This window comes from Haloferax sp. SDI50, assembly GCF_059802635.1.
This window is the reverse complement of sequence record NZ_JBPULL010000001.1, coordinates 876,661-989,310: the sequence shown is the minus strand read 5'-3', so window position 1 is coordinate 989,310 and position 112,650 is coordinate 876,661. Positions and strand designations below refer to the sequence as shown.

Annotated in this window: 108 protein-coding genes (1 of these 108 only partly in view); 61 read left to right on the top strand and 47 right to left on the bottom strand. The window is 66.6% G+C overall.

Features of this window, described 5'->3' with window-relative positions:
* Together ACSR87_RS05175 and ACSR87_RS05170 are read right to left on the bottom strand one after the other, a co-directional pair.
* Window positions 1-573, bottom strand: the 5' portion of a protein-coding gene (locus tag ACSR87_RS05175; protein ID WP_004041989.1) for a class I fructose-bisphosphate aldolase. Its footprint begins 204 nt before the window's first position; 573 of the gene's 777 nt are visible here — the first part of the coding sequence; the start codon lies at window positions 571-573; its stop codon lies beyond the left edge, outside the window.
* A 2-nt stretch (window positions 574-575) separates the two neighbouring features.
* Entirely contained in the window at window positions 576-1,001 is a 426-nt protein-coding gene (locus ACSR87_RS05170; protein ID WP_004062779.1) for a secondary thiamine-phosphate synthase enzyme YjbQ, read from the bottom strand.
* Window positions 1,002-1,213: 212 nt separating this feature from the next.
* Between ACSR87_RS05170 and ACSR87_RS05165 the strand changes: the two genes are divergently transcribed.
* From ACSR87_RS05165 to ACSR87_RS05155, 3 genes are all read left to right on the top strand, one after another.
* The gene (locus ACSR87_RS05165; protein WP_004041991.1) at window positions 1,214-1,975 is read left to right on the top strand and encodes an IclR family transcriptional regulator; all 762 of its coding nucleotides are present in this window, start codon (window positions 1,214-1,216) and stop codon (window positions 1,973-1,975) included.
* Between the two features lie 348 nt (window positions 1,976-2,323).
* Complete coding sequence (locus ACSR87_RS05160) at window positions 2,324-3,784, top strand: FGGY family carbohydrate kinase (RefSeq protein WP_008575187.1); 1,461 nt, start codon at window positions 2,324-2,326, stop codon at window positions 3,782-3,784.
* 654 nt (window positions 3,785-4,438) lie between these two features.
* Window positions 4,439-5,203, top strand: coding sequence for an IclR family transcriptional regulator (locus ACSR87_RS05155; protein WP_498529752.1), 765 nt, complete (start codon window positions 4,439-4,441; stop codon window positions 5,201-5,203).
* A gap of 68 nt (window positions 5,204-5,271) precedes the next feature.
* Here the strand turns inward: ACSR87_RS05155 and pdxA are convergent, their stop codons facing one another.
* Window positions 5,272-6,279 (bottom strand): 4-hydroxythreonine-4-phosphate dehydrogenase PdxA, encoded by a 1,008-nt coding sequence (pdxA, locus tag ACSR87_RS05150; protein WP_498529751.1) that lies wholly within the window; start codon window positions 6,277-6,279, stop codon window positions 5,272-5,274.
* Window positions 6,279-7,517: a four-carbon acid sugar kinase family protein gene (locus ACSR87_RS05145; protein ID WP_498529750.1), complete on the bottom strand. Its 1,239-nt coding sequence runs from the start codon at window positions 7,515-7,517 to the stop codon at window positions 6,279-6,281. The genes pdxA and ACSR87_RS05145 overlap by 1 nt, the downstream gene beginning before the upstream one ends.
* Window positions 7,518-7,619: 102 nt before the next feature.
* On the opposite strand from ACSR87_RS05145, the gene ACSR87_RS05140 reads away from it, so the two are divergent.
* Window positions 7,620-9,032: an ABC transporter substrate-binding protein gene (locus ACSR87_RS05140; protein WP_498529749.1), complete on the top strand. Its 1,413-nt coding sequence runs from the start codon at window positions 7,620-7,622 to the stop codon at window positions 9,030-9,032.
* A 133-nt stretch (window positions 9,033-9,165) separates the two neighbouring features.
* Window positions 9,166-10,101: a dihydrodipicolinate synthase family protein gene (locus ACSR87_RS05135; protein ID WP_498529748.1), complete on the top strand. Its 936-nt coding sequence runs from the start codon at window positions 9,166-9,168 to the stop codon at window positions 10,099-10,101.
* 237 nt (window positions 10,102-10,338) lie between these two features.
* Here the strand turns inward: ACSR87_RS05135 and ACSR87_RS05130 are convergent, their stop codons facing one another.
* Window positions 10,339-11,115 carry an aldo/keto reductase gene (locus tag ACSR87_RS05130; RefSeq protein ID WP_498531037.1) on the bottom strand — a complete coding sequence of 259 codons (777 nt, stop codon included), beginning with the start codon at window positions 11,113-11,115 and terminating at the stop codon, window positions 10,339-10,341.
* A gap of 180 nt (window positions 11,116-11,295) precedes the next feature.
* Between ACSR87_RS05130 and ACSR87_RS05125 the strand changes: the two genes are divergently transcribed.
* The 5 genes from ACSR87_RS05125 to ACSR87_RS05105 all read left to right on the top strand — a co-directional run bounded on the left by ACSR87_RS05125 (window position 11,296) and on the right by ACSR87_RS05105 (window position 16,438).
* Window positions 11,296-12,240 (top strand): carbohydrate ABC transporter permease, encoded by a 945-nt coding sequence (locus tag ACSR87_RS05125; RefSeq protein ID WP_498529747.1) that lies wholly within the window; start codon window positions 11,296-11,298, stop codon window positions 12,238-12,240.
* A complete protein-coding gene (locus ACSR87_RS05120) occupies window positions 12,237-13,157 on the top strand; it encodes a carbohydrate ABC transporter permease (RefSeq protein WP_004062769.1) in 921 nt (306 codons plus the stop codon). Before ACSR87_RS05125 ends, ACSR87_RS05120 begins: the two co-directional genes overlap by 4 nt.
* 111 nt (window positions 13,158-13,268) lie before the next feature.
* Window positions 13,269-14,372: an ABC transporter ATP-binding protein gene (locus tag ACSR87_RS05115; protein ID WP_498529746.1), complete on the top strand. Its 1,104-nt coding sequence runs from the start codon at window positions 13,269-13,271 to the stop codon at window positions 14,370-14,372.
* A gap of 11 nt (window positions 14,373-14,383) precedes the next feature.
* Window positions 14,384-15,217, top strand: coding sequence for a DUF8054 domain-containing protein (locus ACSR87_RS05110; protein ID WP_498529745.1), 834 nt, complete (start codon window positions 14,384-14,386; stop codon window positions 15,215-15,217).
* A gap of 63 nt (window positions 15,218-15,280) precedes the next feature.
* Complete coding sequence (locus ACSR87_RS05105; RefSeq protein WP_498529744.1) at window positions 15,281-16,438, top strand: sialidase family protein; 1,158 nt, start codon at window positions 15,281-15,283, stop codon at window positions 16,436-16,438.
* 534 nt (window positions 16,439-16,972) lie between these two features.
* On the opposite strand, the gene ACSR87_RS05100 is transcribed toward ACSR87_RS05105, so the two are convergent.
* The 6 genes from ACSR87_RS05100 to ACSR87_RS05075 all read right to left on the bottom strand — a co-directional run bounded on the left by ACSR87_RS05100 (window position 16,973) and on the right by ACSR87_RS05075 (window position 23,147).
* The gene (locus ACSR87_RS05100; RefSeq protein WP_004062765.1) at window positions 16,973-17,182 is read right to left on the bottom strand and encodes a hypothetical protein; all 210 of its coding nucleotides are present in this window, start codon (window positions 17,180-17,182) and stop codon (window positions 16,973-16,975) included.
* Complete coding sequence (locus ACSR87_RS05095) at window positions 17,179-18,285, bottom strand: ABC transporter ATP-binding protein (protein ID WP_498529743.1); 1,107 nt, start codon at window positions 18,283-18,285, stop codon at window positions 17,179-17,181. The genes ACSR87_RS05100 and ACSR87_RS05095 overlap by 4 nt, the downstream gene beginning before the upstream one ends.
* On the bottom strand, window positions 18,282-19,358 hold the full coding sequence (locus ACSR87_RS05090; RefSeq protein ID WP_498529742.1) for an ABC transporter ATP-binding protein: 1,077 nt from the start codon (window positions 19,356-19,358) through the stop codon (window positions 18,282-18,284). Before ACSR87_RS05090 ends, ACSR87_RS05095 begins: the two co-directional genes overlap by 4 nt.
* Window positions 19,355-20,359: an ABC transporter permease gene (locus ACSR87_RS05085; protein ID WP_498529741.1), complete on the bottom strand. Its 1,005-nt coding sequence runs from the start codon at window positions 20,357-20,359 to the stop codon at window positions 19,355-19,357. Before ACSR87_RS05085 ends, ACSR87_RS05090 begins: the two co-directional genes overlap by 4 nt.
* A 1-nt stretch (window position 20,360) precedes the next feature.
* Entirely contained in the window at window positions 20,361-21,320 is a 960-nt protein-coding gene (locus ACSR87_RS05080; RefSeq protein ID WP_498531036.1) for an ABC transporter permease, read from the bottom strand.
* Between the two features lie 75 nt (window positions 21,321-21,395).
* The gene (locus tag ACSR87_RS05075; RefSeq protein ID WP_498529740.1) at window positions 21,396-23,147 is read right to left on the bottom strand and encodes an ABC transporter substrate-binding protein; all 1,752 of its coding nucleotides are present in this window, start codon (window positions 23,145-23,147) and stop codon (window positions 21,396-21,398) included.
* Window positions 23,148-23,333: 186 nt separating this feature from the next.
* On the opposite strand from ACSR87_RS05075, the gene ACSR87_RS05070 reads away from it, so the two are divergent.
* The 3 genes from ACSR87_RS05070 (at window position 23,334) to ACSR87_RS05060 (ending at window position 27,424) form a co-directional block, all read left to right on the top strand.
* On the top strand, window positions 23,334-24,596 hold the full coding sequence (locus ACSR87_RS05070; protein ID WP_498529739.1) for an amidohydrolase: 1,263 nt from the start codon (window positions 23,334-23,336) through the stop codon (window positions 24,594-24,596).
* 129 nt (window positions 24,597-24,725) lie between these two features.
* Window positions 24,726-25,982 (top strand): M20 family metallo-hydrolase, encoded by a 1,257-nt coding sequence (locus ACSR87_RS05065; protein WP_498529738.1) that lies wholly within the window; start codon window positions 24,726-24,728, stop codon window positions 25,980-25,982.
* A 623-nt stretch (window positions 25,983-26,605) separates the two neighbouring features.
* Window positions 26,606-27,424 carry an IclR family transcriptional regulator gene (locus ACSR87_RS05060; RefSeq protein ID WP_498529737.1) on the top strand — a complete coding sequence of 273 codons (819 nt, stop codon included), beginning with the start codon at window positions 26,606-26,608 and terminating at the stop codon, window positions 27,422-27,424.
* Window positions 27,425-28,047: 623 nt separating this feature from the next.
* Here ACSR87_RS05060 and ACSR87_RS05055 read toward each other — a convergent pair.
* Window positions 28,048-28,917: a class 1 fructose-bisphosphatase gene (locus ACSR87_RS05055; RefSeq protein WP_498529736.1), complete on the bottom strand. Its 870-nt coding sequence runs from the start codon at window positions 28,915-28,917 to the stop codon at window positions 28,048-28,050.
* Window positions 28,918-29,206: 289 nt separating this feature from the next.
* On the opposite strand from ACSR87_RS05055, the gene ACSR87_RS05050 reads away from it, so the two are divergent.
* Window positions 29,207-30,028, top strand: a complete 822-nt coding sequence (locus ACSR87_RS05050) for a hypothetical protein (protein ID WP_498529735.1) — start codon at window positions 29,207-29,209, stop codon at window positions 30,026-30,028.
* Window positions 30,029-30,404: 376 nt separating this feature from the next.
* On the opposite strand, the gene ACSR87_RS05045 is transcribed toward ACSR87_RS05050, so the two are convergent.
* The gene (locus ACSR87_RS05045; protein ID WP_498529734.1) at window positions 30,405-31,571 is read right to left on the bottom strand and encodes a Cdc6/Cdc18 family protein; all 1,167 of its coding nucleotides are present in this window, start codon (window positions 31,569-31,571) and stop codon (window positions 30,405-30,407) included.
* 133 nt (window positions 31,572-31,704) lie between these two features.
* Here ACSR87_RS05045 and ACSR87_RS05040 point away from each other — a divergent pair, with 133 nt between their 5' ends.
* Both ACSR87_RS05040 and ACSR87_RS05035 read left to right on the top strand, forming a co-directional pair.
* Window positions 31,705-31,938 carry a DUF2249 domain-containing protein gene (locus ACSR87_RS05040; RefSeq protein WP_004062753.1) on the top strand — a complete coding sequence of 78 codons (234 nt, stop codon included), beginning with the start codon at window positions 31,705-31,707 and terminating at the stop codon, window positions 31,936-31,938.
* Between the two features lie 124 nt (window positions 31,939-32,062).
* Complete coding sequence (locus tag ACSR87_RS05035; RefSeq protein ID WP_498529733.1) at window positions 32,063-33,403, top strand: hypothetical protein; 1,341 nt, start codon at window positions 32,063-32,065, stop codon at window positions 33,401-33,403.
* A gap of 31 nt (window positions 33,404-33,434) precedes the next feature.
* On the opposite strand, the gene ACSR87_RS05030 is transcribed toward ACSR87_RS05035, so the two are convergent.
* Entirely contained in the window at window positions 33,435-33,734 is a 300-nt protein-coding gene (locus tag ACSR87_RS05030; protein ID WP_498529732.1) for a DUF8011 family protein, read from the bottom strand.
* A 161-nt stretch (window positions 33,735-33,895) separates the two neighbouring features.
* On the opposite strand from ACSR87_RS05030, the gene ACSR87_RS05025 reads away from it, so the two are divergent.
* Window positions 33,896-34,201: a cupin domain-containing protein gene (locus ACSR87_RS05025; RefSeq protein WP_498529731.1), complete on the top strand. Its 306-nt coding sequence runs from the start codon at window positions 33,896-33,898 to the stop codon at window positions 34,199-34,201.
* A 33-nt stretch (window positions 34,202-34,234) separates the two neighbouring features.
* Here the strand turns inward: ACSR87_RS05025 and ACSR87_RS05020 are convergent, their stop codons facing one another.
* Both ACSR87_RS05020 and ACSR87_RS05015 read right to left on the bottom strand, forming a co-directional pair.
* Window positions 34,235-34,849: a DUF7998 family protein gene (locus tag ACSR87_RS05020; protein ID WP_008575229.1), complete on the bottom strand. Its 615-nt coding sequence runs from the start codon at window positions 34,847-34,849 to the stop codon at window positions 34,235-34,237.
* 235 nt (window positions 34,850-35,084) lie between these two features.
* Window positions 35,085-35,405, bottom strand: a complete 321-nt coding sequence (locus ACSR87_RS05015; protein ID WP_405311025.1) for a DUF5789 family protein — start codon at window positions 35,403-35,405, stop codon at window positions 35,085-35,087.
* Window positions 35,406-35,648: 243 nt separating this feature from the next.
* Between ACSR87_RS05015 and ACSR87_RS05010 the strand changes: the two genes are divergently transcribed.
* Window positions 35,649-35,915 (top strand): hypothetical protein, encoded by a 267-nt coding sequence (locus ACSR87_RS05010; protein WP_008575233.1) that lies wholly within the window; start codon window positions 35,649-35,651, stop codon window positions 35,913-35,915.
* A gap of 136 nt (window positions 35,916-36,051) precedes the next feature.
* The gene (locus ACSR87_RS05005) at window positions 36,052-36,405 is read left to right on the top strand and encodes a hypothetical protein (protein ID WP_498529730.1); all 354 of its coding nucleotides are present in this window, start codon (window positions 36,052-36,054) and stop codon (window positions 36,403-36,405) included.
* Between the two features lie 103 nt (window positions 36,406-36,508).
* Here the strand turns inward: ACSR87_RS05005 and nirK are convergent, their stop codons facing one another.
* From nirK to ACSR87_RS04990, 3 genes are all read right to left on the bottom strand, one after another.
* Entirely contained in the window at window positions 36,509-37,588 is a 1,080-nt protein-coding gene (gene nirK, locus ACSR87_RS05000) for a copper-containing nitrite reductase (protein ID WP_008575234.1), read from the bottom strand.
* 169 nt (window positions 37,589-37,757) lie between these two features.
* Window positions 37,758-37,910, bottom strand: coding sequence for an HVO_2142 family zinc finger protein (locus tag ACSR87_RS04995; RefSeq protein ID WP_008096193.1), 153 nt, complete (start codon window positions 37,908-37,910; stop codon window positions 37,758-37,760).
* A gap of 140 nt (window positions 37,911-38,050) precedes the next feature.
* Window positions 38,051-38,410: a DUF2249 domain-containing protein gene (locus ACSR87_RS04990; RefSeq protein ID WP_008575235.1), complete on the bottom strand. Its 360-nt coding sequence runs from the start codon at window positions 38,408-38,410 to the stop codon at window positions 38,051-38,053.
* A 32-nt stretch (window positions 38,411-38,442) separates the two neighbouring features.
* On the opposite strand from ACSR87_RS04990, the gene ACSR87_RS04985 reads away from it, so the two are divergent.
* From ACSR87_RS04985 to ACSR87_RS04975, 3 genes are all read left to right on the top strand, one after another.
* Window positions 38,443-39,633 carry a TIGR04053 family radical SAM/SPASM domain-containing protein gene (locus tag ACSR87_RS04985; RefSeq protein ID WP_498529729.1) on the top strand — a complete coding sequence of 397 codons (1,191 nt, stop codon included), beginning with the start codon at window positions 38,443-38,445 and terminating at the stop codon, window positions 39,631-39,633.
* A gap of 83 nt (window positions 39,634-39,716) precedes the next feature.
* On the top strand, window positions 39,717-40,283 hold the full coding sequence (locus ACSR87_RS04980; protein ID WP_498529728.1) for a halocyanin domain-containing protein: 567 nt from the start codon (window positions 39,717-39,719) through the stop codon (window positions 40,281-40,283).
* A 96-nt stretch (window positions 40,284-40,379) separates the two neighbouring features.
* On the top strand, window positions 40,380-40,877 hold the full coding sequence (locus ACSR87_RS04975; protein ID WP_498529727.1) for a hypothetical protein: 498 nt from the start codon (window positions 40,380-40,382) through the stop codon (window positions 40,875-40,877).
* A 444-nt stretch (window positions 40,878-41,321) separates the two neighbouring features.
* Here the strand turns inward: ACSR87_RS04975 and ACSR87_RS04970 are convergent, their stop codons facing one another.
* Window positions 41,322-43,604 carry a nitric-oxide reductase large subunit gene (locus tag ACSR87_RS04970; RefSeq protein ID WP_498529726.1) on the bottom strand — a complete coding sequence of 761 codons (2,283 nt, stop codon included), beginning with the start codon at window positions 43,602-43,604 and terminating at the stop codon, window positions 41,322-41,324.
* A gap of 118 nt (window positions 43,605-43,722) precedes the next feature.
* Here ACSR87_RS04970 and ACSR87_RS04965 point away from each other — a divergent pair, with 118 nt between their 5' ends.
* Window positions 43,723-44,043 carry a CGCGG family putative rSAM-modified RiPP protein gene (locus ACSR87_RS04965; RefSeq protein WP_498529725.1) on the top strand — a complete coding sequence of 107 codons (321 nt, stop codon included), beginning with the start codon at window positions 43,723-43,725 and terminating at the stop codon, window positions 44,041-44,043.
* Between the two features lie 63 nt (window positions 44,044-44,106).
* On the opposite strand, the gene ACSR87_RS04960 is transcribed toward ACSR87_RS04965, so the two are convergent.
* Window positions 44,107-44,733 (bottom strand): DUF8121 family protein, encoded by a 627-nt coding sequence (locus ACSR87_RS04960; protein WP_498529724.1) that lies wholly within the window; start codon window positions 44,731-44,733, stop codon window positions 44,107-44,109.
* Window positions 44,734-44,936: 203 nt separating this feature from the next.
* On the opposite strand from ACSR87_RS04960, the gene ACSR87_RS04955 reads away from it, so the two are divergent.
* The gene (locus ACSR87_RS04955) at window positions 44,937-45,134 is read left to right on the top strand and encodes a XapX domain-containing protein (protein ID WP_253244449.1); all 198 of its coding nucleotides are present in this window, start codon (window positions 44,937-44,939) and stop codon (window positions 45,132-45,134) included.
* 60 nt (window positions 45,135-45,194) lie between these two features.
* On the opposite strand, the gene ACSR87_RS04950 is transcribed toward ACSR87_RS04955, so the two are convergent.
* Window positions 45,195-46,298, bottom strand: coding sequence for a halocyanin domain-containing protein (locus ACSR87_RS04950; protein WP_498529723.1), 1,104 nt, complete (start codon window positions 46,296-46,298; stop codon window positions 45,195-45,197).
* A 156-nt stretch (window positions 46,299-46,454) separates the two neighbouring features.
* Here ACSR87_RS04950 and ACSR87_RS04945 point away from each other — a divergent pair, with 156 nt between their 5' ends.
* Window positions 46,455-47,096 carry a helix-turn-helix domain-containing protein gene (locus tag ACSR87_RS04945; protein WP_498529722.1) on the top strand — a complete coding sequence of 214 codons (642 nt, stop codon included), beginning with the start codon at window positions 46,455-46,457 and terminating at the stop codon, window positions 47,094-47,096.
* Window positions 47,097-47,099: 3 nt separating this feature from the next.
* On the opposite strand, the gene ACSR87_RS04940 is transcribed toward ACSR87_RS04945, so the two are convergent.
* Window positions 47,100-47,468 (bottom strand): winged helix-turn-helix domain-containing protein, encoded by a 369-nt coding sequence (locus ACSR87_RS04940; protein ID WP_049914811.1) that lies wholly within the window; start codon window positions 47,466-47,468, stop codon window positions 47,100-47,102.
* Between the two features lie 258 nt (window positions 47,469-47,726).
* Between ACSR87_RS04940 and ACSR87_RS04935 the strand changes: the two genes are divergently transcribed.
* A complete protein-coding gene (locus ACSR87_RS04935) occupies window positions 47,727-48,884 on the top strand; it encodes a multicopper oxidase domain-containing protein (RefSeq protein ID WP_498529721.1) in 1,158 nt (385 codons plus the stop codon).
* 422 nt (window positions 48,885-49,306) lie between these two features.
* Window positions 49,307-50,284, top strand: a complete 978-nt coding sequence (locus tag ACSR87_RS04930) for an ABC transporter substrate-binding protein (protein ID WP_498531035.1) — start codon at window positions 49,307-49,309, stop codon at window positions 50,282-50,284.
* 148 nt (window positions 50,285-50,432) lie between these two features.
* Here the strand turns inward: ACSR87_RS04930 and ACSR87_RS04925 are convergent, their stop codons facing one another.
* Complete coding sequence (locus tag ACSR87_RS04925; RefSeq protein ID WP_498529720.1) at window positions 50,433-50,666, bottom strand: hypothetical protein; 234 nt, start codon at window positions 50,664-50,666, stop codon at window positions 50,433-50,435.
* Window positions 50,667-51,063: 397 nt separating this feature from the next.
* On the opposite strand from ACSR87_RS04925, the gene thiC reads away from it, so the two are divergent.
* Both thiC and ACSR87_RS04915 read left to right on the top strand, forming a co-directional pair.
* Window positions 51,064-52,512: a phosphomethylpyrimidine synthase ThiC gene (thiC, locus tag ACSR87_RS04920; RefSeq protein ID WP_498529719.1), complete on the top strand. Its 1,449-nt coding sequence runs from the start codon at window positions 51,064-51,066 to the stop codon at window positions 52,510-52,512.
* Between the two features lie 118 nt (window positions 52,513-52,630).
* Window positions 52,631-53,665, top strand: coding sequence for a sodium:calcium antiporter (locus tag ACSR87_RS04915; RefSeq protein WP_498529718.1), 1,035 nt, complete (start codon window positions 52,631-52,633; stop codon window positions 53,663-53,665).
* Between the two features lie 71 nt (window positions 53,666-53,736).
* Here the strand turns inward: ACSR87_RS04915 and ACSR87_RS04910 are convergent, their stop codons facing one another.
* The 5 genes from ACSR87_RS04910 to ACSR87_RS04890 form a co-directional block, all read right to left on the bottom strand.
* Complete coding sequence (locus ACSR87_RS04910; RefSeq protein WP_498529717.1) at window positions 53,737-54,642, bottom strand: universal stress protein; 906 nt, start codon at window positions 54,640-54,642, stop codon at window positions 53,737-53,739.
* A 77-nt stretch (window positions 54,643-54,719) separates the two neighbouring features.
* Window positions 54,720-54,917: a hypothetical protein gene (locus tag ACSR87_RS04905; RefSeq protein ID WP_004042040.1), complete on the bottom strand. Its 198-nt coding sequence runs from the start codon at window positions 54,915-54,917 to the stop codon at window positions 54,720-54,722.
* A gap of 82 nt (window positions 54,918-54,999) precedes the next feature.
* Window positions 55,000-57,255, bottom strand: coding sequence for an NADP-dependent malic enzyme (locus tag ACSR87_RS04900; protein WP_498529716.1), 2,256 nt, complete (start codon window positions 57,253-57,255; stop codon window positions 55,000-55,002).
* Between the two features lie 175 nt (window positions 57,256-57,430).
* Window positions 57,431-57,721: a hypothetical protein gene (locus ACSR87_RS04895; RefSeq protein ID WP_004042042.1), complete on the bottom strand. Its 291-nt coding sequence runs from the start codon at window positions 57,719-57,721 to the stop codon at window positions 57,431-57,433.
* 450 nt (window positions 57,722-58,171) lie between these two features.
* Window positions 58,172-58,423: a hypothetical protein gene (locus ACSR87_RS04890; RefSeq protein ID WP_498529715.1), complete on the bottom strand. Its 252-nt coding sequence runs from the start codon at window positions 58,421-58,423 to the stop codon at window positions 58,172-58,174.
* 587 nt (window positions 58,424-59,010) lie between these two features.
* On the opposite strand from ACSR87_RS04890, the gene ACSR87_RS04885 reads away from it, so the two are divergent.
* Window positions 59,011-65,730: a PGF-pre-PGF domain-containing protein gene (locus tag ACSR87_RS04885; RefSeq protein WP_498531034.1), complete on the top strand. Its 6,720-nt coding sequence runs from the start codon at window positions 59,011-59,013 to the stop codon at window positions 65,728-65,730.
* 117 nt (window positions 65,731-65,847) lie between these two features.
* Window positions 65,848-66,921, top strand: coding sequence for a cell surface protein (locus ACSR87_RS04880; RefSeq protein WP_498529714.1), 1,074 nt, complete (start codon window positions 65,848-65,850; stop codon window positions 66,919-66,921).
* Window positions 66,922-66,967: 46 nt separating this feature from the next.
* Here ACSR87_RS04880 and ACSR87_RS04875 read toward each other — a convergent pair whose 3' ends face one another.
* Complete coding sequence (locus ACSR87_RS04875) at window positions 66,968-67,495, bottom strand: metal-dependent hydrolase (protein ID WP_498529713.1); 528 nt, start codon at window positions 67,493-67,495, stop codon at window positions 66,968-66,970.
* 153 nt (window positions 67,496-67,648) lie between these two features.
* On the opposite strand from ACSR87_RS04875, the gene ACSR87_RS04870 reads away from it, so the two are divergent.
* From ACSR87_RS04870 to ACSR87_RS04845, 6 genes are all read left to right on the top strand, one after another.
* Entirely contained in the window at window positions 67,649-68,398 is a 750-nt protein-coding gene (locus tag ACSR87_RS04870) for an ABC transporter ATP-binding protein (protein ID WP_008575268.1), read from the top strand.
* On the top strand, window positions 68,391-69,626 hold the full coding sequence (locus ACSR87_RS04865) for an FtsX-like permease family protein (protein ID WP_498529712.1): 1,236 nt from the start codon (window positions 68,391-68,393) through the stop codon (window positions 69,624-69,626). The genes ACSR87_RS04870 and ACSR87_RS04865 overlap by 8 nt, the downstream gene beginning before the upstream one ends.
* Window positions 69,619-70,932: an ABC transporter permease gene (locus ACSR87_RS04860; RefSeq protein ID WP_498529711.1), complete on the top strand. Its 1,314-nt coding sequence runs from the start codon at window positions 69,619-69,621 to the stop codon at window positions 70,930-70,932. The genes ACSR87_RS04865 and ACSR87_RS04860 overlap by 8 nt, the downstream gene beginning before the upstream one ends.
* 74 nt (window positions 70,933-71,006) lie before the next feature.
* Complete coding sequence (locus ACSR87_RS04855; protein ID WP_004042058.1) at window positions 71,007-71,282, top strand: DUF8044 family membrane protein; 276 nt, start codon at window positions 71,007-71,009, stop codon at window positions 71,280-71,282.
* Window positions 71,283-72,188 carry a DUF4350 domain-containing protein gene (locus ACSR87_RS04850; protein WP_498529710.1) on the top strand — a complete coding sequence of 302 codons (906 nt, stop codon included), beginning with the start codon at window positions 71,283-71,285 and terminating at the stop codon, window positions 72,186-72,188.
* Window positions 72,189-72,286: 98 nt separating this feature from the next.
* Window positions 72,287-73,276, top strand: a complete 990-nt coding sequence (locus tag ACSR87_RS04845) for an AAA family ATPase (RefSeq protein ID WP_004062724.1) — start codon at window positions 72,287-72,289, stop codon at window positions 73,274-73,276.
* A gap of 15 nt (window positions 73,277-73,291) precedes the next feature.
* Here the strand turns inward: ACSR87_RS04845 and ACSR87_RS04840 are convergent, their stop codons facing one another.
* Genes ACSR87_RS04840 through ACSR87_RS04830 form a run of 3 tightly spaced genes read right to left on the bottom strand, consistent with a single transcriptional unit; the run spans window position 73,292 to window position 76,251 of the window.
* Window positions 73,292-74,314, bottom strand: a complete 1,023-nt coding sequence (locus ACSR87_RS04840) for a DUF7982 domain-containing protein (RefSeq protein ID WP_498529709.1) — start codon at window positions 74,312-74,314, stop codon at window positions 73,292-73,294.
* Window positions 74,311-74,805: a DUF8163 family membrane protein gene (locus ACSR87_RS04835; RefSeq protein WP_498531033.1), complete on the bottom strand. Its 495-nt coding sequence runs from the start codon at window positions 74,803-74,805 to the stop codon at window positions 74,311-74,313. The genes ACSR87_RS04840 and ACSR87_RS04835 overlap by 4 nt, the downstream gene beginning before the upstream one ends.
* 18 nt (window positions 74,806-74,823) lie before the next feature.
* Window positions 74,824-76,251: a DUF58 domain-containing protein gene (locus tag ACSR87_RS04830; RefSeq protein WP_498529708.1), complete on the bottom strand. Its 1,428-nt coding sequence runs from the start codon at window positions 76,249-76,251 to the stop codon at window positions 74,824-74,826.
* Window positions 76,252-76,508: 257 nt separating this feature from the next.
* Between ACSR87_RS04830 and ACSR87_RS04825 the strand changes: the two genes are divergently transcribed.
* The 12 genes from ACSR87_RS04825 (at window position 76,509) to ACSR87_RS04770 (ending at window position 87,305) form a co-directional block, all read left to right on the top strand.
* Window positions 76,509-78,683 (top strand): hypothetical protein, encoded by a 2,175-nt coding sequence (locus tag ACSR87_RS04825; RefSeq protein WP_498531032.1) that lies wholly within the window; start codon window positions 76,509-76,511, stop codon window positions 78,681-78,683.
* Window positions 78,684-78,744: 61 nt separating this feature from the next.
* Complete coding sequence (locus tag ACSR87_RS04820) at window positions 78,745-79,749, top strand: DUF1616 domain-containing protein (RefSeq protein ID WP_498529707.1); 1,005 nt, start codon at window positions 78,745-78,747, stop codon at window positions 79,747-79,749.
* A 191-nt stretch (window positions 79,750-79,940) separates the two neighbouring features.
* Entirely contained in the window at window positions 79,941-80,588 is a 648-nt protein-coding gene (gene rdfA / locus ACSR87_RS04815) for a rod-determining factor RdfA (RefSeq protein WP_004062717.1), read from the top strand.
* A 34-nt stretch (window positions 80,589-80,622) separates the two neighbouring features.
* On the top strand, window positions 80,623-82,587 hold the full coding sequence (locus tag ACSR87_RS04810; protein WP_498529706.1) for an archaea-specific SMC-related protein: 1,965 nt from the start codon (window positions 80,623-80,625) through the stop codon (window positions 82,585-82,587).
* Between the two features lie 292 nt (window positions 82,588-82,879).
* Complete coding sequence (gene ddfA / locus ACSR87_RS04805; RefSeq protein ID WP_498531031.1) at window positions 82,880-83,233, top strand: DdfA family disk-determining factor; 354 nt, start codon at window positions 82,880-82,882, stop codon at window positions 83,231-83,233.
* Window positions 83,234-83,509: 276 nt separating this feature from the next.
* A complete protein-coding gene (gene samp3, locus ACSR87_RS04800; RefSeq protein ID WP_006601267.1) occupies window positions 83,510-83,788 on the top strand; it encodes a ubiquitin-like modifier protein SAMP3 in 279 nt (92 codons plus the stop codon).
* A gap of 1 nt (window position 83,789) precedes the next feature.
* Window positions 83,790-84,047: a MoaD-like domain-containing protein gene (locus tag ACSR87_RS04795; protein WP_004042070.1), complete on the top strand. Its 258-nt coding sequence runs from the start codon at window positions 83,790-83,792 to the stop codon at window positions 84,045-84,047.
* Window positions 84,044-84,514: a DUF8048 family protein gene (locus ACSR87_RS04790; RefSeq protein ID WP_498529705.1), complete on the top strand. Its 471-nt coding sequence runs from the start codon at window positions 84,044-84,046 to the stop codon at window positions 84,512-84,514. The genes ACSR87_RS04795 and ACSR87_RS04790 overlap by 4 nt, the downstream gene beginning before the upstream one ends.
* A gap of 36 nt (window positions 84,515-84,550) precedes the next feature.
* On the top strand, window positions 84,551-85,246 hold the full coding sequence (locus tag ACSR87_RS04785) for an AzlC family ABC transporter permease (protein ID WP_498529704.1): 696 nt from the start codon (window positions 84,551-84,553) through the stop codon (window positions 85,244-85,246).
* Window positions 85,247-85,585, top strand: a complete 339-nt coding sequence (locus tag ACSR87_RS04780) for an AzlD domain-containing protein (RefSeq protein ID WP_004042073.1) — start codon at window positions 85,247-85,249, stop codon at window positions 85,583-85,585.
* Window positions 85,586-85,937: 352 nt separating this feature from the next.
* A complete protein-coding gene (locus tag ACSR87_RS04775) occupies window positions 85,938-86,630 on the top strand; it encodes a DUF7978 family protein (RefSeq protein WP_498529703.1) in 693 nt (230 codons plus the stop codon).
* A 51-nt stretch (window positions 86,631-86,681) separates the two neighbouring features.
* Entirely contained in the window at window positions 86,682-87,305 is a 624-nt protein-coding gene (locus ACSR87_RS04770) for a DUF7979 domain-containing protein (RefSeq protein WP_498529702.1), read from the top strand.
* Window positions 87,306-87,365: 60 nt separating this feature from the next.
* On the opposite strand, the gene ACSR87_RS04765 is transcribed toward ACSR87_RS04770, so the two are convergent.
* Both ACSR87_RS04765 and ACSR87_RS04760 read right to left on the bottom strand, forming a co-directional pair.
* Window positions 87,366-89,297, bottom strand: a complete 1,932-nt coding sequence (locus ACSR87_RS04765) for an aldehyde ferredoxin oxidoreductase family protein (RefSeq protein ID WP_498529701.1) — start codon at window positions 89,295-89,297, stop codon at window positions 87,366-87,368.
* A 126-nt stretch (window positions 89,298-89,423) separates the two neighbouring features.
* Window positions 89,424-90,500 carry an Ig-like domain-containing protein gene (locus ACSR87_RS04760; protein ID WP_498529700.1) on the bottom strand — a complete coding sequence of 359 codons (1,077 nt, stop codon included), beginning with the start codon at window positions 90,498-90,500 and terminating at the stop codon, window positions 89,424-89,426.
* Window positions 90,501-90,629: 129 nt separating this feature from the next.
* Between ACSR87_RS04760 and ACSR87_RS04755 the strand changes: the two genes are divergently transcribed.
* Window positions 90,630-91,493, top strand: coding sequence for a DICT sensory domain-containing protein (locus ACSR87_RS04755; RefSeq protein WP_498529699.1), 864 nt, complete (start codon window positions 90,630-90,632; stop codon window positions 91,491-91,493).
* 78 nt (window positions 91,494-91,571) lie between these two features.
* Window positions 91,572-92,654 (top strand): archaeosine biosynthesis radical SAM protein RaSEA, encoded by a 1,083-nt coding sequence (locus ACSR87_RS04750; protein ID WP_498529698.1) that lies wholly within the window; start codon window positions 91,572-91,574, stop codon window positions 92,652-92,654.
* 516 nt (window positions 92,655-93,170) lie between these two features.
* Here ACSR87_RS04750 and purQ read toward each other — a convergent pair.
* Together purQ and purS are read right to left on the bottom strand one after the other, a co-directional pair.
* Window positions 93,171-93,845, bottom strand: coding sequence for a phosphoribosylformylglycinamidine synthase I (purQ, locus tag ACSR87_RS04745; protein WP_004042080.1), 675 nt, complete (start codon window positions 93,843-93,845; stop codon window positions 93,171-93,173).
* Between the two features lies 1 nt (window position 93,846).
* On the bottom strand, window positions 93,847-94,098 hold the full coding sequence (gene purS, locus ACSR87_RS04740) for a phosphoribosylformylglycinamidine synthase subunit PurS (protein ID WP_004042081.1): 252 nt from the start codon (window positions 94,096-94,098) through the stop codon (window positions 93,847-93,849).
* Window positions 94,099-94,379: 281 nt separating this feature from the next.
* Here purS and ACSR87_RS04735 point away from each other — a divergent pair, with 281 nt between their 5' ends.
* From ACSR87_RS04735 to ACSR87_RS04725, 3 genes are all read left to right on the top strand, one after another.
* Complete coding sequence (locus ACSR87_RS04735; protein WP_498529697.1) at window positions 94,380-95,801, top strand: GntP family permease; 1,422 nt, start codon at window positions 94,380-94,382, stop codon at window positions 95,799-95,801.
* 145 nt (window positions 95,802-95,946) lie between these two features.
* Entirely contained in the window at window positions 95,947-96,930 is a 984-nt protein-coding gene (locus ACSR87_RS04730) for a formyltetrahydrofolate deformylase (RefSeq protein WP_498529696.1), read from the top strand.
* A gap of 76 nt (window positions 96,931-97,006) precedes the next feature.
* Window positions 97,007-97,222, top strand: coding sequence for a hypothetical protein (locus tag ACSR87_RS04725; RefSeq protein WP_498529695.1), 216 nt, complete (start codon window positions 97,007-97,009; stop codon window positions 97,220-97,222).
* 40 nt (window positions 97,223-97,262) lie between these two features.
* Here ACSR87_RS04725 and ACSR87_RS04720 read toward each other — a convergent pair whose 3' ends face one another.
* Complete coding sequence (locus ACSR87_RS04720; RefSeq protein WP_498529694.1) at window positions 97,263-98,282, bottom strand: phosphoribosylaminoimidazolesuccinocarboxamide synthase; 1,020 nt, start codon at window positions 98,280-98,282, stop codon at window positions 97,263-97,265.
* A 138-nt stretch (window positions 98,283-98,420) separates the two neighbouring features.
* On the opposite strand from ACSR87_RS04720, the gene ACSR87_RS04715 reads away from it, so the two are divergent.
* Both ACSR87_RS04715 and ACSR87_RS04710 read left to right on the top strand, forming a co-directional pair.
* Window positions 98,421-99,179 carry an NAD-dependent protein deacylase gene (locus tag ACSR87_RS04715; protein WP_498529693.1) on the top strand — a complete coding sequence of 253 codons (759 nt, stop codon included), beginning with the start codon at window positions 98,421-98,423 and terminating at the stop codon, window positions 99,177-99,179.
* A gap of 196 nt (window positions 99,180-99,375) precedes the next feature.
* Entirely contained in the window at window positions 99,376-101,346 is a 1,971-nt protein-coding gene (locus tag ACSR87_RS04710; RefSeq protein ID WP_498529692.1) for a GAF domain-containing sensor histidine kinase, read from the top strand.
* A gap of 24 nt (window positions 101,347-101,370) precedes the next feature.
* Here the strand turns inward: ACSR87_RS04710 and ACSR87_RS04705 are convergent, their stop codons facing one another.
* The gene (locus tag ACSR87_RS04705; RefSeq protein ID WP_498529691.1) at window positions 101,371-101,793 is read right to left on the bottom strand and encodes a DUF5518 domain-containing protein; all 423 of its coding nucleotides are present in this window, start codon (window positions 101,791-101,793) and stop codon (window positions 101,371-101,373) included.
* A 126-nt stretch (window positions 101,794-101,919) separates the two neighbouring features.
* Here ACSR87_RS04705 and cofH point away from each other — a divergent pair, with 126 nt between their 5' ends.
* The 3 genes from cofH to ACSR87_RS04690 all read left to right on the top strand — a co-directional run bounded on the left by cofH (window position 101,920) and on the right by ACSR87_RS04690 (window position 104,561).
* Window positions 101,920-103,287, top strand: coding sequence for a 7,8-didemethyl-8-hydroxy-5-deazariboflavin synthase subunit CofH (gene cofH, locus ACSR87_RS04700; protein ID WP_498529690.1), 1,368 nt, complete (start codon window positions 101,920-101,922; stop codon window positions 103,285-103,287).
* A gap of 1 nt (window position 103,288) precedes the next feature.
* The gene (locus ACSR87_RS04695) at window positions 103,289-103,837 is read left to right on the top strand and encodes a metal-dependent hydrolase (RefSeq protein WP_498529689.1); all 549 of its coding nucleotides are present in this window, start codon (window positions 103,289-103,291) and stop codon (window positions 103,835-103,837) included.
* Between the two features lie 121 nt (window positions 103,838-103,958).
* The gene (locus ACSR87_RS04690; protein WP_498529688.1) at window positions 103,959-104,561 is read left to right on the top strand and encodes a hypothetical protein; all 603 of its coding nucleotides are present in this window, start codon (window positions 103,959-103,961) and stop codon (window positions 104,559-104,561) included.
* Between the two features lie 38 nt (window positions 104,562-104,599).
* Here ACSR87_RS04690 and cofG read toward each other — a convergent pair whose 3' ends face one another.
* The 6 genes from cofG to ACSR87_RS04660 form a co-directional block, all read right to left on the bottom strand.
* Window positions 104,600-105,775, bottom strand: coding sequence for a 7,8-didemethyl-8-hydroxy-5-deazariboflavin synthase subunit CofG (gene cofG, locus ACSR87_RS04685; RefSeq protein WP_498529687.1), 1,176 nt, complete (start codon window positions 105,773-105,775; stop codon window positions 104,600-104,602).
* Window positions 105,776-106,089: 314 nt separating this feature from the next.
* Entirely contained in the window at window positions 106,090-106,710 is a 621-nt protein-coding gene (cofC, locus tag ACSR87_RS04680; protein WP_498529686.1) for a 2-phospho-L-lactate guanylyltransferase, read from the bottom strand.
* A 6-nt stretch (window positions 106,711-106,716) separates the two neighbouring features.
* Window positions 106,717-107,511, bottom strand: a complete 795-nt coding sequence (locus ACSR87_RS04675) for a hypothetical protein (protein WP_049896730.1) — start codon at window positions 107,509-107,511, stop codon at window positions 106,717-106,719.
* Window positions 107,480-108,667, bottom strand: a complete 1,188-nt coding sequence (locus ACSR87_RS04670; RefSeq protein WP_498529685.1) for a tubulin/FtsZ family protein — start codon at window positions 108,665-108,667, stop codon at window positions 107,480-107,482. Before ACSR87_RS04670 ends, ACSR87_RS04675 begins: the two co-directional genes overlap by 32 nt.
* A 211-nt stretch (window positions 108,668-108,878) precedes the next feature.
* A complete protein-coding gene (locus ACSR87_RS04665) occupies window positions 108,879-109,784 on the bottom strand; it encodes a complex I NDUFA9 subunit family protein (RefSeq protein ID WP_498529684.1) in 906 nt (301 codons plus the stop codon).
* A gap of 131 nt (window positions 109,785-109,915) precedes the next feature.
* On the bottom strand, window positions 109,916-110,161 hold the full coding sequence (locus tag ACSR87_RS04660; RefSeq protein ID WP_498529683.1) for a hypothetical protein: 246 nt from the start codon (window positions 110,159-110,161) through the stop codon (window positions 109,916-109,918).
* An 84-nt stretch (window positions 110,162-110,245) separates the two neighbouring features.
* On the opposite strand from ACSR87_RS04660, the gene tmk reads away from it, so the two are divergent.
* Window positions 110,246-110,839 (top strand): dTMP kinase, encoded by a 594-nt coding sequence (gene tmk, locus ACSR87_RS04655; protein ID WP_498529682.1) that lies wholly within the window; start codon window positions 110,246-110,248, stop codon window positions 110,837-110,839.
* Window positions 110,840-110,858: 19 nt separating this feature from the next.
* Here the strand turns inward: tmk and ACSR87_RS04650 are convergent, their stop codons facing one another.
* The gene (locus ACSR87_RS04650; protein WP_008575335.1) at window positions 110,859-111,179 is read right to left on the bottom strand and encodes a DUF7991 family protein; all 321 of its coding nucleotides are present in this window, start codon (window positions 111,177-111,179) and stop codon (window positions 110,859-110,861) included.
* Between the two features lie 139 nt (window positions 111,180-111,318).
* On the opposite strand from ACSR87_RS04650, the gene ACSR87_RS04645 reads away from it, so the two are divergent.
* Window positions 111,319-112,365 (top strand): thiamine pyrophosphate-dependent dehydrogenase E1 component subunit alpha, encoded by a 1,047-nt coding sequence (locus ACSR87_RS04645; RefSeq protein WP_498529681.1) that lies wholly within the window; start codon window positions 111,319-111,321, stop codon window positions 112,363-112,365.
* Window positions 112,366-112,381: 16 nt separating this feature from the next.
* Here the strand turns inward: ACSR87_RS04645 and ACSR87_RS04640 are convergent, their stop codons facing one another.
* Window positions 112,382-112,615, bottom strand: a complete 234-nt coding sequence (locus tag ACSR87_RS04640; protein WP_004042102.1) for an Lrp/AsnC ligand binding domain-containing protein — start codon at window positions 112,613-112,615, stop codon at window positions 112,382-112,384.
* Between the last annotated feature and the right edge of the window lie 35 nt (window positions 112,616-112,650).

Below are 112,650 nucleotides of genomic sequence, written 5' to 3'. Positions count from 1 at the left end.
CACCGGCGCGTTGTGCACGATGCGCTCGAAGCCCGTGGGCGGGTACGGGGTCTTCAGGATGTCCGCGCCGAGTTCGAAGCCGAGGCGGTTGGCGTTGACGAGGTAGTCGGTGTCGAACTCGTCGTCAGCGCGCTGGCCCCAGAGTGTGGGCTCGACGATGAGCGGAATCCCCGCGTCGTCGCAGTCTTCGGCCGCGGCCGCGACGAACTCGGCGTTCTCCTTCAGCACGTCGGGACTCTCCCGCCCGAAGACGAGCGCGACTTTCGCGGCGTCGGCCACCTCGGCGCAGTCCTCGACGCTGAACACCTGGGAGTGGATTTCGGCGTTCTCGACGTCGCCCGGCATCGTCGAGTCGTACAGGAGGTCGAGCGTGCCGATGGTGTGGACGTCGGCGGCGTCGATTCGGTCCTCGAAGCGCTTCAGAAACGGCACGCTCGCCAGGATACCGTCGGGGCCGGCATCCAACACCGTGTCGAGGAGCGCCGCGGGGTCCTCGAACCCCTCAAGCGAACCCCAATGGAGGCCGTGGTCGATGGCGACAGTCACCGATCGTCCGAGTCGTTGGTCCGTCATGGTTATCGTAGAATCGTCGTGGTAATCGTTCGCTCGCGCGGGCCGCACAGTTCGAAGAACATGACCTCTTCCCAGGTCCCGAGGTCGAGCTCCCCGTCGCGGAGGACGAGAAGGACCGGTCGCTTGATCATCGCGGAGATGAGGTGCGCGTGGGCGTTCGGCTGCTCGCCCGCGGTGATGTGGTCGAGGTCGTGGTAGTAGCCGTCGTCCGGGGGGGCTATCTCCTTGAACTTGTCAATCATGTCGTCGAGGAGCTTCTCTTCGTACTCGTTGGTCGAGAGCGCCGCAGACGTGTGGGGCGTCGACACGTACACGAGTCCATCGGTCACGCCGAGGTCCTCGATGGTCGCTTCCACCTCGGGAGTGACGCTCAGAATCTCGAACCTGCTGTGGCTCTCGATGGAGAAGCTCTCTGTCTGTATCTCCATACACCGTAGCTCAGGGAGTGAGCGTAAATAGTTTTTGCCGACAATCTCCCGAACGCCGCACAGCGACCGTTAGGCGGCAGATATCTTGGGCTCTCCCTTCTACAACCACCGTTCGGACGGTGTCGGTGGTTCGCTCCACTGTCTCACCGAGTCGAACAGTTGTTCTGCTCGGTGGAACAAACTATTTAGGGTTGCCTCGACGACACGCAGTTATGACAGAAAACGCGCCCAACCGGATCGAAACGAGTCGGAAGACGATTCGGGTGCTCGACGCGCTTCGAGAACACGGGTCGAGCAGTGTGACGTTCCTCGCGCGGGAACTCGGGATGAACAAGAGCACGGTTCACAACCACCTCAGCACGCTCGAAGCCGAGAAGTTCGTCGTCCGCGACGGGACCGATTACGAACTGAGTCTCCGCCTGCTCGGGTTCGGGGGATACGTACAGCACCGCCACCCGCTGTATCAGGTGGCGAAGCGGGAGGTCCACCGGTTGGCGTCCCAGACCGGTGAGCTCGCGAACCTGATGGTCGAGGAGTACGGACAGGGCGTCTATCTCGCCTCCGAACAGGGTGAGCGGGCGGTCGATTTAGACATCTACCCCGGCCTCAGACGGCCGCTCCACGCCATCGGTCTCGGAAAGGCGATACTGGCGCACCTCCCGTCCGAGCGCGTCGACGAAATCATCGAGGAACACGGCCTTCCCGCGGAGACCGACCAGACGATTACCGACAGAGCGGAACTCGACGCACAGTTGGCGACGGTCCGTGACCGGGGCTATGCCGTGGACAACGAGGAACTCATCAGAGGGCTCCGATGCGTTGGCGCCCCCATCATCGCGAAAGACGGGACCGTCCTGGGTGCAATCAGCGTCTCGCAACCCGTCAGCCGCATGAATAACGAGCGGTTCACCGACGAGGTTCCCGACATCGTCCAGAGCGCCGCCAACGTCATCGAACTCCACACGAACCACTAAAGATTACAAGCGTATCTTTGTAATGGGATGTCTCGACGACTCTTACAAGTCGCAGCCGGCTCTGACGGTGTCGTTCAGTCAGAGTGCACGCTCGTTCTCAAATGCAGAATAAATACTACTCCAACAATAATTATAGTCTAGCTGGTTATATCTCTTATCTCTGCGGTTATCTACTTGTATTCTCCCGAATCGGAGCGATTTGTCAACCAGATATGCTCTTCGATAGAGCGTATGCTAACTATTGACAACTGAACCCCGCTGTCGCCAGTCGGCCGAACCGCGCCCTCGTGCCCTCGCCGGGGTACCATCCTCGGAAGGATTTAATGGCGTCCTGCGTGACGGCGTGGTATGGAGAGCCCGCAACTGGTCGGCGTTCATCTCGGTACCGCGAGCGTGCATGTCGATGTGTACAGCACCGACGGCGAACGACTCGCCGGCGGTGAGGCACCCGTCGCCGAGCAGACGACGCTCGCGTGGGAGCGAGCGCTCCACGAGGCGGCGCCGGCGCTCCCGCAGACCGGCATCGGCTCGGTCGCGAGTACGTCGGGGACCGCCGTGCTCGTCGATAAGTACGGCGAGCCGGTGTTCCCCCCGCAGATGTACTTCGATTCCGCGCCCGAACAGGCGTCGAAGCTCCGCGACCTCGACCTGTCTGACCTCTCGATTAACCAGAATATCGCGTTTTCTCCGACCAGTCCCCTCCCGAAGATTCTGAAGCTTCGCGAGGAGCACCCCGAAAAGTTCCAGCGGGTGGAGTGGATTCTCAGCCCGACGACGTGGCTGTTGTACCGGCTCCGATTCGACGCGTCGACGCCGTGGCGCGATATCGAGACCGACTGGACGAACGCGTTGAAGTTCGGCGCCGACGTGACGACGCCACTCCCCACGTGGTTCGAGTCGCTGTTCGAGACGCTCGACCTGCCTCGGTCGCTCTTTCCAGCGATTCGCCCCCCCGGCTCGTTCATCGGGGTCGCCGACGGTCAGTTGGCCGAGCGGACCGGCTTCGACGGTATCAAACTCTTTCAGGGGCTCACTGACGGCAACGCCTCGGTGCTGGCGAACGGCGGCGTCAAACCCGGGGATTTCAGCATCACCTTCGGCGCGTCGAGCGTCGTCAAGTACGTCTCGGAGTCCGTCTCGCCCCACCCGGCGCTGTACTACCACCGCCACCCCATCGACGGCTATCTGCCAGGTGCGTCGTTCGACACCGGCAACCTCCTCCGATGGTTCTTCGACCGCGTCCTCAACTGCACGCCGGAGCGCGGGCTCGAACTCGCCCGACAAGTCCCGAGCGGCCACGGCTACGAGGTGTTCCTCAAGGGCAACCGAAGCCCGTTTTTCGACGCCGACGTCGCGGGGTCGCTCCTCGGACTCAACTACGACAACTCCCTGTCGACCGAGGAGGTCCACGGCCGACTGGCGCGCGGGCTCATCACCGGTATCATCCTGACCGAGTGGACCTATATCTCGCTTGTCGAAGAGCACTTCGACACCGACATCGACCGCGTGCTCGTCATCAACGACGGGACGCCGACGCTCGATGGCAACTACGACTGGTGGAATACGCTCCGGGCGTCGATATGGGACCGCCCGGTCGTCGAGATGGAACCGCGAACGACTGCCGGCGCGGTCATGGCTCCCGCGCTCATCACGTCGATTTACAGCGACGTCGAGACGGCGGCGGAAAACCTCCTCCGAGAGCGCGACGTTATCGAGCCGGACCCGTCGGTCAGCGCGGACTTCGATACGCAAAAAGAGGCGTACTTCGACCGATGGCGGGACATCGCGGCGTTCTATCAACGGGAGTGACATCGACCGTGGCGGCGAGGCCCGCCGACTGGACGACGACCGACCGCGTCGATGGCACGGACGCGGGAACCGTAACCCCCCGATATATTACAAGAGTACATCTGTAATCTACACTGCCTATCTCGTATCCGAGCGAAGCACGTGACCGCTCGGTCCGAAACGGTTTCCAACCCGCGTGGAAAGTGATGTGCGGCGGCTCCGACCAGCGGCGACCATACCAACCGGCGTTACGGTTCCGCGGGTCGCTCGCTCGCCGCCGAACCACTCAACGACACTCGAAACCGTGCGTTCGCGTGGCTATCACGGAGCAAGTCCCCACGCAGTGCAACTCGTCCCGTTTAGTGCTTTCACTCAGAGTGGAAACGCAACTCTCGACCCGAACCGTTCGTAATCGTGGCATTACAACGCAGACGATTCCGGAACCATCCACTTGTCGCACACGGAGGCGGACGTTCTGAAAGCGCTTCTCTGCATGCAACGGTCCCGTTTCGAGACGGAGACGGAGAGCCCTACGCCGAATGGTGGTCGGTGAGACAGCCGATACCCCGACCTAGGGTCGCTTTCTCGGCTAGCGTTCGATTCAGCAGTGGTAACCGTGCTCAACTACGCCCCAAACCCGAATATTTAATCAGGTTGGAAACAGTGTGTTATCGTATGGCAAGAAACGAACCACGAACGCTCGAGGCGGTTGAACGGACTCTCGAAATCGTCGAGGCGCTAGTGGAGGAGGACTCACTCGGGGTGACGGAACTGTCGGAGCGAACCGGACTCCCGACGAGCACCGTCTACGTCCACCTACAAACGCTCCGAGAGAACGAGTACGTCGTCAAAGAGGACAGCAAGTACCGACTCTCGCTTCAGTTCCTCCACTACGGGGGCAAGATTCGAGAGCGGCTTCCGGTTTACCGACACGGGCGACAGGTCGTCCACGACTTGGCGAAAGAGACCGGCGAACTGGTCAATCTCGCAATCGAGGAGAGCGGTCGCGGCGTCGTGATTTTCATGGCGCGCGGCGACAACGCCGCCGTCGACCTCGCGCCCGTGGGGAAGCACTCGTACCTCCACCGACCGGCCTTCGGGCGGGCCATCCTCTCGTGTTTCTCCGACGACGAGGTGAACGACATCGTCGACAAGTGGGGGCTTCGAGCGGTCACCGAAAACACCGTCAACACGCGCGAGGCGCTCTTCGAGGAACTCGACGCCACACGAGAACGCGGGTACGCCATCGAGCGAGACGAAGGCGACGTGGGTATCAGCTGTGTCGGCGCGCCGATTCAGGACATCGAAGGCAACCCCGTCGGCGCGATCAGCGTGACCGTCCCGTCGAACAAACTCCGGGACGACCGCGTCGAAGAGGAACTCTCACACAAGATTCTCAACGGGACCAACATCATCGAACTCAAGATAGAACACGCGTAACCGACGATGCGATGTTTCCACGCCAGTTGGAAAACCGCCGAAACCACCTGACGAGGGCTCCGTGTTCGTCACGCTCGCTCGACGGCGACGCGGGCGGCGGTTCGAATCGCATCGACCATGCTCGACTCGGATGCGATGCCCTGTCCCGCGATATCGAACGCCGTGCCGTGGTCGACGCTCGTCCTGATAATCGGCAGTCCGACCGTCATGTTGACGCCGCTGACGGTGTCGGTGCTGTCGAAGCCGAGCATCTTGATGGGGATGTGTCCCTGGTCGTGGTACATCGAGACGACGCAGTCGTAGTCGCCGGCGGCCGCCTTGACGTAGACGGTGTCCGGCGGGATGGGCCCTTCGGCGTCGATGCCCGCCGCACGGGCCTGTTCGACCGCCGGTTCGATGGCGTCGTCGTCTTCCGTTCCGAGGAGTCCGCCCTCTCCGGCGTGGGGATTCAAGCCGGCGACGGCGATCGTCGGGTCGTCGATTCCCAGGTCGCGCAACCCCTGAGCGGTGACCGTGATGGTGTCGAGGACGTTTTCGGTCGTCACGAGGTCGCAGGCCTCGCGGAGCGGGACGTGCGTGCTCACGTGCGTGACGCGCAGTCCCCCCTCGATGAGCATCATCGAGTAGTTGTCCGTCTCGGTGTACGCCGCGAGCATCCCGGTGTGGCCCGCGAATTCGCTTCCGGCCCGTGCCGTCGCCTGCTTGTGAATCGGAGCCGTCGCGATGGCGTCGATGTCGCCTGCGATGGCGAGTTCGATGGCGCGCTCGACGTACTCCAGCGAGGCTCGTCCGTACGCTTCGTCGATTTCGCCGTGAGTGAGCGACGCGACGTTGTCGAGGTCGAGGACGGACAGCGTCGACGGGTCGGCTCGAACGTCAGCGACGGTGTCGACCGCCTCGACGGTCAGGTCGCTCCCGCACTGCGCTACCGCGTTCCGGACTGCGTCTGCGTCACCGATGACGACGACGTCCGCGTCGTCGGTCACCTGCGGTGCTGCCTTGACGATTATCTCGCTTCCGATACCACCGGGGTCTCCCATCGTCACGCCGACGAGGGGTCTCTCTGCTTCCGTCATCACCGCGTACCGATGAAGTCGAGGCAATTAACTATTGTCGTCGGGTCACCGAACGACCCTGCCTTGGTCACAAGCAACGTCTCGTCCGCCGGTCCGCCGCGAATTCTGGTGAGCGGAACCCCCTCCGAAAGTTCGATTCCCGTCAGGTCGAGCGACGCCGCGTCGAGTTCGTCGAGCACCGCGATAGTCGTCGAACCGCCGGTCGTGAACAGGCCGGTCAGTGGCCGCGACTCGTGGACTCGTCGGACGGTCTCGCGCAACGCCGTCGCGATTCGGTCTTTGACGGCGCTTTCGTCGAGTCCGAGCGCGTCCGCGGTCCGATGTACCGCGTCGACGGCCCCGGGAGACGCGGCCGACGTGACGACAGCGAAGCCGTGGACGCGCTGTGCGTCGAGAAGCGGGCCGAGCGCAGAGGCCGCGGCTTCTTCGGGGCGTTCGAGCATCGCCTCGGGGTCCAGTACCACGAGCGCACCGTCGGGGACTGCGGTGAGTTGCTCGAACGAGGTCTCGCTGACGCTCCCGACGACCCCGAGTACCGCCCCTTCGTCCCCGTCAGTGGGTGAGAGCGACAACGCCCCCGCGAGCCCGCCGCTCCCCGCGTAGGCGATATCGGCGGCGAGCCGGTCGGCCGCGTCGGCGAGCGACCGAAGGTGTGTCTGCGACGTTGCGTCGGCGACGACGACGGTCGGTTCGTTGTGGCGTCTGTGTATCTCGGTGAGCCGCGACCGGACGGCCTGCCGTCCCGCGTCTACGATGCCCGTGTGCATCGTTTCGACGGGGTACGGGACCGACGAGAGCAAATCCACGACGGATGACGCCGAAGGGAGGTTCTCCGAGTCGGTGAGCGTCTGAAGGACCGGGTCCCCATCGACCAGTTGGACGCCGTCTTCCGTCGTCCGTCCGTTCGCCGGAAACGCCGGCGCGAGCAACAGCAGGTCCGGCGTCGCGGCGTCGAGGAGCGCCGTCAGTTCGTCAGCGACGTTCCCGCGGAGCGTCGAGTCGAGTTTCTTGTACAGGACGGGCGCGTCGTGTGCTGCCACGACGGTTCGAACCGAGTCGTACGCCTCCGTCGGCGGCGCTTCCCGCGTCTCCGTGTCGACGACGAGAACGTCACAGTCCGTCGGTGCGTTCGGGTCGAACACGACGTTCGTCCGATACCCCCGACTGGCGAATTGACTTCCGGTGTCGTTCGCTCCGGTGATGTCGTCTGCGATAACGACTGCTTGCAACTCGGTCATACCCACCGGTTCCGCCCCGCCCTCATGAATGTTCGGCCGTTGTATGACAAATGTCAACAATGATTAGAAATGTATTTACATTACAATCATGAAGCAGATTTCATGGCATCGAACGAATGCCGAGACAGCGAGAGGAGTGTCACTCGACGCAGAAACGTCCTGAGAGCCGTCGGCGGCTCAGCAGTCGCCGGGCTTGCGGGGTGTATCGGCGGCGGTGGCGGTGGTTCGGGGTCGACGCCCACGGAAGGAAGTACGACCGGTTCGGTCCAAGAAAACGGTTGGCCGGATTACAGCGGGCGCGAGATGCGCGTCGTCACCGACGAGTGTTCGGACGTGTTCAAGCGTGTCTGGGAGGACGCGTTCGCGGAGTTCGAAAACCGGACGGGCGCGTCAGTCACCCTCGAATGCGGTGCGGAGGGCCAGAGCATCCAAGAGCGAATCATTCAGCTCATTCAGTCCGGCAACCCACCGGAGCTGTTCCCGACGTCGGTGACGCAATCGACGCAGCTCCAGAACCAAGGGACGCTCGCGCCGATGACCGACTTGGTCGAGACGGTTACGGACCGACTGGGCATGCCCCACGAGCGGTCGTTTCTCAAACGCGACGGCGAGCATTACACGATTCCCTTCTTCGCGATTCCCTACCTGCAATGGTACCGAGAGGACATCGCCGAGTCGAAGCCGGACTCCTGGGAGAACATGGTCAGTTGGATGGAGGAAGCCAGCAACTCTGACGAGGTGACCGACGCGACGCTGCTCCCGTGGTCGACGCACTACTGTAGCGAACTCGTCGCTCAATGCTTCCTCCGGAGTAACGGCGCGAACATGGCGACTCGGAACGACGACGGCGAGGTCGTGGTCTCTATCGACCAGGGAGAGAACCGCGAGCGCTGGATCGAGATGCTCGAATTCCGCAAACAGCTCCAGCCCTACACGGGTCCCGGCTCGGACATCGGCTGTGAGGAGCGAATCAACGCGCTTCACACCGAGTCGGCGGCGCACACGACGTACGGCGGTGCGCGGCCGAAGATTCAGTCGATCGAACGCGACCGCGACTTCCACCAACACATCCGCGCCGAGCCGATTCCGGGCCCCGACGGCCCCGGAGAGTTCTTCGGCGTCATCAAGTCGATCTGTTCGTTCGAGGGGTCGAACACGGACATGGCGAAGACGTTCCTCGACCGATTCATCTTCCAACCGGAGTACTACGAGCGCTACATCAACATCCAGAACGCGCCGCTGTACCCGAAACAAAAAGAGGAGATAGACATGCGGGAGAAGCTCCCGGACTCCTACACCGACGAGGATATCGCGGCGTGGAAATCTGTCACCGACGCGATTCCGCCGGCGCACGAGACCAGCCCACCGAACCCCTACGTCGATTCGATCTTCACGACGCGACCGGGTTCGACCGCCATCTCGCTCGTGATCAGCGAGGACATGGCACCCGGCGAGGCGGTCGACCAGGTCGCCGAGAGCGCCCGCGAGTCGCTGAACCAGGCGAAAGGGCCGTAGCGATGCGTGACTCACGTCACAGCCACCGACACCGGAGGCCTTCGTCTCGACGTGTCGAAGGCCCCGTAACCGCGACAGCGGACTCCGTTACATTCCAAACGACACACCGATTCACACACGACCCCAACAACAGATGACCAACGAACTTCACGGCGTCAATCCCCCGCTTATCACCCCGCTCGACGCTGACGGCCAACTGAAAGACGACGCGTTCAGAGACGAGATTCGCTACCATCTCGACGCCGGCGTTTCCGGCGTCGTCGTCGGCGGAAGCACCGGCGAAGGGATGCGGATGAGCAACGACCAGCTCCAGCACCTCTACGAAGTCGCGGTCGACGAAGTCGACGGCGCGGTTCCCGTGGTCGCGGGAGTCATCGCGCGGCAGACGCGCGAGGCCACCACGAAAGCGGGGCTCGCTCGCGATGCCGGCGCTGACTTCCTCATGGTGATGCCACCGACGGGGTACGCCGGCTCGCATATGGCTGACAACGACTCGATTCGCGACTACTACCGCGCGATTGCGGACGTCTCGGAGCTCCCAATCGTCGTTTACGACGTCATGTCGTTGCTCGACCTCGACGCGGAACTCGTCGGCGACCTCGTCCGGGAGATTCCGGAAGTCGTCGGTATCAAGGTCAGCAGCACGCTCGGCAACTTGACGCACTATCTCCGAGCTATCGGCGACGACGGCTTCGTGCTCGGTGGGATGAGCATCGCGCAGTTCCCGACGTACACGCTGGGCGTCAACGGCGGTATCGTGGGTATCAGCAGCGTCTGCCCGCGTATCTCCGTCCAAATCTGGGAAGCTACCCAACGCGGCGACTACGACCGCGCTCGCGAGCTTCACCTCTCTATCGTGCCGCTCATCCGCGCCGCGATGGAAGACTACGAGTCGAACTTCCCCGCTGGCGAAAAAGCCGCCATCGACGTCCTCGGGCGCGACCCGGGCCATCTCTTCCACCCGTTCGACGAGGTGACGAACGGCGACGAGAAACGCGCGGCAATCGAGCAGGCCGTCGCACACATGCGCGAACGAGGAACCAGAGAAGTGGTCGCCGCCGACGATTAGGGCAGTCGTCTCCCGCCCCGAATCTGTCTGCCGTCCAACCGCGACGCAGATTTCCGGTGTCGCTCTTGTCTGCGACGACCCGGCGTGCAGTCGGCGTCCCTTGCCGATTTCTTTTCCGTGCCACCTAGGCACCGACCTCGAGGCGTGTTCGGTTCGGAACCCGCAGCACCCGTCACTCGTGTGCCACCGCTGGTGGTTCTTCCAGACGGTTCGTAAAAGCCCGCTCTCGGGCCGGTGTTACCAGTCGACCCAGTCTCGGTCGGCGATTCGTAGCTCGCGGTCGATATCGTCGATACGAGCGAGTTCGTCCGACGCGAGTTCGATATCCGCGGCGTCGAGGTTTCCACGGATGTGGTCTTCGCTCGACGCCTTCGGGATTGGGTGGACCCCGTCTTTCGAGAGCAGCCACGCGATGGCGACCTGCGCCTCGCTGAGCCCGTTTTCGCGGGCGATGTCGGTTATCTCCGGAATCTCGAAGACCTCGCCGCGGGCGAGCGGCGAGTAGGCGACGACTTCGATATCGTGACCGCGACAGTACTCGATGAGGTCCGGTTGCGGGAGCAGCGGATGCAGTTCGACCTGATTGACGGCGATTGGAACGTCGCAGGCGGCCCGCGCCTCGTCGAGCAGGTCGGCGGTGAAGTTACTCACGCCGACGTGTCGAATCAGGCCCTCGTCCCGGAGTTCGGCGAACGCGCCGAGCGTGTCGGCGGGGTCGTAGTCCTTCGCCGGCCAGTGCACGTAGAGGACGTCGACGTAGTCCACGCCGAGGCGGTCGAGGCTCTCGGAGACCGCTTCGGGGACGCGGTCGGACGCGAGGTCGCCCGGCCAGAGTTTCGTCCCCAGCGTTATCTCCTCGCGGTCGACGTCCGCACGCTCGATTCCGTCGCCCACGTAGGCCTCGTTGTCGTACAGTTGCGCCGTGTCGATGTGGCGGTAGCCCATCTCCAGCGCCGTTCGGACGCTCTCCGCACAGGCGTCCGGGTCGGTGTTCTGCCACGTTCCGAAGCCCACTCTCGGCTCTCCAAATACCATGGTCGTCAGTACGTTCTCGCACACTCCTATAATAATCTATGGGGGCGGATACGTCCTCGTCGGGTCGCGCTCCGCCCGCTTTCGTCTTTTTCACTCGCCCCGGTGACTACGGTGATGGGAAGATTTTTACCGTTGGTTCATGAAGAATCGGCACGTTCCATGAGTACAATCAACAAGCATGGCTCTCGGGCTCGAGAACTACGAGACGAGGTGTTCGAGTTTCTTTCGAAGAAGAAGGTACTGGCCGCGCTGACGATTCTCCCGCCGATGTTGCTCTTCACGTTCGTGAATCTCGTTCCGATTGTCGGCGTCATCGGCGCGAGTTTCTTCAGCATCAACGCGTTCTCGAACGAGTGGCAGTGGATCGGTGTCGCGAACTTCGAGACGCTCCTGTCGAGCGATTCGTTTTACGATGCGCTCAGCCGGTCGGTCGTCTACGCGGGCGGTTCGGTCGTCATTCAGGTGGTCTTCGGCACTACCCTCGCGTTGCTACTCAATCGGTCGTTCAAGTTCGTCAACATCGCGCGGACGTTCGCGATTCTCCCGTATCTCATCCCGAACGCGGTCATCGGCTTCATGGCGCTCTGGATGCTGAACTCGCAGTGGGGAATCGTCAACCAACTCGCCGTCCAGATCGGACTCACCGAGGGGTACGTGTCGTTCTTCGGCAATCAGGGCTCTGCGATGCTCGCGGCGATTCTCACGAGTAGTTGGAAGGACTCCATCTTCGTCACGGTGATGGTGCTCGCTCGGTTGCAGGCCATCCCGGAGAGCTTCTACGAGGCCGCGAAGATGTCCGGTGCGACGGCGTACCAACGCTTCCGGGATATCACCCTCCCGAACCTGAAGGGTGTGTTCTTCATCGTGTTGCTGCTGCGTGCGGTATGGATGTTCAACACCTTCGACTACATCTGGGTCCTCACTCAGGGCGGCCCTCGCGGGGCGACGACCACCGCACCCATCTACGCGTACAACGTCGCCTTCGGGACGAGTCGACTCGGTATCGCGGCGGCCGTCTCGACCGTGTTGTTCCTCGTGTTGTTGGTCGCGGCGGTGTTGTACTTCCGCATCTTCGAACCGTCCGCGGAGGTGCGTGCAGAATGAGCATCCGCAACGACATCGGGCGGAAGTGGTCGAGCGTCAAGCAGCGAACCGTAGACAAGCCGTGGAACCCGCTGACGCACCTCTCGCACCAAGGTCGGTCGAGAGGGTGGAACCTGCTTTTGAACGCCCTGTTGGTGCTGCTGCTCTTCGTCGTCATCTTCCCCATCTTCTGGATGGTCAGCACGGCGCTGCGGCCGACCGACATGATCTACAACGTTCCGCAGACGCTGTTGCCGCAGACGTTCTCCGTCGAGAACTTCGTCAATACGTTCGAGGGGACGAACTTCCCGACGTACTTCACGAACAGCATGATTCTCTCGGTCGGCGTCGTCGGCGTCACGACGTCGATGTCGACGCTGGCCGGCTACGGGCTCACGCGCATCGACATCCCACACAAGAAGACGTTCGCGAGAATCATCCTCTTCGGGTACATGTTCCCGCAGATTCTCCTCGCGATCCCGATGTTCATCTTCTGGAGTCGCATCGGCCTCATCAACAGCCACCTCGGTCTCATTCTCGCGGTCACGGCGACGGCGCTTCCGTTCGGTATCTGGCTGATGTGGAAGTTCTTCCAGAACGTCCCCATCTCGCTCGAGGAATCCGCTCAGATGGCCGGCGCGTCGCCGTTCCGCGCGTTCTACGAGATCGCACTGCCGATGGCGAAGCCCGGCGTCATCGCGGTCGCGATTTTCTCGTACGCGACGGCGTGGGGGGCGTACACGATTCCCCGCATCATCATGCCGACCAGTGAGAACTGGCCGCTGACCGTCGGTATCCACATGTTCACGATACAGAAGCAGACGCTCTGGGGGGAGGTGATGGCCGCGAGCGTGATGATGGTAATCCCGGCGTTCATCTTCGTCTTCGCGCTCCAGAAGTACCTCCTCGAAGGCTTCGAAGTCGGCGGACAGATGTAACGCTCGACCGCAGTCCTGTGCCCTCGTTTTTCGCTCGCAGTCGAGCTGAGAATCTGCATCCACCGAAACGTATAATGGGACCGTCTCACAAGATGTGTGTGGTTGTTAATCATGACTATTGAGGTCAGTTCCCTGCGGAAAGAGTTCAGTTCGCCGTCCGGCACGATAACGGCCGTCGATGGCATCGATTTCAGCATCGACGAAGGCGATTTCTTCACGTTCGTCGGCCCATCGGGCTGCGGGAAGACGACGACGCTCCGCTGTATCGCGGGGCTCGAAACGCCGACGAGCGGGAGCATCCGATTCGATGGCGAGGACATGACGGGGAAGCCGGCTCACAAGCGGAACTTAGCGATGATGTTCCAGAACATCGCTCTCTACCCGCACATGAAGGTAAAAGAGAACATCTCCTACCCGCTGAAAGTCCGGAACGTTCCGAAGCAGGAGCGATACGAGAACGCCGAGGAAGCCGCGGACATCATGCAGATTCGCGAGTTGCTGGAGAAGTACCCCGGCGAACTCAGCGGTGGCCAGCAACAGCGGGCGGCCTTGGCGCGAACCATCGTCCACGAACCGGAGGCGTTCCTGATGGACGAGCCGCTGAGCGACCTCGACGCGAAGCTCAAAGTCGAGATTCGCAAGGAAATCCAGCGCGTCCACGACCGCGTGGAGAAGCCGACAATCTACGTGACGCACGACCAAGAGGAGGCGATGACGATGAGCGACCGTATCGCGGTGTTCAACGACGGCGGCATCGAGCAGATCGGGACGCCCGACGAACTCTACCAGCGGCCGGCGAACCGGTTCGTGGCGAACTTCATCGGCAACCCGTCGATGAACTTCTTCGACGGCACCGTCGACCGCGCGAGCGGCGAGACGGTCGTCGTGTCGGTCGACGGCCGCGAGGTCGAGCTTCAGGTGGTCGACGCCACAGCGCTCGGCGTCGGCGACGAAGTCACGGTCGGCGTCCGGCCCGAAGACGTCAGGCTCGACCGGAACGACGGTGATCTCGAAGGCGAAATCACCCTCATCGAGCGGATCGGAAAGCAGATGCTGGCGACCATCGAGGGCCCGCAGGGCGAAGTCAGGGTGACGCTCCCGGCCGACAACTCCTACGAAAAAGGCGAGGTGGTTCGCCTCGCTATCGAGACTCGGGCGACGCATCTCTTCGATTCCGGCTCCGACGACGTCGTGACCCGCGGCCCGGACGTATGACGAGGTGACCGATGCACTGGCTACGTCACCGCGGCTCGACCGTGCTCGACCGCGTCAGGAATCCAGCGTACACGGGTGATAATCGGTGTCTCCCCTGTACCGGCGTGAACGCCGTTTTCGCCGTTGCCCTCGCCGGAGTCGTCGCGTGGGCGGGGTCGCCGCTCTTGGGTGCTGTCTCACTCGCGGCGTCGGCCGCAGTCATCGGTCTCCGGGGGTATCTGATACCGGGGACACCGACCCTGACACAGCGATACTTCCCCTCGCGGGCGATGGCGTATTTCGAACACGGGCCGGCACGGACGGCCGTCGATTCGCACCCGGAATCAGTTGACGTGAGCGACGGCGACCGCGACAACGTCCTCGTCGAACACGGCGTGCTTGTGCCGTGCGACGGCGGGGCCGATTTCTGTCTGACGGACGCCGTTCGTCGTGCGTGGACGGACGCACTCGACGCCATCGGTGCCGACGTAGACGCCGCACTCTCGGAGTCCGCGCTCGTCGATGCCGAGCCGTCAGAGTTCGTCGTCGACGAATCGGCCGGCGACTTCGCCGTCTCCGTCGATGGGGCGCACGTCGGTCGGTGGCCCTCGCGCGAGGCGTTCCTCGCCGACGCGGCCGGTGCGGTTGCGCTGGCGAGCGAACTCCCGGAGTGGCACGGGCTGTCTTCGCGAACGCGAGGCATCGCCCTCGGCGAGCTTCGACTGTTCCTCGACCGCTGCCCGACCTGCGGCGGCGACCCCGACTTTCAGCAGCGAACCGAAGCGACGTGCTGTCGGACGCGAACTGTCACGACGATGCGATGTGCGGACTGCGACGCCTCGTTCGTCGAAGTCGTCGGCGCGTGACCCGCATTCACCACCGTCTGCGGTATCTTTAATATCTCCGCCCCAACTCTGTGAAACAGACGCATGCTAGCTTCACCCAAGAGAGTCGAGAGTGCCGAACACACCGTCGTCTACCACGGTGACGGCGAGTTCTCGGCGTGGCCCTTCAACGGCGGGATGTGGAAGACCGACGACGGCGTGGTCGTCGCGTTCATCAACCACGACTGCGACTATTCGGTGCCCGAGAACCTCCACGACGCCAAGGTCGTTCGCTACGGGAGCGTCGTCTCCCCGACCGAGAACAAACAGAACCAACTGAGCCACGCGCGCATCGAGACCTACGGCGCTATCCGTGCGATGCGAACGACCGACGGCGGCGACACGTGGACGGACGACGGGGTCATCTCGGATAACGTCGAGACCTCCGAACAGGTGCTCTACGACGAGATTCCGGACGTCGAACCCCACGACTTCTCGAACCGGGATACCCTCATGGCCTGTTGGTCGTCTCCGCATTCAGCGGCCTCGGACGCGGTTCCCTGGGTGAAGCTGTCCGACGACGGTGGGGACTCGTGGAGCGACGCGAAGCGCCTTCCGATGTTCGACTTCGAGCGAATACAGGGCCGTCCGTCGTACATCACTCGCGAAGACGGCACGCTCCTGTTGATGCTGACGGGGAAGACGGGAAGCGACCCCCACGACGTACCAATCGTGTACGCGTCGTTCGATGGGGGGCAGAACTGGACGTTCCTGTCGCAGATCGACGGGAGCGAGAAGTACCGCATGCTGTGTCCCTCGCCAGTTCTGCTCGACGACGGGACGCTCGTCGCGGCCGTTCGGTGTAAGATCTCAGTCGACTGCGAGTGGACCGAAATCTACCGCTCGACCGACGACGGGCGCAACTGGTCGTTCGTCTCGCGCGTGAACGACCTCGGCGCACCGAGCAAACTCCTTGAGTACGACGGGTCGCTCGTGTGCATCTACGGCTACCGCCACCCGCCGTACGGCATCCGCGCCCGCGTGAGTCACGACGACGGTGCCACGTGGAGCCGCGAATGGATTCTCCGCGACGACGGCGCGAACTACGACCTCGGCTACCCGCGGGCGGCCGTGCTCGACGACGGGACCATCCTCGCCACGTACTATTTCAACAAACAGGACGACGATGTCGCCGTCGACGGGGGTCCACGACACATCGCGGCCACCAGATTCGACCCGACAGAACTACTCACCGAGCGGTGATTTCCCGGCGAACGACCTCGTACCCGCGCTTTTGCCACTAGCCGTGGCACCGCCTCGTCAGGTGAGTCGCCGTTTCGATGCACTCCTACTGGTGTCTCGCTCGTCGTCCGCGGCGCAGTCCGCGGGACCGTTAGTCTCCCCGAGTAGGCATGCGACGATGTCATCGAGGACGTAATTCTGACAACAAAATATTGTATGGGATATACAATATCATGGAGAGCATGGAAATCCCTCCGGTTTGGGAAATATTAATCCTAAGCCCAAAATAGCTTTTTATTACACTTCTTAATTGGACAGTAACACATACACTACTGGATAGTGTATTTAATACGATAGCTAGTTAGGATAATTTAGTTAACCGATTCGCACCGATGCGTCACTCCCGTGATATAGTATTCCGTATTTAATACTATACTACCTGGTGCTCTCGGGAGATCGACTTCGCCATACACTACCTGTGGAAGCTCGAAGTGAACGCTATCCACCCGGTCGCGCGCGACGCTCCCGGCGGCTACCGAGGCGAGAAAGCCCCCGCTACGTGCGGTCGAACTCGTCGTCTATCATCGCCAGCGCCCCGCCGGCGTTGAACAGCAGGCGGCTCACGACCACCCACGTCGGCACCGCGAGGACGACCAACGCGACGGTACTCGCCACGGGCGACAGCGGCGGCAACAGCCCGCGGTAGAACCACACGATGGCGAACGTCAGGACGATGCGGAGCATCGGCTTGACGGCGACGCTCATCTGTCGTCGTCACCCCGGCCGTCGGTGACGAGCGTCGGCTCGGCGTCGAAGTTCTCGATGCTGAACCGCTCGTCGACGCCCTGCGCGGCGCTCGGGACGCCCGCGCCGGTCTCGAACTCGTCGACGTGGATGCAGGCGGCCTTGTGGCCGCCGGTCGCGCCCGCCACGTCGTCCAGCGTCGGGTCGACCGACGTGCACTCCTCGGTCGCCGCGGGGCACCGCGGATTGAACGAACAGCCCGACGGCGGGTCGAGCGGCGAGGGCACCTCGCCTTCGAGCACCTGTCGTTGCCGGGCGAGTTCGGGCACCGGCTGGGGAATCGCGCCCAACAGCGCCCGCGTGTAGGGGTGCTGCGGGTTCGAAAACAGCTCGTCGGTGCCCGCGAGTTCGACGATTTCTCCGAGGTACATCACGGCGACGCGGTCGCAGACGTGGCGAATCACGCTGAGGTCGTGGGCGATGAACAGAAGCGTCAGGTCGAACTCCTCCTGCAAATCGTCGAGCAGGTTGAGAATCTGCGCCTGAATCGACACGTCGAGCGCGGAGACGGGTTCGTCGGCGACGATGAAGTCCGGGTCGACCGCGAGCGCGCGGGCGATGCCGACGCGCTGGCGCTGGCCGCCGGAGAACTCGTGGGGGTAGCGGTTGGAGTACTGCGGCGGCAGGCCGACCGTCTCCATGAGTTCGTCCACGCGAGCGTCGCGTTCGCCCTCGTAGAGGCCGTGAATCTCCATCGGCTGTTTGATGATTTGGCCGACGGTCTTCCGGCGGTTGAGGCTCGACGCGGGGTCTTGGAAGACGATTTGGATGCGCTTTCGCATCTCCGTCATCTCCCGGTCCGACAGCGCCGTCAGATCGGTGCCGTCGTAGCTGACCGTCCCTTTCGTGGGCTCGTCCAACCGGAGGACCGACCGCGCGGTCGTCGACTTACCGGAGCCGGACTCGCCGACGAGCCCGAGCGTCTCGCCGCGCTCGATGTCGAAGGAGACGCCGTTGACGGCTTTCACCGTCTCGTCGGCTCCGAGCAGGCGGTCGATGAAGCCGTCGTTCTGGGTGAAGTGCTTGTGGAGCCCCGAGACGGACAACAGCGGGTCGTCGCTCATCGCAACTCACCTCCGTCGGTCGCGGGGGCCGCGGGGCCGCCGCCGTCCGCCTCGGTGCGCTCCGTCTCGATGGCCGACGGCGAGAGGTCGTAGCCGCGGGCGTGGAGACACGCCGCCTCCCGGCCGGGCTCGACCTCCCGCAGTTCGGGGTCGTACGACTCGCACTCGGCGGTCGCGTGGGGACACCGCGGGTGGAACGAACAGCCCGACGGCAGGTCGGTGAGGTTCGGCACGTCGCCCTCGACGGGCGTCAGCCGGTCGGTGTCGTCGGTCAGCCGCGGAATCGACCGCATGAGGCCGCGGGTGTAGGGGTGCCGCGGGTTCTCGAAGAGGTCGTCCACGCCGGCGCGCTCGACGACGCGGCCGCCGTAGGCGACGGCGACGCGGTCGCAGGTCCCGGCGACGACGCCGAGGTCGTGCGTGATGAGGATGATGCTCATCCCGTACTTCTCCTGGAGTTTGTCGAGGACGTTGAATATCTGCGTCTCGATGGTCACGTCGAGCGCCGTCGTGGGTTCGTCGGCGATGAGCACGTCCGGCTCGCAGGAGATTGCCATCGCGAGCAGCGCGCGCTGACGCATCCCGCCGGAGAACTGGTGGGGGTAGTTGTCCACGCGCGAGGTCGGTTCGGGGATGCCCACGTCGGCCATGAGTTCGATGGTCCGCTCGCGGGCCGCCGCGTCCGACACGTCCTGATGGGTCTTGATGACCCGGCTAATCTGGTCGCCGACGGTGAACACGGGGTTGAGGCTCGTCATCGGGTCCTGAAACATCATCGCGATGTCGTTGCCCCGAATCGACCGCATCTCCGCCTCGCTCTTTTCGAGCAGGTCGTCGCCGCGGTAGCGGACGCTCCCCCGCTCGATGCGACCGGGGCTGTCCACGAGTTGGAGCATCGACAGCGCGGTCACGGACTTGCCGGAGCCCGACTCACCGACGATGCCCAGCGTCTCGCCCTCGTAGAGGTCGAACGACGAGCCGTCGACGGCCTTGACCGTCCCCTCATCGGTGTAGAACCGCGTGACGAGGTCGCGGATTTCGAGTACCGGCTGTTCGTCCGGGTCGGCGCTCATCGCTCGCCTCCGTCGTTGCGGGGGTCGAGCGCGTCGCGCAGGCCGTCGCCGAGCAGGTTGAACCCGAGGATGGTGACGACGATGACGAGGCCGGGGTACACCGAGTACCACCACTCGCCGCTGTAAAGGTAGCCGCGGGCGTTCGACAGCATCAGCCCGAGGCTCGCGTTCGGCGGCTGGATGCCCAGCCCGAGGAACGACAGCGCGGCGCTGGCGAGGACGGCCGTCCCCATGTAGAGCGTCCCCTGGACCACGACGGTCGGCAGGGTGTTGACGGCGATGTCCTTCACGAGGATGTGTCGGTCACTCGCGCCGAGGGATTTCGCGGCGTCGACGTAGTCTTCTTCCATCTCCTTGAGGACGGACCCGCGCATGACGCGCGCGAAACTCGGGATGTAGACGACGCCGATGACGGCGATGACCTTCACGATGTTCGGGAGCGTAAAGGAGCCGTACTCCGTGCTTCCCACCCCGAGCACGCCGAGCACCGCGATGGCGAGGATGAGACTCGGGAAGGAAAACAGGATGTCCATAAAGCGCATGACGACCTCGTCGACCCAGGTGTTGCGGTAGTAGCCGGCGATTGCGCCGGCGGTCACGCCGAGCGCCATCGCGAAGCCGACGACGCCGAGCGAGACGGTCATCAGCGTCCGCAACCCGTAGATGATGCGCGAGAGGATGTCCCGGCCGTGGTGGTCGGTGCCGAGGTAGGCCGTCGTCGTGCCGACGACCTCGCCGGCGCTGTTCTCGACGAGCATCTCGGTGCCCATCGGCATCGGGTTGTGTTCGCCGTCCGGTGCCTCGAACTGCGTCGTCGGGTCGTGGGGGGCGAGAAACGGCGCGAATAGCGCGGTCAGGAGCATCGTGAGGATAATCGCGCTCCCCACGAGCGAGAGGGTGTTCTGGCGGAACTCCTTCCAGAACATCTCGAACTGACTGTGGTGCGTGCCGGGGGCTTGCGCGGCGGGCACCGCCTCGTCCGTCTGGTCTGTCGTTGCCATGTTAGTTTCCATCGTGTCTGATGCGGGGGTCGAGGTAGGCGTACAACACGTCCACCGCGAGGTTCGCGAAGACGAACACGCTCGCGATGAACAGGATGAGCGCCTGGATGATGCGGTAGTCGCGGCGGTCGATGGCCAGTATCAGGAGCTTCCCGATACCGGGGAGATTGAACACCGTCTCGGTCAGAATCGCGCCGTTCATCAGTTGGCCGAGTCCGACGCCGATGACCGTCACGACGGGGATGAGCGCGTTCTTCGAGGCGTCCTTGAGGACGATTTCGCGCGCGCCGATGCCCATCGCGCGGGCGGTCTTGACGTAGTCCTGACTGAGCGTGTCCAGCATCTCCGAGCGCATCATCCGGGCGATGAGCGCGGAGTAGGCCGTCCCGAGCGTGACGACCGGGAGGAACAACTGTTGGAGGTTCGCCACCGGGTCGACCCACGGCGGCGTCCAGCCGCCGGTCGCCCACGGGAACGAAAACTGCACCGCGAATATCATGATGAGGATGATGCCCAGCCAGAAGTCGGGAATCGAGATGCCCGACAGCGCGGCGATGCGCGCGGCGTGGTCCGCGGGCTTGTCCTTGCGGACGGCGCTGATGATGCCCGCCGGGATGGCGATGAGAATCGCCGTAATCATGCTGAGAATCGACAGCTCGACCGTCAGCGGGATGCGCTCGACGATGATGTCGGTCACGGGCGTTCCCTGCTGGACCGTCCACGACACGCCGAAGTCGCCTCGGATGGCGTCGAGCATCCACAGGCCGTACTGGACGTACAGCGGGCGGTTGAGCCCCATCTCCAGCCGAATCTGCCTGACGAGCTCCTCGCTGCTGAGCGGGCCGAGCATCACCCGCACCGGACCGCCCGGCGCGAGGTGGACGAGCGCGAAGACGACGACGCTCACCCCGAGGAGGACGGGCAGGCTCAACAGCAGGCGCTTGAGGACGAACCGGAACATGCTCACGGCTGAGTCACCCCCCGGGTCGCCGTTGGGAATCGACGGGATTGGCGCGAACGCGTGTGCATCTGTTCGTCACTCACCCTTCGAGACGAAGCGGTAGTTGTCCTGGAACGTGCCCACCTCGTAGTCGTTGACGGCGTTGCGCCACGCTTCGAGCTTGTTCACGTAGGCGATGTCTATCTGGATGCCGTGTTCGACGAGGTACTCCTCCAGCTCCCAGACGATTTCCTTCTGTTCCTGTTCGTCCGTCGAGGCCTGCGCCTCGCGGAGTTTCGAGACGTACCATTCGTGGCCGTTCGAGAAGTCGCCGTCGGCGTCCTCGGGCGCGGCGGGGCCGCTCGGCGCGTAGATGTCTTCGAGGTCCTCGGACGGGTGGTGCCAGTTGTTGTGGTTGTGGTTGTTGTCGGCGTAGCCGGCGTCGAGCCACGACGTGGCGACCGGAATGGACTGCGCCCAGTCTTCCATCGCGGCGTGCCACGTGTCCGTGCTGTACACTTGGTTGAGGAGCGTGGACTTGTCGACGGCGGTGACGCTGGCTTCGATGCCGATTTTCGACAGCTGGTTCTGGATGACGACGGCCTCGTCTTTGAACCACGACCCTTTGGTGGCGATGATGTCCATCTCGAAGCCGTCGGGGTTGCCCGCGAGTTCGAGTTCTTTCTTGGCCTTCTCGGGGTCGTACATCTGCATCTCCTTGAGCTTCGGCGAGGTCCAGTCGCTGTCGGGGTACCACGGTCCCTTCTGGACCGCGCCCTGCCCGTAGAACACCTCGTCGAGAATCTCCTCGCGGTCGATGCCGAACAGCACCGCGCGGCGGTTGTGCCGGTTGCTCATCGGGTTGTCCTCGGACTCCATCAGGTTCACGTACAGCACCTGCGTGTAGTTGCCGGGGACGGACTCGGTCGTGATGTCCGGCTGGCCGCTGAGGCTCTCGAAGTCCTTCGGAGGGACCTTGTCGGTCAGGTCGAGTTGGCCCGAACGCAGGTTCGCGAGGCGCGTGGAGTCCTCGCCGATGAAGTCGAACTTGAACTCGTCGACGGCGGGCGCGCCGTCCTTCCAGTAGTCCTCGTTCTTTTCGAGGAGGACGTGACTCCCGCTTTTCCACTCGACGAATTTGAACGCGCCGGTGCCCGCGCCGGAGGGGTCTTGCGTGAGGTCGGTCGCGAGGCCGCTGGGCCCTTTCCCGTCTGCGGTGTCGCCGCGGGAGCCCTCGGGAACGATACCCTCCAGGCCGCGCGTGAGCCACCAGTTGAGCGTCCCGAACGGCTGAGAGAGGTTGAGCCGGAGCGTCCGATCACCGACGATTTCGGTGTCCTCGACGAACGGGAGGCGGCTCTTGACCGGCGACTTGTTGTCGGGGTTGAGAATCCAGTCGACGGAGTACTTGAAGTCCTCGACGGTCACCTCGTCGCCGTTGTGGAACGTGATACCCTCGCGGAGCGTGTATTCGAAGGCGGTCCCGTCGTCGACGGGGTCGGGCACCTCGGTCACGAGTCCGGGCTGGAGTTCGGAGTCGGGCGTCAGTTCGATGACCTCGTCGTAGATGAGGCCGCCGATGGTGCTGGTCGCGGTGTCCGTCCAGAGCGCGGGGTCGAAGTTCCACGGCTCCGCGGCGAGCGCGACGTTGACGCGGACGGTCTCGCCCGAGTTGCCCGACGAACTGCTGTCGGTGGTCCCGCCGCTCGTCTCGGTTCCGTCGGAACCGCCGGAACCGCCGGCGTCACCACCGGTACAGCCCGCAAACGCGGTCGCGCCGACCGCGCTCGCGGCCGCAATAAATTGTCGTCTGTCCATGTTTATCTCGGTAATGTTGTCGTCTGACATTGTTTTCTGGAGCTACGTACACACCCTTGTAGCGGTACGCGTGATACCTTAGCTCATGAAACACCGTTATTTATAACTTTGGCAACCTCTCACAATCTTGGTACTATATCGCAATGGAGTCCCATTCGCGTTCGTTGTGCTACCGCTTCCCAAACAGTTTAACCGGGTGGTTGCAATGTCGGCTTCATGGCGTACGCCAGCACGCTCTCCCTGCGAGAGTTACGACAGGACCTTCACGCTCACCCCGAGTCCGGGTGGAAGGAGTTCCGCACGACCGCCCTCATCGCCGCCGCGCTCGACGACCGCGAGTTCACGCTTCACCTCGGCTCGGACGCCGTCGCCGAAGGCGAGCGACTGGGCGTCCCCGACGACGACGCGGTCGCTGCCGCAGTCGAACGCGCACGCGAAGAAGGCGCACCAGAATCCTACCTCGACCGGATGGACGGCGTCACGGGCCTCGTCGCCGAGAAGCGCTTCGGTGACGGGCCGACCGTCGGCGTCCGCGTCGACATGGACGCCCTCGAACGCACCGAATCGAGCGACGAGGAACACCGCCCCGCGAAGTTGGGCTTCGCGAGCACGCACCCCAACGAGATGCACGCGTGCGGCCACGACGGCCACACCGCCATCGGGCTCGGAATCGCCCGCGACCTCGACGACGACGGCGGGTTCGACGGCACGCTCCGACTGTTCTTCCAGCCGGCGGAGGAGGGCGGCCGCGGCGGCAAACCGATGAGCGAGACCGACCTGCTCGCGGATATCGACTACTTCCTCGCGCTCCACCTCGGCCTCGGCAACCCCACGGGGACCGTCATCGCCGCCTACGAGAACCCGCTTTCGAACGCGAAGCTCGACGTGACCTTCGAGGGCGCGCCGAGCCACGCGGGCAACGCGCCCAACGAGGGGCGCAACGCGCTCCACGCGGCGACCGCGGCGGTCCAGAACCTCTACGGGATTCCGCGCCACGCCGACGGGGCGACCCGCATCAACGTCGGGAAGTTCGAATCGCCCAACCCGCAGAACATCATCGCCGAGGAGGCGCGCCTCCGCGTCGAGGTCCGCGGCGGGACCGCCGACCTGAACGAGTACATGCTCGACAAGGCCCGGCGCGTCCTCGACCACGCCGCGGGCATGCACGACGTGTCGGTCGAGACGGGGCTCTACGGGAAGACGGCGACCTTCACGGCCGACGACGAGATGATAGAGGCCGTCCTCGCGTCGGCGGCCGACCTCGACGACGTGACCGAGGCGGTTCCGCGACTCGATATCGGCGGCAGCGAGGACGCCTCCTACCTCATTCGGCGCGTGCAGGAACACGGCGGGAAGGCGACCTACGTCGGCATCGGCGCGAGCAACGAGTTCGGCCACCACACCTCGCGGTTCGACATCGACGAGGACGCCCTCGACATCGGCGTCGACGTGGTGTGTCAGACGATTCGCGCACTCTAACGCGGCGGTCCGACCCGGCTGTTCGACCCCAACCAGCCGCGGGTGTCGCCACCCGTCGTCGCCCTCGACCCGTAGAATCTGCCACGAACACGCACAACTATTATCCGCTGTTCGCGAGTTGAGCCGCACATGCAGGCCTCCCAGCAACGACTCCGCGAGGACATCGAAGCGAACGCCCGTTTCGGTGACATCGACGCGCCGGCGGGACGCGGCCGGACCGTCCTGACCGGGAGCGACGCAGACCGCCGCGCCCGCGAGTTCCTCGTCGAGCGACTGCGTGACGCCGACCTCTCGGTCCGCATCGACGCCGTGGGAACCATCGCCGGGCGGTGGGTTCCCGACGGGGCCGACCCCGACGCGGCCCCCGTCGCCGCCGGCAGTCACCTCGATTCGGTCCCCGAGGGCGGCATCTTCGACGGTCCGCTCGGCGTCTACGCGGCGCTCGAAGCGGTGCGGACGCTCCAAGAACGAGACGCCGGCGCGAGCCTCGACCGCCCAATCGACGTCGTCTCGTTCACCGAAGAGGAGGGCGCGCGCTTCTCGCACGGCCTGCTCGGGTCGTCGGTGGCGACCGGCGCGCGCGACGCCGACGACGCGCTCGCGCTCCGCGACGCCGACGGCACGACGCTCGACGCCCACCTCGACGCCATCGGCTTCCGCGGGACCGACACCATCGACGCCGCGGCGTGGGACGCGTGGGCCGAACTCCACATCGAACAGGGGACGGTGCTGGAGTCCGCGGGCGCGGGGGTCGGCGTCGTCGACGCCATCACCGGCATCACGACCTGTGCGGCCGACATCGTGGGCGAGGCCGACCACGCGGGCGCGACGCCGATGGACGAGCGCCGCGACGCGCTCGTCGCCGCCAGCGAGTTCGTCGTCGACTTCCGGGCCGCGGCCGACGACGTGGCGCAGAACCGGAGTTCGACCGCCGTGGGGACCGTCGGCCAGTTCGACGTGGCTCCGAACGCGCGCAACATCGTCCCCGGCGAGGTCACGCTCCAGATGGACATCCGCGACGTGGACTACCGCGCGATGGACGCCATCGCCGAGCGGGCCGAGGCCGCGCTCGACGAACTCGAAGCCGCCCACCCGGTCGAGACGAGCTTCGACCGCTACCGCGACCAGCGCCCGAGTCGGATGGCCGACGACTGCGTCGCCGCCGCCCTCGACGCCGCCGCGACCGAAGATATCGACGCGAAACGGATGCACTCCGCGGCGATGCACGATACTGCGAATGTTGCCGGCGTCACCGATGCCGTGCTCCTGTTCGCTCCGTCGGCTGACGGCCTCTCGCACAACCCCCGCGAATGGACCGACTGGGCGGACTGCGCGACCGGGGCGTCGGTTCTCGCGGGGACGCTCGCTCGCCTCGCCGGCGCGTGAGTCGCGGCCGACGGCCTGCTCCCGCTGTGACTAATTCTTTGCTTTCAGCCATTTCACGGCCGAATTCGCGCCTCTGCCGCGATTTCGTCGCGGCCGCATCGCCTGTCTCGATATGTGACACGCGGCTCCGAATCATCCCGTGTTTCGCGTGGAACCTCGTATCCCGGCAGTGCGCGGACGCTCGAACGCGAATCGTAGTTTTCCGTGCCGCGTCGGTCGAATCCTCGTCCCGTGAGTTATCAGATTACCCCCGAGAGTCACGCAGCTACGCGCCCTACTCCGGGTATTGTCACCATATGCAACCGCTCTCTAAGCCGTATGCGGCGCGACCGCACACAGCGACGCCGAGCGGTCGGATATCGAGTGCGAAGCCGATTCCACGCATCCGACAATTGGTGAGGGTCCGGCGACGGGCGTCGCTTCGGGCCTGTCTCGGTCCTGTCTCGGGTCGCGCGCTCGTTCACACGCCGGTCGGGCTCCGGTCGTCCCACGGGGCGTCGCTTGCTGGACAATCATCGAGCGATAGCAGCTCTGATAGCCGGTCCCAACACCGATTCCCCTCGTCCGAGTTCGATTGCAAGATATTCGGAACAGCTATCACACCAGATAGACGTTCTGGTAGCATGCCCGAGAACCCCAACACCGATGCGCCGTCCCGCACGCTGAGCACGGTGGACACGGCGGTCAGCGTCGTCCGGGCGCTCGAGGAGTTGAACGGGGCGCGCGTCGCGGAGTTAGTCGACTACCTGGACCTCTCGAAGTCCACGGTGTACAACCACCTTGCGACCCTGCGGAAGAACAACCTCGTCGCCAAGGAGGGCGACAGCTACCACCTCAGCCTCCAGTTCCTGCTTCTGGGCGAGTACGTGCGCAACCAGCAGATACTCTACCAGGTCGGCAAGGAGGAGGTCGAGGCGCTCGCGGAGAAGACCGGCGAGTACGCCCACCTCTCGACCGAACAGCACGGCCTGCGTATCAGTCTGCTCAAGGTGCGCGGCGAGCGCGCGGTCGGCAGCCAGTACCAGCGCTCGAAGATTCAGCGCCCGGACAACCTCCACGCGTCGTCGACCGGGAAGGCCATCCTCGCGTTCCTCCCGCGCAGTCGCGTCGAGGAAATCGTCGACCAACACGGCCTCCCGGCGAAGACCGACGCGACCATCACCGACCGCGACGCGCTGTTCGACGAACTCGACGCCATCCGCGAGCGGGGATACGCCTGCAACGACGAGGAGGAAATCGAGGGACTCCGCGCGGTCGGCGCGCCGATTCGCGACCGCAACGGCACCGTCCTCGGCGCGCTGAGCGTCTCGGGGCCGACGAGTCGCATCAAGGGCGAGCAGTTCCGCGACACCATCCCCGAAATGGTCACGAGCACGGCCAACATCATCGAGGTGAACATGAACATGGCCGCGCGGAGTTCGAACGCCGGGCGCTTCGACTGAGCCGCACCGGCCGACTTCCATGACATCGATAAGCGTGTAATGTCACTCGGGTTCTCGCGCGCTCTGCCGTCCAACGTTCTCGACCAACTCGGTTTGGTGGAACCGACACTCCGTCGCAGACCGCGGACAGTTGCTCGCTTCGCCATCAAAAATATCTGAAATAGTATATTTAGAGAATAGTATCAAAATACTGTATTTTCGGTCGAGTCTCCGATTCCGAACTCGAAATCCGTAGTGTCGTATTTCTGCGTCTAAAGTACGACTATTGGGTGTTTCAATCGCAAGCCCCACGAATTAACAGTGACGAGCTATTGTCCAGACAATCTCGGAATTTTGGATAAATAATGTATTTCTTCTACTATTAATCCCAAAATCGATCATTCTAGTTCGGATATAGTTACATATGGCTAAAATTGTCCCGGTCTCTGCCATCCTATCTTATCTAGAAAGAACACATATATTGTATTTGTTAGTTTGGTTCCTGGCGAGTTCATTCTTCCGCCTCTCCAGTGGGGGACAGACCGCCGGCTCGACGACTGGTTTTCGGAACTGCGTCGTGTCAGGCGCAGAAACAGGTCACGTCAGCACCCGCGACTCGCCGCGACGCCGACAAATCGGGACCGTCAGTCCAGCCGCGCTTCCAACGACTCGACGAGCGAGTCGTTGCCGATGTAGACCGGGACGCGGTCGTGAATGTCCTCGGGCGTTCCCGAGAGGAGCGACTGTTCGCCGTCGGACGACTGCCCGCCGGCGCACTCGATGATGTAGCCGATGGGGAAGCCCTCGAACTGCTGGCGGAGTTTGCCGCCCGGCGCGTCGGTCTGTGCGGGGTACGCGAAGACGCCGCCGTAGTGGAGAATCTGGTTCACGTCGCCGATCATCGACCCGCCGTAGCGGAGCTTCATCCCCTCGGTGCGTTCGGTCTCGCGGGCGAACGCCTCGAACTCGTCGAACCAGCGGTTGACGCGGCCGCCGAAGCTGAAGATGGCGGGGGCGTCGGGGAGCGTCAACTCTTCTCGGAGCGGGCGCTTGACGCCCGATTCGAGGATGTACTCGCTGACGACGCCGTCGCGGGCGGCCACGAGCGTCGTCACCGGGCCGTAGAGGATGTAGCCCGCGGCGAGCAGGTTCTCGCCGCCCGTGGGGAGCGGTTCGTCGTAGATGCTGTACAGTGTCCCCATCACGTTGTTCGGCTTCAGGTTCGTCGACCCGTCGAGCGGGTCGAGCGCGACCGAAACCCCCTCGCCGATGTCGATGACGTCGGGTCGCTCCTCGCTGGCGTACTCGCCGACGCCGTCGAGGGGGCGAAGCCGCTTTAACAGCAGTTCGTCGGCGTAGGTGTCGGCTTCCATCTGGCGCTCGCCGCTCGGGTTCGTGCCCTCCTCGTAGACGCGCCGGCCGGGCAGTCCCGCCCGAATCGACGGCGCGGCCGCACAGAGCGTCTCGACGACGGCGTCGACCACGTCGTCCTCCCGACTCGATTCGTCTGTCATGCGTTCGATACACCCCGCGGAGTCGGGGATGCGTCGAAGCGGTTCGACGGGACGCCGATGGGCGGCGCGCGGACGGGCGTCGGGGTGGTCGTCATTACCTACTGGTCCCGTGGACGAAGTATAGTTCTGTCCCCGCGTGTAAGCGTTGCACCGCGCCCACGACGGAGTTGGCGGCGGGTTTTCGACTCGGACGCTGGTAGAATCTGCGATGTACTGTGTCGGTGAGACTGGCCTTCTGCATCGGGACCCGCCCCCATATATATGGTCTCTCCAAACGGTGCAGTCGAATATGGTCGAGGCGGTCAGTACTATCTTCGGGGTAGTTATTCTTGCTAGCTCGTTGTGGTTTGGCTCCCGAGCGATTACCGCCGGGATGCTCTCGCATTCGATGTCGGTGTCCGAGGCCGACAGTCCATCAACGCTCGTCGATGGCGAGACAGTCGCGATAGAGGGAACGGTGAAGGTCAGGAGCGAACCGCCACTAAGCAACGCTTTTCGGATTGATGAAGGGGCGTCGATTGGTGCGTACGTGTGGCGGCTCAAGGAATCCGAGTCGTATAACTACAACCTTGATGCCGAAGAGCCCGGGGCGGATATGAATCTGATTACGTATGCATCCGGAATCGAGTCTGGAATGTTTACCGTCGACGACGGTCAACGCGAGGTTCGAATCGACACAGGCTGGTTGGCTCAGACCCACGGCAGCGCCGACATCACAACGGTGTCTTCGGATTGGACGGTATCGACCTGGCTGTCGAAGCGTAGCTGGAAATCGCAGCACATCCACCTAGAGGATCACTGGACTGTCACGCCCGTTGCCGATGTAGACGGCTTGGACACGGGCGCCGACGACGAGAGCCTCGATGAGACGTACTTTGAGGCGAGAGCTATCCTCGACGGCGAGGAGTTGGCCGTCTGCGGGGAAGTCACGGTTGAGCAGGGAAGGCCCGTACTCCACGGGAGCGACGAGACGCCGCTGGTGCTTTCTGATCACGGGTTTGATGACTTCCGCAGTAGTCTTCGTCGGCAGGCCCTGAAGTACGGACTGGCCTCGGGCGGATTTGCGGTCATCGCCGCTCTCGCGTTGGGAAGCGGACTGGGAATCGGTTGAAACTGACGGCGTCTAGTGACGCACCGCGCCGGCGCAAGGTCCCTCACGCATCTGTCAGAGAGAACAGATAGAGAAACAGGAGAATCGAACTACAAAACGTTACTGCGCCGTACAGAAGCACAGATTTCCACGAGGAGGTTCGGCTGAACCACTCCGACACGAGAGTGCCGATTGCTGACAGTCCCAGAAGGGCATACACAATCGGCAGTCCTTCTAACGAGAGATAGCCGCCAACGACTTCCACAGCAATCGTTGTCGAGAGGAGTCCACAACAGAGAGCGAGGGGGACAGCGGTGGACCGTCGGTTACTCGTCAACTCCATACCGAGATATGGCAATCAAATATAATAAATTAGTTGTTGCTACGTGGAAGCAGATTACTGCGCGGCAAACAGTCGTTCGAACACGACCGTCGGGAACTGCGGTTCGAGTCGGCTCGGCGGCCGCCCTTTCCGGTCGACGCGCTCCGCCGTGACTCGGCGGGTGATGCCGTCTTCGGCGAGTTCGTAGAGGATGCGCTTGACCGTCGTCGCCGAGAGGTCGACCGATTTGGCGATGTGCTGGCTCGTCGCCTGCACCGACTGCTGTTGGTCGGGGCGCAACGTGAGGAGTTCGTGGAGCACCTGCTGGCGGTTCTCCGGGAGCGAGAACACGCGGCCGAGCGAGACGCAGGGTTGGGGGACCGCGGCGATTCCGGCGGCGACGTCGGCGGCCGTGATGCTCCGGTGTCGGTTGCGGACCGCTTCGTCGGCCGCGCCGAACAGCGCCGCGAGCGCGTCGTGAGCGTCGCCGTCGGCCCACTCGGCGATGTCGCGAGCGAGTCGGTGGTCGAGCGTCCGCCGCGACCCGGCCGCCGACACTCGCGTCATCAGCACGTCGACGAGCACCTGACTCTGGTACGGTTCGAACTGAATCGCGCCGGCCGTGTAGTCGGTCAGCACCGTCTCGTCGGGCGGCGCGCGCCCGATAGCCAGCCAACTGACTTTGCTCGGAAGCCCGGCACAGAGGTCGACGAACGCCTCGCCGTCGAGCGTCCCCGGCTCTTCGAGGTGGTCGACGGCGACGACGGCACCCGTCTTCGGGCCGCCGAGCGCGGCCTTGAGCCGCGACTGGAGCGCCTCGGTCTTGATACCCTGCTTGGGCACGGACTCATCGACGAGCGCGTCGAGCACGGCGTGATAGAACGCGAACGCGCTCGTCGTCTCGCGCGCGTCGACGTAGACGAACCGCGGCGCGAACGTCGCCTGCACGCGGGTCGTCGTGTGGATGGCGGCGTTGTTGACGCTCGACGCGCGGACGAGGTGGTCGAACAGCGCCGTCACGACCGCCGACTTCCCCGACCCCTTGGGTCCGTAGACGTAGGCGTTCGGCGGGAGATGGCCGTCGAACACCGGGTCGAGGTAGTCGAGCAGTCGCTCTAACACCGGTCCGCAGTTCACCGGGTCGTCGGTGTGCGCGACCGGCGAGAGCGAGTCGTAATCGACGAGGAGGCGAGGCTCACCGTCCCGGCGTTGCCGACGTTGGATCCTCGCTTCGATGTCCATGTCGTAGTGGTAGTTCCGAAATGGGAGGTATATCAGTTCTGACTGCTTACGGCTGCGGTACGTCTGTGGTCGCCCGGTCGTCGAACGTGTTCGGGGTAACCGACTCGGCGGTCCCCAGCGAGGTACGACGCGTATGGCAGACACCACCCTCGACGTGCGCGACCTCCCACCGGCGGAGCGCCATCCGAAGATTCACGCCGCGTTCGACGACCTCGACGCCGGCGAGTCGCTGACGATTCTCAACGACCACGACCCGAAGCCGCTGTTCTACGAGATGCAGGCCGAAGTCGACGCGTTCGACGCCGACAACTACACGGTCGAACAACGCGCTCCCGACGAGTTCGCGGCGACGTTCCCGAAGCGGTAGCGCCGCGGTCGCGGGTCGCGGCCGCGAGTCGTACTCGCCGTCCCGACCCGTCTCCGCCGTTTCTCCACTCTCGTCGAATATGTTCGGCGTCACCGGTAGGGCTTCGCGCCGCACTAGTCCGCGTATGAGTGTCATTCCCGCCGATGTCGACACGGCCCGACAGCCCCCGATGACGATTCCGCTCCGGCATTTCGTCGTCGCGCTCGGCTTCCTCGCGGCCGCGGTGGGCCTCCGGGTCGCTCTCGCCGTCGGCGTCGCTCCCGGTGCCGCCCGACTCGCGCACGTCCACCTCCTGCTCGCGGGGTGGGTGTGCGTCACCATCATGGGCGCGATGACGCAGTTCGTCCCGGTCTGGTCCGGCGTCGACCTCTACTCCCGGCGACTCGCGACCACGCAGTTGTGGGTCGTCAGCGTCGGTCTCGCCGGCCTCGCGGGATGCTTCCTCCTCGGGGCGTTCGCGTGGCTTCCCGTCTTCGGTGCCGTCGCGCTCCTCGGCTTCTGGACGTTCGCCTACAACGTCGCGCGCACGCTCTCCCGACTCGACGGCTCCGACGTGACCGAGCGCCACTTCGGTCTCGCACTCGGCTTTCTCGCGGTCGTCACCGCGCTCGGCTTCCTGCTCGCGGTCGACTTCACGCGCCCGCTTTTCGCCGGCGTCGGCGTGAGTCACGCGAGCGTCCGCGCGGCCCACGTCACGCTCGCCGTCTTCGGCGTCGTCGTGACGACCGTCGTCGGCGCGCTCTATCAGCTCGCGACGATGTTCACCCAGACGAAGCTCCGCGGCGTCGACGTGTGGCTCCGCTGCGTCGAGGAGGTCGGCTACCCCGTCGGTGTCGTCACGCTCGCCGGGGGGCGACTCGTCTCCGACCCGACGCTCGCGCGAGTCGGCGGCGCGCTCGTCGCCCTCTCGCTGCTCGGAATCGCCGCGATTCTCGCCCGGCGACTCGTCGAGTCGGCGGTCGATTGGACGCCCATGCTCACCCGGTACGCCGTCGCGGCCGTCGCGCTCGCCGGGTGGGCCGTCCTGACGCTCCCCGCGTGGCTCGCTGACCCGCTGGCGGGGGACCGCCTGTTCGGCGCGCCGGGAACCGGGTCGCTGTTCCGGCTCGGCTTCGTCGGCTTCGTCGTGCTCGGGACGCTCTACCACGTCGTCCCCTTCATCGTCTGGGTCCACCGATACAGCGACCGCCTCGGCCTCGAACCCGTGCCGATGCTCGACGACCTCTACAACGCCCGCCTCGCCCGCCTCGATTTCGGTCTCGTCGTCTCGGGCGTCGCCGCCGTCGTCGCACGCGACCTCGCCGGTCTCTCCCCGGCAGCCGAGACGGCGGGCTGGGCGCTCGTGCTCGCCGGTGTGGCGGCGTTCGCTGCGAACCTCCTGCGAGTCATCTGGCTCCACAGCCCGCAGTCGTTGGTCGGCCGCGCGGCCGCGTCGACTGGCGGTGCGGACGACGGCGCTGACTGAGTCGGCGGGTCAGGGACGGTCTCGTACTCACTCACATCCCGAGCAGTTCGGGTGCAAGAAAGAGGAGTGCGAGCAGGCACGTCAGGACGAGAACCGCCACGACACGCAGGCCGCCGGCCGCTCGTCGTCGGTCCTCCGGGAGCGACTCCGCGAGTCCGGACAGGGCGGTCCCGGCTATCATGAACAGCAGCCAGCTCCCCGACAGAGACTGTTCCACGACCGCGTACTGCCAGTACAACCCCGAGAAGATGAGCGCGCCAGAGAGCTGGACGACTGGAAAGAGGCCGCCGGTGGGTTCGCTGAACAGGCTTTCGTCAACTATGGAGGGCATTGAACGCGTCGTCGCCCGCGAGGGTGAAAAGAGCACCTGCCTTCGCCACCTCGGTCGCGCTCGCGCTGGCTCTCGTTCACATCCGGTCGCTTCCGGCCCCACGTCCCCCGAACGTGTTCGGCCGCAGGCTTACCGACCGTGCGGTCGACGACTCACTCGTGATGCCAGAACACGCCGCGCTCGACGACCTCCCGCCGCAGATGCACGCGCCCGTCTTCGAGACCGACCGTCCGAAAACCGTCAGACTCCGCCTCGAAGCCGGCGACGAGGTGGCGGCGCACTCCCACCCCGGGTTCGATATCGTCTTCCACGTCGTCACCGGCCGGATGGAACTCGCGCTCGACGGCGAGACGCACGAGGTCGCGGCGGGAGAGCTGCTGCGGTTCGGCGGCGACCGAGATATCTCGCCGCGCGCGCCGGTTGACAGCACCGCGGTACTGGTGTTCGCGCCGGCCGGTGACGACTGAACTGCGGGCTCACGACGAACGAAAAACGAACGCCTACTGCTTTTCGCCCGACAGCCGGTTCAGCGCCGCCTCGAACTCCTCGGACAGCGAGACCGGTTCAGGTTCGTCCTTGTCGCCTTCGCCCGTCGGCGTCCCGGTATCGGGGACCGAGTCGTCCGTCTCCGCCGGCGCGTCAGCCGGGTCCATCGCGTCGAGTTCCGCGTTGATGGCGTCTGCCTGCTGGTGCATCGGCGCGACACGGACTCGGACGCGGTCGTAGTCGTGGCGGTCGTCGAGGCCGTTCCACGCCCGGAACGCGCCGACGGTGAGCGTCTTCGACTGCGGGCAAAACGGCGTCGTCGGCGTGAACTCCGCGAGAAGCACCGACGGGTCGTCTCGGTCCTCCGCGTAGCGGAACCCCGCGTTCGGGTGGCGCCGGTCGAGGTTCAGCCGCGCGAGGTTGTAGCCGAACGTCACGTCGTAGACGCCGCGTGCTTCGAACAGGTCGCGGGCGACCCGGTGGACGGCGACGTGGTCGTCGCCGTCGAGGACGCGGTGGCCGTCGAGGAAGGCGTCCGGGGCGGGCAGGTGTTCGGGGACGAACTGGTCGATATCGTCGAAGCGGTCGGCCCGCGACCCGCCACCGAACAGGGATGGGATGTCTGGCATGGTTCGAAGTGGGGTCGCCACGGGCGTAGGCCCACCCCCGAACACGTTCAATTCACTGTTCGTCGGCGCTCGTCGCGGTCGTGGCACGGGTCGATGGTGCTTGGTGCTGTCAAAATTCGTCGTCGCGGGACGGGAGCTACGTGTGGACGGGCCAAAGAGCGGCACAGACGGACCGGACACGGCTCGGAGCGCAGGTTACCAAATATCGCCACGACGGAGACGGTTTCGGACGCACTCAGCTCCGATTTATCAATCGCTGAATCCGGTCGCGAACCTCGTCCGCGGAGTCGTACAGTTCGTTGTCAACCGGAGCGAGCACCTCGTGGATGGGCTTCGACCCGCCTTGCGTTTCGACCTCGTAGTCGCCGTAGTTCTCGACGAGTTGCTCCGTCGTGGTCGGATAGTCCTGAATTTCAAGCGCATCGTCGAGGTCCCCAAGCGGCTCCCCGGGGGCGGGTTCGTCGGCGCGGTCACGCGCCTCTTGGAGCGCCCGTTCGCGCTGGCGCTGTTCTTCGTTGGCCGCTTGCTTGTTTCGGCCCTGTTTGTCGTCTGGCATCCTTGGCACTTCGAAAGCGAACGGGATAATGCTGTGGCCGATTCTCGGTAGTCGCGTCCGACACGCGGGTTCTGTCAGGTCCGGCGGGGGTCAACAGCGTCAGGCAGAAAACCGGTCAGTCCGGGGACGCCCGGTCGGTGCCGGCGCTCCGTTGCGGTCGGAACGGTCGAGTACACGATGGATGCCAACCGGCCTCGGAGTAGCTTTATTTTCGGCCCGATACGGTACACCACTTGCGGAACGATGCGTGCTCACCAATCGCTCGAAATCCTCGTCGTGGCTATCCTCTACATCTGCGTGTTTGTGATAGTCGTCGGACCTGCGCTTGATTCGATAGCCGGCTTGGAAACGCTCTCGGTGGATGCTACGAGGGGCGTTGAACGCACATGGGACTTAGTCTCGAAGCCACAGGGCTGGATTCTCTGTCTCGGCTACGTCCCAGTTCATTTCGCGTACCTGTTCGTCCGCGCACGACTCGCCGGCGAATCGGTTGATTCCTACTGGGACTGACAACCGCCACGACGTGTACTACGCCTCGCTGAACACAGAGTGCGAGTCGGTCACTAGCGACTCGCTGGCGAAATATATTACACGTCCACCAGTACTCGTTCACGTATGCGTTGCAACCAGCGTCTGCCCTCTATCGATGACTGACGTCAACGACGAGTTCGGTAGTGTGTGGGGTGGCGTGAGTACGCTGCTAGTCGCAGTACTCGCCATCGGCGTCTTCGTATTCTTGACGAACCCGACCAATACTGGTGGAGTTATCGCCGGAATCGTTTTGGCCCTTATTGGTCTTGTACAGGTTCTTGCCCCCCGCATCTCGCCGTGGTTCAAACGCCTTAGCCGTCACTGGATTGGCCTGTGTTGGATACTCGTCGGTGGCGGGATAGCGACTCTCGGGCTTGTTGCCTCGTCAACAGCCGGAACGCTCGTCGGTGGAGTTGTACTCGGGGCACTGTTCATACTCTTTGGAAGCGCTGTTGTATTCGGTCGTTGATATCGCCCTCTAAGCGTTGCACGCGTGTGCTCTCAGCACCGAGCGGTTCCGACAGAGACGGACGAAAAACAGCGATCAATGGTTGCCAGTCGGTACAACGGCGCTACTGCGGGTCAGGGTCGGGGTCGAATATCTCGGGGTCTTCCGGTCCCTCGGCGCGGACGACCGCCATACAGCCCTTGCGGACGACGCGGGACAGCGAGTGGTCGACGAGCTTGAAGTCGCCGGGGACGGGCGAACTCATCGTCGCGATGGTCGTGCTCCCCGGCGGCACCTGTCGCGTCTGGATGTGGGTCTGCGGGTCGGTCGTCAGCGACCCCTCGGGGTAGAGCGTCTCCCAGACGCTTCCGATGGGGTGGAAGCTACTGGAGAGGTTCGGCCCCCCGTCGACGAAGTACACCCGGACCGTCTCGTCGAGGCCGACCGTCGCGGCCGGCCCCCGGCCGTTGGGCGTCCACGCGTACTTCTCGCCGTTCATGAGGACGTACGTCGGGTCCTCGTTCCGCATGGCCTCGTAGTCGAAGGCGTGTTGGCCCTCCTCGCCGGCGTCCTTGTCGGTGTAGAGTTCGTGCTGGCCGAGGTATATCTCGTGGTCGACCTCGGGCATCCCCTCCGGCGGCTCGACGAGGATGAGCCCGAACATCCCGGCGCTGATGTGCATGTCCATGTTCGGCACGGCGCAGTGGTAGATGTACGCGCCGGGGTAGGTCGCCTTGAACCGCAGATGTGCCGTCTCGCCGGGGTTCGTCATCGTCGCTTCCGCGCCGCCGCCGGGACCGGCGACCGCGTGGAAGTCGACGTTGTGCGGCATGGTGTTCTCCTCGGGGTTCTCGAACGTCACGTTCACCGTGTCGCCCTGCCGGACGCGGACGAGCGGGCCGGGAACCTGCCCGTTGTACGTCGTGTAGGTGAACGTCACGCCGTCTTCGACCTCCGCGGTCACCTCCTCCGGACGGAGCGTCACGTCGACCTCGGCGGGCTCGCTCCGGTCGATTGGACCGGGGATATCCGTCGGGTCGGCCGCGACTTGGTCCACCAGGTTCGTCGAACCCTGTTGTGTCGGTTCCTCCGTCTCGTCGAGCGACTGCGCGGCGGTCGGCGATTTCGTCGCACAGCCGGCGAGCGATGCGACGCCGCCGAGTCCGAGCCACTGGAGCGTCCGCCGCCGGGTCGTGGATAGCATCTGTGTCTCCCTCCGGTTGAATCGAGTGCCCGGATACTGGTATAAACGGACACTGGTTGTCCGGGTTGGAGACGCGCTCCGAACATCTTCGCGAACCGTACCACGCCGTGAGACGCGGAGAGGCGCGGTCGCTAACGAGCGCGCGAATCCCGAGCAGACGAACGGGGGTTCAGTCGTCGCCGACGAAGCGGTCGCGGCGGTACCGACACTGCTCGCAGAAGAACTGCGCGAGTCCCGCCGGCTGCGTGCCGGTGAAGGCCATCTCGGAGCCGCAGTCGGGGCACCATTCGGAGTGGGTGGTATTCGTGTGGTCTGAACTCATACCACGTACAAACGCATGGGGTATTATTACATTAACGATTATGCCAAATTAGGCACGACCGACACGTTTCGGGTCGAAAACGGTGCCGCTCCCGGCGCTGACGAGGGGCACGCAGGAGGGGTGTCGGAGACCGCCCCGACTCAGGGCTCCCAAATCGCGGTGACGACGCCCTCGTCGCGCTCGGCGGAGCAGTAGGCGAATCCCCGGTCGTCGAGCTTCGGGTAGAGGAACTTCGGCTCGCGGTCGTTAAGCTGGACGAATACGGTTTCGCCGTCGAGGTCGGTGAGGCGGTTCATCGTCTCCGTGAGCGGTTCCGGCGGCGGCAGCTCCCGCACGTCGAGGAAGTCCACCGCTCGCTCGGTCGGTGCGTCGAGTCCGTCGAGGTACGCCTCGTGGTCCATATGCGTGTCGTGGGGGCGACAGCGCAGGAAGCTCACCCCGAACGTGTTCGATTCGGTTTCCCCGGCCAGTCGGCCGAACACGTTCGGGGCGTGGCTCACCTTCCGCGACGCCGAACCGCACGACAAGAGCCATGTCTCGACCGCCACACGTCGACACCGACGCCGACGCCGAAGCCAACACCGACGCGGAGAGTGACGCCGGCGCGCCGCCGACGGCGACCGCCCCGCCGGACCCGTCGAGCATCGACACCTCGCGGCGGCCGTTCGTCCTCATCTGGGAGGTCACGCAGGCGTGCGACCTCGCGTGCGACCACTGCCGGGCCGATGCGACGCCCGCGCGACACCCCGACGAACTGACCACCGCCGAAGGAAAACGCCTGCTCGACCAGGCCCGCGAGTTCGGCCCGGGCCAACTCGTCGTCCTCTCCGGCGGCGACCCGCTGGCGCGCTCGGACCTCGTGGAGCTCGTCGGGTACGGAACCGACCTCGGTCTCCGGATGACGCTCACCCCGAGCGGAACGTCGTCGCTGACGCCCGAAACGGTCGCAGACCTCGCCGACGCGGGCGTCAGGCGCATGGCGCTCAGCCTCGACGGCGCGACCGCGGCGTCGCACGACGCCTTCCGGGGAGAAGACGGGAGCTTCGACCAGACCGTCGCGGCCGCCCGCGCGGCCCGCGAGGCCGGCCTCCCGCTCCAGATAAACACGACCGTCTGCGCCGAGACGGTCGACGAACTCCCGGCGCTCTGCGACCTCGTGGCCGACCTCGGGGCGGTGCTCTGGTCCGTGTTCTTCCTCGTCCCCGTCGGGCGCGGGCGCGTCCTCGATCCGATTTCCCCGGAGCGCGCCGAGCGCGTCATGGAGTGGCTGACCGAAGTGAGCGAGGAAGCCCCCTTCGGCGTCAAGACGACCGAAGCGCCCCACTACCGCCGAGTCGCCATCCAGCGCCGGCGGGACGCGAGCGACGCGCCCCCGACCGACGGTATCGGCCGCCGACTCGGTATCACCGCCGGCGACGGCTTCGCCTTCGTCAGCCACACCGGCGACCTGTTCCCGTCGGGCTTCCTCCCCGCGTCCGCCGGCTCAGTCCGCGACGGCGGGCTCGTCGAGCAGTACCGCGAGAGCGACCTCTTTCGGTCGCTTCGGGACCGTGACGCCCTCCGCGGGAAGTGCGGCGCGTGCGAGTTCCGCCACGTCTGCGGCGGCAGTCGCTCGCGGGCCTACGCACACACCGGCGACCCGCTGGCGAGCGACCCGCTCTGCGGGTACGTGCCCGACGGCTACGACGGCCCGATGCCCGCGACCCGACCGGCGGGCGACTGACGCCTCGGAATAGCGGTCCGCGGGAGCCGTCCCGAACACGTTCGGGGTAACCGCTTGCATCCGTCGCCGCCGAGGTACAGCCGATGACGCGCGACTCCAATCTCACGAGACGGCGTTTTATGGCACTGACTGCGACGGCTGCGCTGTCGACGGCGCTCGCCGGCTGTTCCGGCTCCGGCGGCGACGCCGCGAACGCGGCCGAGGCGGACGGCGACGACGCGACGACCGCCGAATCGACCGCGGAGCCGACGGCCGACTCCGGCGAAGCGACCGGCGCGGAGAGCGGGTCCGGCGGCGGGAGCGCCCCGCAGTTCGACGGCTGGTTCGACAACGTGGACAACTACGACGGCGTCGCGGACGCGACCGGGCAGTCGACGGTGACGGTGACGGTGGGGTCACAGGCCAACGGCGGGGCGTTCGGCTTCGGCCCGGCCGCCGTACGGGTCGATTCCGGTACCACGGTCGTCTGGGAGTGGAACGGCAAGGGCGGGTCGCACAACGTCGCCGCCGAGGACGGGAGCTTCGAATCGGAGTTGGCGGGCAGTAGCGGCCACACGTTCGAACACACCTTCGAGGAGGCCGGGACGTACACTTACGCCTGTACGCCCCACGAGACGGTCGGGATGAAGGGCGCGGTCGTCGTCGAGTAGCGCCCGGTCACGTCGTTTTTCGCCCCGGTTTCGCCCGTCGTCGGTCGGTTCTCCACCGCCCGCGAACTTCTTCTCCCGGTGCGACGAATCTCTCGTATGCCTCGGACCTCGGTCCTCGCCGCCGCGCGTCGTCGCCCGTCGCTCACGTTCGCCCTCGCGGGCGGCGCGTTCGCGCTCTGGTACGTGCTCGCTGAGCCGGTGGTCGCGTTGCTGACCGGCGGCGACCCGGCCGTCCCCTCCGGGCCGATGGCGGTGCTCGTCGTCGGGGGGTTTCTCGGCGGCGGCCTGCTCGCCAGTCTGCTCTGGCGGCGACTCGGCGGGCCGAACTCCCGGGTTCGCGGCGCGCTCGTCGGTGGACTCGTGGGATTACTCGCGCTCCCCGTCCCGATGTACCTGCTCGAACTCGCAGTGGTCGTGATGGAGGGCAGTCCGTTCGAAGCGCCGGTCGGGGTGGGGGCGGTGGCGGCGCTCGTGAGGGGTGTGGTCCTGTTTCTCGTCGTCCCGCTGTTGCTCGGGGCGCTGGGGGTGATTGCGACGCTCGGTGGAACGGTCGTCGTCGGGGCCGTGACCGGACTGGTGCTCGCGTGGGAGTGAGTCGGGAGAGCCGACATCAAAGAGAAACCAGAACGCGTTAATCAGTCGTCGGCCGCGCTGTTGTGTGACAGTCATCTGATAGGTGTGGTGTGACACAGACAGAGGGTGAGTTTAGCACGCCATCGACATCCATTCAGGAAAAATTTCGAGGTAGGGGTCTTCACACTCTGTTCTACCAACAAACCTACAATCAAAACTGAGGTAGTGAGAATGTGCTACCGAATACCTCCGTTAAGTTGGCTCTCCTTGGAATTGCTATCTTGGTAGCAGGTGTCGGTGCTGTGGTTTGGGCAAGATATATTCTATCTTGGATACGCGATTCGAGGAACTGAAACCTCCTACACTTGGTGTGGAGAAACTGGCTATGATAACCGACTCGCGCTCTCTATTCAGCACGACTCCGACAAACTAACAGAAAAGAAGCGGTCCGACAGCCTTCCCCGGTTAGTCGTCGCCCAGGATGCCCTCGGCTACGGCCATGTCTTCGACGCTCGGGTCGTCGGCGGACTGCCGGAGGACGAACCGCTTTCTGACGAGGTCGGCCGCGTAGATGACCGTCCCGAGGATGATGAGCGTGTCGCCGGGGAGCCGCGCCCAGAACAGCGTCTGAATCAGCGGCTGGTCGTAGAAGGCGACGCTCCGGGCGGCGGCGTAGCTCCCGGTGAACGCCGTCTCCAGTTGGAGGAAGCCGACCGGGAGGACGGAGACGAACACCATCAGCACGAGGCCGACGTTCCAACACCAGAAGGCGGCGCGCAGCCACGAGCCGTCCCAGCGCTCGGGGTCGATGGAGAGCTGGAGCATGTAGGTGACCATGCCGAGCGCGAGGAAGCCGAACGCGCCGAACATCGCGGCGTGGGCGTGGCCGACCGTCAGGTACGTCCCGTGCTCGTAGTAGTTGATGAGCGGGAGGTTGATGAAGAAGCCGAGCACGCCCGCGCCGACGAAGTTCCAGACGCCGCTGGCGACGATGAACATGAACGGCAGGCGGTACGGGAACGACTCGCCCGACATCGCGCGGTACTGCCCGAGCGCCTCGTAGAGGATGAACACCAGCGGGATGAGTTCGAGCGTCGAGAACACGCTCCCGATGGGCACCCACATGTCGGGCATCCCGACCCACCAGTAGTGGTGCGAGACGCCGATGATGCCCGTCCCCATGACGAGCAGCGCCTGGAGCATGACGGCCTTCTCGGCGCTCCGGCGGGACAGCAGGTTCATCGACACCAGCGTCAGGCCGACGATGGCGACGATGAAGAACTCGAACGCCCCCTCGACCCACATGTGGACGACCCACCAGCGCCAGAACTCCGTGACGGCGATGTTCGTCTCGGGGGTAAAGAGGAAGCCCGCGGTGAACAGGAGGGCGATGGAGCCGCCGGCGTACAGAATCATGTGCGCCAGTCCGTACGGCGGCTCCTTGTCGAGAAGCGGTTTCAGGCCGCGGACGGCCAGCCCCGCCCAGATGAGGAAGCCGGCGAGGATGCCGAACTGCCAGAGCTTCCCGACTTCGAGGTATTCGAGCCCCTCGTTGCCGAGAATCCACCACAGCGAGCCGTCGATGTAGCCGTTCGCGCCCAGCCAGATGCCCGACATGCCGCCGACCACGACGACGACGATAGCGCCGAGGAGGACGTTGATGTACTTCGACTGCTTCGGCGGCTCGTAGCCGGTCAGAAGCGGCGGGAGGAACAGCCCCGCGCCGAGCCACGTCGCGGCTATCCAGAGAATGCCGAGGTCGATGTGCCACGTCTTGGCGATGGCGAACGGGAGCAGTTGCAGGATGGGCACGCCGAATATCGACTCGATGCCGAAGAAGCCGGCGCGCTCGATGTAGAAGTGCGCGAGTAAGCCGCCCAACAGCACCTGCGCCAAGAACAACCCGGCGGCGACCGGGATGAACCGGAGCGCCGCCCGCTGGCTCGGGAAGACGCTCACGTCACCGGGTTCGGGCACCGTGATATCCTCGGCCGACGGCTCGGGGAGTTCGACCGACTTGTACAGCCAGATGCCGAGACCCGCCCCCGCGACGAGGAGCACCATGGCGATGACGCTCCACGTCATCGAGGCGGCGGTGGCGTCGTTCCCCGCGCCGGGCTGGTACGGCCAGTCGTTCGTGTACGAGTGAGTGCCGTCGGGGCGGTCGGTGTGGGAGAACCACGCCGTCCACATGGCGAAGTCCGCGAACGCCCGCGCCTCCTCCTCGGAGTCGATCATGTTCACGGGCACGCCGCGCTCGTGGTCGCCCTCGTGGTAGCGCTCGACGTACTCCTGGCGGACCTGCTCGTGGGCGTACACCTCGGCCGCGGTGTACCGAATCGCCCCGCCCTCGTAGCTGTCGTCGAGGTCGTTTTTCACCACGTCGGCGACGGCCGCTTGGTCTGCGGAGTCGAGTTCGTCGTAGCTCTCACCGTACCGCTCTTGGGCGTAGTAGTTCCGCATGAACCCGACTTTCAAGTTCAGCGCGTCGGCGGTGTAGTCCGCGCCGTAGTACGCGCCGTTGCCCAGTATCGACCCGTGGTTCATCAGGCCGTCTTTCTGGAACACCGTCTTGCCCTCTCGAATCACGTCGCCGTTGGCGACGACGTCACCGTCGGGTCCGACCACCTCGTCGGGGATGGGCGGGGCCTCCTGATAGGCGAACCACGCGCCCGCACCCATCACGACGAGGTTGAAGACGAACACGACGACGATTGCCTTCGCGATGGTCTTGCGTTGTATCTCCATACACGTCGTGGTTCACACGCCTCGTATAGGCTCTACACGTCGCTTCCCGGCCTCGCACAGCTCGGACGAACATGTTCGGATTGTCGCTCTTTGAGTCGGAAGTCGTCTCTCGAACTGTATGACGACCGACTCGCGCCCCGCCGACCACGACCACGAAACGCCCGACACGGCGACCGACCGCGTCCACGACACATCGTGGTCCGCGAACCTCGAACTCCCGCGACACGCCGCCGACCGCGACCTCGTGGTTTCGGAGGCCGTCGACGCGGTCGAACACACGACCGCCGGCCACCACGTCAACCTCGTCACGCACGGCGACCACGGCCACCCGGAGACGTACCTCTACGACGCGCTCGCGGAGCGGTTCGACGGCGTAGAATACGAGTACGTCGAACAGTGCGGCTGCGGCGGGCACGTGACGCGGGTGTACGTGGAGTAGTCGCAGTCTCGGTTTCCCGCGCCGGAACTCCGTTCTCGGCGCTCGCGACGATACGATTCTCAGTTATCCCGACGGTTCAGCGGTTTTATCGTCGGCTTCGGTTTCGGCGAAGAACTCGAACGCCAACTCCCCGTCGAGGACGTGCGTGTGCTCGAACGCCCCCGTCTCAACGAGTTCCGCGGTACTGTCGACGACGAGTCTGCGGGCCGAGTCCGGCCATTCGGTGACCGCGAGGTTGATGAACGCGGTTTCGTCGGCGAGCTCGCCGAACCGATGGACTTCGACGACCGCGGCCGTCTCGTCTCGGAACAGCGACACGGACGGATGGGGACTGTGACCGGCCTCGAACGGCCCCCGTAGCGAGAGTTTTGGCGGGGTCCCGTCGCCGTCGGGTGCCGTAAAGCGCTGTGTGAGCGACCGCAGTTCGGTGTCGCGAGAGTGCGAAATCGAGACGGCGAGCGGTCTCGGGAGGGGCCCTGAAGTGGGGTCGACGCCCACGGTGGCGAGGTCTCCGTCGTCTCCGTCGTCTCCGTCTCGGTCGAACTGGAGGTACTTTCCCCTGTCTCGGGGGTTGTCGTCGGACTCGACCGCCGGGTCGGTATGTTCGGTTCGCGGACTGAGCGAGCTACATCCCGCGGTCAGGGTAGAGGCGGCGGTCAGTGCGGACGCGAGGAACGCGCGGCGGCGCATAGTTGTCAACACGTTGGCGGCAGTAACAATGTTCTGGACCGGTGACACGGCAGTGAGTGCTTCGGCAGGGTCCCAGTTCTGTTCGCTGTCGTCCGGTCACAACCGCAGCACACCGCCGACCGCGACCCTGATTGTTGCGGAGGCGGCCGCCGCGCTCGCGTCGATGCTGTACCTATTTATCTGGGAACGCGGATGACACGTCTATGGCCTCGCAACTCGTTTTGGCCCTGCTGGCAGGCGTCTTCGCCGGAGCCCTGTTCGGCCTGATAGAAACACCGATTCCGGCCCCGCCCAACCTCGCCGGAATCTTGGGTATCGTGGGAATTTACCTCGGATACAAGGGAATCCAGTGGTTGGGGCTCCACGTCGATATCTCGGGGGTGCTCGCGTCGCTGTTCTGAGCGCGTAATTCGAGAACTCGGAAGCGCCCCGCCTCGGAAATACCACCCGCCGCAGACGACTTACGGCTTCTTCCCCTTCGGGTGCGTCTCGCCCGCCGACTCGCCGCCCTCGCCTTTGAGCCACATGAACGCGCCGAACAGCGCGGGCGACGCCAGCATCGCGCCGAACGTTCCGGCCAGCGCGATGCCGCCGAGGCGCTCGGTCCCGGGGTCACCGAACGGCTCGGCCACCTGCGCGTTCGACCCGCCCTCGTCGTCGGTGACGACGACTGCGCCCTTCATGCCGAGCGTCTTGTGCGGCGTGCAGGCGTAGGTGTACGTCCCGGCCTCCTCGAAGGTGTGTTCGAACGTGTGGTCGCCGGCGCTGACGAGGTCGGATTCGAAGCTCCCGTCCTCGGCGGCGACGTTGTGCGACCCGCCCTCGCCGGACCACGTCCACGCGACGGTCGTCCCCTTCGAGACGCGAATCGCCGCGGGACCGAAGCCGAACGCCCCGCCGTTGGCCTGCGACCCGACCTCGACCGTCACGCGCTGGAGGCCGGTCTGCGCCTCCACGCCGTCGAAGTTCGAGGTGTTTTCGAACCACGCGTCGAGGTCCGCGTCTCCCTCGCCGGCGCTCTCGGTGGACTCCGACTCGCCCTCGCCGGCCGAGTCGGTCGAGTCGGCTGCCTCGGTCGCGGTCGCGCCGCCGGCGTCGCCGACGACGATTGCACCCTTCATGCCGAGCGTCTTGTGCGGCGTGCAGACGTAGGTGTAGACGCCGCTCGAATCGAACGTCCGCTCGAACGTGTGGCCGCTGTCGCCGACGAGGTCGGATTCGAAGCTCCCGTCCTCGGCGGCGACGTTGTGCGACCCGCCCTTCCCGGTCCACTCCCAAACGACGGTCGTTCCGGGGTCGACGCGCACGGCGGCCGGGCCGAAGCCGAACGCCCCGCCGTTGGCCTGCGACCCCACCGTCACCGTCACCGTCGAGCGTCCCGTCTCGTCCACCACCCCGTCGTAGTTCGAGGTCTGTGCGAACCACGAATCGAGGTCAGTCCCCGACTGCGCTCGCGCGGCGTCGGCGGCGCCTCCCAGCGCGGTCGCGGAGACGGCCGCGCCGCCGAGGAGTCGAAGTACGGTTCGCCGGCCGAGCGTCGGAGATGTGGTGTCGTTCGAACTCATGATTGAGGATGGCGAGGCGGTGGACCCGCCCCGCTCGATACTCGACAGTCGGGGGTCCGGTGAAAAGCCCGTCTCGGTGGTTCTCGAACCGCGGCCGGAGGCCGAACATGTTCGGAACTATCTTTGTGCGGCGGGGACGACTTCGTTTCACTACCGATGCCCCGGGCAACACTCTCCATCACGCTCCCCGAGCAGGTCTGGGTCTCCGACCTCTCGGGCCGCTATCCGGACGCCGAGTTCACCGTGCTCGCGGCGATGCCGGCCGACGAGACGGGCGTCGGCCTCGTCGAGATACGGGCGGCCGACATCGAACCCGTCGTCACCACTATCGACGAGTACGACTCGGTCGTCTCGGTGACGATTCTCGAAGCGCAGCCGGAGCGCGCGCTCGTGCAGTTCGAGACGACCGAGCCGCTGTTGATTCTCACGCTCAGCGAGGTGGGCATCCCGCTGGAACTACCCATCACCATCGTCGACGGCGAGGTGACAGTCGAGGTGACCGCGCCGCGGGAGAACCTCTCGGAGTTGGGCGAACAGCTCACGCAGTTCGGCATCCCGTTCGACCTCGTCTCCATCCACCAGTCGATAGACACGGAGTCGCTGCTCACCGACGACCAGTACGACCTCCTCGAAACGGCCGTCTCCGAGGGGTACTACGACACGCCGCGGACGTGCACGCTCACCGAACTCGCCGAGGCCGTGGGGCTGGCGAAGTCGACGACGAGCGAGAAGCTCCACCGGGCGGAGGGCAAAGTGATGAAGGCGTTTCTCGCGCGGGACGACGCGACGGTCGGGTAGGTCTCAGTCGTCGGCCTGGTCGCTGACGGCCGACCACATCGTCGAGAGCTGGTCCGAGGCCGACCGCGACGGCGACGACACCGAAAGCGAGAGGTCGCCGGGTTCGCGCGTCACGACGACTTCCTCGAAGCCGAGCGCGTAGCGGGCGGCGTCGCGGCCGCGGTCGCGTTTTTCGAGGAGCCCCGCCTCGACCATCTGTTCGAGCTTTCGGTACACCGTCGACCGCGGGAGGTCGCACGCGGCGGCGATGTCCGAGGCGGTCATCGGCCCGTCGAGCCGCCTGAGAACCGCCCGACACTGCGGGCTGGTGAGGGCGGCGAACACCGTCTCGAAGTCCGGTTCGAGCGCGTCTGAGAGTGGGTTGGTCGACATCTGCGTGAGAGTGGATTGCTCGGCGGCGACCCGCGCGCCGTCGGTTCGATTCCCGATACACCTCCGGAGCGTATGAAAGTCGTGGAGCACCAGCGTCGGGTCCGGTCGAACCGATGGCCATCGATTCTGACTGGTGCGCCCGAGTCGACTGTTTTCCCGCCCGGTACGTATCGACCATGCCGAACATGTTCGGTGAACTCCTGTGCGGCGGGAACCGGCGAGACGGTATTCCATACCCCCGGGCAACGACCGACTGTAATGCGAAACTACGTCGGTGCACCCGGTTCGACGGTATCGCGTCGCGAATTCCTCGCCGCAACGGGAAGCGTCGGAGTGCTCGGCCTCGCGGGGTGCGCCGCGCCCACGAACGATGACGGCAACGCCGCCGTCGGCGCGGACGAGACGACGGTCGCCCAGACGAGCGAGTCGAGTCTGCCGTACACCAGTCCGCCGGAGGTCGTGCAGGTCGACGAGCAGGGCGGGCAGGTCACCCTCAAGAGCGCGCCGGCGCGCCACGCGGCCCACCCCCTCGAAACGATGGGCGGGCCGGTCGAACTCCCGCAGGTGTGGGCGTTCAGCGCCGACGACGGCGAGCCGAGCGTCCCCGGGCCGATTCTCCGGACGACCGAGGGCAACGACATGGAGGTCACGCTGGACAACACCGACGGGATGCGCCCGCACACGGTCCACTTCCACGGCGTGCGCAAGGCTTGGAAGGACGACGGCGTGCCGACGACGACGGGCATCCGCGTCGACCCCGGCGAGAAACACACCTACACCATCCCGGCGAACGTCCCCGGGACGCACCTCTACCACTGTCACTACCAGACCCACCGGCACATCGAGATGGGGATGTACGGCATCCTCCGCGTCGACCCGAAGGGGTACGAGCCGGCCGACCGGGAGTACTTCATGACCGTCCGCGACTGGGACTCGCGGCTCCCCCGGCAGATGGCCGGCGAGAACGTGACGTACGACCCCCGGGACCGGAAGCCCGACGTGTTCACCGTCAACGGCAAGAGCGCGCCGCGGACGCTCCACCCCGAAGACGGCTCGCCCATCATCGTCGAGCAGGGCGACACCGTCCGGGTCCACTACGTCAACGCGGGCTACATGAGCCACCCGATGCACATCCACAACCACCGCTTCCAGGTCGTCGAGAAGGACGGCGGCGTCGTCCCCGAGGCCGCCCGCCACGACATGGACGTGACGAACATCGCGCCCGCGGAGCGCCACACGATAGAGTTCACGGCGGACGCCCAACCCGGTATCTACCTCATGCACTGCCACAAGGTCAACCACGTCATGAACGACAACTTCTACCCCGGCGGCATGCTGAGCGGCGTCGTCTACAAGGAGGCGATGGACACCGATATCTTCGCGAGTCTGATGGAGTACGCCGGCTACGAGGGATAACGAAACGGAGGGTAGCGGCGGTGTGTCCGCTCGCCTCGACGTCCGGCGGCTCGTTTCGTTTCAATCGATTTCCGTGACACCAGCTGGAACCGCTACCTATCGAGTAGCAAAACCGGCCGCTGAATTAGTCCTCACGCCCCGGGGCGTCGACAAACAACGGATCCGAATCGCCGCGTTTTTTAGGCCAACCTAATTCTGGGTTCTTAATGAAGCGAACCAACCCAACGCGTAGAGACCTGCTGGGAAGTGGCGCTGCCCTCGGTACCGCGCTCTTCGCAGGGTGTCTCGGTGGCGGCGAGAACGGAACTGACGGGACGACCGACAGTTCGACCAGCGACCCGAACACCACGGCAGTGGCGTCCACCGATGAGTCGAGCGGCACAAGCGACACCGGTGGGTCGTACACCGTCTCAATCGAACCGATGGGTCCGGTCGAGTTCGACGAACCGCCGGAGCGATGGACCGCGCTGTTACCAACCCTCGCGGATATGGGGTTCGCGCTCGGCGGGGGACAGACGCTCGGCATTCAGAACCACGCGCGCTTCGCGAACGAGGCGTTCGAATCACTGCCCGGTGTCGAGTTCGACGCGGACGCTATCGTGGAGCTAGTCGGAGACGGCGTGCCGAAAGAGCTGGTGTACGAACTGAACGCCGACGCTCACCTTCTGGACCCCAATCTACTGGTGAACTGGTACGGCTGGGACCGCAGCGACATCGAGGAAGTCCGAACCGAGATCGGTCCCTTCTTCGGGAATTTCAGTCGCAAGCACAGCTCGGAGTGGCACGACGGCTACCGCTACTACGAACTCTACGAGATGTTCGAACTGGTCGCCGACGTGTTTCGGGCCCGGCCGCGGTACGAGGCGTTTGTCGACCTCCACGAGGAGATGCTCGATACGATCGACGAGCGAATCCCGCCGGCCGACCAACGCCCGACCGCACTGCTGGTCTATCCGGCCGGTCAAGAGGGCGATGAGTTCTATCCGTTCCGCTTCGATGACGGTGGAATCAGCACCAAGCAGTGGCGAGAACTGCGGCTACAAGACGCGCTTGCGGGGACGGACATCGAACACTTCAGCGGGACCAACAACAGCACAATCGATCTGGAGGCTATGCTCGAAGTCGACCCCGAGGTACTGCTCGTCCGCAACTACGGTGGTGCGTCCGAGTCGGAGTTCCGGGAGGCCGTGGTCGAACCGTTACAGGACGACCCGGTCGCGAGCGAGGTCCGAGCCGTTCAGGACGGGGCGGTCTATCCCGCTGGATATCTCGACCAAGGACCCATCATCAACTTCTATCACACCGAACAGGCGGCCTTGAACATCTACCCGGACGCCTTCGAGGGCGCAACGCTGTTCGACCGCGAACGCGTCGCCGACATCGTCACCGGCGATTTCTAATCGTCGTCGAGGAACACTCTCGCCGTTCGCGCGGCGACTGATTTCCTCCGCCACTGATAGTTTGCTGAGACCGTGCTGCATACAGGGAGCGAGTCGGTCACTCGACTCTCCCGGTCTGGGTGTTAATTATAGAAGAGATACTTGGTATTCATTCCAGTGAAAAACTAACTTTTGGACCATCAATGATATTCACGAGAATTCTCACTGAGTCAGACTTCGTATCCGGCCCAAGTTCAGCTTGAAACAGTTCTGTCGTGGAATTTTTTTGTAGATAAACCTTGGCAGTGATTTTTTCACTCCTAGTTCGGTCGAGAGTCTCTTCATAACTAAATGATTCCTGAGCTTCCCAGCCGTTTCCATCACTACCCAACACTTCGCTCATGTACTGATCAAGAACGACTAGATCGCCCTGAAAATATTCGCTTGTCTCATTACTAACTAGTACCTGTAGGCTCATCTCGGTTGACGTATTCCGTCTCTCTGGAGCGGTACTTTGCTCAGTCTGAGAATTAAGACACCCCGGCAAACCGATTAGAACACTTGACGAGATTTGTAATACCCTTCTCTTTGAGATTTGCATTGTAGTTGAGACTTTATCTCCTGTTGGCAGATGTATCTATCTACAGACTGCTTCATAGCTCAAAGCATCGAATGAACAGACATTCATCTGCTGAACTCACCCTCTGAGTGTTGCACGTCGATTTTGTCAGTTTCTGAGGGATTCAACCGACCCGCGGCTGTCACAACTGTTATTAGTCAGTTGTATCACTAGGTGATTAATGGCGTCAACGCAACTCCAACACGCCCGAGCGGGAACCGTCACCCCGGCGATGGAACGGGTCGCGGAGCGCGAGAACCGCGACCCCGAGTTCGTCAGGAAGCAAGTCGCTGAGGGGCAGGCGGTCGTCCCCGCGAACCGCAACCACGACTCGCTCGACCCGATGATTATCGGCCGCGAGTTCGCCACGAAGGTCAACGCGAACATCGGCAACAGCGAGACGACGAGCGACCTCACCGAGGAGTTGGAGAAACTCCACACCGCGGTCCACTACGGCGCGGACACGGTGATGGACCTCTCGACGGGGTCGAACCTCGACGAGATTCGCGAGGCGAACGTCGCGTACTCGCCGGTCCCCATCGGCACCGTCCCCATCTACGAGGCGGTCAAGCGCGTCGACAGCCCCGAAGACATCACCCGCGACCTGCTCCTCGACGTCATCGAGAAACAGGCCGAGCAAGGCGTCGACTACATGACGATTCACGCGGGCGTGCTGATGGAGCACCTCCCGCTTACCGACGGCCGGAAGACGGGAATCGTCTCCCGCGGCGGCTCCATCCTCGCCCAGTGGATGGAAGAACACGGCGAGCAGAACCCCCTGTACGTCGCGTTCGAGGATATCTGCGACATCTTCGCGGAGCACGACGTGACGTTCTCGCTCGGCGACGGCCTCCGACCCGGCTGTCTGGCCGACGCCGGCGACGACGCGCAGTTCGCCGAACTCGACACGCTGGGCGAACTCACGCGGACCGCGTGGGACTACGGCGTGCAGGTGATGGTCGAAGGTCCCGGCCACGTCCCGATGGACCAGATTGCCGAGAACGTCGAGCGCCAACAGGACGTCTGCGACGGCGCGCCGTTCTACGTCCTCGGCCCGCTCGTCACCGACGTGGCTCCGGGCTACGACCACATCACGAGCGCCATCGGCGCGACCGAGGCCGGCCGCGCCGGCGCGGCGATGCTGTGCTACGTCACGCCCAAGGAACACCTCGGCCTTCCCGACCGCGAGGACGTGCGCGAGGGACTCGCAGCCTACCGAATCGCCGCCCACGCGGCCGACGTGTCGAACGACCTCCCCGGCGCGCGCGACTGGGACGACGCGCTCTCGGAGGCCCGCTACGAGTTCGACTGGGCGCGGCAGTTCGACCTCGCGCTCGACCCCGAGCGGGCGCGGTCGTACCACGACCAGACGCTCCCCGGCGACAACTACAAGGAGGCGCGCTTCTGCTCGATGTGCGGCGTCGAGTTCTGTTCGATGCGCATCGACCAGGACGCCCGCGAGGCCGACGGCGAGATGGAGACAATCGAGTCCGCGACCGACCTCGACGCGTCGCTCGCGGCCGACGCGAACCTCCCCCCGGTCGGCGCGCACGACACCGACCGCGTCCCCGACGAAATCGAAATCGGCGGCGTCACGTTCACGCCCGAGTCGGCCCACGGCGACGACTGACGACCCGCCGCGTCCGCGGCCCGCCGATCAACCGACCCCGCGGCCAATCGACCGAACCCACCGCGCGACCACCCCGTGTCGGTGGCTTCTTTTTCCGGGTCGCTGAAAGGGAGTACCAATGGTCCTCGGCAGTCTCCTCCCGTCGTCGCCGCCCGCGAACGTCGCCGTGATTCTCCTGATGACCGGTCTCATCTGGGTCGGCAGCGGGTGGCTCGAAGAATCGGCCGACCACCTCGCGGCGTACTACGGTCTCCCGGCGGTCGTCCAGGGCTCGATTATCGTCGCCCTCGGGTCGAGCTTTCCCGAGTTCGCCAGCGTCGCCGTCGCCGCGACCGCTGGCGTCTTCGACATGGGCGTCGGCGCAATCGTCGGCTCGGCCATCTTCAACATCCTCGTGATTCCGGCGCTGTCGGGGCTCGCCACCGACGGCGACCTCGAAACGAGTCGGCTCGTCGTCTACAAGGAAGCGCAGTTCTACATGGTCGCCGTCGCCACGCTCGTCGTCACCTTCTCGCTGGCGGTCATCTACTTCCCCGTGCCCGACGGCCCGCCGCTGACGGGAGAACTCACCCGCCCCATCGCGCTCATCCCACTGCTCCTCTACGGGCTCTACCTATTCATCCAGTGGCAGGACGTGTCGGAGCACGAAGCCGAGGACGCGGGCGTCGCTGACGGCATCGGCCGCGAGTGGGCGCGGCTCCTCGGCGGCCTCCTCGTCATCCTCGTCGGCGTCGAGCAACTGGTCGGGAGCGTCGAGTCGCTCAGCGCGACGTTCGGCGTCCCGACGTTCCTCGCGGGCGTCACCGTCGTCGCCGCCGCGACGAGCCTCCCCGACACGCTCGTCAGCGTCCGCTCGGCCGCCGACGGCAACAGCGCGACGAGCCTCGGCAACGTCCTCGGGTCGAACACGTTCGACCTGCTCGTCGCCATCCCCGTGGGCGTGCTCATCGTCGGGAGCGTCCCGGTGGACTTCGCCGTCGCCGTCCCCATGCTGGGCGTGCTGACGCTGGCGACCGTCCTGCTTTTCGGCCTGCTCCGGACGGACCTGTCGCTCACCCGGCTGGAGTCGTACGCGCTCGGCGCGGCGTATCTCGTCTTCGTCGGCTGGGTTATCGCTGAGACCGCGGGCGTCACGTCGCTACTTCGGAACTGACGGCCGGACGCGGTCGGTCCGTCGGGTCCGCCGACTCGGACTGACTCGCCCCGACGCCCGGCGACCCCGCCCTACTCCGCTCGCGGCTGTCTGACCGTCACCACCGGAACCGGCGAACTCCGAACCAGCTTCTCGGCGACGCTCCCGAGCATGTAGCGGTCGAATCCCGTGTGGCCGTGGGTTCCCATCACCACGATGTCCACGTCGTACTCGTCGATGTACGCGAGGATGCCGTCGTGAATCGACACGTCGCGGCCGACCGACTTCCTGATAGTCTCGACGCCCGCGGCGGCCGCCGTGTCGCTCGCCGCGTCGACCGCGTCGCTCGCCCGCTCTTCGAGTTCGTCGAGGAGGAGCGGTCCGCGGACGTCCGCGCCGAAGGCGGCGACGTTGACGACCGACACCGCGTGGAGCGCCGCGTCGGTCGCCGCGGCCAACTCGCTCCCGAACGTGACCGCCGCGGTCGCGCAAGCGCTCCCGTCGGTGGGCGTCAGCACGTCGGCGTAGGGGTACGCGAGGTCGGTCGCCGCGTCCGGCCGAACGGTGAGCACGGGCACGTCCGACCGCCGGACGACGCGCTCCGTGGTACTCCCGAGGAGCAGGCGGCTCAACCCCGTCCGCCCGTGGGTCGGCATGACCACGAGGTCGGCGTCCTGCTCGGCCGCGTACTCGGTGATGACCTGATACGGTTCGCCGCGTTCGACGCTCGTCACGACCGTCACGTCGGACTGCGACGCGCGGGCCGCGGCGTCGCTCACGAATCGCTCGCCGTCGCTTCGGCGGCGTTCGCTGGGGTCGTCGCCGGCGTCGTCGCCCTCGGAGCCGCCGGTCAGGCTCGGGCGGCGCTCGGGTTCCGGCGGGGCGACGTGCAGTAGGTGGAGGGTCGCGTCGTGGGCGGCGGCCATGTCGACGACGTGGTCGAGGACGGCGTCCGCGCCGTCGCTCCCGTCGGTCGGAAAGAGGAGTTGGTCGAACATGGTTCGATATTCTCAGCGAACGCACAAAAGCGAGGAGGCTGGTCGCCGGGGAGTGAGAAGTCGGCCGCGCCCCGCTTTCAGCGCCGGAGCGCCCAGACCGCCAGTCCGATGGCTTCCCGGAGCGTCACGCCCGCCGCGAACACGTACACCGTCTGTAACGGTAGTTCGAGGAAATCGATGGCAGCGACCGCGAACGACATCACGATGGCCATCCCGACCCACCCGAGTGCGAACCGGCGCTCCGACGCCGACGTGTGTGTGCCCAACTCGACCATACTCCCTGACTCGGCCGAATCTATTTAGTTTCTCGTGCTGGCGCGCCCGAGCGGGCGGTCGGGTGCGCCGTCGACGGCCGGATTACTCCGATTGGGCGTCCACCACGGCGACGCCGGCCAGATTGACGATGTCTTTGACCTCGTCGCCGCGCTGGAGGACGTGGACGGGTTTGTCCATGCCGACGAGCATCGGGCCGATGGCCTCCGCGCCGCCGAGCCGCTGGAGCAGTTTGTAGCCGATGTTCCCCGCTTCGAGGTTCGGGAACACGAGGACGTTCGCGGGGTCGTCGAGTTCCGCGAAGTCGTAGGTGTCGGTCAGCATCTCCTCGACGAGGGCGGTGTCGGCCTGCATCTCGCCGTCGACCGGGAAGTCGACCTCGGGGTCGGCGTGCAGTTGTTCGACGGCGTTTCGGGGCTTGCGCGTGCCCTCGTTCGTGACGCTCCCGAAGTCCGAGTACGAGAGCAGCGCCGCGCGGGGTTCGACGTTGAAGCGCCGGGCGAGCTCGGCGGTGTGTTTCGTCACCTCCGCGAGCACGTTCTCGTCGGGGTCGAGGTTGACCGTCGCGTCGGCGCAGAAGATGACCCGGTTCCGGAACGTCAGCATGTAGACGCCGGCGGCGTAGTCGGCGTCGTCGGCCGTGCCGATAATCTGGAGCGGCGGGCGCAGCGCCGACGGGTAGTGGTGCGTGAGGCCGGTCAGCATCGCGTCCGCGTCACCGACTTCGACCATCACGCTGGCGAAGTAGTTCGAGTCACCCCGCACGAGTTCGGCCGCCTCGGTCCGGGTGAGACCCTTGCGCTGGCGGCGCTCGTAGAGGTGGTCGACGTAGTGGTTCCACTCGCCGCTTTCGGGGTCCGCGATGGTCGGGTCGAAGTCGAGGCCGAGGTCCTCGGCGGTGCGGAGAATCTCTTTCGTCCGGCCGACGAGAATCGGTTCAGCGATGTCCTCTTCGACCAACTGGCTCGCGGCGCGAATCATCTTCTCGTCTTCGCCCTCCGCGAGGACGACGCGTTTGGGGTTCGACGCCGCCTTGTTGAGGACGACGCGCATCATCTCGCGGGACTTCCCGAGGCGGGCTTCCAACTCCTCGCGGTAGTCGTCGAGGTCGCGCTCGCGGCGGGCCGCGCCGCTCTCCATGGCCGCCTCGGCGACGGCGGGCGTCACCTCGTAGAGGACGCGCTGGTCGAGCGGCTTGGGGATGAGGTAGTCGGGGCCGAACTGGAGCGGGCCGTCGCCGTAGGCCTTGACGACCGCGTCGGGCACGTCCTGTCGCGCGAGGTTCGCCAGCGCCTCGGCGGCCGCGCGCTTCATCGCCTCGTTGATTTCGGTCGCGCGCACGTCGAGCGCGCCGCGGAAGATGAAGGGGAACCCGAGCACGTTGTTCACCTGATTCGGATAGTCGGAGCGCCCGGTGGCCATGATAACCGTGTCGTCGCGGGCGTCCTTCGCGTCCTCGTAGGCGATTTCGGGCTCCGGGTTCGCCATGGCGAAGATGATGGGATTGTCGGCCATCGACCGCACCATCTCCTGGCTGACGATGCCGCCGACCGAGAGGCCGACGAGCACGTCCGCACCCTCGATTGCGTCTTCGAGGTCGCCGTCGTCGACGCCGCGGGCGAACGGCTCGGCGTACTCGTCGAGTTCGCCGGCCTCGGCCCGCGACTCCGAGAGGACGCCGTCGATGTCGCACAGCGTGATGTTCTCGTGAGGGATGCCCAGCGAGACGTAGAACCGCGCCGTCGCGGTCGCGGCCGCGCCCGCCCCCGAGAAGGTGACGTTCAGCGACGACAGCTCCTTGTCCGCGATGTCGGCGGCGTTCAAAAGCGCCGCCCCGGAGATGATGGCCGTGCCGTGCTGGTCGTCGTGGAACACGGGGATATCCATCCGCTCGCGCAGGGATTCCTCGATTTCGAAGCATTCGGGCGCACGGATGTCTTCTAAGTTGATGCCGCCGAACGTCGGCTCCATCGCGGCGACCGACTCCACGAACGCTTGGGGGTCGTCGTGGTCGAACTCGACGTCGAACACGTCGATGTCGGCAAAGCGCTTGAACAGCACGCCCTTGCCCTCCATCACCGGCTTCGACGCCTGCGCCCCGATGTCCCCCAGCCCGAGGACGGCGGAGCCGTTGGAAACGACGCCGACCAGATTACCCTTCGCGGTGTACTCGTAGGCGGCGTTCTCGTCCTCCGCGATGTCGCGGCACGGCGCGGCCACGCCCGGCGAGTACGCCAGACTCAGGTCGCGCTGGGTGTTCGTCGGCTTCGTCGTCGCAATCTCTACTTTCCCCGCGGGCGGACGCCGATGGTAGTCTCGGGCGTCGTCTCCGAGTGTCATTGCTCGTGATGGGAACGGTGAGGTAAGTAGACCCTTCGCTCCGACAGCGCCACGTCAACGAGAGTCACGCACAGCGCAGCCGCTCGTCGCGCCGTTTCCCCGCCGAGGTGATGAATGTACGGGTCCGGCTGGTGCTTACGGGCGACAGCGTCGTTGGCACGCCCCGCTCACGCGCTCAACGGAGCGCTTCGTGCGGCATCGTGTAGAGCTGAACGTTGTCCGCTATCGACACCTCCTCGAAGTGACTCTCCGTGACGAACAGGTCCGAAACCGCGTCGACTTGCTTGATGGGATAGATATGCTTCGCGCTGCCGTAGCCGTGGTACACCTCGACCGGCACGGCGAACGCGATCTCTCCCTCGTCGACTTCGACTGTCGCACCGAACGTCAGCTCGTCGTCCTCATCGACAACTGTACAGATAGTTGACGGTACCGTATCCCCTGCATCGTATATCTCTTTGACCATCCGTTGACAACCCACACTATTTTTCATTACCTCGAACCGTGTTTCTCCCCGCCCACTCTTCGGGAACACACTGCTCAAGTTTCAGCCACATGTCCAACGAGCACCGTGATAACTATTACTCAACCGCCAGAACTATATGGGTAGTTGATACGTTCGGCGGCGCGTTGGCCCGCGCGCGCCGAGTCACTGCGTCGGAACCGAACTGCGGGCCGCCGACCGCTGGTCGACGCCCGTGGTGTGTCTCGTCGCCCGCCACGGGGGCGACGAACTCGACAGCCGATGCTCCCGGCCCGGGCGAGAATCCGCGCGTTCACCGACGCGTCGCCGGGTGAACTGCCCGTCAGCTGTCTAGTCGTCTCCCTGGTACGTCGTCGTGCGCGCGGCCCGATAGTCGACCATCAGTTTGTGGACAGTTCGTGTCGCACGCGGCCCGTGAATGCGGCGTCGAGCTCAGCGGAGGGCGTCGTGCGGAATCGTGTAGAGTCGGACCTCGTTCGCGACGGTCATCTCGTCGGGTTCACCGTCCGTGACGAACAGGTCCGAGACGCGTTCGATCTGTTCTGTCGGATAGACGTGCTTCGCGCTGCCGTAGCCGTGATAGACCTCGACCGGCACGGCGAACGTCAGCACATCCTCGGCAGCGGGGACCGAGCAGATATCCGTCGGTACGTTCTCTCCTGCTTCGTATCGCTTGTTAACCATTCTGATTACCTACACTTTGTGGCGGCTCTGAGCAGTATCTCACCCACCCCTTGAGATATCCTATCGAGTTTCGACTACAACTCCAACGACCACGATGATAATCGTTCCCCCCAAGTGGGCGAGAGCGGCAGCCGAATGGGTCTCACACGGTCGGCTGGTCGTGACCACGGGTTTCATCGCGTTCGAGCGCGTCCGATACGCGTGTTCTCGGCCGAGGTCGAACGCGCCAAACTGTGGTCGGCTGTCCCGGAGTGTGATGAAGATACGTCTGTTACAGCTCTGTCGGTCACCCGCGTTCCGTCCACCGCGGTCGCCTCGCAACGCCCCTCGCTTACGCGGGAGCCAAGTCGACCCCGCCGGTATCATAACATATATTATGGATATTCGCACGTCGGCGGCGACCGCGCCGTGTCGCTTGCGACGACGGGGGTTGATTTCAACGGCGTGAGGTCCACCCGAGACCAGGCATCGACCTTTCAGAAACTTTCACATTCAAAAGTATTATGCCGTTTCTATCTGTTGGGTGAGATATGAGTCGCTACCGCAGGCTCTCCCGACAAGGGTTGAGTCTCGCACTCACTCTCATCGTGGTATTCTCGGTTATCGCAGGGCCAGTCTCTGCGAGCGCCGGGACCGCCACAGGAGAGGCACAACTGGGTGGACCGCCCGCTAACCAACTCGACACGGTCGACGACGACCAACTGACCCGGGCGTCGGAGAACATTAGCGTCTGGGACGGCGCGTTCCTGACGCTCCGGCCTGACGACACCGACTCGCGGCTCGACTCGGCCGCGGCGTATCAGGTCCAGTCAACTAACACGTTCGTGCGGGTAGACGGGGCGGAACAGTCCCTCCGAAAGAACCCGATGTACGTGTACAACGTCGGACAGGAGGTCCCGTTCACGTTCTCCGGTTCGAGCGCCGGTGCACCCCGAGCCATCGAGAACCAGGACGTCCAACTCGTCGCGGCAAAGCTCGATAAGGGCGCGACGATTCCCCGGAGCGTCCCCGGCATCGCCCAGACGCTCACGAGCGACGACGACGTGAGTTCCTCGGTCGTCGGCTCGGCGCAGGGCACGTCGGACGACAACTCGTTCGCGTTCACGCCCGACGAGTCAGGCATCTGGATGTTCGCGGTCGTCACCGTCGACGACGGCACCGGCTTTTCGGACGCCAACGGCGACGGGAACCTCGAAACCGACGGCAACGTCACGTTCGTCGGCGTCGACGCCCTGCCCGTTCAGCAGGGGTCGTCGTCGGTGAGCACGCCGTCGCTCGCGGGCAACGGCCAGAACGTGACGGTCACGGTGGACGCCTCGTCGCTCGACGCGACCGAGGTCAGCCACACCGTCGCAATCTTCAACGAGTCCGACCTCTCGAACTACGACCAGACCATCAACGCGACCGACCGGTCGAGCATCTCGCTCGAAACCGAAATCGCGCGGGTCAACGGGACCAGTCGGATGCCGTCGAACGCGAACATCATGGGCGCCACGCCCGGTTCGCGGTCGTTCGTCGGCAGCGAGACGGCCGTTTCGATTTTCGACCAACTCAACGACAGCACGTCCCGGTTCGACGACGTGACCGTCGTCTCCCCGGGCGCGACCGTCTACGGTTCGGCCGTCACCGAGGTCGCGGGGAACCAGACGACCGTCGAGGTCCCCATCGCCGACGACGCCACGCCCGGTGACTACGTCGTGATGCACGTCGCGACGAACCAGTCGGGCACCGAGTCGGTGACGAACCGCGCGCCGCTGCAAGTCGCCCAGAGCGTCCAACTGAACCTGACGGCGAACACGACCACGCCCGTCGCGGGTGAGGACGTGGAGTTCGCCGTCACGCGCGAAGACACCGGCGCGGCCGTCGAGAACGCCGAGGTCACCGTCGGCGGAACGACCGTCCAGACGAACGCCAACGGCGTCGCGGTCGTCACCGTCCCGACGGCGGGCGAGTACAACGCCACCGTCTCGAAGAACGCGACGAACGGCGAGGCGTTCGCCGGCGACGCGCTCGCGCTCGACGTGTTCGAGCCGGCGACCTTCGAGTACAGCAACCTCACCATCGAACCGAAGCAGGTCGTTCCCGGAACCGACGTGGTCGCGAACGCGACCGTCGAGAACGTCGGTGAAGTCAACGGGAGCTACGAGGCGGCACTCACCGTCGACGGCGAGCCGCAGTCGCCCTCCGACACCGGCGAGCTCCAGCCCAACGAGTCGACCGAGGTGAGCTTCACCACCTCGTTCGAGGACCCCGGCACCTACAACGTCTCCATCGACGAGCTCTCGACCGACGACGCCGAACTCGTCTCGCGGACCGTCCGCGTCATCGCGCCGGCGAACTCGACCGTGACCGACGTCACCGTCGAGCCGACGAGCGTCAACACGACCGAGCGCTACACCACTTCGGCGACCGTCGAGAACACCGGCGGTCGCTCCGACCTGGTCCGGCTCACGTACACGACGACCGACGACTCGGGCACGGAGGTCTCCAACACCACCCGAACCGTCGTCGTGGGCGCCGATTCCACGGTCACGAGAAACGTGACCACGCTCGCGCCGACCGCGCTCGGTGCCGACGACGTCGGAAACTTCACCGTCGCCGTCAACGGCGTCGAAGCGGATTCGACGCTGACGGTCACGCGGCGCGACCGGCTTCCGCCGACCGTCCGGCTCCCGGAACCCGCACAGGGCGCGGTCCCCTTCGGCACGCCCATCACGCTCAACGTGAGCGACGAGTCGGACATCAGGCGCGCGACGTACAACTTCGGTAACGGCTCACAGCCGCTCTCGCTCGACGCCAACGGGAGTGCGACCATCCCGACCGGCGACCTCGACGAGGGAGAGACGACGCTGACGGTCAACGCGACCGACACGGCCGGGAACACGATTACCCGGACGTTCAGCTTCGACTTCGTCTCCTCGCCGCGCGTCACGAGCGTCGAACCGACCGACGTCGTCGGGCCGTCGAGCACTATCTCGGCGTCCTTCGCGGACGACCGCAACGGCGACGCGGAGTCAGGCATCAACGCCAGCGCGACGACGCTCGTGGTCAACGGCACCGCCGTCGACCTCTCGGGCGCGACGACGAACGACAACTCGACGCTCGAAATCAACGTCTCCGAACTCGGCGTCTCGCTCGACGAGGGGCCGACGACCGCGAGACTGACCGTCGTCGACGAGGCCGGCCACGCCACCTCGCGGCTGTTCGAGTTCGAGTACGACGAGACCGCACCGACCGCGAGTCTCACGCTCGACCCCGACTACGACGAGGACCGCGAGGACGTGAGCGCGAACAACCCCGTCGACATCACGCTCGACAGCGCCGACGACAACCTCGAATCCGCGGCGTTCGTCGTCCGTGACTCGGACGACCAGGCGGTGTACATGCGCGACGTGACCTCCCTCGCCAGCACGACCGGCGAGTTCGAAATCGAGTGGGACGGCACGAGCGACGACAGCAGTCTCGTCGACAGTTGTTCCTACAACCTCACGCTCGTGAGCACGGACGCCGGCGGTAACACCGGCGTCGCCAACGCCACGGTCTGCGTGGACAACGATGAGCCGACCTACGACGTGTCGGCCGTCGACGGAACGACGGACACCGTCTACACGAACGGCAGCGTCGATGTCGCGTACAGCACCTCGGAGAGCGTCACCGTCGAATACGCGTTCGAGTCCGACTCGGGCGTGACGGCGACGTTCGAACGGACGCCCGACAACGGGACGAGCAACCACACGCTCGACGTGGCGTCGGCGCTCCCCGACGGGAACTACACGATGACGGCGACCGCCACCGACCTCGGTAACAACCAGGTCACCGTGGAACGGGCCGAACCCGTCGTGGTCGACACGACCGACCCCGGACTCACCGCGACGCTCAACACGACCGAGTCCGGCACCCTCTCGGTCAGCGTCGCCAGCACGGAACCGCTCGTCGGCACCCCCGACGCGGAACTCACCGACCCGAACAGCAACGTCGAGTCGCTGAACCTCACGCAGGTCGACTCGACGACGTGGACCGCCGAACTCGACACGACCGACTCCGGCGAGTACGCACTCGACGTGACGGGGACCGACCTCGCCGGCAACACGGCGAGCGACTCCAGTACCGCGACCGTCACGAGCAACAACTTCTCGGAGCAGTCGTCGGTGTTGCTCGTGAGCGCGAGCGGCGACACGTTCATCCGCATTAACGCCAGCGACGACGCCGACCTGCCCGCTGGGCAGACCGTCATCACGCTGACCGACACGAACGTCCCGCCGAACGCGCTCTCGCAGGGCACGGCGGCGACGAAGTATCTCGAAGCCAACGCCGGACTCACCGAGGACCAAATCGAGAGCGTCACCTACGGCTTCAACGAAGACCTCGACACCTCCGGAAACGGCTTCAACATCGTCTACATCGAGCGCGGCGGCACGCGGGTGCTGCCGACGACGCTCCAGACCGACCCGTTCGGCCTGTCCGGTAACTACTACACTGCGACCCGAACCGGTCTGTCGACCTACGGCGCGGTCGAAAACGACACGGAAGCGCCGACCATCAGCTACGACGACCCGGCGGAAGGCGCCGAGTTCTCCGAGGTCAACAACACGGTCTCGGTGAACGCGACGCTCTCCGACAACGTGGAGGTCAACACCTCCTCGGTGTCGGTGACACTCGACAGCGACGGACCGGTCAGTAACGTGGACGTGACCGACAACGCGACGGTCACGAACGAGTCGGTCAACTACACCGCATCCGGTCTCTCGCCGGCGGACTACACCGTCACCATCGAGGCGTCCGACACGAACCTGACCGCCAACACGGCGACCGAACAGGTCAACTTCACCGTGCAGGACGACCGCGAACCGCCGACGATCACCGCGCTCGGTCCGACCAACGGCACGACCTTCCCGTTCGGCACCGACACGGTGGAACTCAACGCGACCTACGAGGAAGCGAGTGACGCGGTGAACGACACCGGCGTCGACGCGGAGAACGTCACCGTCCTGTACGACGGACAGGACATCTCGGCCTCGGCCGCGCCCGACGCGACCGGGTTCAACACGACTGTCTCCGTGGACGGAAACGAGACGCACAACCTCACCGTTCGCGTGCTCGACAACGCCGGTAACAGCGTCGAGGACACGACGAACTTCAGCATCGCCGCTGACGACGCCGAGCCCTCGGTCGAGATTTCGAGCCCCGTCGAGGACGAGGAACTCTCGAACACGACGAGCTCGGTCAACGTGACCGCGAGCGTCGACGACGCCGAAAGCGGCGTCAACCTCAGCTCCGTGACCGTCACCTTCGACGGGACCGACGTCACGAGCGAGGCGACCCTCGACGACCTCTCGAACATCCGGCTCAACGAGACCGGTCTCGAACCGGGCACCAGCCACACGGTGTCCGTCTCGGCGGCCGACGAGAGCGGGAACGAGAACGTCTCGACGGTGAACTTCACCGTCGCGCCCGACCTGACGGCACCGAACGTCACGCGGGTCAGTTCCCAGAACGCCACCTTCGAGAGCGACGCTAACGTCTCGGTCGAAGTGAACTACTCCGACCCCGAGAGCGGCATCGACGCCTCCGCGGTGACGCTGCTGCTCGACGGCGAGGACGTGACCGACGACGCGACGGTGTTCTCGAACCCCGGCGCGACGCTCGACCTCAACTCGTCCGAAATCGACTCGGGCGAACACCTACTCAGCGTGCGCGTCACCAACAACAACGGTGACACGACCACGAACGACACCACGTTCTCGGTCAATCAGGGTCCGGACATCGCCGTGACCGCCGCGGACCTCAACGCGACCAGCGTGCAGACCGGCGACCAGGTCGAGGTGACCGCGCAGGTCGAGAACTTCGGTGACGAGACCGGGTCGCTCGACGTCGGCGTCACCGGCACCAGTCAGGCGGGCACCACCGACTTCGGCGCCACGAAGTCCGTGACCCTCGACACTGGTGAGAACCAGTCCGTGAGCCTCGTCATCGAGCCGACGAGCGCGGGCACCTACTCCATCGCGGTCAACGAAACGACCACGGAGAACGCGCTCGACGTGAGTTCGCCGACGGCCGACATCCAACTGCTCGGCGACTCGTCGGCCAGTCCGTCGACGCTCCTCGAAGACGAGGAGACGACCGTCACGGTCAAACTCGGTAACCTCGGCGGCGCGAGCGGCAACATCTCCGGCGACGTGACCCGGAACGGGACGACGGTCGGGAACATCTCGACCTCGCTCGCGTCCGGCGCACAGCGGACGTTCACCTTCACCGACACGCCGCCGGGAACCGGCGACTACGTCTACGCGTTCGGCGGCGAGACCATCGAGACGGTCAGCGTCTCGGCGCGTCTCCCGGCGTTCAGCATCGACGCGGGCGCGAGTTCCATCTCGCAGTCGACCGTGGACACCGAAGAGACGTTCACGGTCTCGGTGCGCGTGAACAACACCGGCACTGCGGAGGGGACGTACACCAAAGCGCTCACGGCTGACGGCACGACGCTGGCCACGGAGAGCGTCACCGTCGGCCCCGGTTCCTCCGGCACGCTGACGTACACCGTCTCCATCGACGACGCCGGCACGTACGACCTCCAGGTCGACAACGTCACGGTCGGCAGCATCACCGTCGAGGAACCGAACGTCGGTGGCGGCGGCGGTGCCGGCGGGAGCAGCCTCCCCCACGACGACACGACCGACAGCGACCGGCTGTTCTCGGCACGCGGCTTCGACGCCCAGTTCGACGGCGGACAGGGCGTCTCCGCGGTGAGCATCACGTTCAGCGAGCAGACGACCGGTGAGGTCATCGTCAGCGAACGGTCGGGGGTCCCCGGCAGCGTGGGACAGCCCGACGGCACGGCCGTCAGCTACGTGCGGATTGACGTGCCCGACAGCGCGCGCGACCGCGCGTCAACCCTCCGGTTCACCGTCAAACAGAGCCGGCTCGACGAACTCGGTATCGAATCGTCCGACCTCGTGGTCCGGCGGTTCAACGAGGACGCCGGTTCGTGGGAAGACCTCGAAACCAGCGTCGTCGACAGCGGTAACGGCGCGGTCGTCCTCGAGGCCGACACGCCCGGCTTCTCGTACTTCGCCGTGACGTCGAGGCAGGCCGTCACGACGACGACGCCGGACGACGACGACGGCACCGACACGACGACGCCGGACGACGACGGCACCGACACGACGACTAGCACTGCCGGCTTCGACGACGAAACGTCGACGGCAGCGAGCAGCACGACCGACTCCCCCGTTCCCGGATTCGGCGCGGCGCTCGCCGTGGTCGCGCTCCTCGCGGCCGCGCTCCTCGCCGTCCGTCGGAACGACTAACGGCCGCACCGCGCGGTTCGTCCCCGTTCTCATCTCTTATTTCTTCGACCGGTCCAGCGACGCCCGCGGCCGGCGCGACTGCCTACAAGCTTTTACCACCGGTGAGCAAAACGAACGATGATGCTACGACCCCGCGTCTCGATTCCCGTTCTCGTGGTTGCCGCGATGCTCCTCGCGGCCGTCGCGCCCCCCGCCGTGGGGACGACCCACGACTACGACATCGACATCGACGGCTCGATCGACACCGTCGACAGAACCGTCTCGACCTCGCAAGGCGAGTTCACCGTCACCCAAGTCGGCCGCGCCGACGCCGGCGACACCGTTTCGGTCTCCGTGGACGCGCCGAGCGACAGCAACTACACAATCACGATTCTCGACTCCGAACAGCGATTCCGGCGGACCGCCGACGCCACCGGCGACGCGAACCGCGAGTTCGGAACCGGTGGACTCGAGCCCGGAACCTACGCCGTCGTCGCCGGCAACAAGTCGACGGAAGAGGTCTACGCCGGCGAACCGCTCGTGATTCGCGCCTACGCGGTCTCGACGCAGGCCGCCGAGAGCGTCGAGCAGTCGGACGACCTCGACGTGACCGTCGAACTCGACGAGGTCGAGTCGGGCGAGTCCATCGAGGCCGTCGAGGTCGTCCTCGCGGACGACTCCGAGAACGTCCGCGTCGACGCCTCGGCGGTCAACGACACGCACTACTCGGCGTCCGTCTCCACCGACGACGTGGACGCCGGCGACTACTCGCTGTACGCGGTCGTCCGCGGCGACGACCAGGCCCTCGGCGAGAACGAACTCATCGGCGTGAGCGACGCCTCGACGGTCGAGGTGGTCGAACAGAGCGACACGTCGACGCCCGACGAGGGCTCCGGCGGTGCTGGCGGTGGCGGCGGTGGCGGCGCGGACGACGCCACCGAGACGACCACTACGGAGTCCGACGATACATCGACATCGACGACCGACACCGCGGCGACGACCGACGACGACGAGCCGTCGACCACCGAGTCGGCCGAGACGACCGACGCCACCGAGCCGACGGCGACCACGACGACCGATAACGTCGTGACGCCCAACGAGTCCACGACGACGGCCCAGACGACGACGTCTTCGGAAGTCCCGAACACGGCGCTCCACGTCCTGTTCGGCGCGCTCGTCGTCTTCGCTGTCGGTCGCCGCCTCGTCGGCTAACGCGTCCCCCGCGTCCCCCGCGTCACTCTCTGTTTTTCTGTGTCTCTCAGCGCTCCGCTCGCGCGCGCCGGTTGTCGAGTCGGTTGACCAGCCAGATGCCGAACGCGACGACCGCGAGCGCGTACTGGAGGTTGTACCGCGGGTCGCCCAGCGATTCGAGGACGCGGACCCACGGCGGAACCGAGTCCGCGGCGTAGTCGGTCGCCGGGTACAGGGGCCACAGGAGGAACTGCATCGAACCCCAGTCGCCGGCGAGGAGCGCCCGGGAGGTGTCGCCGAGGTAGTGCGAGAGCGTCGCGACGACGAGGGCGGTCACGTGCTCGCCGTAGCCCAGCCGATAGCCGACGCCGACGAGGACGACGAGCACGGGCAGCATCACGAGAAGCGAGTGGCCGAGCGAGCGGCCGCTGACGAGGACGCCGTAGTACGCGAGCGGTTTGTCGATGAGGTCGGGCAACTGCGACCCGACGAGCGCGGCGGCCAGCGTCCACCCGGTCGGCAGTGGGCGACGACGACCGACCCGGAAGAGCGCGACCGAGAGATATCCGAGCGCGAGGTGGCCGATTGGGAACACTACCGAGGAGGACGGCACCGAGACTATTCAACCGTGTGGACGACGCGGGGCCGCACGACCCGCGAATCTGGACGTTCGTCGAATCGCGCTGGACTCTCGGCGTTCGCGACTCCACGCACCAAGTATATGTCACGTCGGGGACCACGTGGCAGTATGTCTGATTCGGTCTCCGAACACCGCCCTCCCGCCGCGGCGGACTCGGCGGCGACGCTCCGTTGCGAGCGGGTCGTCCGCGAGTACACCCGCGGGTCCGACTCGTTTTTCTCCCGCGGGTCCGACGCCCCGACGGTCCGCGCGCTCGACGGCGTCTCGCTTTCGGTCTCGACGGGCGAGTTCGTCGCCATCGCCGGGCCGAGCGGGAGCGGTAAGTCCACGCTGTTGCACCTCCTCGCCGCGCTCGACACGCCCACTCGTGGCGACATCCGGGTCGCGGGCACCGACGTTCGGTCGCTGTCGAACCGCGGGCGGACGAAACTCCGCCGCGACACCATCGGCATCGTCTTCCAGCATTTCCACCTGCTGCCCTCGCTTTCGGCCCGCGGCAACGTCGCGCTCCCGCTCATCGAACGCGGCGCGTCGAAGCGCGACCGCCGCGCCCGCGCCGAGGAACTGCTCGAACAGGTGGGGCTCGGTGACCGCGCCGGCCACAAGCCGGGCGAACTCTCCGGCGGCGAGCAACAGCGCGTCGCCATCGCCCGCGCGCTGGTCTCCGACCCCGCGGTCCTCATCGCTGACGAGCCGACCGGCGAGTTGGACACCGAGACGGGCCAGCGCGTCCTCGACTACATCGAACAGACCGCCACGGAGCGGGCGGTCGTCGTCGCCACGCACGACGAACACGTCATCGAGCGGGCCGACCGCGTCGTCCGCCTCCGCGACGGCCGCGTGGTGAGCGATGGCTAGGCGACACCGGCTGTTCGGCGTCGTCGGCCTCGCCGGGCGGCGCGTTCTCGGCCGCCTGCGGACCACGTCCTCGAAGCAGGTGCTGTTGAGCGTCCTCGGCGTCGCCCTCGCCGTGACGCTCATGACGACCGTCAGCGGCATCGCCCTCGGTCTCGGCGCGGAAAACGCCATCCAGAGCGAAGGCGTCGACTACTGGGTCGTCCCCGAGGCCAGCACGGCCTCGTCGGTCGCCGTCTCGGTCGGCAGCCCGCAACTCGGTGACACCCACGCGATTACCGACCGGCTCGCGCGCGACGAGCGGGTGGACTACGCCACGCCGGTCCAAACGCAGTTGGTGACGCTCACGCCCGCTGGCGGCTCGACCGACGAGTACGTCCTCGCGGCGGGCATCATCCCGCCCGAGGAACCCACGTCGGTCGTCGGCGTCTCGACGGAGGCGCTCGCGCCGGGCGACCCCCACTACGCCAACGGGAGCTACGACGGGCCGCGAACCGGCGAACTCGTCCTCAACGACGCCGCCGCGGAGCTGCTCGGCGTCTCGGCCGGCGACAAGGTGACCGCGAGCGTCGGCGGCTCGCGGGCCGAATTCACCGTCGCAGACGTCCGCGAGGGGTCGCTGTCGTCGGGCGTCGGGCCCGTCCCGGTCGCGCTCGTCCACCTCTCGGAACTGCAAACCATGACCGGCTCGACCGAGGGCGACCTCGCGGACCAACTGCTCGTCAGCACCGACTCGGCGGGCGTGCGGTCCGACATCGAGGCGCTCTACCCGCGGACCTCGGTCGTCACGCAGACCGGCCTCGCCGTCCGCGGCGCGTCGACCTCCAGCCTCCCGCTGGCGATGGCCGCCGTCTCGCTCGTCGTCGCCGTCCTCGTCGGCGTGCTGTTCGTCGCCACGATGATGGGCCTCGAAGTCAACGCGGACCGCCGCAATCTCGCCGTGCTCTCGGCGATGGGCTACCGGACGAGTTCGCAGATGTTGCTCGTCGTGGCCGAGACGGTGGTCGTCGCCACCGTCGGCGGCGTCGTCGGCGTCGCGGCCGGCATCGGCGGCATCCACCTGACGAACGCGATTACGCGGGAACTCCTCGGCGTGCAGGTCGCGCTGTTCGACCCGGTGCTCGTCGGATACAGCGTCGCGGTCGCGGCGCTCATCGGCCTCGTCTCCTCGATTTACCCGGCGTGGCTCACCTGGCGGACCCCCACTCTGGAGGCGATGTCGCATGACTGAGGACGCCGACCCGAACCGCGGTTCGGACGCGACGCCGAACGGGGACGGGAACCGTCGGGCGACCCCGGAGTCGTCGCGGTTCCCGCGGCTCGCTCGCGTCCGCGCGTCTGCGGGCATCGCGGTCTCACAGCTCTCTCACGCCCGCGGGCGGACGGTCCTGACCGTCCTCGGCATCACGCTCGCGGTCCTCGCGGCGACGCTCTTGGCGGGGACGGGTATCGGCGTGATACAGACGGGCCAACAGCAGTTCGACGCGGCGGGTCGCGACGTGTGGATTACCGGCGGCCCGGTCCGGTTCTCACCGACCGGCGTCGGCGGCTTCGAAAACAGTATCGTCGACGCCCACGGGTTAGACGCCGAACTGGAGGCCCGCGAGGACGTGAAAGTCGTCACGCCGATGTCGTTCCAGACGGTGTACGTCAGGTCCAACGAATCGGACTACGAGACGCTCGTCGGCGTCGGCGCGCCCGCCCGCGGCGGCTCGGTCCAGATTACGAACGGCTCGGGCTTCAGCCGACCGGACGTCCACTACGCCGGCGGCAACTACACCGGGCCGATGACCCACGAGGTCGTCATCGACCAGCGGACCGCCGAGATGATGAACGTCTCCGTCGGTGATTCGCTGTACGTCGGCGGCACCACGGGTATCGCCCGCGAAAACGAGTTCACCGTCGTCGGCGTCTCGCCGACGTTCTCGCGGTTCCTCGGCACTCCGAGCGTCGTGGTCCACCTGAGCGAGCTTCAGGAGGTGACGGGCTCGACCGGCGCGGACACGGCCACGCTCATGACGCTCACCGTCGCCGACGGGGCCGACCCCGAGGCGGTCGCGGCCGACATCCAAGCGGACTATCCGGACTACGATGTGCGGACGAACCAAGAACAGCTCACGGAGATTCTGCGCGACCAGGCGGTCGTGATGGCCGCCGGCGGGAGCCTCGTCTTCCTCGCGCTCCTCGCGGGGCTGGCGCTCAGCGTGAACGTCCTGCTGTCGCACGTCTATCACCAAAAGCGGGAGCTCGCCGCGCTGAAGGCGCTGGGTACGTCGTCGTCGACGCTGTCGCTGACGCTCGTCGCGCAGGCGCTCGTCCTCGGGACGTTCGGCGGCCTGCTCGGGGTGGCGCTGTCGTTCCCGGCGGCGGTCGGCCTGAACCGACTGGCACAGCTCCTCGTCGGCTTCGGTGACGTGGTCGTCCTCCCGCGGGCGGTGCTCGCCGGCGGCTTCGCCATCGCGTTCGTGATGAGCCTCGTCTCGTCGCTCGCGGTCAGCCGGCAGATAGCCGGCATCCGACCGCTCGACCACCTGTAATCGCGGGGCTATCCGGGCGTCGCCCGACCCCCGCAAGCGATAGTTTAGTTATCCCGCCCCGTCCACGACCGTACATGGCAACGGCACGACGCGAGCGGTTCATCCGCGCCCAGCTCGCCTGGATGCTCGGCGCGACCCTCGTCTTGGTCCTCCTCGATTCGCTTTCCTACGAGTTGGTGTTCGTCGTGTCGCTCATCGGCTTTCTCGTCGTCGTCGAACTCACCGCGCCGGTCGCGGTGACGCCCGCGTGGCGGCGACGGCTCCTGTGGCTCATCGGCGGCGGCCTCGTCGCCTTCGGCTACATCGTGGTCAGACGCATCCTCGACATCCTCCCGCCGGGGGTGTTCTGAGTGCGCCTCGGCTCCCGCGAGGTCGGCTACCCGCACCTGTTGGCCGCGGCGCTCCTCGTCGCGATGCTCGTCGGCGTCGGCGTCGGCGCGGGCACCTCGTCGTCCACCTACGGCGCGTTCAACGCCGCGTGGGACGGCGGCTCCGGCGTCCGCGGGGTCGCGGCCGACGCGGGCGCAGAGACCGAGGTCGTCTACAACACCACCGAGTACGACGCGGTCGACCCGGCGGGCACCGTCGCGTTCGTCATCTCGCCCGAGCGGGGCTACACCGACGCCGAGGCCGCCCGCATCGAGGCGTTCGTCCGCGCCGGCGGGACCGTCGTCGTCGCCGACGATTTCAGGCCGCACGGCAACGACCTGCTCGCTCGACTGGGCGCGTCGGCGCGCATCGACTCGACGCCGCTCCGCGACGACCGCCACCAGTACAAATCGGGCGCGCTCCCGGTCGCCACGCGTGTCGCCGCGGACCCGCTCACCCGAAACGTGACGCAACTCAGCTTGAACCACCCGGCGACGGTGACGGCGAACGAAAGCACCGTCCTCGTCCGCTCGTCGAACTTCTCGTATCTCGACCGCGACGACGACGGCGAACTCGACGACGACGAGACGCTCCAATCGCACCCCGTCGTGACCAGAGAGCGCCTCGGCGCGGGCGACGTGGTCGTCGTGAGCGACCCGAGCGTGTTCATCAACGCGATGCTCGACCGGCCGGACAACCGGGCGTTCGCGACGGCGCTCGTCTCTGACCGGGCGACCGTCGTGTTGGACTTCTCGCACGCCGAGGAACGCCCGCCGCTGCAAGTCGCGCTTCGGGTGCTCCGCGACTCGGGCGCGCTGCAACTCCTGTTCGGCGTCGTCGCCGTCGGTGCGGTCGCGTTGGTCGCCCGGCAGGGGCGGCTCCCGTAGGCCGTCTCGGCGCTCGGCCGGCGCTGTCGCCTCGCCGCCCGTCTCGCGGGGTCGCGGAGACCGCAGTTATATGTGGCCGCCGTCCCGACTGTTGCCATATGAGTGCTCCCGAAGAGGTCTACGAGGCCATCCTGGACGAGACGTCGCAACTCCTCGTCGGGAACGAAGACGCGATTGAGGCGCTCACCATCGCGTTGCTGACGAACGGGCACGTCCTCCTCGAAGGGGTTCCGGGCGTGGCTAAGACGACGATTGCCAACCTGTTCGCCCACGCCGCGAACCTCGACTACCAGCGGATTCAGATGACGCCCGACGTGTTGCCGGCCGACATCACGGGCACCCACATCTACCGCGAGAACCTCGGCGAGTTCGAACTCCAGCGGGGGCCGGTTTTCTCGAACGTCGTCCTCGCGGACGAGATAAACCGCGCGACGCCGAAGACGCAGTCCGCGCTCCTCGAAGCGATGGAGGAGGGACAGGTGACAATCGAGGGCGAGACGCTCAAGCTCCCCTATCCGTTCATGGTCGTCGCCACGCAGAACCCCATCGAGTACGAGGGGACGTTCAATCTCCCGGAGGCCCAGCGCGACCGCTTCCAGTTCAAGGTCGTCGTCGACCTCCCCGAACGGGCCGACGAGCGGGAGATCCTCGAACGGTTCGACCGCTCGCCGTCGCTCAAGCCCTCGGACATCTCGAACGTCATCGACGACGCCGACATCGGGAAGGCCCGGCAGGTCGTCACGGGCGTCCACGTCGACGACAAGGTGTTCGACTACATTCTCGACCTCGTCGGCGCGACGCGGACGCACGCCGCGGTCGATTTCGGCGCGTCGCCCCGCGCCTCGCTGGCCTTCCTGCGGGCCGGGAAGGCCGCCGCGGCGATTCGCGGCCGCGACTACGTGATTCCGGACGACGTGAAGCGGCTCGCGCCCATCATCATGTCGCACCGCCTCGTTCTCGGGACCGAGGCGGACATCAGCGGGCGCGACCCCCGAGACGTCGTCGAGGAGGTCGTCGACACCGTTCCGACGCCCGAAGTCGGTCTCGACGAGTCGACGACGACCTCGGTCGCGGGCGACGACGACTGAGCGCGAGCCGGCGACCTATCGGCGCTCGTCGGGGTCTGCGTTCTCGGTCTCTCTTCTCGTCTCGGTCGTGCCGTCCGCCGCGTCCGCCGACGGCTCGGGCTCGGTCTCTCCGTCGCCTCCAACCTCCCACCGGCAGGTGACGGCGAAATCCATCTCCTCGCCGGCGGCGACCTCTGTGGCGACCGGCGCGTCGAGGCCGCGGGCGACGGCCACGGCGACGAACGACGCGACCGGCGTGTCGAACGTCTCGGCGGCGGCGAACCGACAGTCCTCGACGCGGACCGTCAGGCGACCGTCCGCGGCGTCCGTCTCGGCGGTCGCGGTCCCGGCGAGTTCGAACAGTTCCACGAGCGCGTCGGTCGCCTGTCGCGCCAGCGTCTCGGGGTCGTCGCCGAGGGGACCGTCGAGGCTCCGCTCGAACTCGTCGAACAGGCCGCCGCCGCTGGGGTCGAACGCGACGCCGCGGGCCAGTTCGTCGTCGGTGACGACGAAGGTGTCCCGGAGCGCCTCGGCGTCGGGAAGCGCGTAGGCGCGGTGCTCCGGGACGAACAGGCGAACGCTGTCGCGGTCGGCGTCGGGGACGTAGACGGTCGCGTCCTGCAACCCGAGTTCGTCGACGACGGCGGCGTGGTTGCTCGCGTGCGCGCCGAACACCGACGAGCCGACGCCGACGGGGATGAACCGCTCGGGGCTGAGATACCGGGTCACCGCGGCGGCGAACAGCCCGATAGCCCCGAGGACGACGAGCGTCTCGCGAACGGGCGGAAACAGCGCCCCGCCGAGCAGTCCGGCGACGCCGAGCGCGGCCAGCGCGACCGCGGTCCGCCGGTACTGCCCCTCTCGGAGCGCTTCGTAGCGCTGTCTGAGCCGGACGTTCTCGCGCCGGAGCCCGGCGAGTTCGGCGCGGTCGGCGTCGGGGTCGCCGGTGTCGGTTCGGCCGGCGTCGCCGTCGCGTTCGGTCGCAGCCGACACGACCGCGTGGGTCTCGCCGTTCGCCACCCCCTCGTCGAGACGGTCGAGGTCGTCGTCGGCGCTCATCGTTCCGCCTCCGGCGCGTCAACGAGACCGAGGGCGACGCGCTCGTAGCGGTGGAGCCCGTAGGCGACCGCCGCGGCGAGAACGGCGGCGACCGCCGCAGCCTGCCACGCCCACCGAAGCGTCGACCACAGCGCCCACGCGACCCCCAGGGCGACGACGTAGCCCGCCGCCAGCCGGGCGAGTCGAGCGCGGTCCGGCGGCCACGCGCACGCGGCGCTCGCGAGGAGCGGGAACGCGGCGAGCTGCGCGCCCCCGACCGCGACGAGGCCGGCGTCTCCGAACAGCGAGACGGCGGTCAGTTGGGCGACGACGAACGCGAGCGGTCCCCCGGTCGCCGCCGCCGCGACGAGGACGAGGACCCCGGCGGCGAGGCCCCACAGCCCGGTGGCCAGCCCCACCGCGAGCGTGAAACAGAGGACGCCCGTCGCGTCCATCGGGGTGAGCTCGTTCGCGTCCAACACGGTTCGAATCGTCAGTTCGCTCTGGTTCACAGGTGTCTCCATCGGTGTTCACTCCGCTGTGGTGGCCCGCGCCGTCGCCAGTGCCATCGCGCTCTTCGGGGCGACCTCGTAGGCGGTGACGTTCGGCAGCCGTTCGAGGCGCTTTCTGAACTCCTCGAAGGCGACGAACCCGGCCGCGAAGTCCGTGGCCCCGGCGTCGGCGGCGTCGTCGAAGAACGTCGTCGGCGTGAGGAAGACGCTCGTCTGGCTGCTCCGCTTCGATGCGACGACGACCGCCTCGTAGGTCTCGACTTTCGCCGAGTCGTCGGTGACGAGCACGAGGTGGTCCTGTCTGTTCGACCGCGAGCACGCGGATTTCACCGCGTCGAAAAGCGGCCGGTCGCTGACCCGCGAGACGTAGCTTTCGCCGTCGCGGAGATACGGGCGGAGCGTCGCCGCGAACGCCGAGTCGTCGTCGAGGAGGCGACTTCGCTTGCGGGCGTCTTCCGGGGCGACCGGGCGGGACGCGTCGACCGGGCGGCGCGGGCTGGCGGTCGGCTCCATCGAGAGCAGTCGCCGCCGAACCGTCTGGTAGGCGTTCGACGAGGAGGAGGGGCCGAACTCCCACTCCATCGCGTCGTCGCCGACGAACTGCGTCGAGACGGGGTCGCCGTGGGACTCCGCGGCGTCGACGAGGCCGAGCGCGATTTCGCGCGCGTACGACAGCATCGTCCGCCCGGTCGGGCCGCGGTTCATGTGCGACCCGCAGTCGACCACGAGCGACAGCAGGTAGTCGGACTCAGATTCGAACTCGCGGATGTACGGATGGTTCATCCGGGCGGTGGTCTTCCAGTCAATCTGCGACAGCGTGTCGCCGGGGAGGTACTGCCGCGTCTCGTGGGGGACGAGCCCCGGTCCGGTCTGGTCGCTGGAGTGGTCACCGAACGTCGTGCCGACCAGTTCGCCGCCGCGCCCGACGTGGATTCCCTCGGGGGCCGGCGGTTCGACCAGACAGCGGGCGTCGGCGTCGAGCGTCACCGACTCGGTGAAGAAGCCGGCGCGCCCGTCGATATCGACGGCGACCTCGTCGAAGGCGATTCGCCCGGCGACGGGGAGTTCGACGCTGCACGTGACCGACCCCTCGGTCTCGCCGGGGGCGAGACTGACCGTCCGGCGCGCCCGCTCCGGCGCGTTCACGCTCGGCGGCGCGACGAGTTCGACTTCGACGGGCGCGTCGACGGCCTCGGACAGCGACGCCGTCAGCGTCACCGCGGCGCGGTCGCCGACGAACACCGACGTGGGCTCGACCGAGACGGACGCCGAGAGGTCGCGGTCGACGGCGCGCATCGCCCCGACGGCCTCGACCTGCGCGACGACGAGCCACGCGACGAGACCGCAGGCGGCAACGAGCGGCGTCGGCCCGTCGAGGACGACCGCGTAGACGGCGAGGAAGCAGGCGACGCCTGCGAGTGTGGCCCACCGGCGGGTCGGAAGCATCGTGGATTCGATTCGTGCCCCCGAAGTTGAATGTTTGTGTTGGAGCGGGCCGCAGTCGGTCGCGCGGACCCCGGATTCACGCCGCGGTCGCGGCTTCAACCGGACGTTAAACCCGACGTTAACGCATCGCAGTCTGCGAATCACGCCTCCGAGGTCGCGGCCGAGCGTCAGCCGAATGCCAAAACCCATTACGTCCCCCCGTCTGACTACGAGTAGTGCGTGGAGCATGGGGCCGCCCGGCACGGTTGCTTTGGACGATGTTGGTCGTCACCTGTCTCGTCGCGACAGCGTCGGCGGCGGCAGTCCCCGCGGGAGCGGCCGCCGACACTGACGCGCAGTCCGCGACCGTCCCGGCGTCGCCCGGAGCAGACGCTGACCGGTCGGCACTCGGGACGGCCGCGACCCCGCCGCGACAGACCGGGAACGAGACGAACAACAGCACCGGCGTCATCCACGAGAACCCCGACGAGGTCGACGGAGAGAACGAACTCGACCGCCTGCTTTCGTACCTCTCGGGCGAGCTCAACGGTGACATCGGCGCGAGCACGCTGCGACTCAGTCGGGGCGAGTACGAGGCCGCGCGGGCGGCACTCGGCGACGACTACGACGACTCGCTCGGCAAGTACGTCGATGTCGAAGGCGAGACCGACGGCAACGGCGCGAGCGAGGAGTACCGGACCGTCGGCGAGACCCAGCGGGCGTACGTCGACACCGTCAGCGAGTTCCGCGAGACCCGTCGCGAGTACGAGGCGGCGAGGCGGGCCGGAAACGACGAGCGCGCCCGCGAACTCGCCCGCGAGCTGACGCGGCTCGCCGAGGACGGCGAGTCGCAGTCGGACCGACTGCTGACGGCGTTCGACGTCATCTCGAACCGGACGGACAGCGACTTGACGGAGAGCAGCACCCAAATCGAGGCGGTACAGGCGAACGTCTCCGAACAGCGCGACGAAATCGTCTCCCGCGAGTTCGTCGCAACCAGCCTCACCGTCGACGACTACGACCGGAACATCTCCTTTACCGACCCGCTCGTGCTTTCGGGGTCGCTCGTCGCCGACGACGGCACGCCCGTCGCGGGGTCGACCGCCCGCTTCGCGGTCGGCGGACAGACGATTCGAACCGCGGTCGACGCCGACGGCTCGTTCGAACTGACCTACCGGCCGGCGCGGATTCCGGCCGGCAGTTCCTCGGTCACCGTCCGGTATCTCCCGAACGACACGTCGGTGTATCAGGCGACGGAGCGGGTCGTCCCCGTCGCCGTCTCGCAGGTGAACGCGACCGCGGGGCTGTCGGAGCCGGCCGCGCCGGCCTACGGCTACGCCGACGGCGTCTCGGTTCGCGCGACGCTCCGCGTGAACGGGACGCCGGTTCCGAACTACCCGCTCGCCGCGAGTTTTGCCGAGTCGTCGGCGACCGCGTCGGCGACGAACGCGAGCGGCCAGTCGACCGTCTCGACGACCGTCCCGGCGACCGCGACGGGCGCGGCGTCGATTCGCGTCGCGCCCGACGGCGACGGTAGGGCGGTGACGTTCGCCCCGGCGGCGGTGTCGGTCCCGCTCGAAACCGAGGGGACGGCGCTCGACGCGAGCGCCCGCGAGGCCGGGAACGGGACGGTCGTCGTCGACGGCCGCCTCGAAACCGACGAGGGCGAGGCCGTGTCCGGCCAGACGGTCGCCGTCAGCGTCGTCGGGCGGGACGTCGCGTCGGCGTCGACCAACGAGTCGGGGGCGTACCGGGCGACGTTCGACCTCCCGAGCGACGCCAGCGCCGAGAACGCGACCGTCTCGGCCGCGTTCGACGGCGAGGGGACGAACCTCGAATCGTCCGCCGCGACGGCGAGCATCCGGCTCGTGGACGGTCCCGCCGCGGCCGGAGCCGGAAACGGCGCGTCCGGCGGCCTTCCGCTCGACCTCGCGTGGGTCGTCGCCGGGACCGCGGTGGTCGGCCTCGTCGCCGCCGTTCTCCTCCGGCGGAACCGCGCCGGCGCGTCGACGACGACAACGGTTGACGACGAACCGACCGCGTCGGACACCGACGACTCGTCCGAGCCGGACTCGGTGACGACGGGGACACCGGCGCTGGACGCGGCGGCCGACGCGCTCGACGCTGGCCGGCCGAACGACGCGGTGGTCGTCGCCTACGCGGGCGTCAGACAGTCGCTCGGACCCGCCGCAGGCGTGGACGACGCCGCGACCCACTGGGAGTTCTGCGACCGATGTGTCGACGCCGGCGTCGCGTCCGTCGACGCGCTCGAATCGCTGACCGCGGGCTACGAGCGCGCGGCTTACAGCGGGCTGTCGGTGAGCGACGAAGCCGCCGCCGAACTGGTCGAGACGGCTCGCTCGCTCGCCGGCACGGCAGCGCCCGACGCGACGGACTCGCCCGATTCCGACGGCGATGCGGACGCCTCGGAAGCGGTCGGCGCGGTCGAGTAGCGCGCTCGCGGAGCCGCGGGTGACAAATGATTTTTGTGTTCGTGTCTCCCACCTCGGGTAGATGTCGCAGCGCCGAGACTGGCGGTTGTTCCTCCCCGAACCTGTCCGCAGCCTTCCGGCCGACCTCGCGGTCGTCGTCGCGGGGGTCGCGCTCACGCTCGTCGTGACGCTCACGCCCGGACTAGCGGAGACGCCGCTCCGGGACATCGCCGGCTTGGTGTTCTCGCTTTTCCTCCCCGGCTACGCGCTCATCGCGGCGCTGTTTCCCGAGCGCGGCCCGCCGATAGACGCCGAGGACCGCGACCGAATGGGCGGTATCGACGGTATCGAACGGGTGGCGCTGTCGTTCGGAACGAGCATCGCCGTCGTCCCGCTTCTCGGGCTCGTCCTCAACTTCACGCCGTGGGGGCTTCGACTCGGTCCTATCCTCGTCACCCTGAGCGGCTTCACGCTCGTCGCGACGGCGTTCGCGGCGACCCGGCGGTCGGCGCTCCCCGAGGACGAGCGGCTTGTGATCCCGTACGAGCGCTGGTTTGCCGCCGCGCGCGACGAACTGTTCAGTCCGGCGTCGCGGACCGACGCGATGCTGAACGTCGTCCTCGTCGTGAGCGTGGTGCTCGCGACCGCCAGCGTCGGCTACGCGGTGGCGGTGCCGAAAGACGGCGAGTCGTTCACCGAACTGTACCTCCTGACCGAAGACGGGAACGACGAACTCACCGCCGACAATTACCCCGAGGAACTCGTCCGCGGCGAGCCGGCGTCGCTCGTCCTCGGCGTCGGCAACCAAGAACACCGGACAGTGAACTACACCGTCGTCACCGTACTCCAGCGCGTCAAGGTGTCGAACAACTCGACGACCGTCCTGGAGTCCGAGCGGCTTCGGACGTTCACGCCCCGACTCGAACACAACGAGACGTGGCACGAACCGCACGAGGTCCGCCCGACGATGACGGGCGAGCGCCTGCGGCTGACGTACCTCCTCTACGAGGGTGCGCCGCCGGCGGCACCGACGGCGGACAACGCCTACCGCGAAGTCCACCTCTGGGTGACAGTTCGGGCGGAGTGATGGTGAAAACCGACCGCAGTCGGGTGGGTCTCGGCTATCTCACCTTCTGATATTTCGACGCTCCACCTCGTAATCCCCACGAACGAGGGCTCAAATCGTGTAATTCGTTTGTGTTCTAGTTTTATCACGTCTGATAATCCATGGGTAACGTTTAGGGTACTGCACGCTAAGCTTCCGCCAGCGAAGTCACAATGCGAGACTCTGGAAGGTCGGTTTCCCGCCGCGGCGGCCGAGGTCCGAAGATAGAACGCATCGCGAATCGCTACGGCCTCGACGGTCTCGGCGACGACCTCGTCGATGCGTGGCTCGGCGATGGCCGAGCGCAGCGGAGCCTCCGCGAACTGGAAGGCGACGTGAACAAGCGCCTCATCCGGGCCGCACTCGATGAGGCCGGCGCACACGTCCTCGACGGGGAGGCGGAGAACTTCTACCGCCTCCTGACCAGCGACGACGTGACCGCGGGGAGTCGCACCGACGCGCGGAACACGCTCCGCGAACGCGGCGTCGATGTCGAGCAGCTAGAGGCCGACATCATCTCCTACCAGTCGGTGTACAACTACCTCAAGCGACACCGAAACGTCGAACGCGAAGACGATGACGACGACGAGACGGACGCCACCGAGGCGGGACTCGCGACGATTCGAAAGCTCCGGTCCCGACTTCGTACCGTGACCATCGACGTCGTCGACCGCTTGGTGAAGGCCGAGCGGGTCTTCATCGGCGCGTACGAGGTCGAAGTCGACATCAGAGTCACCTGTACCGACTGTGACACTCGAATGACCCCGACGGCGCTACTCTCCTCCGGGCACTGCGACTGCGAACGCGAGCGAGACGAGTAGCGATTCGGGCTCACCAAACATCCACATCCGACACATGAACGATTCAGAGGCACTTCAGGCGGCGACTGTACGCATACGAAACATCGGCGGTATCGACGAGCGGCGCGTCAGGCTCGACCCCGGCGTGACCGTGCTCACGGGCCGCAACGCGACGAACCGAACGTCGTTCCTGCGGGCGCTCATGGGCGCGTGCGGGAGCGACGCGATCAGCCTCAAAGGTGACGCCGACGAGGGGTCGGTCGAACTCGAACTCGACGGCCGGACGTACACTCGCCTCCTCTCGCGTGAGAGCGGGACAGTCTCGACCGACGGGACGCCCTATCTCCGAGACGCGGCGACCGCGGACCGCTTTGCGTTCCTCCTCGGCTCGAACGAGGCGCGGCGGGCGGTCGTCGCGGAGCGCGACCTCTACGACGTCATCATGGCCCCGGTCGACACCGACGCCATCGAGGCCGAAATCGAGCGCCTCCAGTCACGCCGCACGCAGGTCGAGCGCCGACTCGACTCGCTGGACTCGCTCGACGCCGACCGGCGGTCGCTCGAATCGAAACGCGACGACCTCGAAGCCGAAATCGAGGCGCTCGAAGCCGAGCGGGACGACATCGAAGCCGAAATCGAGGCCGAAGACCGGACGGTCGAGACGCAACGCGAGCACCAAGCCGAATTAGACGAGGTGCTTTCGGAGCTTCAGTCCGCGCGGTCGGACCTCGAAAGCGTCCGCTTCCGCCTCCAGAGCGAGCGCGAGAGCGTCGAATCGCTCCGCGAGGAGCGCTCCGAACTCCAGTCGGAACTCGACTCGTTCGACGTCGAGGCGGTCGACCGCGGCGAGGCGAGCGACCGAATCGAGTCGGTTCGGTCGCGCATCGAGTCGCTCAACTCGACGATTTCGGAGCTTCAGACCGTCGTCCAGTACACCGAAGACGTGCTCGACGGGAAGGCGGGTCTCGTCGAGGATTCGCTCGGCGCGGCCGGCGACGGCTCGGTGACGGACCGGCTCGTCGCGTCGGAGACGACCACCTGCTGGACCTGCGGCACCGAGGTCGACCGCGGCCAGATTCGGGAGACGACCGACCGGCTCCGCGAGGTCAGAGACGAAAAACGCGAGGAACGCGCCGAGCTCCGCCGCGAACTCGACGAGCTCGAACGCTCGATGCGGGCGGCGGAACAGGCGGAGCGCGACCGCCGGAAGCTCCGGGATAAACTACGGCGGCTCGAAGACGAACTCGACCGCCGGACCGGCCAGATAGCGTCGCTGACCGACCGGCGCGAGGAACTCGCCGAACAAGTCGACGCGCTCGAAGCCGACGCGTCCGAACTCCGCGGACAGAGCGGGGGGGAAGGCGACCTCATCGAGCTCCACAGAGAGCTCAACGAAGTCGAGTTCGCTCTCGACCGGACGCGCGACGACCTCGCGTCGGTCCACGACGAACTCGACGAACTCGACGACCGGTTCGACGAGCGCGAGGAACTCGAACGCGAACGCGAGCAGGTAAACGAGGAGCTCGAAGCCGCACGGACCCGGATTCGGTCGCTCACGGCCGCGGCGGTCGAGTCGTTCAACGAGGAGATGGAGACGGTGCTCGACCTCCTCGGCTACGACAACATCGAGCGCGTCTGGCTGGAGCGAGTCGAACGCCGGGTCCGCGAGGGGCGTCGCAAGGTCGAAAAAGCCCAGTTTGAACTCCACATCGTCCGCGCGTCCGACTCCGGCGCGGTGTACGAAGACTCCATCGACCACCTCAGCGAAAGCGAGCGGGAGGTCGTCGGCCTCGTGTTCGCCCTCGCGGGCTATCTCGTCCACGAGGTGTACGAGGAGGTCCCGTTCATGCTCCTCGACTCGGTCGAAGCCATCGACGCCGAGCGCATCGCCGCGCTGGTCGACCACTTCGAGCAGTACCCGACGTTCCTCGTCGCGGCGCTCCTCCCGGAGGACGCACAGGCTCTCGACGCGTCGTACCGGCGCGTTACGTGGGGAACCGACGTGACGCCGGCCGCCTGACTGACGTGCCCTGACAGCGCGAGTTCGCGAAGGGCTAAGGGCGTCTCCCGCGTCTCCGCTTCGTCCTATCGTCTCATTCTGCTCCGCTTCGTCCCGTCCCGTCCCGTCCCGTCCCACATCCCGTCTCGGTCGGGTCTCGGTTCGGTCACGCGCTTCTCTCCGTTCTTCCAGCCGTCCGCTCGTTTCCACGACACCGAACGCGCGTTCGCTGAGTCGCTGGTACCCGCTCGCCAGCACAGTATTGCATTAAAATAGCACTATCAAGGGAACATACCGATAGTACACAAGAAATATAACACATCGAAACGACGTATCAGACGGACGATACTGGGGGGACGAGACCATCATCACATCTGACACACGGACACGAACTGAGTACGAACCGACGCGTGTTTGGTACGACTGCGAGCGTACCGAACCGGTCTCTGAGGCGGTCGCCGCAGCCGTGGACAAACACACCCGCGGCGACGCGGACCTGCCGCCGCTCACAGACCACGTAGACACCGACGCCCTCGATACCCTGTTCGGCCGCGGTACGCCGGGCGCGCCGCGCGTCTCGGGTGCCTCGCTCGAATTCGAATACGCCGACTTCGTCGTCACCGTCGAGTCCGTCGGCCGCATCGAAGTTCGGGACGCGGGCCGGTAATCTGCCGGGTCGTTCGGCACGACGCTGTGGCGGGTCGAGCGTCGCCGGCGGGACCGCTCGCCCTCGCCGTCTCGACCCGCGCCAATCGCTCTCGAAGTCGTCTGAGATGTTCGTTCGAACGAGCCTTCTAGACGCGGTCTCAACGTTATCAGTTAAGAACTTTCTGGCAGAAATATTGCGATTTATTTGAATTACTGCCCCGGATAACGGCGAGTGAGACGCCTCCGCGTCCTCGCCGCGACGTACCTTTTTGTCTCGTGGACGCCGACAAGGGGTATGGAACTCGAATTACGCTTCTTCGCGACGTTTCGAGAGGTGGTGGGTCAGAAGTCCATCTACTGGCGGGTCGACGACGACGCGACGGTCGGAGACGTCCTCCGGTCGCTGGAAGCGGAGTACGACGGCCTCGCCGGCCGACTCATCGAGGACGGCGAGGTCAAGCCGCACGTGAACGTGCTGAAAAACGGGCGCGAGGTGGTCCACCTCGACGGGATGGTCACGGCGCTCGACGACGGGGACGCGGTGAGCGTCTTCCCGCCGGTCGCGGGGGGCTGACGTGGCGCGCCGACAGCGGGCCTTCCGCGGCATCTCGCCTCGCCTCGCGATTCAGTACCTCGAAGGGCTCGGCGGCGAGGCCGACGGCGACGGCCGCGTGGTCGGTCCCGACTGGGCCGTCGACATCGAGACCGAGGAGGTCACGATAACAAGCAGTATCCAGCTCACCGAAGTGCAACTCGCGTTCGAGGGCGACGAGGAGACGCTCGACGACCTCGTCGAGCGGTTCGCCCGCAAGGCGATGCGCGCGGGGGGATGACCGTGGGGGCCGACGGCGACCGGCGACCGGGTCGCGAACGACTCAGCGAGCGCCTCGCACCCGACGGCGACGACGGCGCGCCCCGCGGGGGTGCCATCGACGGCACGGCCATCATGCTCGCGGCCGCGAAGGCGAGCGTCCCGGCCAGCAGTCTGCCGGTGTTGCTCGACCGGGCGCAGGCGTACCTCGACGGGCGGGCGACCGAGTACGCACAGGGGTTCGAGTGCGTCCACGAGGACGACGACGCGGCGGTGTATCTCGTCCCGCTGGGCCACTGGGACACGAAGGGGCTCGACCTCGACTTTTCCCACCGTGAGGTCGACGCCGTCCGCCGGGCGCACGCCGAACACCTCCGGCGGGTCGGCGCGGACGCCGACCGCCGCGACGAGTTCGAGACGGCGCTCGAAATCCGCGAGGTCGCCGTCGTCAGTCGGGAGGGAAAAAGCCGGCAATCCGCCCGACGATAGACGGCTATTTTGGGGACGGTGCCCTGCTACCGACAGATGCCAACCGTTTCCTCCGACCTCCTCGACGGCGTCCGAGCCGCGGGGCCGCTCCAACTCGGCATCGCGCCGTTCGGCCTCGTCGCCGGCGTCGCGGCCGTCGAGCAGGGGTTGTCGGTCGCGCACGCCCTCGGGTTTTCGAGCATCGTCTTCGCGGGCGCGTCGCAGCTCGCCATGATAGAACTCCTCGGCGCGGACGCGCCGCTGGCCATCGTCGTCGGAACGGCGGTCGTCATCAACCTCCGGACGATGATGTACTCGGCCTCCATCGCGCCGTACTTCCGCGACCTGACCGCCCGGTCGAAGGCGCTCGCGTCGTACCTGCTGACCGACCAGGCGTACGCCGTCTCCATCGCCCGCTACGGCCGCGACGGCGGGACCGACCGCTTCGCGTACTACGTCGGTGCGGGCGCGTCGCTGTGGCTCGTCTGGCAGGTGACGACCGTCGCCGGCGCGCTCCTCGGCTCCGGGCTTCCGCCGGAGTGGGGCTTCGACTTCGCCGCGCCGCTGGTCTTTCTCGCCCTGCTCGTCCCCACGTTGAAAGACCGCGCCTCCGGCGCGTCGTGTCTGGTCGGCGGCCTCGTCGCCACCGTCGTCGTCGTCGCGGGCGTCCCGTTCCACCTCGATATCATCGTCGCGGCCGTCGTCGGCGTCCTCGCCGGCCTCGCGGTCGACTCGCTCGGAGGCGACGCCTGAATGCCGACCGGCTACGACTCGGCGACCGTCTGGCTCGTCATCGCCCTCGCGGGCGTCCTCACGTTCGCCATCCGCGGGTCGTTCATCTACCTGTTCGGCCGCATCGACGACGTGCCGCCGGCGGTCGAGTCGGCCTTGGAGTACGTCCCCGCGGCCGTGTTCGCGGCGCTCGTCTTCCCCGCGCTCTTGGCTCCATCCGGCGACCTCGCGGTCTCCGTCGGCAACGACAAACTCGTCGCCGGCGCGCTCGCCGCGCTCGCCGCGTGGTACACCGAGCGCGTGCTCGCCACCATCCTCGTCGGCATGGGCGCGCTCTGGGTTCTCCGGTTCGTCGTCTGAGCCGCCGTCAGCCTCGCGCCGGCCACCGAACCGGTCCTGTTGAAGTATTCAGCTACTGATTGTTTGTTGAGACCGTGCGGAATAGCGAGCGCGTGTCTATCGCACCTTCTGTATCAGTATCCTCGCTACGAGAACTATCGCTAATCCGGTTGACAGCCAGAATACGACCGATGCAGCGATTCCAAGCCCACCGGGTGATGTGGGAAATGGGGAGGGCATACGACATAATAGGATACTCAATTGATAAATACGCCCTCCGTCTGTGTCACGCCGCGCGTGTCCAATCCTAACGATTTCAACAGCGCCATCAACCCCTAAGATACTCGTTTCGCGGGCGACCACGACCGCACGTATGCCCTCCCCGTCCTTGCGCCGCTACTCGCTTTCCAGTGACGAGGGTCCCGCCCTTCTCCCGACCGGGTTCGCCGCCGGCGTCGCCGCGTTCGTCGTCGGCACGGTCGCGGTCGCCGGCTGGCTCGCCCTCGCCACCGACGGCTCGTTTTCCACGCTCGACGCCGCGACCGAGATGACCGCCGGCAAGTCCGTTCCGTCCGTGTTCGTCCCCGTCTGGACGTTCGGCGGCGCAATGGGCCTGCCCGTCCGCCTCGTCGAGACGACCGGCCCCGGTCGCGCGGTCGTCCTCCGCAACCTCGCCGATGGGCTCGACGGGCCCGCCGACCCGTGGTACTGGCTGGGCGCGCTGCCGCCCGCCTGCCTGTTTCTCGCCGGGGCCGTCACGGCGCGCCGCACGGCGTGGTCTCGACGCCCCGCCGAGGGGTTCGCCACCGGGTCGTCCGTCGCCTTCGGCTTCGCCGCCGCCGTCGCCGTCGCCGCGCTCGTCGCCCGCGTCGGCCTCGGCGACGTGCCCCCGAACGCGGACGGAGTCGTTCGAATCGGTTCGACCGGCTTTCACCCGACTGACCTCGACGGCGACTCGGTCGGCCTCCCGCTTTGGGGGGCGTTCTCCGGGCTGGTGTACGGCGTCGTCTTCGGCGGCCTCGGCGGGCTCGGCTGGGCGGTGGCGTCGCTTCGCCCGTCCCGGTAGCCGGCGTCGCTCCCCGGAAGATATTCACTGCTTTGCTCACACAGAGCCTCTATGTCCCGGCGACTCGTCGTCTCGGTCTTCGCGCTCCTCGTCGCGCTCTCGCTCGTCGGCGCGCCGGTGACGATGGCCGACTGGTCGGAGCAGGTGTCGTTCTCCGCGTCGGAAATCGACGCGTCACAGGTCCGAGACGAGACGCCCGTGCTCCGGTACGACGAACTCGACGCCGACGCACAGGACGCGGTTCGGCGGGCCATCGAGTCGCCCGACGGCTCCCACGTCGTCTACGGCGACGAGGACTGGCCGGACCGCTTTTTCTACAGCGACTACACGGCGCCCGGACAGGGGCTGTACGCCGTCGTCTACGAGGGCGACTACTACCGGCTCTACACCTTCGCCGCCGGCGGCTTCCCGGTGATTTATTGGCTGTACGAACTCCCGTTCGTCGCCTACGGCCTCGCGCTCGGACGCGTCGGGACGCGGGCGTACCGCGGGGAGGGTTCGGTTCGGTTCGCCGCGGGAGCCGCGGTCGTCGGTGCCGCGTTCCATCTCGTCGGACCGGTCTTCGACTTCCCGGTCGTCTCGCCGACGACGTTCGTCGGGCTCGGCGTCGTCGCCGCCGCGGCGCTCGTCGGGCGACACGTCTCCGCGGTTCGCAAGCGGTCGAAAAAGGCGTGATTCGAATTCGCGCGGGAGCCGATTGGACCGAACGGCGTCGGCTCGGTCGTTGCTGTCGGCTCAGTCGTCGGCGGGCGCGGGCGAGTCGCCGCGGGAGACGCCCGTGCCGGGGCCGATGTCGATGCCGAGTTCGTCGAGGCGCTCGTCGGGGACGACGCCGTCGACCCACTGGCGGCGGGCGTAGTACTCCTCTTTCATCTCGTCGAGTTCGCACAGCTGCCCCTCGGACGCGCCCTGTCCCGGAATCGCCTCGTCGCCCTCGACGAAGCGCCCCGGCAGCGAGTCGTCGGCACCGTCGAAGCCGGCGAGGTTGTTGTAGTACCGCTCTAGCGTGTAGATGCGGTCGCCGGTTTCGAGCAGTTCCTCTTCGGTCACGTCGCGGCCGGTCATGCCGTTGTACTGCAGGACGTACTCCTCGATGCCCTCCGCGAACGCGTTGAACTTGCAGATGTCGAACGAGTCCGAGATGGCGTGCATGTCCTGGAACAGCGCCACGAGTTCGCCCTTCCCGCGCCACTCGTGGGGGTCGTGTTTCTCCGGGATGCCGAGAATCTCGGCGGACGGCGTGTAGCCGCGGAGGTGACACGCGCCGCGGTTCGAGGTGGCGTAGCCGATGCCCATGCCCTTCATACAGCGCGGGTCGTACGCCGGGATGGTCTGTCCCTTGACGGCAAGCGAGTTGTCGTGGGCGTCGAAGCGCTCGGCGAGGCCGTTTGCGCCCTCCGCGAGCGCGTCCGCGAGGTCGCCGTCGCGGTTCGCGATTTCCGTGATAAGGTCGATCATGCGCTCGGTGTCGCCCCAGTCGAGCTGTTCGCTCAGCCCGTCGAGCTTGCCCTGCTCCGACATCTCCATCGCCATCGCCATCATGTTGCCCACCTCGATGGTGTCGACGCCCATGTCGTTACAGCGGTCGATCATGACGGCGATTTCGTCGCGCTCGGTGTGCCCGGAGTTCGGGCCCAGCGCGTAGGCGGACTCGTACTCGTAGGACTCGCCGCGGACGTTCATCTCCTCGCCTTTGTGCATCACCGACACCTCGACTTCCTTCTTACAGGCGACCGGGCAGGAGTGACACGTCGGCTCGTCGACGAGGATGTTCTCGCGGACGTTCTCGCCGGAGACGCGCTCGGAGTCGATGTCCGCACCTTCGGCGTCTCGCATGGCCGCGGTCGAAGTGTACTTCCCGTTTTTCGTCGGGAGGCCGTCGAGTTCTTCGCCCGCGTTCATCAGGACGTTCGTCCCGTACAGCGACAGGCCGCCCTCGTTGGGCGCGGTGACCTCGGACTCGCGGATGAGCTGCATCGCCTGCTGGTAGCCCTGTTTGAACGTGTCGGCGTCGGCGGGCTTCGGCATCCGCGTGCCGGACTTCACGACGATTGCCTTGAGGTTCTTCGAGCCCATGACCGCCCCCGTGCCGCCGCGGCCCGACGCGCGGTCGTCCTCGTTGACGATGCAGCCGTACTTGACCTCGTTTTCGCCGCCGGGGCCGATGGCCATTATCGAGAGGTTCTTGCCGAGGCTGCCTTCGACCTCGCCTTCGAGCTCTTCGATGGTCTCGTGGACGCCCTTGCCCCAGAGGTGCTCGGCGTCGTGGAGCGTCAGTTCGCCGTCTTCGACGACGGCGTAGCTCGGCCGCTCGGCCTTCCCCGTGAACAGGAGGCCGTCGAAGCCGGACCACTTGAGCCGCGCACCGCTCCAGCCGCCGTGGTGCGAGTCGGTGACGGTCCCCGTGAGCGGGGATTTCGTCACGACCGCGATGCGACCGCTCATCACGGTCTGCGTGCCGGTGAGCGGGCCGGTCATGAACGCGAGGAGGTTGTCCGGTCCAAGCGGGTCCACGTCCGGTCCCTGGTCGAAGACGTACTTCACGCCGAGGCCGCGGGCCCCGATGTACTTCTTTGCGTCCTCGTCGTCGATTCCCTCGTACGCGATGTCGCCTGACGACAGGTCCACCCGAGCGACCCTGTCGTGATAACCACCGAGTTCAGTCATTGTAATCCTCGTTGATTATATACGGTCGCTGTCGGGTTAGTGATTCCCACCTCGGCGTAACCGTTCGAGGTTACGCCGCCGCGACCCGACGCCGGACCGTCTCGGGATTGCGGCAATCCGTGCGACTCATCCCGGTTGCGGGCCGGCGGCCCGGAGCGAGACGGTTCCGGTGGCGTCGACGACGACGCTCGCGGGGCCGCGCGGCGGACAGGACCACCACGTTCCCGAGGTTGCCGCGCCGGTTTCGAGGCTCACCGAGACGACGTGCGGTCCGGAGGTCGTCACGGGGACGAGTTCGCGGACCTCGTCGGGGTCGAGCGCGAGCGTGCGGTCGAACGACTCGCCGCCCGCGGCGTCGACCCGGAGCGAGAGCCGGTGCGGTTCGTCGTCGCGGTTGGCGACCGTGAGCGTCGTGTCCGCGGGGCCGCAGCCGGTCGCCCCGCTCGACACGTCGACGTACTTCGTCGGCTGGTCGGGGACCGGCCACGCCGTCTCGACGCGTCGCTCGTCGGTCTCGACGGCGACGCGGTAGGTCCCGCTTCGGTACGTCACCGGAATCGACAGCCGCGCTCCCGCGGGGACGCGGTACGCCCGGTCGACCAGCGACGTGTCCCCGAGGTCGATGCGGAGCCGCGCGGTCGTCTCGGAACCGGCGTTCTCCACGACGACGCCGGCGGGCGCGTACCACCGGGCGGAGCCGTCGCCGACGAGCGGGAGGTCGATTCGCGGCCCGTCGTCGGGGGCCGCCGCCGCGAGCGAACACTCCCCTCGCGCGTCGCACGAGACGGTCCGCCAGAACGCCGCGCCGTCCCGACCGAGGACGACCTCCAGTCCCTCGAACGCCGCGTCGACGACCCACTCCGACCGGGCCCGCACGCCGGTGTCCGTCTCGACGAGCACCGCCGTCTCCCCGGTCGGCACCGACACCGACAGCGCGGCCCGCTCGCCGGGGAGCAGATCGCGGTTCTCGAAGAACACGTCGCGGTCGCCGCGGACGCCGACGACGGTCGTGAACACGGGGTTCGGCGTCGGGTTCCAGAGCGTCAGCGACCGCTCTACGCGCGCTTCGGGCGTCGGTGTCTCGGTCGGCGCGTCGGTCCCCTCCTCGGGGGTCGGCGTCGCCGTCTCGCCCTCGGGCGTCCCGCAGCCGGCGAGTCCGGCGACGCCGCCAGCGAGCAGCGAGAGGAGCCTGCGACGCTCCATGCGTCACCTACGGGCGCGACGCATATGAACGTCCGTCGCTGCAGTGCCGCGTTCGACTGTCGTCGCCGCGTCGCGGCTCCGACCTCCAAAACAGCTATTTCGTCGGCGGTCAGTCGTTCTCACGAATCGATGGGACTCGCCAGCTTCCTCGGCGCGATTGACACCGCGAGCCGGTCGCTCTCGGTGGTCAATCGCTCGGCTCCCGACCCCGTCCAGCGGATGCTCGAAACCACGTTCGCCGACCAGCCGGTCGACGTCGACGAACTCTCCGACGACGCGCGCGGCGACGACGTGGTCGTGCTCACCGAGCAGACGGCCGAGGGGCACGAGGTCGTCGCGACCTCGCCGCTGGAGGCGGTGATGAACTCCGTCCTCCTCGTGAACTCCGACCTCTACAAGACGGGGCAGACGAAGCTCGACGAGTTCGAACTCCCGTCGGTGCTCACCCGACTCGACGACGTGCCGTTCTCGCTCCGCGGCTACCCCGAATCCGACAAGGAGAAACTGCTGCTCGTGGCGATTTCGCGGTACATCGAGCGCCACGCGTGGCGCGCCGGTGACGGGCGGCTCCGGTCGTCGTTCCAGCGCCTCTCGCGCATCGAAGACGAACGCGGAACGCGAGCGGTCTACCAGAAAGTCGCGTCGACCGACGTGCAGACGCACGTCTACGGGATTCCCGATTGGATGCCGCCGTCAGACTCCGATCTCCTGACGCACGGCGGCTACTCCGATGATTTCTACGACTCGTGGTTCGTCGTCTACACGCCCCCGGACGACGACTCGGGCGAGGCGACCGCGGGCGAGAGCGAGGCGACTGGTGCGACCGACCGCGACGGGAGGCGTTTCGGAGACGGGGACGCGGACGCCGTGGCACCGGGGCAGCCCGTCGCCCTCCTCGCGCTGGAGACCGAGCCGAAGCGCTGGGAGGGCTACTGGACGTTCCGGCCGTCGCTCGTTTCCGACATCGACCGCTACATCTCGCGGAACATGTGACGGCGGGACAGGCCGGCGACCGTCGCCAGCCGAACCCAGACGAAGCCGCTTTACGCACCCGTCCGATACGGGTATCCAATGAGTAAGCCGAGCCCCGAGGTCTACGAACGGGGACGCGGGATGGACGCGCACAACAAGGTGATGCGCGACATCCGTTCGCAAAAGCAGAAGACCTACGACCCCCACGAGCCGACCCGGGTGTGGATTGACGAGGACAACACGCCCGACGGCGTCTACGACTCGCTGACGATTATCCTCAACACCGGCGGCTGTCGGTGGGCGCGCGCCGGCGGCTGTACGATGTGCGGCTACGTCGCCGAGTCCGTCGAGGGCGGCACCGTCGCCCACGAGGCGCTGATGGACCAGATTCGGGTCTGTCTCGACCACGAGGCCGAGGAGATGGACGACGGCGAGCAGGCAGGGCTCATCAAGATTTACACCTCCGGCTCGTTCCTCGACGAGCGCGAGGTGCCCGCCGAGACCCGCGACGCCATCGCCGAGACGTTCGCCGACCGCGACCGCGTGGTCGTCGAGTCGCTCCCGGACTTCGTCACGCGCGAGAAACTGGCCGACTTCACCGACCGCGGCCTTGACACCGACGTGGCAATCGGCCTCGAAACCGCCACCGACCGCGTCCGCCACGACTGCGTGAACAAGTACTTCGACTTCGCGGACTTCGAGGACGCCTGCGAGGAGGCCGCCGCGGCCGGCGGCGGCGTCAAGGCGTACCTCCTGATGAAGCCGCCGTTCCTCTCGGAGCCCGAGGCGCTCGACGACATGAAGTCCTCCATCCGCCGGTGTGCGGCGGTCGACAACTGCCACACCGTCTCGATGAACCCGACGAACGTCCAGCGCTACACGATGGTCGACGAACTGTTCTTCAACGGCGGCTACCGCCCGCCGTGGCTCTGGTCGGTCGCAGAGGCGCTCCGCGAGACGGTTGACGTGGACGCCATCGTCGTCTCCGACCCCGTCGGCGGCGGCCAAGAGCGCGGCGCGCACAACTGCGGCGACTGCGACGAACTCGTGTTCAAGGCGGTCAAGGACTTCAACCTCCGGCAGGACCCGAGCGTCTTCGACCAGGTGTCCTGCGACTGCGAGGCGACCTGGGAGTTCGTCCTCGACAACGAGACGAGCTACAATATGCCGCTCGTGAAGTAAGCGCGCCCAGTCGCGCGACTGAGCGCCACTGCCGACGTCTCACCTTCGCGCGGGCGTACACTCGCTGAACCCGAACCCGAACCCGAACCGCGGCGTCGCCCGTCCGCATCTCCGACCGTTCGTCCACTATCCCGCGTTGTTTTCCCTCATTCGGCCGCGTTAGGGGGTGCTATCCGAAAGTAACAGGCTCCTAACCGTCGAATAGGATATTCGTATCAAAGAGGGTGTGAGTCGTTGTCATATTCGGTGGTTCGGACGTGTCCATCCGAACCGCCCGCCATCATGACGAAACACACGTACAAGACCGTCTACTACGCGGATGGGTGGTTCGAGATTCGCGAGGAGGAGAACGCCGAGGCGTGGGTCGCCACGGACGCTCCCTGCGCTCTCGCTCCATAGCACACGGCACGCGGGCCGGAACCCTCGACACTCCAACATCGCTCATCGTGTACGCCGCTCCGTTCGCTCACCGGCCCCGTGCCGTCCGCCACCGCGGCGGACGGTCTTTTTATACTACTATCCCTCGAAGCCCGCCAGCACGCCCCGACCGTCGGTGTTGCCGAGTTGCGGGAGCGACGCCCGCTCGGGGTGCGGCATCAGCACCGCGACGGACTCACTGTCGCCGAGAACGCCCGCGACGTTGCCGAGCGACCCGTTGGGGTTCGCCTCGTCGGTGACGTTGCCCTCCGCGTCGCAGTAGCGGAACAGGATTCGGTCGTCGGCTTCGAGTTCCTCGTAGCGCTCGGCGTCGAGTTCGAAGCGACCCTCGCCGTGGGCGATGGGCAGTTCGATGACCTCGCCTTCGTCGTACGCCGCGGTCCAGCGCGTGTCGGCGTTCTCGACGCGGAGGTAGACGTGTTCGCACTGGAAGCGGGCGCTCGCGTTCGTCGTGAACGCGCCGGGGGTGAGCCCGGACTCGCAGCCGATCTGTGCGCCGTTGCAGACGCCGAGGACGGGGACGCCGTCGTCGGCCGCCTCGCGGACCGACTCCATGATGGGCGAGCGGGCGGCCATCGCGCCGCCGCGCAGGTAGTCGCCGTACGAGAAGCCGCCGGGGAGCACGATGCCCGTCGTCTCCTCGGGCAGGGGGTCTTCGTGCCAGACGCGCTCGGCCTCGAACCCGAGGTCCGACAGCGCGCGCACGGCGTCGCGGTCGCAGTTCGAGCCGCCGAACTGCACGACTGCAATCATCTCAGGCCTCGGCGACCGCGACCTCGTAGTCGTGGATGGTCGGGTTCGCCAGCAAGCGTTCTGCCATCTCGTCGGCGCGGGCCTCGGCCTCGTCGGCGTCGGCCGCGTCGAGGTCCACCTCGTAGCGTTCGGTGAAGCGCAGCGCCTCGAGTTCGAACCCGAGTCGTTCCAGCGCGCGCTTCGTCGTCTCCGCCTCCGGGTCGAGCACGCCGCGCTTGAGGCGCACCGTCACCGTCGCGGTGTAAGTGGTCATCAGGTGGCGATGCGCGGTCATGTGCAAAAACGGTTTTGGGTCGAGTTTGATATGCACAGATGTGAGTATCAACGCGCGAACCGGCGACGACGCCGCCGGCAACCGCGCTACACCGTCGCCGTTGGTCTCTGACGGGCGAGACTCCGCGGCGGTTCTCCCCCTGATTCATATTCGTTGTTATACTTACTATACAAATTATTTCTCTCAATTTTTAATATAATAATTACATACATGGTATATGATAATCATTTTTATAGTACGAGTGAGACGCCGTCTCACGTATGGCACTCGAATTCGCACAGAGTCCGCTCCTGACGTTCGTCATCGGACTTGCGTTGGTCGTGTTGCTACTGGTCGTGTTAGACCTCCCCGCGTTCGTCGGTCTGGCGATAGCCGCGTTCGCGGTCGGCCTCGTCAACGCGGCGTTCGTCCCCGACTTCGCGCTCGCGGACGCGGCGACGCGGACGGCGTCTGCCTTCGGCGACGGGATGGCCGGCATCGGGATTCCCATCCTGATGGCCGCCATCATCGGGAAGTCGATGCTCGAAAGCGGCTCCGCCCAGCGTATCGTCCGCGCTTTCCAGTCGCTCGTCGGGCGAGAAAACAGCGACATCGCGCTGTGGGGCAGCAGTACGGTGCTCGCCATCCCCGTGTTCTTCGACAGCGTCTTCTACCTCATGGCCCCGCTCGCGCGGTCGATGCGGGCCCGGATGGGCGACAACTACGCGCTCTACCTCGTCGTCGTCGGGGCCGGCGCGGCGACGGCTCACGTGTTCATCCCGCCGACGCCCGGCCCGCTCGCGGTCGCCAGCGAAATCGGGGCCGACATCGGCACCACGATGCTCATCGGCGTCACCGTCGCCGTCCCGTCGGCCACCATGGGCGGCCTCGTCTACGGCCGCTGGATTAACCGTCACGTTGATATCCCCCTCCGCGACGCGATGGGGACGACCACGGAAGAACTGCAAGAGCGCGCCCAGCGCGACGTGTCGTCCCTGCCGAGTTTCCTCGAATCCATCGCGCCCATCGTCATCGCCGTCGCGCTCGTCGGCTCGCTCACCGTCGTCAACGCCCTCGAAGGCGTGACGGTGGCCGAACCGTTCCAGCCGTTCGTCTCGTTCATCGTGGACAACCGGCCGTTCGTCGCGTTCATCGGCGACAAGAACGTCGCGCTGACCGTCGCCGCGCTCGCCGCGGCCTACACGTACTACCGCTGGTCCGACCTCTCGCGGTCCGACTGGGAAGACGAACTCACCGAGGCGCTCAAAAGCGGCGGTAACATCGCGGCAATCACCGCCATGGGCGGCGCGTTCGGCGCGCTCCTCGCGGCCTCCGGAATCGGCTCGTACCTCGCTAACGGGCTCGAAGGCTTCGGCATCCCGATGCTCGTGACCGCGTGGCTCATCGCCGCTATCGTCCGCATCGCGCAGGGTTCCGCGACCGCGGCGATGCTCACGGCCGCCGGCATCATGGCCCCGCTCACCGGCCAGCTTCCGGTCCACACCGCGTATCTGGTGATGGTCATCGGCGCGGGCGGCAACATCTGCTCGTGGTACAACGACTCCGGCTTCTGGCTCGTCAAGGAAATCGGCGGGCTCACCCAGGCGGAGACGCTGAAGACGTGGACCGCGCTGACGACGATTATCTCCGTGACCGGACTCGTCGTCGTCCTCATCGTCTCGTCGGTGCTGCCGCTGGCGTAGGCGACAACGCGCGCACGCCGGCATTTCCTTTTGACGGGTGATTCACGGTCGTTCCCGAGGGATTCGCTTGCGGAGAACGACAGCGGTTTACCGTTCGCCGACGCAGGACGGGTATGTTCAGCTTCGAACAGCTGGAGGTGACGGTATGACTCGCGAACTCACCGAAATCACGGTCATCGGAGGAGACAAGACCGGACTCATCGCGAACGTGACCACCCTGCTGTTCGAGCGCGGAATCAACGTCGAGGACTTGGACCAGGCGGTCCGCGAGGGAATCTTCCGGATGACCCTCCACGCCGACACCGCGGAGATGACCTGCTCCCGCGACGAACTCCGAGCGGCGCTGTCCGACCTCGGGGACGACCTCGGCGTCGACGTGCAGGTCCGGTTCCCCTCGGACCGCGAGACCCGCGAAATCGCCGTCCTCGTCACGAAGGAGTCCCACTGCCTCGAAGCGCTGTTCGAGGCGTGGGCCAACGACGACCTCGGCGCGGAAATCTCGGTCGTCATCGGCAACCACGACACGCTCGAACCGCTGGCGAGCCACTACGACGTGCCATTCCACGACATCGGCGACGAGAAAGGGACCGCCAACGAAGAGCGCCTGCTCGACCTCCTCGAACAGTACGACGTGGACCTCATCGTCCTCGCGCGCTACATGCGCATCCTCGGCCCGAACGTCGTCTTCCGCTACGAGGACCGCATCATCAACATCCACCCGTCGCTGCTCCCGGCGTTCCCCGGCGCGGCGGCCTACCGGCAGGCGAAAGAGGAGGGCGTCCGCATCGCCGGCGTCACCGCCCACTACGTGACGACCGACCTCGACCAAGGGCCAATCATCGCCCAGCGCGCCTTCGACGTGCCGGACGACGCCTCCATCGACGAAATCAAAGAGCGCGGCCAGCCGCTGGAGGCCGACGCGCTCCTCGAAGCCGTGAAGCTCCACCTCAACAACGACGTGTCGGTCCACCGCGGGCGCACCAGCCTCCGCGAGAGCGCCGACCCCGAGCGCTACCAGCTCGGCCTCACCCGCGAGGCGCAGGCGTCGAACCCCGACCGCCCGGTCGACGGCATCATCGACGCCCTCGGGGAGCGCGAGGCGCTCGCGCCCGAACCGTCCGAGGACTGAGGCGACTGCGGCAGCGACGGCGGGGGGACCCCCGCCAGACACCAGCCCTATTTTGCCGCCGACACGACTCGGAGGCGTGCCCGTCTCTCCCCGCTACCGCGTCGCGCTCGGCTGTTACGCGCTGTGGCTCGTGGCGACCGTCCTCCTCGCCGCGCACGAACTCGGAGTTATCCCGCTCTTTCCCGGCGTCGAACCGGGCGTCGTGACCGGCGCGACGGTGTTTTTCGCGCTCGGCGTCGTCCGACTCCTGCGCCGCGGCTCGCGGTTCCTCGTCGGCGACGACGCGGCGTGAGAAGGGGACAGACGAAAAGCGGAGTCGCTCGGGCCGCCGATTACAGGTCGCGGACGCGCGCCACGGCGTCCTCGATGGTCGGGGCGTCGAACCAGTCGTGGTCGACGTAGGCGTTGGTGCCGGCGCAGTAGAGGTCCGACAGCGCCTCGACGATGTCGGCGGGCAGGCGGTCGGGTTCGACCGCGCAGTGCTCGCGCCAGTTCGGCTCACCCGTCTCGATGGCCTCGGCCTTCGCGTCTTTCACGGCCGCGACCCACTCGGGTTGGACGCGCTTGTAGTACTGCCGGACGACCTCCTTCGAGACCTGCTGGCCGCCGTAGGAAAACCGGTTTTCGTCGAACGTGCCGACCACGTCGCCGACTTTGACGGTGCCGTCGTGGTAGAGACACTCGATTTTGCCGTCCTCGTGGTCGAAGCCGGCTTCGTCGGCGCGCTCGGTCAGCACGTGGTTCACGGCGAGCGCCAACTCTTCGAGGCGGTCGAGGTCGACTTTCCCGGCGATGTCGTCGGCCTCCGCGCGGGAGAGATAGCGGTCCTGTTCTTCGTACTTCGTGGAGAACTCCACGACCGGCTCGGGGAGCGAGACGGCCTCGTCGGGCCACTCGTCCATTTCGAGGCCGTAGTCGGCGGGCTCGCCGCGCCGCCGGAGGCTCGACCCCACCGGGACGGTGTTGCGGAAGACGATTTCCAGCGGGATGAGGTAGTTGTCGCCGGCGGCCTCGTGGTAGGCGTCGTAGTCGTACGCGCCGCCGGCGTGCGGGAGGTCGGGCACCTGCGTGAGTTCGATGGCCATCTCCGTCGGCGGCGACTCGCACTCGCCGAGTTCCTTCACCTCGCCGTCTTCGACCACGCCGAGGTAGTGGGTCGGGACGTGGTTCACGTCGAGCAGTTCGAAGTTGTACGCGCCCATGAGACAGAGACTCGCGCCCTTGTTCGGGACGTGGTCGGGCATCTCGCCCCAGTCGAACACGGAGTAGCGGTCCGAGAAGACGAAGCGGCCCCGCCCGAGGTCGGTCGCCGTCGGCTCCTCCTCGACGCGGAAGTCCTTCACGCTGGTCATGGTCGTCCTCTGGGCTCATCCCACTAAGAAGCTTCCACTTCCGTGCGCATCTCGGTCGGATACGAGACCAATCTATGCACGAATGCGCTCACCGGGCGAATCGTATCGCTTTTTCGCGGCTGGCCCGTCCGTTGGGCTATGGACGCTGCCCTCGAATCAGACGCCGCGTGGGTCGCCCGCCGACTCCGCGAGGCCGACACCGCAGTCGCCTTCACCGGCGCGGGGATGAGCACGGCCTCGGGCATCCCCGACTTCCGCGGCGACGACGGTATCTGGGAGACCGAGTTCGACCCGGCGTCGTTCCACCGCGACCGCTTCGTCAACGACCCCGCCGGCTTCTGGCGCGACCGCGTCCACTTACAGGAGCGCATGTTCCCCGACGGCGTCGAGCCGAACCCCGGCCACGAGGCGCTTTCGGCCCTCGAATCGCGGGGCATCCTCGACGCGGTCGTGACGCAGAACACCGACGGCCTCCACCGCGAGGCCGGCTCCGACCGCGTCGTCGAACTCCACGGGAACGCCGCCGAAGTCGTCTGCGAGGACTGCGGCGCGCGAACCGACGCGGCCCCCGCGTTCGAGACGGTCCGCGCCGGCGACGCGCCGCCGACGTGCGACGACTGCGGCGGCCTGCTCAAGCCCGGCGTCGTCCTGTTCGGCGAGCGCCTCCCCCGCGTCGCTTACAGCGAGGCGAACCGCCTCGCCGGCGACGCCGACGTGTTCCTGTCGCTCGGCTCGTCGCTGACGGTTCACCCCGCGGCGGGTCTCGCCGGCCGGGCCGCCGAGGTCGGCTCGCTCGTCGTCGTCAACTTCGACGCGACGCAGTACGACGACCGCGCCGACCGGGTCGTCCGCGGCGACCTCGCGGCGTTCCTCCCCGAAGTCGAAAAACGAATCTGAGCGCGACCGGCTCCGCCCGCTCGCCCGGGTTCTCGGCGTCGACCGCCTCGGACGCCTCGGGCGACGACGCGTCGGTGTCGTCGGACATCGGGCTTCCTGTTCTCCTCGCTCGCGGCAGATTCCCGGCGGCCAACTGTCACGAACTGCCGGTCGCACTCACCAATCAATTGATGCTCTCTCCCAAGCATGTCGATGCATGACTCGGTCACCCTCGCCGGGTTCGTCGGCGGGGACGGCACCGTCCGTTCTCTTCGTCGCTCCCGACCGCACCCGGGCGGACGCCGTCGCGGCCGCGCTCGACCGCCACGACGTGTCCGTCACCGTCGAGTTCGACCTCGGGACGGCCCTCGGACGCGTCGCCGACCGGACGGTCGACTGCCTTTTGATTCCCGGTCAGTTCGGCCGACACACCGCCGCCGACGTGGTCGCGCTGGTCCGCGAGCGCCATCCCGACGTGCCGGTCGTCCTGCTCGGTTCCGGCGGGAGCGACGACGGGAGCGACGGTGACGCACTCGCGGACGACCCCGCCGCCCACCGCGTTGCTGGCGACATCGAATCCCTCTCCTACGACCGCCTCGCCGACCGGGTTCGGGCGGCGGTCGCCCGCTATCGGAGTTCGGAGGCCCAGCGCACCGAACGCGACATCGTCTCCCGGCTCGAACGCCGCATTCAGCGCACCGAGCGGAAGATAACCTCGCTCCACGGCGTCGCCATGCGACTCGCGTCGGTCTCCGACGCCGACGACATCTACGCGGAGACCGTCGAGGCGGCGGAGCGCATCCTCAACCTCGACATCTGTTTCGCCTTCGCGGCCGAGGCGACCCGGTTCGTCCCGCGGGCGCAGTCGTCGACGCCGACCGACCGCAAACTCCGGCCGGTCCCGAAAGACGCGGGCGCGATGGGCGAGACGTTCCGCACCGGCGAGTCCCACCGCGCGGTCGACATGGAGCTCCACGCGTTCGGCCGCCCCGAGTTCGGTGACTACCGCTCCGGCCTCAGCGTCGCTATCGGTTCGTTCGGCGTGTTTCAGGCGGTTTCCGAGCAGACCGGCGCGTTCGACGAAATCGACCTCGAACTCGCAGAACTCCTCGTCGCCCACACGAACGCGGCGCTCCAGCGGCTCAGTTTCGAGCGCCGGCTTCGGGTCGAACGCGACCAGTACGCCGCCCTGTTCGAGAACAGCGCCGACTGCATCATCGACTCGGAGTTCGTCGACGGCGAGTCCGTCATCCGCGCGGTCAACCCGGCGTTCGAGGCGACGTTCGGCTACGACGAATCCGAGGTCGTCGGCCGCGCCATCGACGACGTGGTCGCGCCGGACGACCGTCTCGACGAGGCCGCGAAGCTCACCGAGATGGTCCGCGCCGGCGACTTCGTCCAGACGGAGGTTCGCAGACAGACCGCAAACGGCGAGCGGGACTTCCTCCTGCGGTCGGTTCCGGTCGGCGAGAACACCATCTACGCGGTCTACACGGACATCACGGCGCGCCGGGACATCGAACGCGAGATGGAAGCCCAGAACCGCCGGCTCGACGAGTTCACGAGCGTCGTCTCGCACGACCTCCGCAACCCGCTTTCGGTCGCCACGGGCCACCTCGACCTCGCCCGCGAGGAAATCGACAACGACCACCTCGCGGCGGTGGCGCGGGCCCACGACCGGATGACCGCGCTGACGGAGGAACTGCTCGTGCTCGCGCGACAGGGCACCGACGCGTTCGCCACGACGCCGGTCTCCCTCTCGGAGACCGCAGAGCGGTGCTGGGACCACGTCGAAACCGGGGACGCGGCGCTCGTCGTCGCGTCCGACCGGACCGTCGTCGCCGACGCGGGCCGGCTCCACCAACTGTTCGAGAACCTGATGCGGAATGCTGTCGAACACGGCTCACCGGATGAATCCGGGTCTGCCGACGGCGGGCAGGACCGCGTCACCGTCACCGTCGGCGCGCTCGACGACGGTTTCTACGTCGAAGACGACGGCGCGGGCATCCCCCCTGAACTCCGGTCGCGCATCTTCGACACCGGCTTTTCGACCGGCACCGCGGGCATCGGCTTCGGGCTGACAATCGTCTCGAACGTCGTCGACGCGCACGGCTGGACGGTCTCGGTGGGGGAAAGCGCCGCGGGCGGCGCTCGCTTCGAGTTCACCGGCGTCGGTGCCGGTGGCTGAGTGGCGGGCCGAAGCGACCCGGACTCAGGCGAACTCCTCGTGGAGGTACGCGCCGAGGTAGCCGCCGAGCGCGCCGAGGCCGACGGTGTAGACGAGCAGCGCGAGGAGGCCGAACAGCGCGACGATGACGATGCCGAGGATGCCGAGGCCGAAGCCCAACTCGAACGGGGTGACGCCGACGGCGAAGATGCTGAAGAACCCGAGGACGACGACGCCGAGGACCGTCCCGACGAGGCTCACGAACAGCCCCGAGACCGCGCCGGATTTCACGCCCAGTTCGCGGTCGCTTCCGGTCAGGTAGCCGGCGAGCGCCCCGCCGAGGACGGTTGACCCCGGAAGCGGCGAGAGGACGACGCTGGCGACCGCGCCGACGAGGGCCGAAAACAGCAGGCTCTCTCCTTCGTCGTCGAGAGCCGACTCGGTCGTCGAAGTCGGGGAGTGTTCCATGTGCGACCCAACACGGCGGGAGGGCCTAACGCTTTCTCCGCGGCGTCCCGCGGCGTCCCGCGGTATCCCGCGGCCGGAGTTCCGGTACCGCCCCGTTTTTACGACCGTGGCGCGTTGCCAACGAGCATGTCTGGTGCCGCCCACGACTTCGGGTTCGAACACGTCCCGGAGACAGACCAGTCGTTCGAGAACGCCTTAGCGAAGGCGCGAGCGGGCGAGCGCCTCACGGTCGACGACGGCGTCGAACTCATCACGACGGGGACCGACCGCGAGGGAATCGACCCCGAACGCAAGGAACTCGTGCTCGAAGCCGCCGACCGGCGGCGCGCCGAAATGGTCGGAAACGACGTGACGTTCGTCGCCAACCTCAACAACAACGTGACGACGGCCTGCAACACGGGGTGTCTGTTCTGTAACTTCAAGAACACCGCCCACCTGTTCGAGGCCGACTCCGACGCCGACCACGGCGGCTTTACGAAGACGCCCGCCGAGTCCCGCGACATCGTCGCCGACGCGGTCGAGATGGGCATCTACGAGGTCACGTCCGTCTCCGGCCTCCACCCCGCGCTCGTGCTCGACGAGGAACACCGCGAGATTCTCGAATCCTACGACAACCCCGCCGCCGAGGTGAACTACAAGCCGCCCGAAGTGTACGACACCGACCCCGCGAGCTACGCCGAACAGCTCTCTGCTATGTCGGCCGCCGGCGCGCACGTCCACTCGATGACGCCGGAAGAGGCCCATCACGCCAAGCGCGGCACCGACTGGAGCTACGAGGAGGTCTACCGCCGCCTCGCCGACGCCGGCCTCGCCAGCGCGCCCGGCACCGCCGCGGAGATTCTCGTCCCCGAGGTGCGCGAGGTCATCTGCCCGGGGAAAATCGGCACCGACGAGTGGGTCGCCGGGATGGAGGGCGCGATGGAAGCCGGCCTCGACGTGACGGCGACCATCATGTACGGCCACGTCGAGACCGAGACACACCGCGTGCTCCACCTCGACGTGATTCGCGACCTTCAGGACCGCTACGGCGGCATCACCGAGTTCGTCCCGCTGTCGTTCATCCACCAGAACACGCCGCTGTACGACCGCGGCCTCGTGACCGGCGGCGCGTCCGACGACGAGGACGAACTGATGGTCGCCGTCGCGCGGCTCTACCTCGACAACGTCGACCACATCCAGTCGTCGTGGGTGAAGTTCGGGAACGCGAAGGCGCTGAAGCTCCTCAACTGCGGCGCGGACGACCTCATGGGCACGATTCTCTCCGAGGAGATAACGAAGCGCGCCGGCGGCGGCTTCGGCGAGTTCCGCTCGTTCGACGACTACGTCGACATGATAACCGCCATCGGCCGCCGGCCGGTCGAGCGCTCGACCGACTACCGGACCCGCCGGCCAATCGACCCCGACGACGGCCCGCACGGCCCGACGCTCGGCCCGCGCGCCGACGGGTCGCCCCTGCTCGACGGCCGCCGCGACCCGGCGACCGCAGACGACTGAGATGATGGCGACCACCCACGCGGCCGTGGGGCTGACCCTCGCCGCGCCGCTCGCGTGGGTCGCTCCCGAACTCGCCACAGCGGCGGCCGTCGGCGCGCTCGTCGGCGGCGTCTTCCCCGACGTGGACCTGTTCGTCGGCGTCCACCGCAGGACGCTGCACTTCCCCGTCTATTACAGCGTCGCCGCCGCGGTCTTCGGAGGCGGCGCCGCCGTCTCGCCCTCGGCGCTCACCGTCGGCGTCGCCTTCTTCTGCCTCTCGGCGGGGCTCCACTCCGCGTCCGACTGGCTCGGCGCGGGCGACGAACTCCGACCGTGGGACCGCACCTCCGACCGCGCGGTGTACGTCCATCCCGCGAAGCGGTGGCTCCGCCCCCGCTATCTCGTCCGCTACGACGGCGCGCCCGAAGACCTCGCGTTGACGCTCCTGTTTTCGGTCCCCGGCTTTCTCGCCTTTTCGGGCGGCGTCCGCGTCGCCGTCGCGGTCGGCGTGGCCATCGCGCTGTTCTACACGGGCTTTAGAAAGCGGATGCCCGAGTGGTTCGGCATCTGAGGTGGTGACCGCGCTCGCGAGCGCTCGTTCCGACCACGAAACTCATACGTCTCGGTCGCCGAGTAGGCGAAGCGATGACGACTCGACGACGCCGACCGGCCTTGGGAGTGGTCGCCCCGTGATGGCCCCGACGCACGTGGCGATGAGCCTCGCGCTCGCCGCCGCCGTCGCGGTCGTCGCTCCCGCGGCCGCGCCGCCCGTCGTCGCGGCGGCGCTCGCCGGCGGCGTCTTCCCCGACCTCGACATGGTCGTCGGCGTCCACCGTAGGACGCTCCATCAGGTCGAAGTGTTCGTCGTCGGCTCGGTCGGGTTCGGCGCGCTCGCGATCGTCACCGGCGACCCGCTGGCCGCGGCCGCGGCGACCGGGTTCGTCGCGGCGGCGCTCCACTGCGCGGCCGACTACCTCGGCGGCAGTAGCGAGGCTCGCCCGTGGGAGGCGCGGACCGACCGCGGCGTCTACGTCCGCAGCCTCGGTGGCTGGGTCGAACCGCGCCGCCTCGCCGCCTACGACGGCTCTCCCGGCGACCTCGCGCTCGCCGCGGCGCTCTCGGTGCCGGGTCTCCTGACGCTCGGCGGCGGCTCGCGAGGGGTTCTCCTCGCGAGCCTCGCCGTCGGCGTCATCTACACACTCGTCAGAAAACGCGTGCCACAGCTCTCGGGGCGCGCGCCCGCCGTGACCGCCGCGGTCGTCGCGCTCTACTCAGTTCTCGCTCGTCGTCGGTAGCAGACGACACCACACGGTCGGCGGACGCGGCGTCGCTCTCACCGCGGAATCGACAGCGGGCCGTCGCCGCGGGCGACGTTTCGGAACCGCCGTCCGTGAACGTCGTCGGCGGCGAGCCGGTCGGTAATCGGGCCGCGGAGCCACTCGCGGTCCGGCGCGGCCGCGGGCGCGCCGTCGCTCTCGCCGGGTTCGTCGGCCGGTCCGAGCGCCCCGTTCGGCAGGAACCGCTCGTAGACCGGCAGTCGCTCGCGGAGCGGGACGCCCGCCTCGTCGGCGATGTCTGCGAGTTCCCGGAGCGCGGGCCACTCGTAGTCGGGGTTGACGTAGTCGTCCGTGACCGGCGAGACGCCGCCGAGGTCGTCGACGCCGCAGGCGACGAGGTCGGCCGCCGCCGAGAGGTTCGGCGGCACCTGCACCGACACCTCCTCGGGGAGCGCGACCCGCGCCATCGCCACGACCCGGCGCATCGTGTCGAGCGACGGGCGCTCGTAGTCCGACCGCTCGTTGGGGACGACGTTCTGGACGATGACCTCCTGTACGTGGCCGTAGCGCTCGTGGAGCGCGCGGATGGCCAGCAGGCTCTCCGCGCGGTCGCGCCACGTCTCGCCGATGCCGACGAGGATGCCCGTCGTGAAGGGGATGCCCACCTCGCCCGCGGCGCGGATGGTGTTGAGCCGCTGCCCCGGTGTCTTCCGGCGGTTCCCCGAGTGGGCGGCCACGTCGGCGGTCGTCTCCAGCATCACGCCCATGCTGGCGTTCAGGGGCGCGAGGTCAGCGAACGCCTCGCGGGTCAGGTCGCCGGGGTTCGAGTGCGGGAGCAGGCCCTCGTCGAGCGCGACTTCGCAGGCCGCCGCGAGGTAGTCGAGGATGTCGTCGTAGCCCCACTCGTCGAGTTGGCGGTGAATCTCGGTGTAGCGCTCGTCGGGGGCGTCTCCGAAGGTAAACAGCGCCTCCGTGCAGCCGGCGTCCGCGCCCGTACGGACCACCTCGCGGACCTCGTCGAGCGACATGAGCGTCGCCTCGCCGGGCACGTCGTAGTAGGTACAGTAGGTGCAGGTGTACCGACAGGCGGTCGTCAGCGGGACGAAGACGTTCCGCGAGAACGAAAGCGACGCCGGCGCGTCGGCGTCGTCGGGGGTGACGGCGAGCAGTCGCTCCACGTCGGCATCGTCGATAGTCAGGTCGACTCCGTACTCGTCGGCACCCGTGAACATATCTCTCGGTGCGTGACGAACCACTAAAAGCGTGTCATTCGCGGCGATACGGCGGCGTCGAGACCGAAGCGCGGAAGTCGAGTTCGGGACCGGATAGTTGGTGCCAGACACGTCTCCGGTCCGTCCGAAGCGCCGTCAGGCGCTCGCCCCGAGTGGTTGCGAGTGAGACTCGCGTCGTCGTCGCGACGTTCGGACTCCACTTCGACTCTCGCGTCGTCTTCGCGACGCGGGAGCGCGCGGCGCACGTTGCCTCAGTTCCCGCCGGGCAGACGGACAACCGCGCCAGACACTGTTTATCGCGGACCGTTAAGGTCCTATCGGCGCTCGCGGACGGCCTCGACCCGACCGGACCCGCGTGCGAGTCGGACGCCGGCGTCGACCAGCCACTCGCGGGTCCGCCCCTCGCCGTGGACGAGCACCTCGACGAGGTCGCTCGGCTCGTCCACGTCGACGGCGAGGCGCATCGAGTCCACCTCGGCGAACGAACAGCCGGCGTCGCGGGCGATTCGCCGGTGGTCGAGAATGGACGCGCCGTGGTAGTCCACGGAGAACTCGGGGTGTCGGACGACGAGCGCGTTCGTCCCGCCACCGAGGCCGGGCGCGGCGACCACGTCGGCGTCGGTTTCGAACAGCCGCGACAGCGCCGCGGGCGTCGCGAGCGCGAGGTCGGCCATGACGACCGCGACGGGGTCGCCGCCGAGGTCGTCGAGTTCGCCGCCCACGACTTCGGTGAGCGGTCGGTCGTCCACGGTGACGGGCGCATCGACGGTCACGGGCCCGTCCGCGACGACCGCCGGGTCGCCGCCGACCGCGCGGACCGCGTCGAGCACGTCGCGGAGCATCGAGACGGCGAACTCGCGTCGCTCGTCGGCGTCGAAAAACGGGGCGAGTCGGGTCTTCGGATCGCGTCCCCCGAAGGGAACGACGACTCGCACGGAGAATCAGCCCAGTTTGTCGTAGGTCGTCTGCTGGGACCGCCAGTAGAGGAACCCACCGACGATGAGCGCGACGACGAGCAGACCGCCCGCCGCGTAGATGAGCAGTTGGGTCGTCTGACTCGACTGCCGGGCCTGGTTTGCGCTCGTCTCCGCCTCGTTGGCGAGGTTCGTCGTGAGGTTGAACTCCTCGCCGTTGAACGCTTCGACAGCGTTGGCAAACGTCTGCTCGGCTTGTTGCGTGTTGGCCCCACTCGCACGCTCAATCGCGTCCCGCGCGCTGTCGAGTTCGTCGCGCGCGGCGGCGCTTTCTTCGGTGTAGTGGTGGACCGACCACGAGTCGATATCGTTACTGGAGCCGCCTTCGCGGGTCTGGTCGAGCGAGATTATCGTGAACGTCTGTGCGGGGTCGTAGCTGAACGACTCCACGTCGGGAACGATTCCCGTTACGGTGACCTCCACTTCACTCGTCCCGTCGGCAGTGGCGATCTGCGCGCCGCTGAAGTTCTGCCCGTCGAAGGACTGCTGGTCGACTCTCGCGCCCGTCTGGTCGTAGTACGCGACGGTCCACGTCACGTCCTCCAAGTCGGTCTGCCCCGCGAGCGTCCACGATTCGAGTTGTGGGCTCCGGTACAGCTCTTCGAGGGTGACCGACGCGGTCACCTGCGAACCGACCTGCGCCTCGTCGGGGACGTCGTCGGACGCGACGCTCACCGCCCCTGCCTGCCCTGCGAAGGCCGACAGGAGTACGACGAGCGCGAGCGCCAGCTTAGAAAAGCGACTCCAGTTCGTCCTCGTCATCGTTTATGAGGGTCTCCAGATTCGAATCACTCTCTTGACGGATCTCTTCGATGTTATCCTGTGCTTCGATGGCGACCTGCTGCAGTTCCTTGATGCGCGGGACGTTCGTCACGCCCGACAGCAGGATGACTCCCGCCACCTTCTCCGCGCCCGGGATGGGGTAGTCGCCGCCGCGAACTTCCATGGAGCCGGTCTGCTCTTCGATCCACTTCCGCCCGCGCTCTATGCCTTTCCGGTTCAGATGCTCCGGCGGACCAGCGAGCACGAGCAGCGCGCGCTCCGCGCCTTCGATTTCACACGGGAGTGTGAGCCGACCGAGCGCGGCCTTGCGGACGAGGCTCGTGATTCGGTTGGTCGTGTGGGCGGTGTCGAGATTGTCGTCGGGCTCGTCGCCGCCCGTCAGCCGAGACAGGAGGCCGCCGCCCTTGTCTTTCCGCGGTTCAACGCCCTCGGAGGCGTAGCCGACGGTCGAGACGCCGCCGCCGGCCAGCGTGTTGATAATCTCCGATGAGTCGACGACGGACTCCGCGACCTCCTGTCCGTCCTGGACCTCGCCGGCACCGAAGAGCACGCCGAATCGGTTGACGATTTCCTCGTTGATCTCGTCGTATCCCCCCTGTACCGACTCGCCGGTCTTCCGCCAGGCGTCGTTGTCGAACACGAGGAGGTTGTCGACCTCGCGGACGAACGTCTGGAAGGAGCGCGCGGCGTTGAGCGTGTAGATACCACCCTCGTCGGACCCCGGCAGGATGCCGAGCCCGTAGACGGGTTCGGTGTAGATGCGCTTGAGGTGTTTCGCGAGGACCGGCGCGCCGCCGGAGCCGGTACCGCCACCGAGCCCGGACACGACGAGGAAGGCGTCGACTTCGTGGACGGGGATGCTGTCGATGGCACCCTGTACCTCGTCGATGTCCTCCTCGGCGATTTCGGCACCGAGTTCGTTGTCCGCACCGACGCCGTGTCCCTTCACGCGGGATTGGCCGATGAGGACGCGCTGGTCCTTCGGGATGTTCTTCAGTCCGAGCAAGTCAGCTTTCGCGGAGTTCACCGCGACCGCAGCGCGGACGATTCCGGCGTTGCGTTCCCGGTCGTACTCGACGAACTTGTCGACTACTTTTCCCCCGGCTTGCCCGAATCCGATCATTGCGAGCTTCATAGGTTCAGTCCCCTCGCCATTGCGTGAATTGCAGTACGAACGCGGACATAAGCGTTGTGATGGGGACGTGTCGAACCACCATCAGATTATCGGCGGAACGCGGCGACTCGAAACCGGTGTTAATCAGTCGTTATCCCGTGAGAACCGCTAATTCCGGTAAAATGAGCCGCAGTTCACGGCTGCTTAACGCCGCCGAGTCGTCACTCCGGTGTCAGTTTCGCTCGCCGAGGTACGCGCCGAGCGTCTTCATCGACGAGGTGTCGACGCCGAAGACGCCCACGTCGTTCCGGTCGGTCGTGTTGTCGAACTGGAGCGACCGGTACTGGTCTTTCCCCATCGGGAAGCCGGGGACCGCCCCGAGGACGGTCAGGCCGATGCCCGCGAGACCCATCGGCAGCGGAACGATGGTGATGGACTTGTTCTCGGCGTCGTACACCATCTCCGTGATTTCGCGGAGCGTGAGCTTTTCCGGGCCGCCGATGCGGTAGGTCTCGCCGGCGTGGTCGTCGCCCTCGACGCCGTCCGCGAGCATCGGCACGAGGTCTCCGACCCAGATGGGTTGGAACCGCGTCTCCCCGTTGCCGGGAAGCGGGTACAGCGGGACGCCGGGCGCGAACATCCCCTTGAGCCGCTTCGTGAAGGAGACGAACTCGCCGCCGTCTCCGAAGACGACCGAGGGCCGGAAGATGACCCAATCGAGCCCGGACGATTTGACCGCCCCCTCGGCTTTCCCCTTCGAGCGGATGTAGGCGGTGTCGCCGTCGGAGTCGGCTCCGAGCGCGCTCATCTGGACGACCCGGGGCACGTCGTGAGTCTCGGCGGCCTTCACGACGTTTTCGGTCCCCTGCCAGTGGACGATGTCGTGCATTCGATTGCCACCGCTCGGTTCGAACAGCGGCGACAGCGCGACGAGGTTGACGACCGCGTCTTTCCCCTCGAACGCGCCCGCGATGGAGTCGTAGTCCGTCACGTCCCCCATCGCCTTTTCGACGCCGTCGGGGAGGTCCTCGCTGTTCGGACTCCGCGACATCGCGGTCACGCTGTGTCCCCGCGATTGTAGTTCGCGGCAGAGGTGGCTCCCGATGAATCCGCTTCCGCCGACAACAAGGACTTTCATGCCGTAATATTCGGCGGAATGAGGGTAAAGCTAACGGGGAATCGGGGTCGATTTCGCCGGAGAACACCCCGATGGGAACGACGCTCTTCCGGGCGGGCGCGTCAGACCGCGCCACCGGCCCGCGACCGCGCTCAAAACAGTATCGAGGGCGCGACCGGTCCGTCGGTGCGCTTCACCATCCGACCGACTCGGTCGTAGACGACGAGCTCCTCGGACGGGTCCGAGCAGTCGTCGGGCGCGTCGGTCGGGTGGTCGACCTCCGTCTGCTTCGTCGCGAACGACGCGTCCGTCGGGGGGACGCTCTCGTCGAACCGGACGACGGTGAACGGCTTTTCCCTCGGCTGGAGGTCGTCCCACCGCTCGCGGGCGGGTGGCATACGACACATATCGGCTCGCGTTGACATTATCATTGCGGCGTCTCGCTTCGGCGCGCTTTTTCGGGAGCGCCGAGTTGGTAGGGTATGCTCGTCACGCTCGAAGGGCTCGACGGGAGCGGGAAGACGACCGTCTGGGAGGCGCTCCACGACGCGTACCCCGACGCCGTCTTCACGCGCGAGCCCACGTCGGACTCGTGGTACGGAGAAGCTGTCAACCGCGCCATCGACGACGACGGCGCCGACCCGCTCGCCACGCTGTTCCTCTTCACCGCCGACCACGCCGACCACCTCTCGCGGGTCGTCCGACCCGCCCTCGCCGACGGGAAGCTCGTCGTCTCCGACCGCTACTCCGACTCGCGGTACGCCTATCAGGCCGCCGCGCTGCGCGACAGCGACCTCAGACGCCCGATGGAGTACATCAGAGGCATCCACACGGCCTTCACCCGCCCGCCGGACAAGACTATCTACCTCGACGTGGACCCCGAGACGGCCGCCGCGCGCAGCGGCGCGACGAACAAGTTCGAACAGGCGGCGTACCTCGCGGACGTGCGCGAGAACTACGAGCGACTCATCGAGGCCGAACCGGAGCGGTTCGTCCGCGTCGACGCGACGCAGTCGCCCGAGGACGTGCTCGCCGCGGTCGAGGCGACGCTCGAAGCGATTCTCGCGGAACGGTAGCCGCCGACCGACTCGCAGTTCACCGCGAGTTCGGGAGGTTCTCGTACTCCTCCGGCGGCGGGACGTAGAGCGTGTCGATGGTGAAGCCGAGCGCGAGCGGCATCCCTATCATCACGCCGAGGGCGGCCGTGGGGCTGCCGAGGTTCACGCCGATGCCGAAGATGCCGGAGAACACCAGCGTCGAGACGAGCAGCGCGAGCGGAATCAGAAACAGGGCGTACAGGACGTACCCCCACTGCGTCTTCAACCGCAGGCGGAAAAAGCGGGTCATGACCGCCGCGATGAGCGTGTGGAGGACGATGAGCGCGCCCATGAGCACGAGGTTGACCACCGAGACCATAGCCGACCTAGGGAGGCGGTGGTCTTTGGCCTGTCGCTCTCGGCGGCCCGCTCGTCCCGCGCCGCCGTCGGTCGAACCGCCCGCCGGGTCCGCCCCCGCAACGGGTGACGTTTATCACGAAGGACCGTGACTCACCGCTATGCACCGACTCATCGCAGAGCGCGGGCTGGACGATACGGAGTTCACCGCAGACGACGCCCGCACCGCCCTCCGCGACATGATTCGAGCGCGACGGTTCGACGAGCGCGCACTCGCCCTCCAGCGACGCGGCTGGATGAGCGGCTATCCGCCCTTCCGCGGACAGGAGGCCTCGCAAATCGGGGCCGCCCACGCCATGCGCGACGACGACGTGTTGCTGCCGACGTATCGGTCGAACGCCCTCCAACTCGCCCGCGGCGTGCCGCCGAGCGACATCCTCCTCTTTCGGCGCGGTCACGCCGAGTACGCCTCGGACCACGACGTGCCGGTGTTCCCGCAGGCGGTCCCCATCGCCTCGCAGATTCCCCACGCCGCCGGCGTCGGCATGGCCGCGAACTACCGCGGCGACGACCGCGCGGCGCTGGTCTGTTTCGGTGACGGCGCGACCTCCGAGGGCGACTTCCACGAGGGGCTGAACTTCGCCGGCGTCTTCGACGCGCCGGTCGTCTTCTTCTGCGAGAACAACGGCTGGGCGATTTCGCTCCCCCGCGAGCGCCAGACCGCAAGCGAGTCCATCGCGGCGAAGGCCGACGCCTACGGGATGGACGGGATGCAGGTCGACGGCAACGACCCGCTGGCGGTCAGGGAGGCCGTCGAGCGCGGCTTCGAGAGGGCCCGCGCCGGGGAGCCGGTGCTCATCGAGAGCCTCACCTACCGGCAGGGGCCGCACACGACCGCCGACGACCCCTCGCGCTACCGCGACGACGAGCCGGACCTCCCCGACTGGCGGACGCGCGACCCCCTCGACCGATTCGAGTCGTTCTGCCGCGAGGCGGGCGTCGTCGACGACGCGGCGCTCGACGCCATGCGCGACGACGCCGACGAGGAACTGCGCGAGGCCGTCGAGCGCGCCGAGGCGACGCCCGAACCGGGGACCGACGAGCTGTTCGACAACGTCTACGAGGAACTGCCGCCCGAACTCGCCCGCCAGCGCGAGGAACACGTCGCGTTCGTCGAGCGCAACGGCCCGTTCGACATCGAGCGCTGAGCCGCGCCGCTCCGTCTCAGTCGTCCAAGGAGATGTACGTCTTCGTGTCTGCGACGCCCTCTAACCCCTGCACGCGGCTCGACGCGGTCTTCAGCACCTCGTAGACCGCGTCGGTGTCGACCTCCGCGATGATGTCGTACGCGCCCGCGACGATGTGAGCCTCGGTCACCGTCTCGAAGTCGCGGATGGGACCGAGCAACTGTTCCGACTCGCCGGCTCCGGTCTTCACCATGATGAACGCGTGAACCATGCGTGAGATATTCTACCACAGTCGTCAAAAGCCTT

Coding starts and splice junctions, on each gene's coding strand:
- ACSR87_RS05170 (WP_004062779.1), bottom strand. CDS start 1,001: ATGGAGATACAGACAGAGAGCTTCTCCATCGAGAGCCACAGCAGGTTC.
- ACSR87_RS05165 (WP_004041991.1), top strand. CDS start 1,214: ATGACAGAAAACGCGCCCAACCGGATCGAAACGAGTCGGAAGACGATT.
- ACSR87_RS05160 (WP_008575187.1), top strand. CDS start 2,324: ATGGAGAGCCCGCAACTGGTCGGCGTTCATCTCGGTACCGCGAGCGTG.
- ACSR87_RS05155 (WP_498529752.1), top strand. CDS start 4,439: ATGGCAAGAAACGAACCACGAACGCTCGAGGCGGTTGAACGGACTCTC.
- pdxA (WP_498529751.1), bottom strand. CDS start 6,279: ATGACGGAAGCAGAGAGACCCCTCGTCGGCGTGACGATGGGAGACCCC.
- ACSR87_RS05145 (WP_498529750.1), bottom strand. CDS start 7,517: ATGACCGAGTTGCAAGCAGTCGTTATCGCAGACGACATCACCGGAGCG.
- ACSR87_RS05140 (WP_498529749.1), top strand. CDS start 7,620: ATGGCATCGAACGAATGCCGAGACAGCGAGAGGAGTGTCACTCGACGC.
- ACSR87_RS05135 (WP_498529748.1), top strand. CDS start 9,166: ATGACCAACGAACTTCACGGCGTCAATCCCCCGCTTATCACCCCGCTC.
- ACSR87_RS05125 (WP_498529747.1), top strand. CDS start 11,296: ATGAGTACAATCAACAAGCATGGCTCTCGGGCTCGAGAACTACGAGAC.
- ACSR87_RS05120 (WP_004062769.1), top strand. CDS start 12,237: ATGAGCATCCGCAACGACATCGGGCGGAAGTGGTCGAGCGTCAAGCAG.
- ACSR87_RS05115 (WP_498529746.1), top strand. CDS start 13,269: ATGACTATTGAGGTCAGTTCCCTGCGGAAAGAGTTCAGTTCGCCGTCC.
- ACSR87_RS05110 (WP_498529745.1), top strand. CDS start 14,384: ATGCACTGGCTACGTCACCGCGGCTCGACCGTGCTCGACCGCGTCAGG.
- ACSR87_RS05105 (WP_498529744.1), top strand. CDS start 15,281: ATGCTAGCTTCACCCAAGAGAGTCGAGAGTGCCGAACACACCGTCGTC.
- ACSR87_RS05100 (WP_004062765.1), bottom strand. CDS start 17,182: ATGAGCGTCGCCGTCAAGCCGATGCTCCGCATCGTCCTGACGTTCGCC.
- ACSR87_RS05095 (WP_498529743.1), bottom strand. CDS start 18,285: ATGAGCGACGACCCGCTGTTGTCCGTCTCGGGGCTCCACAAGCACTTC.
- ACSR87_RS05090 (WP_498529742.1), bottom strand. CDS start 19,358: ATGAGCGCCGACCCGGACGAACAGCCGGTACTCGAAATCCGCGACCTC.
- ACSR87_RS05085 (WP_498529741.1), bottom strand. CDS start 20,359: ATGGCAACGACAGACCAGACGGACGAGGCGGTGCCCGCCGCGCAAGCC.
- ACSR87_RS05080 (WP_498531036.1), bottom strand. CDS start 21,320: ATGTTCCGGTTCGTCCTCAAGCGCCTGCTGTTGAGCCTGCCCGTCCTC.
- ACSR87_RS05075 (WP_498529740.1), bottom strand. CDS start 23,147: ATGTCAGACGACAACATTACCGAGATAAACATGGACAGACGACAATTT.
- ACSR87_RS05070 (WP_498529739.1), top strand. CDS start 23,334: ATGGCGTACGCCAGCACGCTCTCCCTGCGAGAGTTACGACAGGACCTT.
- ACSR87_RS05065 (WP_498529738.1), top strand. CDS start 24,726: ATGCAGGCCTCCCAGCAACGACTCCGCGAGGACATCGAAGCGAACGCC.
- ACSR87_RS05060 (WP_498529737.1), top strand. CDS start 26,606: ATGCCCGAGAACCCCAACACCGATGCGCCGTCCCGCACGCTGAGCACG.
- ACSR87_RS05055 (WP_498529736.1), bottom strand. CDS start 28,917: ATGACAGACGAATCGAGTCGGGAGGACGACGTGGTCGACGCCGTCGTC.
- ACSR87_RS05050 (WP_498529735.1), top strand. CDS start 29,207: ATGGTCGAGGCGGTCAGTACTATCTTCGGGGTAGTTATTCTTGCTAGC.
- ACSR87_RS05045 (WP_498529734.1), bottom strand. CDS start 31,571: ATGGACATCGAAGCGAGGATCCAACGTCGGCAACGCCGGGACGGTGAG.
- ACSR87_RS05040 (WP_004062753.1), top strand. CDS start 31,705: ATGGCAGACACCACCCTCGACGTGCGCGACCTCCCACCGGCGGAGCGC.
- ACSR87_RS05035 (WP_498529733.1), top strand. CDS start 32,063: ATGAGTGTCATTCCCGCCGATGTCGACACGGCCCGACAGCCCCCGATG.
- ACSR87_RS05030 (WP_498529732.1), bottom strand. CDS start 33,734: ATGCCCTCCATAGTTGACGAAAGCCTGTTCAGCGAACCCACCGGCGGC.
- ACSR87_RS05025 (WP_498529731.1), top strand. CDS start 33,896: ATGCCAGAACACGCCGCGCTCGACGACCTCCCGCCGCAGATGCACGCG.
- ACSR87_RS05020 (WP_008575229.1), bottom strand. CDS start 34,849: ATGCCAGACATCCCATCCCTGTTCGGTGGCGGGTCGCGGGCCGACCGC.
- ACSR87_RS05015 (WP_405311025.1), bottom strand. CDS start 35,405: ATGCCAGACGACAAACAGGGCCGAAACAAGCAAGCGGCCAACGAAGAA.
- ACSR87_RS05010 (WP_008575233.1), top strand. CDS start 35,649: ATGCGTGCTCACCAATCGCTCGAAATCCTCGTCGTGGCTATCCTCTAC.
- ACSR87_RS05005 (WP_498529730.1), top strand. CDS start 36,052: ATGACTGACGTCAACGACGAGTTCGGTAGTGTGTGGGGTGGCGTGAGT.
- nirK (WP_008575234.1), bottom strand. CDS start 37,588: ATGCTATCCACGACCCGGCGGCGGACGCTCCAGTGGCTCGGACTCGGC.
- ACSR87_RS04995 (WP_008096193.1), bottom strand. CDS start 37,910: ATGAGTTCAGACCACACGAATACCACCCACTCCGAATGGTGCCCCGAC.
- ACSR87_RS04985 (WP_498529729.1), top strand. CDS start 38,443: ATGTCTCGACCGCCACACGTCGACACCGACGCCGACGCCGAAGCCAAC.
- ACSR87_RS04980 (WP_498529728.1), top strand. CDS start 39,717: ATGACGCGCGACTCCAATCTCACGAGACGGCGTTTTATGGCACTGACT.
- ACSR87_RS04975 (WP_498529727.1), top strand. CDS start 40,380: ATGCCTCGGACCTCGGTCCTCGCCGCCGCGCGTCGTCGCCCGTCGCTC.
- ACSR87_RS04970 (WP_498529726.1), bottom strand. CDS start 43,604: ATGGAGATACAACGCAAGACCATCGCGAAGGCAATCGTCGTCGTGTTC.
- ACSR87_RS04965 (WP_498529725.1), top strand. CDS start 43,723: ATGACGACCGACTCGCGCCCCGCCGACCACGACCACGAAACGCCCGAC.
- ACSR87_RS04960 (WP_498529724.1), bottom strand. CDS start 44,733: ATGCGCCGCCGCGCGTTCCTCGCGTCCGCACTGACCGCCGCCTCTACC.
- ACSR87_RS04955 (WP_253244449.1), top strand. CDS start 44,937: ATGGCCTCGCAACTCGTTTTGGCCCTGCTGGCAGGCGTCTTCGCCGGA.
- ACSR87_RS04950 (WP_498529723.1), bottom strand. CDS start 46,298: ATGAGTTCGAACGACACCACATCTCCGACGCTCGGCCGGCGAACCGTA.
- ACSR87_RS04945 (WP_498529722.1), top strand. CDS start 46,455: ATGCCCCGGGCAACACTCTCCATCACGCTCCCCGAGCAGGTCTGGGTC.
- ACSR87_RS04940 (WP_049914811.1), bottom strand. CDS start 47,468: ATGTCGACCAACCCACTCTCAGACGCGCTCGAACCGGACTTCGAGACG.
- ACSR87_RS04935 (WP_498529721.1), top strand. CDS start 47,727: ATGCGAAACTACGTCGGTGCACCCGGTTCGACGGTATCGCGTCGCGAA.
- ACSR87_RS04930 (WP_498531035.1), top strand. CDS start 49,307: ATGGGTCCGGTCGAGTTCGACGAACCGCCGGAGCGATGGACCGCGCTG.
- ACSR87_RS04925 (WP_498529720.1), bottom strand. CDS start 50,666: ATGAGCGAAGTGTTGGGTAGTGATGGAAACGGCTGGGAAGCTCAGGAA.
- thiC (WP_498529719.1), top strand. CDS start 51,064: ATGGCGTCAACGCAACTCCAACACGCCCGAGCGGGAACCGTCACCCCG.
- ACSR87_RS04915 (WP_498529718.1), top strand. CDS start 52,631: ATGGTCCTCGGCAGTCTCCTCCCGTCGTCGCCGCCCGCGAACGTCGCC.
- ACSR87_RS04910 (WP_498529717.1), bottom strand. CDS start 54,642: ATGTTCGACCAACTCCTCTTTCCGACCGACGGGAGCGACGGCGCGGAC.
- ACSR87_RS04905 (WP_004042040.1), bottom strand. CDS start 54,917: ATGGTCGAGTTGGGCACACACACGTCGGCGTCGGAGCGCCGGTTCGCA.
- ACSR87_RS04900 (WP_498529716.1), bottom strand. CDS start 57,255: ATGACACTCGGAGACGACGCCCGAGACTACCATCGGCGTCCGCCCGCG.
- ACSR87_RS04895 (WP_004042042.1), bottom strand. CDS start 57,721: ATGGTCAAAGAGATATACGATGCAGGGGATACGGTACCGTCAACTATC.
- ACSR87_RS04890 (WP_498529715.1), bottom strand. CDS start 58,423: ATGGTTAACAAGCGATACGAAGCAGGAGAGAACGTACCGACGGATATC.
- ACSR87_RS04880 (WP_498529714.1), top strand. CDS start 65,848: ATGATGCTACGACCCCGCGTCTCGATTCCCGTTCTCGTGGTTGCCGCG.
- ACSR87_RS04870 (WP_008575268.1), top strand. CDS start 67,649: ATGTCTGATTCGGTCTCCGAACACCGCCCTCCCGCCGCGGCGGACTCG.
- ACSR87_RS04865 (WP_498529712.1), top strand. CDS start 68,391: ATGGCTAGGCGACACCGGCTGTTCGGCGTCGTCGGCCTCGCCGGGCGG.
- ACSR87_RS04860 (WP_498529711.1), top strand. CDS start 69,619: ATGACTGAGGACGCCGACCCGAACCGCGGTTCGGACGCGACGCCGAAC.
- ACSR87_RS04855 (WP_004042058.1), top strand. CDS start 71,007: ATGGCAACGGCACGACGCGAGCGGTTCATCCGCGCCCAGCTCGCCTGG.
- ACSR87_RS04845 (WP_004062724.1), top strand. CDS start 72,287: ATGAGTGCTCCCGAAGAGGTCTACGAGGCCATCCTGGACGAGACGTCG.
- ACSR87_RS04840 (WP_498529709.1), bottom strand. CDS start 74,314: ATGAGCGCCGACGACGACCTCGACCGTCTCGACGAGGGGGTGGCGAAC.
- ACSR87_RS04830 (WP_498529708.1), bottom strand. CDS start 76,251: ATGCTTCCGACCCGCCGGTGGGCCACACTCGCAGGCGTCGCCTGCTTC.
- ACSR87_RS04825 (WP_498531032.1), top strand. CDS start 76,509: ATGTTGGTCGTCACCTGTCTCGTCGCGACAGCGTCGGCGGCGGCAGTC.
- ACSR87_RS04820 (WP_498529707.1), top strand. CDS start 78,745: ATGTCGCAGCGCCGAGACTGGCGGTTGTTCCTCCCCGAACCTGTCCGC.
- rdfA (WP_004062717.1), top strand. CDS start 79,941: ATGCGAGACTCTGGAAGGTCGGTTTCCCGCCGCGGCGGCCGAGGTCCG.
- ACSR87_RS04810 (WP_498529706.1), top strand. CDS start 80,623: ATGAACGATTCAGAGGCACTTCAGGCGGCGACTGTACGCATACGAAAC.
- samp3 (WP_006601267.1), top strand. CDS start 83,510: ATGGAACTCGAATTACGCTTCTTCGCGACGTTTCGAGAGGTGGTGGGT.
- ACSR87_RS04790 (WP_498529705.1), top strand. CDS start 84,044: ATGACCGTGGGGGCCGACGGCGACCGGCGACCGGGTCGCGAACGACTC.
- ACSR87_RS04785 (WP_498529704.1), top strand. CDS start 84,551: ATGCCAACCGTTTCCTCCGACCTCCTCGACGGCGTCCGAGCCGCGGGG.
- ACSR87_RS04780 (WP_004042073.1), top strand. CDS start 85,247: ATGCCGACCGGCTACGACTCGGCGACCGTCTGGCTCGTCATCGCCCTC.
- ACSR87_RS04775 (WP_498529703.1), top strand. CDS start 85,938: ATGCCCTCCCCGTCCTTGCGCCGCTACTCGCTTTCCAGTGACGAGGGT.
- ACSR87_RS04770 (WP_498529702.1), top strand. CDS start 86,682: ATGTCCCGGCGACTCGTCGTCTCGGTCTTCGCGCTCCTCGTCGCGCTC.
- ACSR87_RS04765 (WP_498529701.1), bottom strand. CDS start 89,297: ATGACTGAACTCGGTGGTTATCACGACAGGGTCGCTCGGGTGGACCTG.
- ACSR87_RS04760 (WP_498529700.1), bottom strand. CDS start 90,500: ATGGAGCGTCGCAGGCTCCTCTCGCTGCTCGCTGGCGGCGTCGCCGGA.
- ACSR87_RS04755 (WP_498529699.1), top strand. CDS start 90,630: ATGGGACTCGCCAGCTTCCTCGGCGCGATTGACACCGCGAGCCGGTCG.
- ACSR87_RS04750 (WP_498529698.1), top strand. CDS start 91,572: ATGAGTAAGCCGAGCCCCGAGGTCTACGAACGGGGACGCGGGATGGAC.
- purQ (WP_004042080.1), bottom strand. CDS start 93,845: ATGATTGCAGTCGTGCAGTTCGGCGGCTCGAACTGCGACCGCGACGCC.
- purS (WP_004042081.1), bottom strand. CDS start 94,098: ATGACCACTTACACCGCGACGGTGACGGTGCGCCTCAAGCGCGGCGTG.
- ACSR87_RS04735 (WP_498529697.1), top strand. CDS start 94,380: ATGGCACTCGAATTCGCACAGAGTCCGCTCCTGACGTTCGTCATCGGA.
- ACSR87_RS04730 (WP_498529696.1), top strand. CDS start 95,947: ATGACTCGCGAACTCACCGAAATCACGGTCATCGGAGGAGACAAGACC.
- ACSR87_RS04720 (WP_498529694.1), bottom strand. CDS start 98,282: ATGACCAGCGTGAAGGACTTCCGCGTCGAGGAGGAGCCGACGGCGACC.
- ACSR87_RS04715 (WP_498529693.1), top strand. CDS start 98,421: ATGGACGCTGCCCTCGAATCAGACGCCGCGTGGGTCGCCCGCCGACTC.
- ACSR87_RS04710 (WP_498529692.1), top strand. CDS start 99,376: ATGACTCGGTCACCCTCGCCGGGTTCGTCGGCGGGGACGGCACCGTCC.
- ACSR87_RS04705 (WP_498529691.1), bottom strand. CDS start 101,793: ATGGAACACTCCCCGACTTCGACGACCGAGTCGGCTCTCGACGACGAA.
- cofH (WP_498529690.1), top strand. CDS start 101,920: ATGTCTGGTGCCGCCCACGACTTCGGGTTCGAACACGTCCCGGAGACA.
- ACSR87_RS04695 (WP_498529689.1), top strand. CDS start 103,289: ATGATGGCGACCACCCACGCGGCCGTGGGGCTGACCCTCGCCGCGCCG.
- ACSR87_RS04690 (WP_498529688.1), top strand. CDS start 103,959: ATGGCCCCGACGCACGTGGCGATGAGCCTCGCGCTCGCCGCCGCCGTC.
- cofG (WP_498529687.1), bottom strand. CDS start 105,775: ATGTTCACGGGTGCCGACGAGTACGGAGTCGACCTGACTATCGACGAT.
- ACSR87_RS04675 (WP_049896730.1), bottom strand. CDS start 107,511: ATGACGAGGACGAACTGGAGTCGCTTTTCTAAGCTGGCGCTCGCGCTC.
- ACSR87_RS04670 (WP_498529685.1), bottom strand. CDS start 108,667: ATGAAGCTCGCAATGATCGGATTCGGGCAAGCCGGGGGAAAAGTAGTC.
- ACSR87_RS04665 (WP_498529684.1), bottom strand. CDS start 109,784: ATGAAAGTCCTTGTTGTCGGCGGAAGCGGATTCATCGGGAGCCACCTC.
- ACSR87_RS04660 (WP_498529683.1), bottom strand. CDS start 110,161: ATGCCACCCGCCCGCGAGCGGTGGGACGACCTCCAGCCGAGGGAAAAG.
- tmk (WP_498529682.1), top strand. CDS start 110,246: ATGCTCGTCACGCTCGAAGGGCTCGACGGGAGCGGGAAGACGACCGTC.
- ACSR87_RS04650 (WP_008575335.1), bottom strand. CDS start 111,179: ATGGTCTCGGTGGTCAACCTCGTGCTCATGGGCGCGCTCATCGTCCTC.
- ACSR87_RS04645 (WP_498529681.1), top strand. CDS start 111,319: ATGCACCGACTCATCGCAGAGCGCGGGCTGGACGATACGGAGTTCACC.
- ACSR87_RS04640 (WP_004042102.1), bottom strand. CDS start 112,615: ATGGTTCACGCGTTCATCATGGTGAAGACCGGAGCCGGCGAGTCGGAA.